This window comes from Inquilinus sp. Marseille-Q2685, assembly GCF_916619195.1.
Taxonomy (GTDB): Bacteria; Pseudomonadota; Alphaproteobacteria; order DSM-16000; family Inquilinaceae; genus Inquilinus.
Genome location: NZ_CAKAKL010000002.1, coordinates 842220 through 952137, shown reverse-complemented (window position 1 = coordinate 952137; position 109918 = coordinate 842220). Strand labels below are relative to the sequence as shown.

Genomic DNA, 109918 nt, shown 5'->3' with positions numbered 1-109918 from the left:
GTTGGGCGAGCGGCTGTTCACGGCGCATATGGTCGAGCACGAGGTGCTGATGGTGCTGGCGGCGCCGCTTCTCGTCCTGTCGCGCCCGATCGGCGCCATGCTGTGGGGCCTGCCGCAGGGCTGGCGCCGGTCGCTGGGCGCGGCGGCGGGTGCGCGGGTCTGGCGCCGCTGCTGGTGGGCGCTGACCGACCCGCTCACGGCGACCGTGCTGCACGGCATCGCGATCTGGGCATGGCACGTGCCGGCGCTGTTCGCGGCCGCGCTGGCGGACGAAGGCATGCACGCGCTGCAGCACGCCAGCTTCCTGGTCACTGCACTGCTGTTCTGGTGGTCGCTGCTGTGCCGCCGCGGCAGCCGGGCTGCCGCCATTGGCCATCTCTTCGCCACGGCGCTGCACACCGGCCTGCTCGGGGCGCTGCTGGTGTTCTCGACCCGGGTGTGGTTCCCGGACCAGGCAGGGGAGGCGGCGCGCTGGGGTTTGACGGCGCTGGAGGACCAGCAGCTGGCCGGGCTGGTGATGTGGATCCCGGCCTGCCTGGCCTATCCGGTCGCCGGCCTGGCGCTGGCCGGGCTGTGGATCGCCGGCGCCGGCCGGCGGGCAGGGGAGGGGCGCCATGCCGTCGGGGCGCGGTAGGGGCATCGCCGCGGTGCTGGCGACGGCGGCCATCGCCGTGCTCGCGGCCTGCGGCCTGCGGCCACGGTTGGAGCCACTGGCCGAAAGCCGGCCGGCACCGGAACTCCGGCGCCGAAGGCATATCTGGGCCTGGGCCGTGGCCGCGCTCGGTCTGGTCCTACTGCTGGGCGGGGGCGCCGCCGTCTACGGCCTGGAGCAGCAGCGGGCGGCGGAGCGCTGGGCAGCGGCGCTGACCGGCGGCGACCCGGGCCGGGCGCCGGCGCTGATCCTCCGCAACGGCTGCGCCGGCTGCCACACCATCCCCGGCATCGGAGCGGCGCGCGGCACGGCCGGTCCCGTCCTGTCGGGCCTGGCAAGTCGCGCCTTCATCGGCGGTACGCTGCCGAACAACCCGGCGAACCTGGTGCGGTGGATCCGCGACTCCCGCGGCGTCAATCCGCGCACGGCAATGCCGAGCACGCGGATCTCCGAGCCCGAGGCACGGGACATCGCAGCCTATCTCTACGCGCTGCGAGACCGGCCCTGACAGTCCTTTGCGTCCTCCTGGCAGATGTCGTGGAGGGCAGGGACGCATCGTCTGTTCATCAGATCTGTCTTGCCAAATCCAGGCGCTCCCTATACGAGAACTGCGGCGTTTCGGGTCGGCGGGGCGTGGCGCAGTCTGGTAGCGCGCCTGCTTTGGGAGCAGGATGTCGGGAGTTCGAATCTCTCCGCCCCGACCATCCCGATAGAACACAGAGGGTCGGCCGAGCCATGCAGGCGCGCATCTATCGTCGTTCCAAATCCGCGATGCAGAGCGGTCGGGGCAAGGTCCATGACTGGGTCCTGGAATACGAGCTGGCGACGCCGCGCCGGCCGGAACCCCTGATGGGCTGGGTCGCCTCGGGCGACACGCTGAACCAGGTGCAGCTGACCTTCCCGAGCAAGGAGGAGGCGATCGCCTTCGCCGAGCGCAAGAGCCTGGCCTATTCCGTGCTGCCGGAGCAGGAGCGCCGGGTGGTGCCGCGCAACTATGCCGACAATTTCCGCCCGCGGCCGCGCTGAGCGCCGCCGCCGCCGGAGAACGGCCCCGTAGCTCAGCTGGATAGAGCACCCGCCTTCTAAGCGGACGGTCGCTGGTTCGAGTCCAGCCGGGGTCGCCATCATCTTCCACCCGCGCTACAGCACGAAGTCGCCGGCGACGAGGGCGATCGAGCCGGTGAGCTGGATCTGGAAGTCGGAGACCTTGTCGCCGTCGACGTCGCCGGCGATGGTGGTGACGCCGCCGGAGACGGCGTAGCGCAGCTGTCCCGCCACGCCGGAATAGGCGGCGGTGCCGATGAAGCCGAAGGCCTGGTCGCCGGCCGCGTCGGTATTGGCGTCGATCCCCGACAGGTCGATGCGGTCGCCCTGGGCGTGGCTGAAATCGGCGATGCGGTCGGCCCCGGCGCCGACCGGGCTCTGCGCCGTGCTGCTGTAGACGAAGCGGTCGGCCCCCGCCCCGCCGGTGAGCATGTCCTTGCCGCCGGCCCCGGTGAGGATGTCGTTGCCGTTGCTGCCGTTCAGGGCGTTGGCGCCGCTGTTCCCGACCAGGCTGTCATTGCCCTGGCTGCCGGCGAGGTTCTCGATCCCGGCCAGCGTGTCGCCCTCGGCCGCGCCGCCGCTGCCGATGCCGGTCACGAGACTGACCGCGACCCCGGCCAAGCCCGTGTAATAGCTGGCGGTGTCGGTGCCGGCGCCGCCGTCGAGGTCGTCCGCCCCGGCGCCGCCGCGGAGGATGTCGTCGCCATCGCCGCCATAGAGCGCGTCATCGCCGTTGAGACCGTTGAGCACATCGTCGCCGCCGAGGCCGTTGATCTCGTCGGCGACCGAGTTGTGGCCGTAGAGGGCATTGGCGTCCTCGTCGCCGGTCACCACCCCGTCGCGCGGGTCGATGATCTGGGTCCGGATCTCCTGGGTGATGGCGCTGCGCCACGCCACCACCAGCCGGCCGTCGGCGAGCGCCGTGACATGCGGAAAGAACTGGCCATCGATGCCGTCGGTGCCGGTGTTGACGGTGAACTGGCTGCCGACCCGGCTCCCGAAGGCATCGAAGCGCTGGCCGGAAATATTGTAATCGGCGCTGTCGACGCCCGAGGAGGCATCGGACCAGACCGCGACGAAGCCGCCATCGGGCAGGGCGACGAGATCGGGAAAGGCCTGGTAGCTCTTGAAAACCGAATTCACCACGAATTCGCCGCCCACCTGGGCGCCGTTGGCATTATAGATCCGGGCATGGACGCTGGAGCCCTGCAGATCCTGCAGGGCGCTCGAAAATTCGGCCCAGGCGATGACGAACCCCCCATTGGCCAGCCCGATCACGGCCGCCGTGCTATTGCCGGCGCTGGGAGCGTCCGACGTGTTGTTCACCTGGAGCGAAGCGGTGAGGGGAGTGCCGTCCGCCTCGAACACGCGGTACCGGTAATTGTCGCCGCCGTTGTGGTCCATCCAGGTGACGACGTAGCGGTCGCCGCCGGACAGCTCCGCGATCGACGGCGCCTCCTGGCTTCCGGCCGGCGCGTCGCTGTTGACGATGGCGGCACCCATCCAGATGTCGTTGCCTAGCACATAAACGGAGCGAAAGCCGGTTCCGAGCGCACTGATCGCGCTCTGGCTTTCGGCAGAGGCAGGGGCGGCGAAACTCTGTCCGGACAGGAACGTGCCGTCGGCCCCGTAGGTATTCACCCATACGTCGCGATCGTTGGACAAAGACTCGGTAAAGCTGACGGCGAAGCCGCCATTCGCAAGCGCAGCGACCTGCGGCTCGGAGGAGTATTCGTTCGGATCCTCGCCGACCACCTCGATCTCGGCGCCGACCGGGTTGCCGAGCGCGTCGAAGCGTTGAGCCAGGACATGATAGGACACGTCGCCGGCCTCCTGCGTCCACACCACGACATAGCCGCCATCCGCGAGGCCGGCGACATCCGGAGCATCGATAGCGCCCGTCCCGACGACCTGTTCACTGCCCCATTTCCGTACCGGCATGACGATCTCCCCCATTCGATGGTGTCGAGCCCGGCGATCGGCCGGACATAGCGGGATAATCTGTCGCGGAACGGGACGGGCGGCATCGCCCGGACAGGAGATGCGCGCTGGTCCTACTTGATCTATGATGATGGGTTTTTGTTCACAATCGTTCTCGGGCCGGGCTGTCACGGCGCGAGAACGTCTTCAGTCCCGCTTCACCCATTTCACCGGCACCGCCCATTCGACCACCACATCCTCCATCGGCGGGGCGTTGTAGCTGTCGAGGGTGAAGTAGCCGGGGCCGGAGCCGCGGCGCAGCACCTTGACGAAGGTGCGGCCGTCGGCCAGGCGGACCACGACCTCGCGCCCGATCAGCCCGGCCGGATCCACGGCGGCGTCGGCGCGGCGGTAGTAGATCGTCTCGCGCTCGAGATAGCGCGGGAACATGGAATCGCCCTCGACGATCACCGCCACCGTCATGTCGTCGGCGCCGGGCGGGGCTTCGACCTCGTCGATCCGCTCCGATGACGCGTCGCCGTCGAACAGATTCACCTCGGCCCCGGCGCCGACCTTGCCGACCAGCCGCACCGTGCGGGGCGTGCCCAGCACCTCCAGCTCGCTGGTGCCGAACGCCTCGGCCGCCAGCCGGATATAGTCGGCGGTCAGCCGCCGCTCGCCGCGCTCGAGCTTGATCAGCTGGCCGCGGGAGACGCCCATGGCCTCCGCCGCCTGTTCATGCGTCCAGCCCCGGGCCTGGCGCAGCCGTTTCAGTCCGTTCCCCATTCCGGGGATCTTGGGGCATCGGGTCCGGCTTGTCATTCCCCATTTTGGGAAAAACCGGCTTGACGGAATTCCCCGGATTGGGGAATATTTTTCTCATGGTTCTGATCCATTTCATCCCGTCCGGCGACCGAGCCGGGTGAGCCCCAGGCCCGGCGCCGGCTGAATTTTTCTTCCACAACGGACCGTGGCGGCCCGGCTGACCGCCCTTCCTGTCCGGAGTCCCGTTCATGTCCCTCGCATCCGCGCTTGCCGGCCCGGCGGCCGGCATCGCCTTCGCCTTGGCCGACGGCGCCAGCGTCACCGTGCTGGGCATCCGGCCCGGCGGCACCGCCTGCGTGCTGGCGACCGGATCGGCCCTCGCCGTCGTCGACCCGGCGGCGGCGCCGGCGCCGGGGAGGAGCGTTTGATGGGCGACGCGGCCCCGATCCCGCTCAGCGACCGGACACGGGCGCTGTTCGCCGTCATCGCCGCCGCGGCGGCGGCCGGGGCGCCGACGCCCTCGGCGCCGGAGCTGGAAGCGGCGCTGCAGGCCGCCGGGCACCGGATCACCGGCAATCCCGGCCTGATCGGCTATGAGCTGCGGCGGCTGCAGCGCGCCGGCCGGATCACCGTCATCGGCCGGCAGGGCCGGCGCGTGTTCGAGATCGCCGGCACCGGCCAGCGCACGGTCCGGCGCCCCGCCGGCAGCAGCCCGGCGCTGATCCTGGCCCTGGCCCGGCGGACGCTGCGGAGCCGGGGCGCCCAGGCGGGCTGGCCGCGGCCGACGCCGGAGAGCGCCGCGGCCTATGACGCAGCGGTGCGGCGCCGGGACTTCGCCCGCCACGAGCACCCCGAGCCGGCCGGCCGGCCGGTCCGGCTGCGCCCGCCCATCCCGCATTCGCCGGCCGGCAGCGCCGCGGCGATGATGGCGGCCTGGTGAGAGACCGCCCAGGGAATGCTGCCGGCATGGCCGTCCGATGGCGGTTTCTCCGCTTCCGGTGCTCACGGACCTCGTGTCCGCTGCGCTCCGGTTCTCGAAGCCACCGCCGGCCGACTCATGCCGGCGCAGCCCCGGACGGTCTCTTGGAGACCGTCAGATGCGGGCGGCGGCGGGGCCGCTGAAATGAGCCTCGCGGAAGGCTGCGAAGTCGCGCCGGAACTGCTCCAGCCCATAGGGCTCGGGCGGTTCCGCCATGGGCCGGCGCGTGATCGCGGCCAGGATGCAGTCATGGATCCGGCCCAGGCTGCCGCCGTCCCGCGCGATCCGCATGGCGCGGGCGATCCATCCCACCTCCACCGCGGAAGGCCGGTGGCCCTCCTGCCAGTTGAGCAGATAGATGCGCAGCCAGGCATGGATCGCCTCGGCCTGCCGAGGGGACTCCGACATGTGACCTCCGGTGTTCCCTCTTAGTCCAAGAGGACGACTCGGGAAGTTGTTCCCGATCAAGGGGATGGGCCGCAACGCCGGCCGCCTCCATCGCGGAATTCAGCAGAGGACGATGATGGCGCGACACAGGATCCGCCGCGGCCGGACGGCCGCGGCCGGGGAGGGGATGCGGGAGACGCCGGAGCGGGCCCGGCATGCGGCCGGGATCGTCGACCGGCCGACCGGCACCGCGATCGGCGCCCCGGTCGGCCGCCTGGTGCAGGCGCCGGTCGACCGGCTGGCGGCGCGCGGCTCGATCAGCCCGCGCATGCATTCGGCCGGGCAGCAGCTGCGCCGCCAGTTCGAGATCGGCGTGCTGGGGGTGCAGGACCGCGGCGGCGAGGTGCTGCCCGGGATCCGCGGCACCGGCCTGGTGCTGACCCCGGGCGAGGCGCAGCTCGGGATGCTGCGCACCTACAAGGCGGCGCTGCACCGGCTCGGCCCCTATGTCGGGGCGGTGGTCGAGGCGGTGTGCTGCCAGGAGCAGGACGTGGTGGAGGTCTCGGCCCGGCAGGGGCGCAGCCGCGACAAGGTGATGGGCGTGCTGGAGGACGGGCTGAAGACGCTGGCCGACCACTACGGCCTGGCCGGCAGGGACGCCCCGCCGCCGGCCGGGGGCGGGCGGGGGCGCGGCGGGGACCCCGGCCGCGAGCGGTGGGGGTGCCGTGACGGGCCCTTCTCTCCGCCGCCGCGGGGCGCGAGCGCCGGCCATGGGCGTTGCGTCTGCGCGAATGCGATGCCGCCGCCGCGTGGCCTGCGGAGGATCGCAGCCGGGCGCGGCCCCAGATTGTCGCCTCTCCCGTCGGACACGGTCCGGCGCAGTTGCACATTCGAAAGATCCTGTACCGCCGCCGTAATTTCATTGCATCGCTCGGTAATTTCATTGTGAATGAGCGGTGATGTAAGAATGTTGACCAGAACAGGAAGCCCGGTGACTGAAATATGAGGCGGACCTGCGGTCGTGGCGCGTTTTGGTGATGACTTTTATTGCCGGATTCGCCAGGGTTCCATGTGAGGAGGCTGGCATTCAGAAAAAGAGGCGGCGGAGCTTTGCCTGAAGAGTGCCGAACGACGAGGAGAATGCAGTGGTCGATTCCATCCTTCCCACCGCGCTCCTGTCGGGGGTCACCATCATCGACCTGTCGCGCGTGCTGGCCGGGCCGTTCTGCACGATGACCCTCGCCAATATGGGAGCGCGGGTGATCAAGGTGGAAATCCCCGGCACCGGCGATGATTCACGCGCCTTCGGCCCGTTCAGCAACGGCAAGTCGCTCTATTTTTCCGCCATCAACTGCAACAAGGAAAGCATCGCTCTCAATCTGAAGCAGGCCGACGACCGCATCATCTTCGAGAAGCTCCTGGAAAAGGCCGATGTCCTGATCGAGAACTACCGGCCCGGCACCATGGAAAAGCTCGGCTATGGCTGGGATCTCCTGCATGCGCGGTTTCCGCATCTGATCTACGGTGCGGCCTCCGGCTTCGGCGACAGCGGCCCCATCTCCCAACGCGCGGCCTACGACATGGTCGTGCAGGGCATGGGGGGCATCATGAGCCTGACGGGCTATCCCGGGCAGCCGCCCGCCCGCGTCGGCATCTCCATCGGCGACATCACCGCCGGGATCTACCTGGCCAACGGCATCACGGCCGCGCTTTACAAGCGCGCCGTCTCCGGCATCGCGAACAAGATCGACATCGCCATGCTGGATTGCCAAGTCGCGATCATGGAAGACGCGATCACCGCCTATGACAAGACCGGCGAGGTCCCCGGGCCGAAAGGCACCAGCCATCCCTCGGTCGCCCCGTTCCAGGCCTTCGCCGCGCAGGACGGCAGCGTGATCATCGCCGCCGGCAACGATCATCTGTTCCGGCTGATGGCCGAAGCTCTCGACCGCCCCGACCTGGCGGCCGACGGCCGCTTCGCGTCCAACGACCTGCGACACACCAACATCGATGCCCTGCAGGCGGAGATGGAGAAGACGCTCCGCACGAGACCTGTCGCCGCCTGGCTCGACGCCTTGAATGCGAAGGGCGTGCCCTGTGCCCCCATCAACGACATTCCGCATATGATGCAGGAGCCGCAGGTGGCTGCACGCAACATGATCATATCCGTCACCGATCCTGTTGCCGGTGAGATCAAGGTGGCGGGCAATCCCATAAAGGTGGTGGGCGCGGCCGAGCCCGTCACCTTTTCGCCGCCTCCCGAGCTCGATGCCGACCGCGCCGCGATTCTCGCTGAATTCCTTGGGGCCGTGCCATGAGCGACATGCCTCAACTCGATCTGGTGACGGTCGAGATTGCCAACCGCGTCGCGACGCTGACCCTCAACAACGCCGCCAAGCGCAATGCCCTCAGCCGTGCGCTGCTCGATGCCCTGATCGCAGGCCTGAAGGGTCTCGATCTCCGGGACGTCCGCGCCGTCATCCTGCGTGCGGCGCCGGGCCTTTCCGTCTGGTCGGCCGGCCATGACATCAAGGAATTGCCGAGAGGACACGAGGATCCTCTGGGCTATTCCGATCCGCTGGAGCGGGCGCTGCGCGCCATCCGCGAACTGCCGGTGCCGGTTATCGCGATGGTTCACGGAACCGTCTGGGGCGGCGCCTTCGACCTCGTTCTGTCCTGCGATATGATCGTCGCCGACGAGACGGCGAGCTTCGCCATCACGCCGGTCAATCTGGGCCTGCCCTACAACACCACCGGCCTTTTGCACTTCATCGGCCGGCTGCCGATGAACCTGATCAAGGAGATGTTCTTCACCGCAACGCCGCTCAAGGCCGAGGCTGCGGAGCGCTGGCATGTCGTGAACCATCTCGTCCCGTCGGCGGAGCTGGAAAGCTTCACCAGGGCCCTGGCGGAAGGGATGACGACCAAGGCCCCCATGGCGGTGGCGGTGATCAAGGAGCAGCTCCGGGTTCTGGCCGACTACCAGCCCATCGCGGCGCAGGTGTTCGAGAGGATTCAGGACATGCGTCGGCAGGTCTATGAGAGCGCCGACTTCCAGGAGGGGATCAACGCCTTCCTCGAAAAGCGAAAAGCCGTGTTTCAAGGGATTTGACCGGTTCCCCGACCCGCCACGTCGATCTTCGATCGGGCTCGTACGGATCTGTGCGGGGACGCTCGGCAGCGGGCCCTGTCGCGATCCGAGCCGGCAGGGCCGCCGATCGATGCGCCGATTGTCCGGCCGGGGCGGCACCGCTACGCTGCCGGGATGGGGGGATCGACGCCGGATATCGCGTTCGCGATCGAGGTCTTCGTGCGCGGCCACGCCGCCGGCAAGAGCCTTACATTTCCCTACGAGGTCAGCCGCGTCGGGCCGCTGTGGCTGATGCGCGACGCGCCGCGGAAGAACCCTCGCGACGCCCGCAAGGAGGAGTGGATCGCCCACGGCGTGGACCCCGGAGAGGCGGATGCGACGGCGCGGCGGCATGCGCGCGGGCGCTTCTTCGTCTGCGCCATGATCCCGGAGGGCGAGCCGGACGGGGCTGCGCGGGCGGCCTACAAGGCCCTGGGCTACCGGCTGCTCGGGACGGAAGGGTTCTTCGTCCAGGCGCTGGAGCGGATTCCGGCGCCGCCGGCGCCCGTGCCGATCGAACGCGTGCGCACGCCCGGGCTGGCGGCTCGGCTGGGGAAGGCCACCCGCACCCGGCCGATCCCGGACGGCCTGCTCGGCGACGGCGCCCCGTTCCGCCAGTATGTGGCGCTGGACGGGGAGGACATCGTCGGGCGGGTGCGGAGCGTGGATGCGGCGGGGGCGACATGGTGCGCGGACATGCATGTCGCGCCCTCGCACCGCCGCCGCGGCATCGGCCGGGCGCTGCTGTCGAGGATGCTGCAGGACGACCAGGCCCGCGGATCGAAGGCCTCGATGCTGACCGCGACCCATGCGGGAGCCCTCCTGTATCCCGGCATGGGGTACGAGCGGATCGGGACGCTGCTGATGTTCGCGCCCGACAGGGGAGCGGCGCGGCCGCCGGGCGGCGCCGCTCGGGCGCGGTAGGGGGCGGTGACACTGTCGTTCAGCGCCGTTCGCCCTTGGAGGCGGCCGGCACCTCGGCTGGTTCGTCCCCATTGCGGTCGTTCGGAGGCTTTCCGAGTTCCTCCGGAGCGGTCATTCCCCGTCGCCTCGTCGAACCCGATTCTGGACCTCGGTCTCAGGGCGTCTCGATCCCCCTTGCAGGCGTTTTGAAACTGCTCTTGGCCCTACAAGCGAACGCCAGGCGAATAATACGAGCCTAAAAGTGAGCCGAACATCATCTGACAAAACTCATTCATAGAGAATCAAGTTACCTCTTGCGGATCTCAGGGTACCAAGCGCAACCTTATTGCCATGATCCACGAACATCGCAATGTATTTCGATTCCGGACATGGCCATGGCAGCGGCTCAGGCCGGCCAAATTTCTCGATGAAATACTTAAGGCCTTCCAGAGTTTCGCGAGCGAGCCATCTATCGCCTTTCCGATTGATTACGGACGCTATCTCGGCGTCCCCGGCAAACGCCGCAAGCGCACTGGCAGAGAAGGCTGGAAGCCCTCGCTCTGCGGAGCGCGCGATCAGAATTGTTCGAATGCACCATGCAACCCGTCTATTGGCTAATCTCTCGTCACCCAATCGTTTGCCAAAGCGGATCAGGTACCAAGCAAGTTCTGAAGCATGAGAAACGACGTCGTCGTAATCTGATCGAAGGATGAATTTCGATCTTAAATCAGGAAGATAGTCGTTCGGATCATAAAGAGGCGTAGCCTCTGCAACAATGTGCCATACGAACAGATCGCCTCGCTTCGCCTGTACCTCTAAATCGCTATGAGAAATGATGGTGATAGAAAGATTGCCAAAATTGGCATGGTCATGCGAACTCTCCTTGGTCACAATAAGAATGTCAATATCAGAAGACGCCTTGTGGTCGCAGCGAGCCCTGCTGCCAAATAGAAAAGCTGCAACCAACATCATGTCTCCTAGGGAGACGCTAAGAGTCCGTTTGGAAACGGAGTTTAGTGAGCGATGCGTCGGAGGAGGAGGCTTCCCATGGCGACATGGATCATGGCCTCGGAGACGTCGATGCGGGCTTCGTAGTCGCGGACCAGGCGCCGCCATCGGGTCATCCATCCGAAGGTGCGCTCGACGACCCAGCGGCGCGGCAGGACCTTGAAGCCGGCGTCGATGCGGCGGACAACCTCGATCACGAAGTCGAGGTAGGCGGCCTTGTCCATGAGCTTGCCACGGTCATAGGCGCTGTCGGCGAACAGATGCTTGATCCAGGGCCAGCGCTTGCGGATCGCGGACAGGATCGTCTGGGCGCCGGCGCTGTCGGAGATGCCGGCCGGGGTGAGGTTCACCATCAAGAGGCGCCCATCGGTGTCGACGGCGACGTGCCGCTTGCGGCCCACCACCTTCTTGGCGCCATCGAAGCTGCGAACAGCACCAGGCGCCGGTGCCTTGATCGTCTGGCTGTCGAGGATGCCGCCGGAGGGGCTGGCACCGCGCCCGGCCTGCTCCCGGTCGATCATCAGCGCGATGTCATGGATCGTTCGGAACAGGAACAGCCGGACGAAGCGCCGGAACCACCAGTACACCGTCTGCCAGGGCGGAAAGTTCACCGGAAGCATCCGCCAGCCACAGCCGGTCCGGGCCAGATACCGGATCGCATTCAGCACCTCGCGAAGCGCGATCTCTCGCCGACGCCCTGTCCTGGCCGGCTTCGGCAGCAGCGGCTCGACTTGCGACCATTCCTCATCCGTCAGGTCGGTCGGATAGCGACGCGTCTTCTTCTCGATCTCGGCCATCCGGCCACGGCTCGTTGCTGTCCACATCCACAGCTTGAATCACGAGCTCGCTTAAAACACCAGCCCTGTTTCCAAACAGGCTCTAAGTGCATATCTGAGATACTCCTCATGCATTTCGCAGTTGCACACGGGCCAAAGCTTCTTTTGACAATCGCCGAGTCGCGCTGCGAGCTTCAAAGACTTCCTCCTGATTCAAGAGAACAAGTTGTTGTTTCTCCGGCTTGAGTACACCTAAAGGTATGTCTAAATTATTTTCGGTCATAAGATAAAAACAAAGACTCACCCTCATAGTGACGACCAGACGGCCGTCATCCATGCCGTACTCATCGGCTATTGCAGCTTGCTTCTGCTCAGGAAGGTTATTGTTGGGGGCGATTATCAGATCAATAAGATGGTGCCATTCATAGTCGAGGCCTGAATCTATCGGTGATGGGCTTTCATGCCCAACACTATCTATGCGAGCTAGATTGTAGTCTCTGAAATCATTGTGTTCCTCGGACCACGCTCGCACATAAAACCGACCAGCGCCTTGGATCAGGGAATGGGGGGCGATCAATCGTGGTCCGGCAGGAGAGCCACTGAGCGATTTGTAGTTGACCTCTACCTGCTGACGTGAACGAATAGCGTCAAGTATGGATATCAGGTTTTTAGTGTCAACTGGCCATCGCGGCAATCCAGATACCTCGATTGGAGGCAATTCGGAGAACCAAGTATCCTCTCGCGCGAGCCATCCACTTCGAATTCCTGCCGCCTGCAGCAATAGTCGGTCTGAAGCGGGTCTAAGAAACTTTTGATTAAAGTTTTTGGTTCGCATGTACGCCTTTTCATTCTTATCATACTCCAAATTCGAAGGAGCTATTTTCTCGTACAATGCAATGTCCGACGACGCCTGCTGCGGTGAGAGGCTGAACTCGTCCATTAATTCGCGGCGATTCAAGCGACCGTACCAGACAAGGCGAAATTCGATAAACTCGAGCCGCTTGGCGACTCCCCATCGCAGGTTCGCAGATCCGCTCTCCACCGCGCCGGTGCTCATTTTTGGACGATCATGGCGACGATCCTTCAAGAAACTTGACCCATTTCCGGTGATTTGATACACATTGTGTGCGCGCCTGTCTGCGATCACCACAATGATCTTGTGCCGACCAGCCCGCAAGCACGGATCGCGGAGGGCCGGGCCGCAATCCAGGATGCATTTCCAACGCGGCTCCGGCTGCCCGCATAGAAGAAGGTTGGGCTATGAGTTGGTCGCGTGAACGGAGCCTGGAGCGTATCGAGAAGGCTCGAGCATCGGTGCCACAGCATACGGTGGACGTGCGGACGCTCGACGCCAATTTCATTAGAGATCGTAGGGCGGAGGCCTCGGTTCTCAAGGCTGGCGGAGGGCGAGAGCAGGATCCGATTTTTAGCGTCAGGCCCTCTGAAGCCGTTCTCGTCGATGGGGTGCACGTCTACATTCAGCTGCTCGATTTCGCGAACGCCATGCTCGAGCAAGGCCGCGAGACCGAGGCTGGGCACAGCCGTGCACTCGGTATGCTTCACCTCGACTACTCCGTGTCGGATCGCATTGCTGAGCATTTTGAGGCGCAGAGGGTCGATTACCACGGCTCGCGCATGCACGCGGTGATTGTCACGCCCGCCGGACCGGAAGGGCGTCGAGAGCGCGCGCTCAAGGCTCTGGCATTCGCCGATGCTCTGAAGCGAACCGTCGAGGAGGCATCCAGTGCCTCCAGCGGCCTACAGAATTATGCGACGCGTGTTCGTATTGGTCTCGATTCCGGTTTGGCTGTCGCCGTCAACAGCGGAAGAGGAAGCGAGCCCGAGCCCCTGTTCCTCGGCAACCCGGCAAACTACGCAGCAAAGCTCGCAGACGGTGACCAGCCTGGCATCTTTGCAAGCGACAGGGTTCGAGCTGAAGCTGGGCTTCCCTTGTTGCGATCTGGTCTCTTGGACGAGAAGCTGGATCCGCTTTCGGTCGTACGGCTCGGCCAGCTTGGTGGCGGATTATCTGTACCAAACGTTTACGCATTGACCGATCTCGAAGTCAGGTCCGCGGCTGCTGACGCCCGCCAGGCGCTTCGGAGCGCTCCAGTCTTCACTTATCGGCAGTTCACCCCTCCTTTGGCTCCCCTTCTCTTTGACGAACTGTCTCCGTCGCGGTCGATCAGGATGCCGCTGGCATCGATCTTCGCAGATATCGATGGCTTCACTGCGTATGTATCCCGATGCATCGCGGAGCAGCGAACCCGGGAAATGGTCGCGAACCTGCATGTGATCCGCAAGGAGATGGCGGCGGTCCTTCGTGCAGATTTTCAGGGACGGAAGGTCCGTTTCATCGGTGACTGTCTCCACGGTCTAGTGGCCGAGGGAACCGCGTACGAAGTGGACGAGGCGTCGACCGTCAAGTCCGCCGTCCATGCGGCGGCCGGCCTGCGGTCGAGCTTTGACCTGTGCCGCGAGGTGTTGCCGGGTATCGGCGAATTGGGTCTCGCGATTGGCATTGAGCTCGGGACTACTCCCATCACCCGGCTGGGCCTCCGCGGAGCACGCAGCGTTCGGTGCGCCGTCAGCAAGGCTGTGTCCGCCTCCGAGCGCCTCCAGTCGCTGCTCGATGGGAGACAGACCGCATTGGGCCCGCGGGCTCTTGCCAAGACCAACACCGAGGTTCGACGCCTCTTCGACGACAGCGGTGCGGCCTCGGGGCTGGACTACGCGGTCGCGACACGGTTGCAAGCGCCGGCTATTCGGCGTTCACCTCTTACCGAGGGACTCGTCGGTTCGACCGCCGAAGCGAATGCCGCTCCTCCGGTGAATAAGGGTGGATCGAACACCTTTGGTTGACGGTCTCAAGGCAATCAGCGAGCGGGCCCGGTCTGCCTTGCGCGACTGGATCGTAACGGATCCGGATGCGCGGCCGCTTAGGTCCTCGGAGCTCAAGAGGTATGCCGATCGCGACATTCTAGACGGGTGGCGTGTCTGGATGCCTGTCAACTCTCGTGAACGAGGCTTCGATATTCTGGTGCCGTCGACCACGCCCTGGGCACCGGTCAGGGTTGCCCTGTCGGATCCCCCGAGCGCACTCACGTGGCCCCATGTGGAAGAGGATGGTGTCCTTTGCCTTGCACCGGCGGCGGCAACCTATGACACCACCGATCCAGTCGCAGTCGCCAGACATCTCCTCGGCGAGGGGGTTCGCCTTGTTGAGCGTATCGAGCGAGGCGAACTACGGGGCGACTTCGAGGCTGAGTTCATCAGCTACTGGTCACGAGGGCAGCGCAAGCCAGATAGCTTTCGGATCCTGAGCCTCTGCGATCCGCGGGGGCCGACCCGCGTCGTCCACTCCTTCTTCATTCGGAACGGCGTGGTGCTGGCTGAGAGCGAAGAGGAAATCATCACCTGGGTCTCCCGCTGGGGAGGTGACCCGCAGAGGTCTGCTATTGGCGCCGCGCCCTTCATTCAGCTGGCGAAGCTTCCGTCGCCCGGGCTGTTCCCCAGCAATCTTGCCATGCTGGCGGCGATGGGTGGCGGCACTGGAGCGGTTGCGGAGGTTATCGAAAGCGCGCAGATCGACATCGCTGACCAAGCGGTGGTCATACTTGGCGCACCCGCCATATCCGGCCAAGCGCTGTTTGGGATCCATTTTCCCAGATGGAGTATCGGCCGTCGACCGCATAAAGGCGCAACGCAAGCCGGATTCCGTCCCGGAAGCCCACAACTTCTTAGAGCACGGCGCACGTACTCTCATTCCCGCCCGACGGTCCGGGTCCATGTCGACCGCATCGATGGGGAGTGGATCCATGGAAGGGGACGTGATGAGACGTCGCGCCGACTATCCAGGAAATCCGCTGCCTTCATAGGGTGCGGCTCGCTGGGCTCGCCTGCAATCGAGATGCTAGCTCGCGCTGGTGTTGGACGCCTCCTGCTTGTAGACCCAGACCAGCTTGACTGGTCGAACCTGGGGCGGCACGTACTCGGAGCGAGGTCAATTGGCAAAAATAAAGCTAAAGAGATGGCAAATAAACTGAAATCAGATTTGCCACATCTTCACGAACTCAACTTCGAAGAGATAAAAATTGAGGATCTCCTGCTCAGAGATCCAGACGCATTATGCCGATATGATCTCATTATAACTACCACTGGGGACTGGGCCGGCAACAGCTTTTTATCGGACTGGCATCGCGCAACGACCGGCGCGCCTCCCTTACTGTGTGCATGGTCCGAGCCCCATGCTCTTGCCGGACATGCTTTGCTGATAACCGATGGCGTTGAGCTCAGAGACGCGTTCCATTGGGACGGCACGCCACGGTTTACTGTAACAGCCTGGAGTGACGAGCAATCGATGCGCGAACCGGCCTGCGGCGTGACGTACCAGCCATACGGTCCGATCGAGATTGGTCGGGTGGCCGCTCTCGCGGCGGACCTGGCGGTGGAAACGCTGCTTAGTGAGCATCCATGCCCCACCCACCGGATTTGGGCGTCGACCAGATCCCGCATAGAATCTGCGGGTGGCAGTTGCACGGCTGAATGGCTAGCGCTCTCAATCGGACCTCATACCGGCGGCTTCGCGGAAATGGGATGGAATTATGCCCAGTCCGCCTGAGGACTCACTCGCGTACGCTGTCGGAGGTGGTCAGATGGTCATACTCCATCGTGACGTCCTGTCGGTCTTCGACGCTCATCGACAAAGGCGCTCGCGAGACGCTGAGGCAGGCGGACAACTTTTTGCGGATTTCAGTAACGGAGAGGTCGCGATCCGAGTAGCTACTGAACCGCGTCCAACGGATCGTCGCAGCAGGTTCAGATTCGTTGCTGATCGGAAAGCCGAGCAGCAAGAGATCTTCAAGCAGCATACGCTGGGCTACCATTATGTTGGAGATTGGCACACTCACCCAGAAGACGTCCCAGATCCCTCGGAGATCGATGCCACGACGTCATCGAGCATTTTTCGGGAATCGACGCACCGTCTGAACGCAATTCTTCTCATCATTGTTGGTCGGAAGCCATTCCCCGAAGGTCTCTACGTCGGATTGACGGACGGCATAAGTCTGATGTCGTTAGTTCCAAGGGCGTCTACATAAGAAAATGAGGAGCAGTGGACGTATATTCAACTATAACTAAAACCATGTCCATCATTCGAAACATCGGAGAAGAATATGATTGATCGATTTCTAGGTGACAAGGGACGGCGGTTGCGGGTCGATACCATGGCCCTTCAAAAATTTGTTGGCGGCGACCGACGCCTGGCAGAGAAGCTTGCCGACAATGTTGAGATGCTGGCTGTCCCGGCGGGAACCATACTCATAGAACAAGGGGCTGATGACAATGATATGTACCTAATCTTCTCAGGAACTTTCGATGTGCTGATCAACAAGCGAAAGATGGGGATACGCGGGCCAACAGATCATATCGGGGAGATGGCTGCAATACAGCCAACCCAAAAGCGCTCCGCGACCCTAATTGCTAATGTCGACGCCATCGTCGCAAAACTCACCGAGGAGAAACTCGCGGAAATTGCAACAGAGTTCCCGAGTGTTTATCGATCGATCGCTCAGGAACTGGCGAAGCGTCTTATTGAACGAAACAAGACGATCGGATCATTTCGGAATGAGGTTCGCATATTTATAATTTCTTCGGCGGAGGCGCGACACATTGCACAGGCCGTCCAGATGGCGCTTGCTCACGAATACCCACTCACAACTGTTTGGACAGACGGTGTATTCAAGGTCGCTAGCTATACGATCGAAGCACTCGAAGCTATGATCGAAGACTCCGACTTTGCAGTTGCTATCGCCCACGCTGATGACCTAACAGAGAGTCGCGGTAAAGACTGGCCCAGTCCCAGAGATAATGTGATATTCGAGCTGGGTCTCTTCATGGGACGGCTTGGTCGGGCGCGTGCTATTCTAATGGAGCCTCGACATGAGAAGGTAAAGCTGCCGAGCGATTTGACCGGAATTACCACGATTACCTATCGGTACGAAGCTGGTAAAGATGCAGCCACCCTTCTGGCTCCGGCCTGCACCGCACTAAGGGACCACATCGCGCGGCTCGGCCCATATAATGGATAGGCATTTTTCTCTATTCGACAATTTTGGATATGAAGTCTTGAGATCTCAATCCGCTTGACGAGGCACGACGGTCATCTCAATCCGGAACTAGAGAATCTTAAATCAGCGATCGAATAACACAGGCGACCGTAAGCAATGCTATCAGCGGGGGTTTACGGGATGGAGTGCGAGCACAAGGTCGTGGCTGACGAGGTCGCCGGACTGAAACGTCGTCTGGACGAGTTCATTCTGAAGGCAGAGCGAGCAGATCAGTGGATTCACCGGCACGACATCGTCACCGAGCACGTCCACCTCTATCTCCGGACGGAAGCGCGCGTCGTCCCCGATTCCCAGGAAGTGGCGGCGCGCGCCTTCACTCTTGCCGATATCCAGATCACCGAGGCGTATCGCGGCCGCGGCATCCTGCACCTTGCGCTGGCTTGGCTCGAGCAGCGCCGGCCGCTCGACGGCATCTGTGTCGAGAACGTGGTCAATGAACGGCTCGCTGGCTTCCTGGAGCGTCGGGGCTACACCAAGATCCCTTGGAGATTGGTGGATCCCGGCCACTATTCCTGGTGGCGTCGAAACACGCCCGGAGCCTCGCCTACCTGAGTGCCGTTCTTACCGAGGTTTCGATCGGACACCCGTTACTTTGAACCACTTGTTGCCGCGCGCCGGGTGCAAGTAGTCGAGCTTAGTGCAGCGTAAGCTGATCGGTCGGCTGGATCGGGTTCGAGATCGCGGATGTGAGGCCGACGCAGCGCCGATTGCCGTCGCGGTTGTACGCTTCGAGGATCTGGAGCGACAGTCGGTTTCGGATGTGTTCTGAGGTTCGGGCTGACCGAAGAGAACCGGGCGCTGCGGGGGTTGAGCGCTGTCCGGTGTCGGGACTCCGCTGCAGTGGCCGGAAATGGCGCCCTTCAGCCGGACTGGCCGACAGGGATCGCATCCGAGGCTACCTAGCCACACCTACGGAAGGTGCTCTCGTCGACCACAGCTACCCAATACCGTCTCGGTGGAGTCCCCCAGGAGCGCGGCTCTAGCACACCATCGAACTCGAATACGTCTGTTGGTTCTAGACAAAACACTGTCACCAGCATGCCGGTTCGGAATGCCAGTTCATCTTCACTCGAAGGTATCCATACGGCGCCATCTGGGTCGCAGGTGTTGAAATCCACGCCGAGGCGCAACTTTGTTGTCATCGGCCGATGGTCCTCTCGGGCCTGGATCGTGTCAATCTGGTAGAAATCGTTGGTGCGTTCCGGGGAGCCGGTGACGATCAAAAGGGGCGATGGATCGCCTTTGGGGCGCCTGCGGTCATGACCTCTTCGGAGAGGCGTCTGCGACGGCCGGTTTGAGGTGCCTTGGCCGAGCATGGTCGGCCGAAAACGCCAGGTTCCGCAGGTTCGGTCGATGTCCGCTATCGGGACGGGTGGTGGATGACCGCATATGGCGCACCCCGGCCGGTGCCGGGCCGATACGGGGGCGGGAAGCGGTGCTTGGATCGCCAGCGGAACCCGTCGCGATGGTGCCGCGAGCTGATGTCCCGCATCGCCCGCGAGGGTCGCGGCGTGGGCGGCCTGCGTCAGGCGTCGAGCCACATCTGAAGAAGCTCCATCCGCGATATGAACCCACCGTCGTCCCGCTGGATGTGGTGTACGTGGTTCCCGGATGTCTCGATGGCGTATGCCGCCCGAATGACGTCGGCCTCGGTCTCTCGCTCGGTCGACAGCAGCGGCTGCTCAGGCTGGCCGGAATGCGCCGAGTACCAAATCATGAACGGCATGATCGATCTGGAATCCAATGACAGATGCTAGTTGTGCAGATCTGGCGCCTGCCAGCTCCGCTCCGGCGGCAGTTTCGGCGTCGTGTTCTGACTCAGGGCATGGAAGTAGCTGTGGACGAAGACGCGCACCGCGCCCGAGAGGTTCCCCTTGGCCGGAAGATGATCCCATATTCGCGAGACAAGGTCGTTCAGCCTCAGGTTCTCGCGCCGGAGAATTTCATCGAGCGCGTCCCAGAATGCCTCTTCCAGACGGATGCTCGATCGCGCTCCACCAACCGTCACATTGCGTGTTCTTGAAGCGGGAACCGTCTGGTCTGCCGAGACATAGAGAATCGCGTCGCCACTGCCAGTCGATCTGTTCATGCGAATCCGCTAAATTTTCGATGATTTTAGGTAATAAATTTCTTGATGCCGGGCAGGTTAATTTCTCGACTGTAACAGCAGATCTTATTCCTGTCACTGCTGACGGTTCGGCCTACGCTCATGAGGCCCGAGGCTTCGGGCGAGAGCCGGCGGCGCCGGCGCTCGGCCCGCTCAGCCGCAGGTCAGGCGGCGGCCTGGACCGCGGAGAGCTTCCATTCGGCGCGGTTCTTCCGGGCGAAGGTCCAGATCTCGACGGTCTCGGTCGGCCGGTCGGCGTCGCCCTCGACGATCCGCCCGGTCGCCCGGTCGCGCGTGGCGTCGACGCTCGAATACCGCATCGCGACGGTCGCATAGTCGGTGTCGCCCTCGCGCCAAGCCTCGGCCAGGTCGCCCTGCAGCAGGCGGACCGCCGACACCTCGTTGCGCACGCCGCGGGTCGCGTTCTCGCCCAGCTCCTCGGCGAAATACGACATCACCTCCGGGGTCGTGCGGGCGCGCAGCCCCGCGAAGTCCTCGGCGCTGTAGCGGGCCTGGATCTCGCCGAGCAGCCGCTCGAAGGCGTCGAAATCCGGGCCGGCGAGGCCGACCTCGTCCCGCGCCCCGGCCCGCGGCGCGGCGCCCCCGGCCGGCCGGGCGCTGTCCGCCGGCCCCGGGGCGTGGGCGCCGGCGGCCCCGCGGTTCATCATCGACATCCCCGGCCCGGCATAGGCGGGACGGCCGGCCCGCCCGAACAGGCGCCGGACCGCCATCACGGCGAGGACGACCAGCCCGATCTGCAGCACCAGCCCGATCAGCCCGGCGGCGCCGCCGAAGCCGTGGCCGAGCAGCATGCCGAGGAGGCCGCCGAACGCCAGCCCGCCGAGGATGCCGCCGAAGCCGCCGAACCGGCCGGCCGCGGGGCTTTGCACGCCGGCCGCCGGCCGGGCCTGGCCCGGCTGGGCGGCCTGGGCCTGCGGCGTCATCGACCGGTCGATCGGCGCGGCGGTGCCGGGGGCGGTGGGCGTGGCCGGCGGCGCCTGGTAGGTCCGCACGCCGCGGCTGCCGATGCCGCCCGAGTTCACGCGCCGGGCGTCGGCCTGGTCGACGGCGGCCAGGAGCACGCCCAGCCCGAGGACGAGGCTGGCGGCGATTCTGCCGATGCGGCTGCGGAAGGGGCTCATCTGCGGTCCGGGACCCATGCTGTTGCCAGTGCCCGTCCCATATGGGGATCCGCGCTTCCGATTCGAGGGGCGCCCGCGGGGGAACCCCGGCCCGGGCGCGGCGCCGCAGCCTTCGTCAGCGTCGGCGCTGCCCTTGCGGCGGCCGGCCGACGCCCGAGGTCGCGGGCCGCTCCCGGCTGGGCATCGGCCTCCGTTTCGTTCGTTCGCTTTTTGTTCTTGACGCGATGCCGCATCGCGTGGCATTGTTCAGGCACAGTCAGAGAGTTGCGCCCGCCCGGCACCGCCGCGGCGGGCGCTTTCGTTCCGGCAACCGGATGGAGGCGGGGGGCGGCATGGCGAAGACTCCGATCAGACCGAACCGAAGGCAGCGCCGCTTCGCCTGGTTCCATGTCCGCCTCGGCAACGGCGCCGAGGCGGTGCGGCGGGCGGGATACACGCGATCCGACCCCAAGGACTATGCGGCGAAGCTGCTGCTGAAGCCCCATGTCCTGATCCTCGCCCTGCAGCTGGACGAGCGGCGGCGGCTGCGGCGGCTGCCGGTGGCGGCGGGCGGGGTGCCGCTTCTGCTCGGGAAGATCAGGAGAGCCTGCAGGACGTGCCTGCCCGAGCAGCAGAAGGAGCTGGCGCGGCATCACGAGCGGCTGCAGCGCCTGCCGCCCGCAGCCGAGGCCGCGCCCATGCTGTACGCGCCGGCCCTGCCGCCGCTGGAGCTGGCGCCGGTGTTCGAAAGGCTGCAGCGGCCGTCCCGCTACAAGGGGGCGTATGGCGGCCGCGGCTCCGGCAAGTCGCACGCCTTCGCCGAGCTGCTGGTGCGGCGCTGCGTCGAGGCAGCGCCGGTGCGGGCGGTGTGCATCCGCGAGGTGCAGCGGTCGCTGGACCAGTCGGTCAAGCGGCTGATCGAGGACAAGATCCGGGACCTCGGCGTCGGCGGCCATTTCAAGGTGCAGCAGGCGCAGATCCTGACGCCGGGCGGCCGGATCATCTTCCAGGGCATGCAGAACCACACGGCGGAGTCGATCAAGTCGCTGGAAGGCTACGACATCGCCTGGGTGGAGGAGGCGCAGTCGCTGTCGGCCCGCAGCCTGGAACTGCTGCGCCCGACCCTCCGCAAGCCCGGATCGGAGCTGTGGTTCTCCTGGAACCCGACCCGGCCGAACGACCCGGTGGACGTGCTGTTCCGCGGCGGCCCGCCGCCGCCCGATTGCGAGCTGGTGCAGGCCAACCATTCGGACAACCCGCATTTCCCGGAGGTGCTGAAGGCCGAGATGGAATGGGACCGGGCGCGCGACCCGGACAAGCACCAGCATGTCTGGCTCGGCGGCTATCGCCGGGTCAGCGAGGCGCGGGTGTTCACCAACTGGAAGGTGGAGGCGTTCGAGGCGCCGGCCGGCGCCCGCTTCCTGTTCGGCGCCGACTGGGGGTTCAGCGTCGACCCGACGGTGCTGGTGCGCTGCTTCGTGCAGGGGCGGACGCTGTTCGTCGACCACGAGGCCTATCAGGCCGGCTGCGAGATCGACCGCACGCCCGCCCTGTTCGACACCATCCCGGGGGCGCGGAGATGGCCGATCATCGCCGACGGCGCCCGGCCGGAGACGATCAGCTACATGCAGCGCCACGGCTTCGGCAACCTCAAGGCCGCGGTGAAGGGGGCGGGGTCGGTGGAGGAGGGCGTCGCCTTCCTGCAGAGCCACGACATCCTGGTGCATCCGCGCTGCCGGCACCTGATCGACGAGCTGGCGCTCTACAGCTACCGGACCGACCCGCACACCGGCGAGCTGCAGCGGCGGCTCGAGGACCAAGGGAACCACGCCATCGACGCCCTGCGCTACGCCGTCGAGGGGCAGAGGCGCAGCACTTACGACACCTCGATGAAGTGGGTCTGAGAGACCGTTCGGAAATGCACCTGGCCGCGGCCGGTCGCTGACCGGACCGGGACGAGGCCGGCCCGCCGGTGATAGGATCCTTCACGGATCGGGCTGCCGGAGGGGCGTCTCGCGCACGCAGGACGGCATGGGCCCGACCCAATGCCGATGCCCGGCCGGAGCTGATATGGAAGAGACGGACGATCTGCATGCAGAGGCGATGTCGGCCGCCAATCTCGGCGACCTGCGCGGCCTCCTGTCCTCACCGCCGGAGGGCTGGTGCTGGTGCGTCGCCTGGGAGGTTCCGAGCTGGAGCGGCTGGACGGACCGCACGGCCGACATGAACCGCGCCCTGCGGGAGCGCCTCTGGTCGGAGGGCCAGTACCACGGCTTCCTGTTCTATGTCGGCCGGCAGCCGGTGGGATGGTGTCGGGTCGGTCCGACCTCGGCCTGGCCGAAGCTCTGCCGCGAGCGGGGCGTGCCGCCGGCCGATGACGTCTATGCCTTCACCTGCTTCGGCCTGCGCCCGGAATTCAGGAAGAGGGGACTCACCCATGCCTTCCTGCAGCAGGTCCTGGACGGCTTGCGGTCGCGCGGCATCCGCAGGGTCGTCGCCTTTCCGAAGCACTCCGGGCAGGTACCCCGGGACGGAGAGCTTTGGAATGGACCTCTCGGCCTCTACAGGAAGGCTGGATTCTCGATCACCCGACCGTCTGATCGCTTCTACATGGCTTCTCTGGCCCTCTGATCGGGCCGCAGGGCCATGCCGCCGCCGGCACCGCTGATCCCGTCGCCTAAACCCGGCTGAGGACGCCCCGGAGCGGCCGGGGCTGGTGGTCGGGGGGCAGCGCGAGGACGAAGAGGCCAGCGTAGCGCAGCTTCCGGCGCGCGCCCGCGCCGAGGAAGCGGCGGACCTGATCGTCGAAGCCAGCGTCCCGCCATGCCGCCTGCCGCTGGAGCGTGCGGAAGGAAGCGAGGTCGCCTTCTTCCGCCAGGATCGCTTCGATGGCGTCGCGCCCGACCGCGCGAATCAGCTCGTCCTCCAGGTCGCGGTCGCACACGAAGAAGCCCTCGGCCTCGAGCTGGCTGCGCGACTCGGGCGGCACGAAGCCGGCCCGCGCCAGCGCGCGGCAGACGTGCCGCTCCTCGGCGGCATCGCACAGGCCGCCGACGCGCAGCCCGGCGCCGGCCGGGCCGAAACGGGCCAGGAACCCCGACACCGACCGGACGCCGCCGACCGGCACCACGACCACGCCTTCCGCAGCCAGGTCCCTGGCCTCGAGGCTCGCCAGGGTCTCGACCGCGATCTGATCGCTGATCCCCTCGACCAGCACGACGGACCGGGCATGCCGGGCGCGCTCCAGAGCATCCGCGGTGGCCCGGAGCGGAGCATCGGTCCCGCTCGCATATCCGGGAACGGACAGCTCCCGGCGGCGGCGTCGCGCGCCGCGGCTTGCCGGCCGAGCCGGCGCCGCATCTGCAACTCTATCGGCCAACCCAGTCATCCCTGCAATCCCACAGGCTCCGCGATCGTACACATCCCGGAGGGCCCCGGCCACGGATGCGGCGGCGATCGGCCCCGCACAAAATGTTCTCTTTTTGTTCTTGACGCGATGCCGCATCGCGTGGCATCATTCAGGCACAGTCAGAGAGTTGCGCCCGCCCGGCACCGCCGCGGTGGGCGCTGTCGTTTCGGAGGCGAATTTCGGAGGCCAGCCTTGTTCCTGGATACGCTGACCAACCTCGTCGCCGGGCTGTTCACCGCCAAGGACAAGCTGGCGCATGACCGCTTCGGCCTGGTGCTGCAGGACCGCGGACAGCTCGACGCCGCCTATCGCGGCGACTGGATCGCCCGCAAGGTGATCGACGTGCCGCCCTTCGACATGACCCGGGAATGGCGGCGCTGGCACGCCGCGCCGGACCAGATCGCGGCGATCGAGGCGGAGGAGGCGCGGCTCGGCGTCCAGCGCAAGGTGGCGCGGGCGCTGCGCCTGGCCCGGCTCTATGGCGGCGCCGCCCTGGTGCTAGGCGCCGGCGACGGCGATCCTTCGCAGCCGCTGCCGCCGCTCGGCCGCGGGGCCCTGCGCTATCTGCACGTCATGCACCGCTGGGAGATCGCGCCCGGCGAGATCGACCGCGACGTGCTGTCGCCCGGCTTCGGCGAGCCCGGCTGGTACCAGGTCGCCTCGGCCGGCAGGACCGGGCAGGGCGGCGTGCGGCTGCATCCGAGCCGGGTGGTGCGCCTGTCCGGCGCCGAGCTGCCGGACGGGGCCGGCGCCGACGGCTGGGGCGACAGCGTGCTGCAGGCGGTGGCGGACGCGATCCGCCAGGCCGGCCTCGCTGCCCAGGGCGTGGCCACGCTGATCCACGAGGCCAAGCTCGACGTCATCCGCATCCCGCAGCTGACGCAGAGCCTGGCCCAGGCGGACTATGCCAAGGCGCTGCTGGAGCGCTTCCCCCTGGCGAACACGATGAAGGGCCTGGTGAACGCCCTGGTGATCGACAAAGAGGAGGAATGGGACCGCAAGCAGCTGAGCTTCGCCCAGCTGCCCGAGGTCATGCAGCAGTATCTGCAGATCGCCGCCGGCGCCGCCGACATCCCGGCCACCCGCCTGCTGGGCCAGGCACCGGCCGGGCTGAACGCCACGGGCGAGAGCGACATCCGCAACTATTACGACCGGATCGCGGCGGAGCAGCGGGTGACGCTGGGCCCGGCGCTGCGCCGGCTGGACGAGGCGCTGATCCTGAGCGCGCTCGGCACCCGCCCGCCGGAGATCCGGTACGAATGGGCGCCCTTGTGGCAGCTGGGGGCGGGGGAGGCGGCGGCGATCGGCAAGACCAAGGCCGAGACCAGCTCGCTCTACGCCGCGTCCGGGCTGATCCCGCCCGAGGTGCTGGCCCGGGCCGTGCGCAACCAGGTGGTCGAGGACGGCGCGTATCCCGGCATCGAGGCGGCCTATGGCGGGGCAGGAGAGGGGGCGGAGACGGCCGCCTGACGGCGGGTTTTCAACCGCATCGCAATGGAGATCCCATGCTCATCACCGACACGGTGACGCTGGTCGGCGACCGGCGCACCACGCAGGACGGCTATCTGGTCGCGGCCGCCCGCATCGCCCGCACCGGCGTCCAGACCTACAGCGGCGCCGAGATGGGGCGCACCGACCTTGCCGCCGTCCGGGTCTGGCGGCCGGAGGAGGAGGTGTTCGCCGCCGACGCCCTGGCGTCGATGGCGCATCGCCCGGTCACGCTCGACCATCCGGCCGAGCCGGTCACGGCCGCGAACTGGAAGGTGCACAGCGTCGGCCAGGTCGGCGGCGAGGTGGCGCGCGACGGCGACTATGTCCGCGTGCCGCTGGTGCTGATGGACCGGGCCGCAATCGATGCCGTCACTGCCGGCAAGCGGCAGCTCAGCGTCGGCTACGCGGCCGAGATCGACTGGACGCCCGGCACCACGCCGGCGGGCGAGCCCTATGACGCCGTGCAGCGCCGGATCCGCGCCAACCATCTGGCCGTGGTCGACGCCGCCCGCGCCGGCCCGGCCTGCCGCATCGGCGACGCCTGGAGCGCCGCCGCGCCGGTCGCGCCCACTGCGCCGGCGGACGAGGTCGCGGCGCTGCGGGCCGCGCTCGAGGCCAAGGACGGCGAGATCGCCGCCCTGACCGCCCGGCTGCACGACGCCGAGCTGACCCCGGCGCGGCTGGACGAGGCGGTGGCGGCCCGCGCCCTGCTGCTGGCCGAGGCCCGGCGGATCGGCGGCCAGGATCTCGCGGTCGACGGCCTCGGCGAGGCCGGGATCCGCCGCGCCGCGGTGGCCGCCCGGATCGGCGACGCCGCCGCCCGGGAGATGAGCGACGCCGCGATCGAAGGCGCCTTCCGGGTGCTGGCCGCCCCGGCCGGCCCCGCCCGGCCCGACCCGCTGCGGCAGGCCCTGGCCGGGCGGCCGTCCACCGGCGACGCCCGGGCCGAGGCGCTGCGCCGGCGTGACGCCCGCCTGGCCGGTGCCTGGAGAGCCCCCACCGCGGCTTGAGCCCCCACCCATCGCAGAAAGGAGAGACGGACATGGCCGTCGTTCAGACCAGCTACAGCGAGACCATGCGCCCGGCGACCGCCGGCATGATCGCCAACCTGACCAATGCCGATGCGGACAGCCGCATCGTCGAGACCGCCGCCGGCATCGGCTTCGGCCTCGCGGTCGGCCAGGGCGCCGCCGCCAAGGGGGCCGTGCTCGGCGCCGCCGCGGCGGCCGGCTTCGTCGGCATCTCGATCCGCGACGTCGTTCTCGACCCGGCCGACAACGACACCTACCGGCAGGGCGCCGGCATCGCGGTGCTCACCGAGGGCGACATCTGGGTCGTGACCGGCGGCGCCGTCACGGCGGGAGACGCCGTGGTGTTCGAGGCGGCGACCGGCATCCTGTCCAGCCTGCCGGCCGACTCCACCCATTTCGCCATCGCCGGCGCCCGCTGGATGACCGCGGCCGCCGGCGGCGGCCTTGCCGTCCTGCGGCTGGGCGGCGCGCTGCCGTCCGCCTGAGACGACCATCCGATCGCCCAGCCTTTCCAAGGAGCTTTCCATGTTCGCATTCGACGCCCAGCAGGCGCTGGGCTTCCTCGTCGCGCAGACCAGCCAGATCGAGGCGCAGGTCTACGAGATCCAGTATCCGGACATCCAGTATCCGGCCCTGGTGCCGGTCGACACCTCGGCCAATCCCTGGGCCAGCAGCGTCACCTTCTTCTCCACCGACCGGTTCGGCCAGGCCGAGTGGGTCAGCCACCTGGCCAAGGACATCCCGCTGGCGGATGTCGAGCGCGCGCAACATGACCGACCGATCGAGATGGCGGCGATCGGGTACCGCTATACGCTGCAGGAGCTGGGCCAGGCGATGATGGTGCCGGGCACCAACCTGTCGGCGGACCGGGCGGCGGCGGCCGTCCGCGCCTATGAGGAGTTCATGGACGGCCTCGCCCTGCGCGGCGTGCCGCCGAGCGGCGTCGCCAAGGGCTGGACCGGCCTGATCAACGACCCGAACGTCAGCGCCGGCCCGGTCGACAATGACGGCGCCGGAGCCTCCACCCGCTGGGCGGACAAGACCCCGGAGCAGATCCTGCGCGACGTCAACGCGCTGCTGACCGGCGTCTACGAGGAGTCGCTCACGGTGGAGCTGGCGGACACGCTGCTGCTGCCGATCGACCGGTTCACCCACCTGGCCGACACGCCGCGCAGCGGCTCGAGCGATCTGACCATCCTCGAATATCTGCGGCGCAGCAACACCTATACCGCGATCACCGGCTCGCCCCTGACCATCCGCGCGGTGCGCGGACTGGAGACTGCCGGCGCCGGCAGCACCGCGCGCATGGCCGCCTATCGCCGCGATCCGCAGGTGGTGAAGCTGCATCTGCCGATGCCGCACCAGTTCCTGGCGCCGTCGCAGTCCGGGCCGCTGGCCTTCGACGTGCCGGGCATCTTCCGCACCGGCGGGATCGAGATCCGGCGGCCGAAGGCTTTCCGCTACGGCGACGGCATCTGATACGCACGGTCGTTGCCCATCGCCTCAGCGTCATCATGCGGCCCGGCTTGTCCGGGATGTGGCGATCCAGGGGCCGGTGCCGCTGGATCGCCGCGTCGCGTCGTTCCTCGCGATGACGGAAGACGTGCCGGGAACTCGGACCAGACAGCAATGGAGAACCGTTGATGCGCGTCACCAACATCGCGCCCGGGCCGCGCTTCCTCCGTGCGCAGGGCCGAGCGCGACTGCTCGAGCCGGGCGAGACCGCCGAGCTCGACCTGACCGAGGCCGAGGCCGCCAATGTTCGGCGGCAGGTCGAGGCCGGGGAGCTGGCCTGGGGGGCCGAGCCGCCGGCGGGCGCCGGGCCGAAAGTGGTGCATCGGGGCTTCGGCCGGCACTACATCATCGGCCCCGGCGGCGAGGATCTGGCCGGCCCGCTGCGGAAGGAGCAGGCCGCGGCGGAACTGGACCGGCGGCTGGGGCAGGGAGGCTGACGATGGACCGTCCCGCCCCTGCCGATCTCAAGGCCCGCTTCCCGGGCTTCGCCACCGTCGCCGACGCCATCGTGCAGGCCGCGCTCGACGAGGCGGCGCTGCAGGTCGGCGAGACCTGGGCCAGCGAGGCGGATGCCCGGCTCGGCCGGCTGCTCCTCGCCGCCCATGTCCTGACCCTGGACGGGCAGGGCAGCGGCGCCGAGGCCGCAGCGGCGGCGGCCGGCGGGTTCCGCCGGATGCGCAGCGGCGCGCTGGAGCTGGAGCGGCCCGACACGGCCGATGCCGGCCCCGGTGCGCTTGATTCGACCGGTTACGGCCGTCGCTTCCTCGAACTGATGCGGCGCAACGTCCCGGCCGTGACGGTGGTGTAGCCATGTCCCTGCTCGACGGACCCCTGCAGGCGGTTTTCGGCACCGCCTTCGCGCCGCTGCTGCCGGACGGCATGCTGCATGTCGCTGCCAAGGATGCGGATGGCCAGGTGATCCTGCCGCCGATCTTCGCCGATATCCCGGTCAAGGGCCATCGCGACCAGGCCGGCGACCGGCAGCGGGCTGATTGGGGGATCCCCGACCGGGCGGTGCGGCTGATCGTGCTGCAGGCCGGTGTCGCCGCGGCCCCCACCGTAGATGACGAGATCACCCTGACCGGGGGCCGATGGCGGATCAGCGCGGTCGAGCGCGACCCGGCCGGCGCGGCCTGGATCCTGACCGGAGTGCCCGCCCGATGATCCGGATCGCCGGGATCGACCGTCACCTCCAGCGCTTGACGCGGAGGGCCAAGTCCGTCCGCCAGGAGGTCGGCAAAGCCGTGGTAGTTGCGGCGGAACTGGTCGCGGCGGAGGCCGTGGCCAGCATCACGGCCGACTGGATCAGCGGGCCGGACCACATCCCGTCCAAGCCCGGCGAACCGCCGAATGCCGATACCGGCCGGCTGCACGGCGCGATCGACGTCGTGCGCCGGGGCGAGCTGGCGGCCGATGTGGTCTCGGCCGCGCCCTATGCCGATCTCGAATTCGGCACCGCGCGCGTGGCGGCCCGTCCTTACCTTCGGCCGGCCACCGCGAAGAAGCGGCAGGACGCGGTCGCGCTGATCGTCCAGGCCGTCCGTCGAGGCCGGGCGGTCGAGTGAAGCCGCCATGCCGCGGGGTTGCGCCCGCAAGGAGGTTGACCATGCCCTGGTTCTGTTTCACCGCCGATTTCGATTTCCGGCCGTCGCGGCGCCTTGTCCTGGCCTACCGGGCGGGAGCGACGCTGCTGGTCCCGACCGCCGCGGCCGAGGCGGCGGAGGCCGCCGGCGCCGGCCGGCGCGTGGCCAAGCCGGACCCGCGGGTGGGGGCCGAGCATGAGCGGCCGTGACCTGTCCGGCCCGCTGCGGCGCGCCGTGGTCGCGGCGCTGCAGGCCGACCCCGGCGTGGCTGCCCTGGCCGGCGGGCGGGTCTATGACCATGTCCCGGCCGCGCCGGCCTATCCCTTCCTGCGCTGCACAACCACGATCGCGTCGCCCTGGGAGGCGACAGGCAGCGTGCAGGGCAGCCTGATCCGGCTGCAGGTCGACGCCTTCGCCAAGGGATACGGCCGCGCCTCGGCGGAGCCGCTGGCGGCGGCCACGGTCGCAGCGCTGGACGAGGCCGATCTCGCCGTCCCCGACGGCTCGCTGGTGTCGCTGCAATGGCGGCAGACACGGATGCTCGACGACCCCGCGGAGCAGGGCGTCGTCCACGCCGTGATCGAGTTCGACGCCATCGCAGCGTCGTAGCGCCGCTTTCCCATCCATGCCGGTCCCCGGCATGCCCGGCCCCGCCGTCGCGCGGGGTCTTTTCGTTCGAGGAGATTCCGATGGCCCAGGCCAAGACCTTCCGCTTTTCCGACGTCATGATCCTGCTCGGCGACGGGGCGACCCCGACCGAGGTCTTCGCCGCACCCTGCGGCCTGACCGAGCTGGGCATGACAATCGCCAGCGACACCAACGAAAGCATCATCCCGGACTGCGACAACCCGGATGACCCGGCCTGGAAGATCACCGACATCACCGCGCTGCAGATGACGCTGAGCGGCCAGGGCGTGCTCGACCGCGCCGCCCGCAGGACCTGGGAGGACTGGGCCTTCACCGGCAGCGAGAAGACCGTGCGCTGGGTGTACGACGTCACGGCGGCGGATTTCGGCGGCTATTATCAGGCGCCTGCGATCCTGACCAGCTACCAGGTCACCGCCCAGCGCGGGCAGCGGGCGACGGTGCAGATCGCCATCACCCTGAACGGCAAGCCGGCCTGGACGGCCGCCGTCTGATGCCGGGCCAGCCGAACATCGCCGCCGAGGTCGAGCTGAAATGGGCGGACGGCACCTATCTGTTCGCCCTCAAGCTGAAGCAAATCGAAGAACTGCAGCGGCTGTGCAATGCGGGGCTGGGCGAGATCGCCCAGCGCCTGCTGGTCCAGCGGCGCTGGTATGTCGCCGACATCGTCGAGACCATCCGGCTGGGCCTGGTCGGCGGCGGCCTGCCGGCGGTGCGGGCGCGGGAACTGGTCGACACCTATGTCGAAGGCCACCCGCTGGCCGACCCGCGCGACCCGGCCAATCCGCTGGCGACGGCGCAGGCGATCCTCATGGCCGCCTATTTCGGCGTCGCCGAGGCGGCGGAGGAGCCGGAGGGAAAAGCCGAGGCCGCGGCGGACGACGGGACGGATGGATCGACGTCGCGGCCTTCACCGGACAGGCTCTCGCGATCGGCCTCTCGCCGTTCGACATCGGGCGCATGAGCCTGGCCGAGTTCCTGCTGGCCGGCCGGGCCTATGCCCGGATCGTGGATCCGGCCGGCGCCCCGGCCGCGGCGCCGCCGCTCGACGAGGTCTTCGACGAGATGCTGGCCCGAGCGCGGGAGAATGGGTTCCTGGCGGGATGAAGGCCTGACGGCGTCGTCGGCCGGCGGTCAGCGGCAGAGATCGTTGACCACGGTGACGCTGTCGTCGAGCACCTTCAGCCTGCCGTCGAAACCTTCAGACAACGCGGAGGAGATGCCGTGCAGCCGCTCGATCACGGTCTCGATGCCCCGGAATTCATCCTTGGCGAACCCCTCGTACCTGACCTGGAGAGCCATGACCTTGCCGGCCAAGATCGCCGGCAGCGCCAGGAGCGATTTCTGCTGCTCCAGCACCGTCTTTTCGAACGTGGTCGTGTTGTTGATCAGCGTCCTGAGGGTCGCGCATTGCTGCGGCGTGGCGGCAGCAGAGGCGGAGAAGGGGAAAACGATCACCGCCGACAGAATGGCCAGACAGACAGCGCCGACAGCACCAAATCTCTCCCTGAAGTTGCAAGTCATGAATTATGTCCCCCAAAAATAGAAGTTCAGCGTCTCACGAATCCTGTCCAGTGTCGAGCCTGGTTCTCGCGGAGAAGCCGTCATGCCCCAGACCGCCGATCAGATCGTCGTCGAGGTCACGGCCGTCACCGGCCAATACAACCAGGCGATGATCCAGGTTGCCAACATCACCATCAACAACATGAAGAAGGCCGAGGATGCGGCGGAACAGGGTTCCAGCAAGATCGGAAAGGCGCTGGAGACGATTTCCGGGCGGGTGCCCGATCTGATCAGGAACCTGGCCGAGGGCCAGAACGCCCTGCACCTGTTTCTGCAGGAAGGGGCGCAGATCCTGCCGATCTTCGGGCCCTGGGGGGTAGTGCTGGGCGGCGCGGTCGGGGCAATCGACGCGGTGGCTGCCGCCACGGGGGCGTATGAGACGGCGGCCGATCGGGCGGCCGCCGCCCAGAAGGCCTTTGACCAGGTCATGCGGGACACCAAGGGGACCCTGACCGAATCCGAACAGGCGGCGGTCGATCTCGCCAGCGGCCTCAGCCTGGTCGAAAGGGGGCTGCTGGCGACCGCCGCACAGGAGATCGACGACGCCCTGCGGGCCCAGAAGGAGCGGCTTGGCGACCTGCTGAAAGAGGCCCGGGGCGCCGGCCGTGTCCTCAGATATGCGCTGCAAGGCAAAATCGATGCGGGCGCCGCGACACCGGCAGAGCAAGAGGCCTATCGGATAACCCTCGACCTGGAGGACGTCGCTCCGACCGCCGCGCAGTTCAACGCATTCCTTGCCAAGTTGCGCGAGTTGCGCCCGAGCCTCGCCGATGTCGATGACTCAGCCGGCCAGCTCGCCACGACATTGGCCCAGGTCAGCAACGAGGCAGCGGGAGTCGAGACCAAGACCGAGGCCATGGCCAAGGTTCAGGAGCGCAACAATGTCGCCATGGAGGATGCGGCGCGGAAGGGCGGGGAGGCCGGCCAGGCGGGCCAGACTCTCGGGCTGAAATTCGGCAGCGCGGCCGGCCAGGTCCTGACCCTTGCCGAGGCGCTGCAGGTCTTCAACAGCGAGGCGACACGGGTCCGCTCGGCCGGCGTGCAGGCCGGCGTCGACCTCGACAGACTCGAGCAGCGGATCCTCGCCGAGACCGAGGCGTACAGGAAGGGCGGGGCTGCCGTCGATGCCTACAATGACTCGCTGGCCGTCGAGAAGGTCCGAAGCGAAGCGCTCGCCGCCGCACAGAAGAGCGGCCTGGGCGACCTCGACGCCAAGGCCGAAGCCAACCGCATCGCGGCCGAGGAACAGGCCAGGCTTCAGGCGCGCAGGACCTATCAGGAGAGCGAGAGACTCCAGACCCGTGCCGTGGCGCGGCCTGGCACGGCGGCCGGCGTGAGGCCGGATGCGGGGGCAAACGACCCGATCGCCGATCTGCAGCGGCAGGCCGATCTCAACCAGCGGCTGATCGCGGTCTACCAGCTAGGCGCGGACGCCCAGGCGAAGACGAGAGTCGAGGTCGAGGCCTTGAACGCCGCCCGGCAGCGTGGGCTCGAGCTCGGCACGGCCGAGCACGCCCAGTATGTGCAGCGATACGAAAACGAGGCCGCCCGCAAGCGTCAGACCGACCAGCTGCTGGCGGACTATGCGAAGGCGGATCAGCTGGTCGAGGCCGCCATGACCAGCCAGGAGAAGTACGAGAATACCAAGGCCGAATACGAGAGGCTGCGCCGGGAAGGGGCACTCACCGACGCCGACTACACGCGGGTGCTGGAGAAGCTGAACCTGGAGAACCAGGGCTATGTCGAGGGCATCCAAGCGATCGGGCAGGCGCTGCAGAACGGCATCCAGGGCGCGACCAGCTTCTCCGACGCCCTGACCAAGGTCGGGACCGCGCTGGCGCAGATGCTGCTGCAGGCGGCACTGTTCGGCAACGGGCCGCTCGGCAAGGCCTTCGGGACCCTGACCGGCCTTGGCGGCGGCCTGCTCGGCGTCGCGTTCGGCGGCGGATCGACCGGCACGGTCTTCGGCGAGACGGTCGCCAACGCCCTGACCGGAACCGGCGGCCTCTACGCCAAGGGCGGGAATCCGCCGGTCGGCATCCCCAGCATCGTGGGCGAGGACGGGCCGGAGCTGTTCGTCCCGCGCGTGCCGGGCACCGTCATCCCGACCCAGATGTCGCAGCGGCTGCTGTCCGGCCGCGACACCGGGTCGGGCCAGCCGATCACCTTCAACATCTCCATGGCCGGCGCCAATGGCGACCGCACCATCGCCGAGATCGCCGCCGCGGCGGTGAAGAAGGGCCTGGCCAGCGTGCCCGAGATCAACCGCCAGCATCGGATCCGCTTCGCATGATCATCTATGACTGGCCACAGGTCCTGGTCGCCAATGCCGAGACCTTCCGGATCGACGCACGCACCCGCTCCGGCGGCGAAACCCTTTCCGGCCGCGAGCAGGCCGTCGGGTCGGGCCTCGGCCGCTGGGTCGCGCAGCTGACCGTGCCGCTGCACACGCCGGCGAAGATCCGCGCCATGCGGTCGCTGCTGGCCCGGCTGGACGGCCGCGCCAACGCCGTCCGCGTCGGGCCCTGCGACTGCCGCAACGGCAACCGGCTGATCCCGGTCACCGGGGGCATCCCGTATGGAGACCGGGCGCTCCACAGCGACGGCACCGGCTTCAGGCAAGGGGGCGCCGCGCCGGCCATTGCCGCGGCCCCGAGCGCCGACGGCCTGCAGATCAGGATTCTCAACGGGTCGACCGTCCTGCCCGTCCTCGAGGGCTCCTTCCTCGGTATCCGCGGCTATCTCTACGTCGTCGTCGGGGTCTCGCCGAAGCCCGGCGAGGAGACGCTGCTCGACATCCGCCCGAGGCTGCGGACCGCCGTGGCCGACGGCGATGCGGTCGAATGGTGCCGCGCACGGGCACCGATGCGCCTGGCGGCCGATGACGGCGGCGCCTTCGAGCTGCAACTCGCCCGGACCGGCACGGCGACCCTCGATCTCGTGGAGGTGTGGTGATGCCGCTGTTTCCCGACGCGGTCCGCGCCCAGGCGCAAGGCCAGCACGTCGTCTGCGCCCTGTTCGTGGCCTTCGCGTTCAAGTCCGGTGACATGCGGGTGTGGGAAGGCGACGGCCCGATCGACCGCGGCGGTTTCACCTGGCGCGGCATGGGACATCGGCAGGACGGGGCGGGCAACCCGCTGCAGTCAATCGACGGGCTGGAGCAGGCGATCAACGGCACCGCGCCGCAGCTCACCCTGACCCTGTCCGGCATCGATCAGACGGTGGTGACGGCCGCGAAACAGGATGCCGACGCCGACGAGATCGAGGGACGCGACCTGACGATCGAGATCGGCTTCTTCGATGCCACGCGGCCGGGGCTGGTGCCGCTGGACGGCCTCGTGCCGCTGGGCACCTGGGTCATGCAGAAGCCCGCCTTCACCGCCACCGGGCCGACCTTGCGCACCATCACGCTGCCCTGCGAGACGCTGTTCGCGCAGCGCAGCCGCGCCCCCTTCGGCATGCTGACCGACCGCGACCAGCAGCGCCGGTTCCCGGGTGACCGGGCGCTCGAATTCATCCCGAAGATGGTGGATCGGGCCGTGACATGGCCACGGTTTTGAGATTTGTTGTTGGGGCCTGATCGTATCCTAGTACGGAGCGATGTGGGGGCCTGAAGGGGGGTAGGAGGCGAATGCGTGCACGGTCCAAGCCGTACCAACGAAGGAGTACTCGGCTTCGAGTTATTCTGATAATTGCGGGTGCTGTAGGCTCATTCTTTATAGGGTGCTATATATCGTCTCTTTATTTGTTGCCTACCCCTCTAGTGGTAATGACGGCTCCCATTATTTCTCCATCAGATCTGTACAGTTTAATGCTTGGGGCTGCGTCGTTCGCGTTAACCTTTGTCGGAATATTTATTGCTATTCTCAGTTGGTTTGGGTATATTAATATGAAGGATGCTGCTGTGAGTAGTGCGGAGAGGGTCGCGGAGCGCGAGGCGAAAATCGTGGCCGAACAGGTTGCGAGGGAGATCATTCGTACCCAATTGAGAGTTTCGCGGCCGGAACAGACGGAGAACGATGGGCGTGAGTATGATCCCGGTACGGACGTAAAAATGCCTAATTTCCTTCATAGGCCAAAGCGAGGCCCGGAGGATGAGAATGCTGATGATTGATAAGATGGAAATCATCAAGCGGCACCAGAATTCCGCTCCCGTGGACGTGTTCGCAATCGCGAAGGATCTCGGACTATCCGTCTATTTGTTCGACGATTGGCCCGACGATCTGTCCGGCGTGATCGCCAAAGATTCGGAGAGCCCTGGAGGCTACCTGATCGGCGTCAATGGGAAGCATGCCCGAACTAGACAACGCTTTACCGTCGCGCATGAGATCGCTCATTTCGTTCTTCATGAAGAGTTGATCGGTGACGGGTTAACCGAGGATGCTCTCTATCGAAGCCGTCTCAGCAACTCGATCGAGGCTCAGGCGAATCGCATGGCCGCTGATATTTTGATGCCGTGGAAACTGATTAACCAAGTTCCACCCCCTGAATGGTCGGTAAAAGATCTTGCGAGGAGAATGGGCGTTTCCCCGAGTTCGATGGCCATTCGGCTTGGTGTTCCTTACGAGACAAGTGAAAATAGCTCTGATAGTCGCAAGAACGCGGCAGCTTAGTTCTTCTTTGTGTCCTGTGCCTTAGCCCCGCTTCAGCGGGGCTTTTCTTTTGGAGGCGACATGGCCGAAGTTCTGACCGCGCTTGCGATCCATTGCCGGGTCGGCGCCTCGAGCGCCTTCGCCTGGGGCCGGATGGACTGCACCTGCTGGGTGGCCGACTGGGTGAAGGCCCGCACCGGCGCGGACGCGATGGCGGCTTGGCGCGGCCGCTACCGCAGCCGGCTGGGCCAGGCCCGGCTGCTGCGGCGGGGGGCCGGCGGCCCGACCGGCGCCGCCTCACGCGGGCTGCAGGCCATCGGCGTGGCGGAGATCGACCCCCCGGCCGCGCGCCCCGGCGACATCGGGATCATCGAGACGGTCGACGGCCCCGCGATGGCGCTGCGCGGCCAGCTCGGCTGGCTGGCCAAGACCGGCGACGGTCTCTACCGCTGCCCGGCGGCGATCAAGGCCTGGAGGCTCTGATGTTCGCGATTCCTCTGGTTCTCGGCGCCGCCGGCGCTGGCGTGCTCGGGACGGTCGCCACCGGTGGCGTCGTCTTCGGCGTCGCCCTCGGCACCTATGGCGCCGCCGCGATCGGCATCGGCTTGTCCATCGCCGGCACGCTGGCGCAGGTGCTGCTGACGCCGCAGCCGCCCAAGCCCAAGTTCCAGGACGGCAGCCAGAGCGTGAGGCAGGCGGTGCCGCCGCGCGTGCGCTGCTATGGCCGATATCGCCTTGGCGGTGCCTATGTCGACTATGTCGGCGACGGCGGCGACCTGAAGGTGCTGCTGTGCCATACGGCGCACGAGATCGACCGCAGCACCGAGTTGGCGCCGAACCCGGAAGAGCATTGGCTGGCCGACGAGATCGTGAATGTGGACACGGCCCATGGCGGTGCCGTGACGACCGGGAAGTACGACAAGTACCGGCTGGGTGATGAATCCTCGGTGTATGTCGTCAACCATCTCGGGTCGCCGGACCAGACGATCGCCTTCGGCGTCGATTCCTGGACCCCCGACCATCGCGGCCGCGGCCTGTGTGCCACCTACGTGAAATATTCCGACCTGAAGGCCGAGCAGCAGCAGGAGGTGTTCCCGAACGGGCCGCCGGCCTATCGGGCGACGCTGCGCGGGGCCAAGGTCTTCGACCCGCGGCCTGCGGCGGGGCAGACGGCCGGCAACGAGGGGACCTACACCTGGTCCGACAACGCGGCCCTGGTGATCCTGGACTATCTGACCAGGACCGAGTCCGGCGTGCCGGTCGGCTTCGGGCTGGGCTTCGACCGGGTCGACCTGGCCAGCTTCGCCTTCGCGGCGGATGTCTCGGACCAGGAGGTGGCGCGCAAGCCGGCGGACCCGGCCTACCCGGACGAGAAGCGGTGGCGGATCTGGGGCGCCTACGAGCTGACCGAGGACCGGAAGACGGTGCTGTCCGACATGCTGGACGCCTGCGGCGGCCGCCTGACGCAGGGGCCGGGCGGCAAGCTGGGGCTGACGGTCGGCGCCGGCGACACCAACGGCGTGACGGCCATCCCCGGCAAGCCGGCGGCGTCGGTCACCATCACCGACGGCCAGATCCTGGAATACGACTTCTCCACCGGCAAGGCGGCAATCGAGCGCATCAACGAGGTGCGCGCCACCTATATCAGCCAGGACCAGGACTGGGCGGAGGTCGAGGCCGGGATCCAGCTCGACCAGGCTTCGATCGACCGCAACGGCACGGAGAGCAGCCAAGTCAAGCTGCGCTTCGTGCCCTCCGAAGGCCAGGCCCAGCGCATCGCGCGCTATACGCTGAAGCGGGGCAACCCGACTTGGTCCGGCCGGATCCGCGGCACGCTGGCGCTGCTCGACGCCTGGGGCGAGCGCTGGGTCCGGCTGCAGCTCGCCGAGCTCGAGATCGACCAGATTTTCGAGATCACGTCGATGCGGCTGGACCGCACCACCATGACGGCCGAGATGGAGGTGACCAGCTGCGACGGCTGGTGGGACTGGAACGCGGCCACCGACGAGGCCGATCCGGCGCCGATCCCGGATGACGATGAGGACGAGGAGGACATGCCGGTGCCGACCGGCGTGTCGGTGACGATCGAGCATCGGGCCATCAACGGTCAGAGCTATGCCGCCATCGGCGTCGTCTCGTGGGATCCGCCGACCCGCAGCGTGTTCGTCGGGCAGGCCCGCTACCGGCCGGTCTATCCCGAACCGACGCCGCCCGGGCCGTGGCAGTTCCTGACGGCCGAGCAGGACGAGGAGACGGTCTCGACGCCGCCGCTCGTCGACGGGCAGGGCTATGAGGGACAGGCCCGCTTCCTGGGACCGCGCCGGACCGTCAGCGACTGGTCGGACTCCGTGCTTTTCACCGCCGTGGCCGACCCGATCGCCCCTGCGTCGCCGGTCGGCCTGACGGCCCAGGCGAACACGCCGGCGACCGGCCAGGTGACCGTCACCGCGACGCAGCCCAATGACCCGCGCGCGGCGATGCTGCGGTTCCACCGGAACAGCAGCGACGTCTTCCCCGGCGGCCCGCCCCTGGCTGGCCCGTATTTCGCCGGGGCCGGCAGCACGCGCAGCTTCGTCGACACGCCCGGCGCCGGGGACTGGTGGTATTTCGCCACCTCAGGCAACTGGTCGAACGTGCCGAGCACCCCCGCCGGCGGCGTGCTGGCGGAGGTGTCGCCGGCGGCGCCGGTGATCACCGGCCCGTCCGACCCGACCAGCAGCTATGACCGGCGGCCGCCGGTCTCCGGCAACGGAGCGACGGCCGGGGCCACGATCAGGCTCTACGCCAACGCGGTCCAGGTCGGCACCGCCGCGGCGGCCGGCGACGGCACCTGGACCGTCACGCCGTCGACCGATCTCGGCATCGGCGCCAACAGCATGACGGCGACGCAGACCGTCGGCGGCAACGAGAGCGTGGCGTCGGGGGCGGTGACCATCACGGTGAACGCGATCGACGCCGATGCCTGGGCATACATCGCCGCCATGACCGTGCGGCCGAGCCATGCCCGGCAGACGCTGATCAAAGCCCTGGTCGAGAGCCTGAAATCCGCCGGGTTGTGGGCGAAGCTGGACTGCCTTTATCTGCTGGCCGCGCATCACGAGCAGGCCTCACGCCTGAATGCCAGGTCGCCGGGCAGCTTCGCGCTGGCCGCGACGACGGCGAACTCCGTCGCCCCGAGCTTCACGGCCGATCGCGGCTGGCGGGGCGGGGGCGCCGGCACCACGGCCGGCGGCTATCTGGCCGGCGGCTTCAACGCCACGGTCGGCAGCAACCAGCTGCAGCAGAACAGCGCGCACCTGGCCGTCTGGGTGCAGCAGGCCTCGGCCGGCGCCGTGCAGGGCACCTATCGGGAAGCCGGCGGCGGCCAGGCGCTGATCGCCTGCCGGAACCCGACGGCCGTGCTGTGGTGCATGTCCAATGCCGCCGGCGCCGACGTGCCGGCACAGAGCGGCGACGGCACCGGCTTCTACGCCTGGAGCCGGCAGAGCGCGGCCAGCTACCACGCCTATCAGGACGTGAACGACCTCGGGGCGATCTCCCGGGCGTCGGCGGCGCTGGTCTCGGGCGCCTTCCATGTGCTGCGCGGCGGCTCCGGCTACTCCGATGCGCGGCTCGCGGCGGCCGGGTGGGGGGCGGGGCTCAGCGGCGCCGAGATCACGGCGCTGCGCAACGCGCTGCGCGACTATCTGGCCGGCGTCGGCGCCGTCCTCTGATCGCCGCTTCGGCGGCCTGACACGACAAATGATGGAGAGATGCGGTCATGGCGATTCCGACCGTTGACGAGGTATGGGCCGATTTCAACCTGGACGGCTCGGTGAAGGAGCCGGCGAAGCAGGACATCCGCCGCCTCCTGCGCTTCATCCAGGCCATCGCCGAGGCGAACGGGATGAAGACCTATCCCAACAAGGCGGCGATGGACGCGGACCTGACGCAGCCCGACGGCAAGCCGGCGCTGCTGTGGGCGGACCCGATCGAGACGAACAACTATCCGACCGTGTGGGTGTGGGATGACGGCGGCAACCAGTGGATCGAGGGGGTGGATCGGATTTCGTCGCTGAAGGCGCTGGTGGACCAGACCAACGGCGGGGTCGACGATCTCAAGGCCGGAGTCCTCGGGCTCCCGACCCGCGCAAATTTCAAGGCCAAGACCGGATACGGCCAGGCTTGGCGGACGATTTCTAGTCCTGACATCCGATGGACGATCACCGAGACCGACGGGTCCTACAAGATCGACACTACAGGGGCGCTGCCCCAGGTCTGGCCGGTCGGCATCAAGATGCCCTACGACTTGGTGCCGGGCGATACGATCGAGTCCGAGTTCAAGCTGACGGCCGGCACGTTTACTGTGGATAGCGGGCCATTCTTCGGCACGGATCCCGCGACGAGTGGCGACATCTCGACGGGTGCCATCCTCTACCATTGGCGGAATGATGGCATCTATGGACAGAACTATACCGGCACCGGCGGCATCGTACTGGGTTATGAGACCGTTCCACAAGCGGGTGCCGGGGCTCCGGCGGTTCCTCCAACGACCGATGACGTGCTGAAGATCGTCGCCCAGGTGCTGGCCGACCGCACGATGAACCTTGAGCTGCTCGTCAACGGTATCTCGAGGATCAAGCTTGTGGCTCCGGCCCTGCCGGTCGGCCGGGTCGTGGTCGGCATCGTCACGCCGCCCGGCGCGTCGGCGACACTGCTGAGCATGAAGCGCATCGGCTTCAACGGCACGACGGTGCATGTCGACGGCGCGGCGGCAGTCAGCGGTAACGGCATGATCTTCGCCCCGGTGAAGACCTGGGACGAGGCGGTTGCGATTGCTCGGACTAACCGTCTGCCGGAATTGAACGTGGACGTATGGTCAGCCGAACTGCGTGCGGCACCTGTGGTCGATGGCAAGATCTTCCCTCGCTGCCGAATCCGCGGCCGTGGCGCGGCGCAGACCAAGATCATCTCGGCAGACCAGAATCCGACCGACTGGGTGCTGCTCGGCGGCACGACGAAGGTCTATCAGCGGGGGGCGAAAAACGCTGCCGGAAACCCCAACACCGCTAACACCGGCGCTGTCTATTTGGTCGGCGTGCCGATGTCACCGCAGCCCTGGTACTCGGTGCCGGACAGCATCTTGCCGTACAAGATCGTCGCCCCGGCGGCCCTGGAAACCGAGACGACCGGCGGCCGCCGGATCAGTGGCGGCATCGAATATGTCCGCCTCCCGGACGCCATCGCGACGACTCCCAACGCGACCCCCATGGAAGTGGCGGTCAGCGTTGCCACACTCTACTGCATCGGGGCGCCCCAGATCGAGTGCGAGAACATCGTGTTCAGCCGCGGTGGCCTCTACAACGTCTATCTCGACCGCGCGACTGCGGTGTTCCGGCATTGCGGCTTCGAGTGGGCCGAACTCAACGGCACCGAAGATGCCGCGGGCAACGCATATTACCAGGACTGCTGGTGGGACGCGGCCGGCAACGATCTGGCGGGCCGGACGTTCCCGGCCGGCTATGCCGAGACGTTGTCGGCGCCGCCGGTTTCGGTCTTCGACGGCTGCACCTTCCGGCGCCGCATCACCGGTGACGCAATAGCCCCGCACGGCAGCGGCACTGATCTGCGGCCGCGGATCCGGGTTCACAATTGTGACATCGAAGATTGCGCTAAGGACGGCATTGTCCCGGCCAGCAGCGATTTCGAGATCAGCGGGTGCCGAATCCGACGTTGTGCTCAGGCTCAAATCGAGGTGATCGGCGGCGCGACGTCGACGGCGCTCCCGGCCAGTATGGTCGCGCGCGGGTCGATCGGCAACTGTGTGCTGGATCCAGCCGGCGTCGGCCTTTACGGCTACCTGGCTACGGGCGCGGACGGCGGCCTGATGGATGTCACGCTCGACCAGGTGCACATCACGGCACCGGTCACCTCGGAGATGCGCGGCAATCGCATAGTCGTCGCCGGTCGGATGCAGATCGTTGCCGATTTCAAGACGAAGTACACCAACATCACGACCGAGCGTGATGCCGCGAGCCGATCGATCAACGCCAACGGCGTGGTGACGTTCACGAAGTGCGTGTCCTTCGCGGTCTGAGGCGATCTATCGAAGCCGGAAGACGACTAGGAGATCGCCAGCGTCCTCCGGCGCAAAGTCCTGATCGTCGACTTTCGCATAGACTCGGTCGACACGCTCCCCGAACAGGTCCAGGATCGCCTGCGCCGTGGGCAGCCGCTTGGCCGAACCGACGATATATCCAGTCCGCTCGGCCGCGACCTGTTCGGGCGACTTCCGACCCCACTCGATGCCAACGGCAACGATCGCCCCTGGCTTTGCTACGCGGGCAATCTCCGACGCTGCGACGTCTTTTTGATCAGAATAGGAGATTACCCAGCCAGCAATGATCACATCGAAGCTGGCATCGGGATAGGGCATGGCGTGCATATCGCCTAGCTGGATGCTCGGAGAGTAGCTGATCAGGTCGAGGCCAGTGATGTTCCGACGCCGGAATCCATGCGCGACGAGGTTGAAGATTTCACCTTCGGTGCGTGGGCCGATTGTCAGAACCTTCTGGTCTGCAAGACTAATTCGTCGAGCCGCCGCCCACATGGCGATCGGGTAGATGAGTCTAAGTGATCGCTCGACATGTAAATCTAGCATGCCGCGCAGATTGTGCTTGATGGTGCTCCTGGCGACGCCCTCCGAACCGGATACGGTTCGGAGGCGACGAAGGATCAACACGAACCACACATAGCGCGCGCCGGCAATGATGAAGCGGACCAGCTTGGTCCGGAGCAGTTCGCGCGGGAAGTCGCCGAAGATGGGCCAGAGCCAATTGACCAGCGCACGCCGCAACGAGCGACGGTGCTTAGTGGTTGAGCCATCGGCCGCGGCCAAGTCGGTGCTCATGACAATGATCCTCAAAAACGGCGAGCACCGTGTTGCGATCCACGGCGTCTGTCAACCAGCTGCCTTAGCTCCCTATCTCGCTCTCAACGGCTGGCGCGTGGGTTCGGCGCACCTCCCTTGCGGCTACCGCCTCCGCGAGGCGATGCCCGATGGTGTTCATCGGACGTTCGACCAGTTTGAAAATGACCCAGGCCAACAGAAGTGCGGTAAAGATGGAAAGTGGAACGGCGATCAGTGGAATCGAATGAAGGTCGGCAAGTGAAAGGGCTAGTTCAACGGCATCTCTGGCGTGGACGTGAAAGAGATAAAGGGAATAGCTGATGGCGCCCAGCAGCACCGAAAATCTGCCGGAGAGTCTGATTACCGTCGTCAGTGTGACGAAGATCGCCAGCGCTGCCAGATACGAGATCAGATATCTGATCCAGTTCTCCTCGAGACCGAGATCGATGTCATAGGCCAGGAGGCTCACGATGGGGATGATCACGACGTAGGCACCGAGCATCCAGACGGCGTAGCGACGGTGCATCTCAGACCGGCTTGCGATCGCCTCACGCCACAGCGTGCCCCAGAACATGATTGAGAGCGACAACGGGATAGCCACGGGAACCTTTCGCTCCAAGAAGTGCCGGGCGAGGGCAAACACGATCGCAACCGCGAGCCAGGCGAGGCTGGCACAGAGCGTGAAGCGTGGGGCGCGCAGAAGGCCGACGGCGAATGCAGCCGCGCACAGGACGTAGAAAAGAACCTCAATGAACAAGGTCCAGTAGACGCCGAGCACATTAGGTTGTCCGAGCGCCGCCTGGATCATGGTCACGTTGGCCAGAATGGTGGTGAGGGACGGCAAGGTTGTCCCGGCAGCGACGAGAAGAACGAGATAGCTGACCATAGAGAGCCAATAGGCCGGATACAGCCGGAACAGTCGTGAGATTGCGAACCGGCGAAGCGGTGCCGGCCCCTTGGAGAAGCTGAACGGGATCACGAATCCGCTGATTGCGAAGAAGACCACGACCCCCACCTTGCCAGGGTCGACGATGTCATAGATCAGTGTTCTGACTGGGCCTGTCGCGATCGGCTGGATATTGTGCATCAGGACAACAAGCAGTGCCGCGATGCCCCTCAGCGAGTCGATATAGGTCAGGCGCGCCTTTGCTGTCGGCGCGATCATCGCCGAATCTCACGCAGCAGCGGGCGAACAGGCCAGGCTTGCCGGCGTCGTGCCAGCGATACCACGATCCAGAAGCTGATGAAGGCTAGGTTGAAGAAGATACCGTAGGCGGCCAGAAACGCATTGACCACCACGGCGGCCGCAATCTGGATTAGGAAGACAACGTACAGTGGTAGCGCCGCAACATCGCCCTGGAGCACCCTTAGTCGTACGAAAGAGGTGATGGCGCCCAGGAGAAGGCAAAAAAGCGGTGCCAGCGGGCCAAAATCTACATAGAACGGACCGAACATGGTGGTGTAGAGGCCCACTCTGGGAACGGAGAAGACGACCGCGTTGGCGTCGTAGGGCACACCCCAAAGGGACGACAGCAGGCGTGGGAAGAACGGAAAGCCGTAAATTCCCCACTGATCGCCCTTTGTATAGTGCTCGACGAGATAAACGAATTCCGGAACCCCGTGAAGGACATACTGGGCGAAAGTCGTCGCGATGAAGACCGTATCCCTCTGCCACCCTGGAAGTGAAGCCGTGATCTGATCGTATTCGTTTGTTACGGGTACCAGATGCGTGAAGGCAGAAAACTTGATGACTCCCTCAACTTTAAGGCCAATCTCACTGAAACGCGCAATAAACAGTAAGCCGCCTAGGTATATCAAGCCGATAAAAACTAGGATAATGGCTGAAATCGCCAACTTAGATGTATGGCGGAAAACAATGATCCTGGTTACTGCAATCATCCCGATACTCATGAACATGCTGGATCGGGAGCCAATAACAATGGTCAGAAGAGGCCACAGCATCGCGAGGACAAGGCTAGTCAGGGACCTGCCGACCCGTAACCCGTTCCGCCGTGCTATGGCGTAGAACATATAAGGGGCTACGGTGAATGGGATAAGCATCGTTGATGCCATTGAGAAGATGTTCGCACCGGCTGTTTCGATCTTCTCACGGTTTTCCATGAACTCAGTATCGATCGATAGCCCACGTAGAAACACCCAATCCGCGATGCGCAGGACGATCCCAAGAATGCCCAGAACAACGGCGACCCTATATAGGGTTAGAAGTTGTTGTCTCAGCTGCTCCTGATCTGCCACTCTACGTCTCAGAGTAGATGGCTCGAAGAGCGTAAAGCCCAAGAATAGGCAAACGAGACACGCGGTCAATAGAAAATATGGATAATTTGAGATTGATTGATTCATCTCAACTGGTGCAAGCCAGAAGATTGTTATCCAAAAAATACACATCATCGTCAGAACTCTAATCGGCGTCAGAGTCCTTGCATTGATCAAGTCGATCTCAACGAAACGGGTCATGAGCGAATGGCCTATATGAATCGTGCCGATCTTCGCTGGTCCGGCTGATGAACGCCAGTCCCATTGCCCGCATTCGGCGAGCTTTTTGATGCCCGTCCGGGGCAGGTCCCCTCAACCAGGAGACCAATATGGCCGATCCTGACTTGCCCGACAGCAGCCCGCTCACGATTCTGATGACCTTGGTCGGGCCTGTGGTCTCAGCTGGGATCGGTGTCATGATGCGCCACGCCGGCGCGTCGTGACGGGTAAGCCATTCTTGTTGCGACGACTGTCTCTCGAGTTTCCGAGCATGATCAGCCTCGGCATCATGGGCAGCGCCCTCGGCGGCCGGCTAGGTGCTGCAGAGACGGTGCGCTTGGGGGCCGGCGGCGATGCTGAGTTACCTCGGCCCCAAGGTGGTAGAGGTCATCTTCTATCATTGGACGCAACAGGATCCGAGCTGACGCCCTACCTCGGGGGCTGGCCTTGGAACACAATACCGCCCTGTGGGCCGATGGTACCGCCAAGCTCCTCGACCAGAGGCTCCGCGGCTCGGTCCACAACGCTGGGCTGCTTGGGCTTCGGCGGAGGAGGTGGACCCCACTCGCCGGTACAAGCCGCCAGCCCGACCAGAAGCCCAGCAGACCCGATTTTTGCTACCGCTTTCATGTCTCATCCCCTTCCACCCTTCGCGCCAATCTAGCGCTGCCGCGGCTTGGCGGCACCGACAATCCTTCGATCAGCCCTGCAGAGCAGGGCTTTTCCATTCCTGGAGATCCACATGTCTGCACAGACCCGCGGTGAGCGGAACAAAAACCCTGGGAACATTGAGCGGAACTCCGTCAATAAGTGGCAGGGCCGAATCTCGGATGCGGACTACCGCAACTCCACCGAGTATCGGAAAAATGGCGGGCGCTTTGAGGTGTTCTCGACCGTGGAGTGGGGCATCCGCGCGCTGGCCGTGCTACTGATCGCATACCAAGACCGGCATGGCCTGCGGACCGTCCGTGGCGTCATCGCGCGCTGGGCGCCGGGGCATGAGAACGACACCGGCGCCTATGTCGACCAAGCCGTCAAGCTGACCGGCTTCGGCCCCGACGCCATGCTGGACCTGCACAGCTACGGGCACATTGCGCCGTTGGTGAAAGCAATCATCACCCATGAGAACGGGCGCTGCATCTATAGCCAGGCGACCATCGATGACGGGCTCTTCCGTGCCGGCGTGAAGCCGCCGGGGAAGATGGTGGCCAGCCGGGCTGCGAACGTCGCAAAGACCGCAGCAGTTGCCGGCGGTGGCAGCATCGCGCTTGTGGCCGCCGTCACCGACGGGCTTCAAGCCGTGGCGCCGGCGATCCCGATCATTAAGGACATCACCAGCCTGCCATGGTGGCTTCTGCTTGCCGGGGGGACGGCGGCCAGCGTCGCCGCCGTGGTCTGGCTGGTGCTGAGGCGCCAGTGATCGCCGCGGCATGGGCATGCTTCGCCGGCTCGTGGGCAGGGCGGTGGGTCATCGCCGTCGGCGCGGTGGTGCTGGCGATCGGGGGCGCCCTGCTGCTCGGCCGGCGGCAGGGGCGCCAGGCGCAGGAGCGGGAACAGGAGGCGCGGGACCATGAAGCCTATCGCAATGCGGTGGACGCACGCCGCACAGTGGAGGATCGCATTCGCCGCGCTGGCGACGGCACAGCTTCTGACGAGTTGCGGCGACGCTGGTCGCGCGACTGACTGCGCCTGGGCCAAGCAGATCTATATTAGTAAGGCAGATCAACTGACCAACGGTACAGCGCAGCAGATCTTGGCACACAATGAGGCGGGAGCGGCAATCTGCGGATGGCATTAGTCATCCTGCATCCTGCGAATATCGCGAAGTGTTAGGCCTTCTTCGTCAGGACAACACCCATCCTGCCCAACGGACCTGACGGGCGCCGATCATCGGTCATGGCCGACAGCAACTCGGCTGGACGTGAGAAGAGGGCGGAGGCCGACCCGGCCTCCGCCCTTGATCACTCTAGAACCGGCCGGCGCGGAAATCCTCGATGGCCTCGATGATCTGCGCCTCGGTCGTCATCACGAAGGGGCCGTACTTCGCCACCGGCTCGCGCAACGGCTTGCCGGCGACGATCAGCAGCCGCGCCGGGCCGGCCTGGGCGGCCGTCCGCACGCCGTCGCCGGCGCCGAGCACACCCAGGGTGCCGCGCTCCAGCGCCTCGCCGCCGATCTCGGCCGTGCCCTGGTAGACATAGGCGAAGCCGGCATGGCCCTCGGGCAGCGGCAGGTCGACCGCGGCGCCGGCCTCGAGATGGACATCGAGATACACCGGCTCGGTGGTGCCGCCCTCGACCGCGCCCGCCGTGCCGCCGAAACGGCCGGCGATGACGCGGATCCGGGCGCCGGGGGCGGCCGCCACCTCGGGCACCGCCTCGGCCGGGACGTCCTGGTAGCGCGGCGCCGCCATCTTCTCCGCCGCCGGCAGGTTGACCCAGAGCTGGAAGCCCCACATCAGGCCGTCCTCCTGCTCCGGCATCTCGGAATGGACGATGCCGCGGCCGGCGGTCATCCACTGCACGCTGCCCGGGCCGAGCAGGCCGACATTGCCCTTGTTGTCGCCGTGCCGCATCCGGCCGGCCAGCATGTAGGTCACGGTCTCGAAGCCGCGATGCGGATGGTCCGGGAAGCCGGCCAGGTAGTCGGCGGCCTCGTCGGACCGGAACTCGTCCAGCATCAGGAACGGGTCGAGATCGGGCAGGCCGGGCTGGCCGATCACGCGGGTCAGCTTCACCCCGGCGCCGTCGCTGGCCGGGCGGCCGCGCAGCGTACGGGTCACGGCGCGGGGGCGGGCCACGGCGCCGGCGGCGTTCGGGGTCTCGGTGGTCGCCATCATCGTCTCCATTCGCGGGCGCCGGGATCGCCGGCGCGGTTTCGCTCTGCCGTCAAGATCAGGCCGACGGCCGGCGAGGAGAATGCGGCTTTCCTCGAAACCGCCGTTCGATATGATCGAACGATGCGGTACCGGCTCGATGACATTGCCACCTTCCTGCAGGTGGTGGACAGCGGCAGCATCAGCGCCGCGGCGCGGCGGCTGAACCTGTCGAAATCCGTGGTCAGCAAGCGCATCAGCGACCTCGAGACCGCGCTGGGCGGGGCGCTGCTGCAGCGTTCGACCCGGCGGGTGCTGCCGACGGACCGCGGCCTGGCGTTCTACGAGCGCGGCCGCAGCATCCTGCGCCAGCTCGACGAGGCGGCGGAGGAGGTGGCGGAGGGCGATGGCGACCTGCGCGGGGCGCTGCGCGTGGCCGCGCCGATGAGCTTCGGCACGCTCTATCTCGGCCCGGTGCTGTTCGACTTCGCCCGCCGGCATCCGCGGCTGGCCCTGAGCCTCGACCTCGACGACCGCATGGTCGACCTGGCGGCGCAGGGGTACGATCTCGCCATCCGCATCACCCGGCCGCGCGATTCGGCGCTGATCGCCCGCCGCCTCGCCGCCAGCCGGCGCGTGGTCTGCGCCAGCCCCGGCTACGCCGCCGCGGCCGGGCTGCCGAAGAGCCTGGCGGAACTGCCGCAGCACGAGGCCATCGGCCATGCCGAGGTGCCGTCCACCTGGCTGTGGCAATTCGAGCCCTTCGCCGCCGGCGGGCCGCCGCGCAGCGTGGCGATGCGCAGCCGGATCACCGTCAACAACGGCGAGGCCGCGCGGGACGCGGCGATCGCGGGGCTGGGTCTCGCGGTGCTGCCGACCTTCATCGTCGGCGACGCGCTGCGCCAGGGCCGCCTCGTGCCGGTGGCGCTGGACGCCGAGCCGGTGGCGGATGTGATCCACGCCCTCTATCCGCAGACCCGGCACCTGTCGCGTCGCGTGCGGGCGCTGATCGACCACCTGGCCGACACCTGCGGCGAGGCCGCACCTTGGGAGCACGGTCTGTCGTTCGTCCCGGCCGAACAGCGGGTTTCCTGATCCGCCGCTTTCGCCTTCGGCCGGCCGGCCCGATCTTCCCGGCATCACCACCGGATCGGAGATCGCGATGATCACGCTGCACGACCGCATGGCCCGGGGCCGCACCGACACCGGCCTGATCGAGGCCCGCCACACCTTCTCCTTCGGCCGGTTCCACGACCCGGCCCGCATCGGGTTCCGGTCGCTGCGGGTGCTGAACGAGGATCGGGTCGTCCCCGGCGCCGGCTTCCCAGCGCACCCCCATGCCGAGATGGAGATCCTGACCTATGTGCTGTCCGGCGCGGTCGAGCATCGCGACAGCCTCGGCCATGCCGCGGTGATCCGCGCGGGCGACCTGCAGCGGATGACGGCCGGCACCGGCATCACCCATGCCGAGATGAACGCCTCGGCGACCGAGCCGCTGCACCTGCTGCAGATCTGGCTTCATCCGGACCGGCGCGGCCTGGCCCCCGGCTATGAGCAGCTGAGCGTCGGGAAGGGGCCGACCGGCGGGCTGCGGCTGGTGGCGGCGCCCGAGGCCGGCGACGGCATCCTGCGGATCCACCAGGACGCCCGGCTGTCCGTCGCGCGCCTCGCAGCCGGCGAGACGGCGGAGCATGCGATCGCGCCGGGACGGGCCGCTTTCGTCCAGCTGACCCGGGGTGTCGTCACGCTCGACGGGCACGAGATGCGCGCCGGTGACGGAGCGGCGGTCGAGGACGAGCCGGGCCTCCGCATCGTCGCCGAGACGGAGGCGGAGGTCCTGCTGTTCGATCTCGCCTGACCGCGACCCTGCGGCCCGGGACGCTTCGCGCCCGGGCCGCAGGCCGCATCCCTCGACAGCCGCGGGACGACCCGGGCAGGATGAGGGCAGCGGCGGCAGGACGGGCGACGGATGAGCGGGCAGGGTGCGGCGGCAGGTCAGGGCAGAGGCGCGGCGGGGCGGGCGGTCGTCTTCCTCCGGGATGCCGCCTGGCTGTCGGCCGACCGGGCAGGGGCCTATGTCCGGGGCCTCGCCGTCATGCTGGCTATCGTCGCCACGGGTTGGGTCGCCCTGTCGCGGGACGGAGTCACCGTCGCCGGATACCCGCTCGGGTCCGATTTCGTCAGCTTCTGGGCGGCCTCCGAGCTCGCGCTGGAAGGCCGGCCCCAGGCCGTCTACGAGCCCGCGTCGCATTTCGCCGTACAACGGATGGCGGTGCCGGCGACGGATGAGAGCTACTACGCCTTCTTCTATCCTCCGGTCTTCCTGCTGATCTGCCTGCCGCTCGCGACGCTGCCCTATCTCTGGTCGCTGGCCGCCTGGCTGGGCGTGACCGGGCTGGCCTATTGGCGCTGTCTGCGTGCGCTGCTGCCGCAGCGCTGGGCGGCATTGCCGATCCTGGCGTATCCGGCGGTGCTGATGAATGCGGGGCACGGCCAGAACGGTTTTCTCTCCACCCGGGGCTCGACCTCGGTGCGCTGATGATGGCGATGGCGGTGCTGGCCTCTCCCTTCCTGCTCGACTACGACCTGTTGATGCTGGCGCTGCCGATGGCGTGGCTGTTGGCCTCGGCGCAGCGGACCGGCTTCCGGCCATGGGAGAAGGTGGTGCTGTTCGCGGCCTTCGTCGCGCCTCTCTTCCTCCGCACCATTGCCCTCCGGCTCGGGATCCCGCTCGGCCCGCCGGTGCTGGCCGCGCTGCTGCTCGTGGTCGCGGGCCGTGCCTTCTCTCCTTCCGAGCCCTCCCGGACTTCAGCGCCATGCGCATCGCCCTGCTGATCGCGGCCATCGCCGCCTTCCTGATCGGAATCGGCGTCTGGAGCTTCGCCATCACCGGCGACCTGGCCGGGATCGACGGCGGCCGGGCGGTCCGGATCGCCGCCGCCGCAGCGGTGGCGGCCTTGCTGCTGATCGGCGGCTTCGTGGCCCTGATCCTGCGAGGGCGGCCGCGCGACCGGGATCGGGGCTGACCCGACCGTGCAGGGGGTTGCGCCGGCCGCGGCCCTGTGGCCGGATGCCGGAAACCGCGGGAAGCGCAGCAGAACCAGGGCATGGCCGACGATCCGATGACCGAGCCGCCGCAGCGGGTGGGGTTCCTCCTGGTGCCGAACTTCTCGATGATGGCCCTCTCGGCGGTGCTGGAGCCGTTCCGGGCCGCCAACTGGGTGGCGCGGCGCACGCTCTACGACTGGCGGCTGCTCTCGGTCGACGGCGAGCCCGTCACCGCCAGCAACGGCGGCGTGCTGATGGCGCAGGGCGCGATCGGGCCGGAGGATTCCTTCACCATGATCGTGGTCGTCGCCGGGCTCGACCCGCAGGAGGGCCGCGACGAGCGCATCCTGGCCTGGCTGCGGCGGATGGCGCGGCGTGGCTCGCGCATCGGCGCGGTCTCGACCGGCACCTACCACCTGGCCTGGGCGGGGCTGCTGGACGGCTATCGCTGCACCATCCACTGGGAGAATCTCAGCGCCTTCACCGAAACCTTCCCGCGGCTCGACGTCACCGGGCGGCTGTTCGAGATCGACCGCGACCGCTTCACCTCGGCCGGAGGCACGGCGTCGCTGGACATGACCCATTACCTGATCGGCCAGGCCCACGGGATCGATCTCGCCAACCAGGTGGCGGAGCAGTTCCTGCACGCCCGGCCGCGCCAGGGTCACGCGCCGCAGCGGATGGAGCTGCGCGAGCGGCTCGGCGTCAGCCATCCGAAGCTGCTGGCCGCGATCGCGGAGATCGAGGCCAACCTGGCGGAGCCGCTGCCGCGGGCAGCGCTGGCCCGGGCCGCCGGGCTGTCGACCCGGCAACTCGAGCGGCTGTTCCGGATCTATCTGAACTGCACCCCCTCCCAGTACTATCTCGAGGCGCGGTTGAAGCACGCCCAGATCCTGCTGGCTCAGACCTCGATGCCGATCCTGGAGGTGGCGGTGGCCTGCGGCTTCGCCTCGGCCTCGCATTTCGCCAAATGCTACCGCGCCCTGTTCAACCACTCGCCGCGGGCGGAGCGGGCGCCGCGGCCGGTCGCGCCGACCCAGGTCATGGGCCAGCGCCGGGCTTGGTAGGCCGGATCGAGGCTGCCGGCTACGGCAGCTGCACCCGGGCGGCGGTGACGCGGTTCTCGCCCTTCGCCTTGTCGCGGACCACGCCCCAGATCACGCCTTGCTGCGTCCGGTCCCAGGCGATGCCCTGGCCGGCGATGTCGAGCGGCGCGGTGCCGACCCAGCGCAGCACCGATCCGGCCTCCGGCAGCTCGAGGGCATAGACCTCCGGCTCGTCATGGCCGGTGATCCAGAGCCGCCCGTCCGGGCCCCAGGACCCGCCGGAGTTGCTCATGTCGCCGAATTTCTCCAGCAGCTCGGGCGGCAGCACCCAGGCCTCGGCGACGCGCCACTCGGAATCGAAGCGGACGATCTGGGTGTTGTACTTGTTGCCATAGGCGAGCGGGCTGCGGTCGAACACCCGGTTGTAATTGGCGAAGGCGCCCCACCAGGTTCCCTCGTGATAGTCGATCCAGGTCAGCGAGCCGCGATCGATGCCGAAGCTGTGCGTGCCGACATGCTTCAGCGTCGCCGCGTCCCAGATCTCGACCGAACTGGTCATCGGCCATTCCGGGTAGTTGGAATGGGCGGTGTAGAGCTTGCCGTCGACGACCACGCCGCTGTCGAGATGGACGATCGGCCCGTCCTTGGCTTCGGCCCAGGCGGCGATCCGGGCGCCGGTCGCCTTGTCGTAGCGGGCGATCGCCCGGCTGTTGATGGCGTAGAAGGACCCGCCATCCACCGCCACGGCCTGCCGCGCCTCGGACGCCGGGAAGGAGGCGACCGCCTCGACCGGATACGGCTTCGGCTCCTCCGCCCAGGCCGGGGCCGCCAGGAGGCCGGCGGCGAGAAGCAGGGCTGGAACAGCGGTCATGCGGATCATCGATCGTCCCTCGCATCTTCGGAGGGCGCCGACCCTAGGCCCGGGGTCGTGACAGGACGATGATGCTTCCTTGATGCTTCGGTTGCCGGCGAGGCGGGATCAGCGCAGCAACGGCGTCACCTTCGCGCGCAGCAGCCGCACCAGCTCCGGGTCCATGAACTCGAAGCGGTCGGGGATGTCGAGGCAGATCACGCGGGGCCGTTTCAAGGAGCTGCGGAACCGGGCGGACAGCTTGGCACGCTGGGCCTCTTCCATGACGAGGATCAGGTCCGCCCATTCGACCAGCTCGGCCGTCAGCGGTTCCTCGGCATCGGGATTCAGCCCGGCGGAGGCCGTCTCGACACCCGGCGCACCGGCGAAGACCGCTTCCGCCGTGGGGCTGCGCCGCAGGTTGCGGCCGCAGACGAACAGGACGCGCTTCACCCGGCCGTCGCGTCCGCCCGCTGCAGGATCTCGGCCAGGCCCGGGGGCAGGGTGCCGTTCAGCAGCATCACCTGCAGCCGCAGCAAGGCGGCGACGGTCAGAGAATCGGTGAGCCGACCGTCCGCCACCATGGCGAAGGCTTCGGCCAGCGACACCGTGCGCAGCGCCAGATCCTCCGTCTCCTCCGGCTCGGCCTCGCCCTGGGTCAGGCCCCAGGCGACGAACAGATGGGCGGTCTCGGTCGAGACGCTGTTCGACGTATGCATGGTCAGAATGTCATGCCAATGCGCCGCCTCCAGCCCCGTCTCCTCGCGCAGCTCGCGCTGAGCCGACACGACCGGAGGCAACTGCGGGTCGCCGCCGCCCTCCGGGATCTCCCAGCTGTAGAGGCCGAGGGCGTAGCGATACTGCCCGACCAGGGTGACGCGCCCTTGATCGTCGATCGGCACCACCCCGATCGCCAGGTTCTTGAAGGTGACCACCCCATAGATCCCGGGCGTGCCCGCCGGGGTCAGCACATCGTGCTCGTCGACCTTGATCCAGGGATTTTCGTAGACCGACTTGATCTTCAGCGTGGTCCAGCGGTTCAGACCGCCACCGCTGCCGCCGTCACCACTCGCCACGGACATCCTCCACCAGCCGCTCCAGGCGGCTCAGGTCGGCGACATGCAGATGATCGGCGGCGCGGACGACGATGCCCGACTTGGCGAGGTCGCTCAGCACCCGCGCCACGGTCTCGCGCGTGGTGCTGACCCGGCTGGCGATGTCGGAATGCACCGGGATCGGCCGGATCGTCGCGCTGCCGTCCGGCTGGGCCCCATGCGTCGCCAGGCGCAGCAGCTCGGCATGCACCCGGTTGTTGGCGCCGACCGTGCTCAGCTCCATGATCCGTTCGTTGGCCCGGCGGACCATGCCGACCAGATGCACCATGAGGGCCAACGCCAGGGCCGGATGCTCGGTCACGGCACTGCGGAAGACGGCGGTCGGCAGGGCGGCGACGGTCGCCTCGGTCAGTGCCATGACGTTGGCCGAGCGCGGCGCCCGGTCCAGCGCCGACAATTCGCCGAAGGCGGCGCCGGCCGAGAGGTCGTCGAAGGTGATCTCGCGGCCGGAGGCGGAATAGATCACGACCCGGACCTTGCCCTCGACCAGGAAATAGACGTGGTCCGGATCGTCGTTGCGGTCGATGATCTGCTCATGCGGCGCAAAGCGCTGCCAGCGGCATTGCTTCTGCAGCTCGGCGCGCAGGGCGGCCGGGGCGACCGCGAGGAGATCGATCCCGTCGAGGGGGCGGGGGTCGTTGGCAGGCACGGAGGCGTCTCGTTCTTGAGGCGCGCCAGAATAGGGCCGGCGGGCCGCGCCCGCCAGACCCGATCTGTACCCCTCAGCCCGGCCGCTCGAGGGCAGGGCGCAGCGGACGCGGCGCGCCCACCCGGCGCAGCCAGCCGCGGGCCGGCACCTCGACCCGGCGATGCAGCAGGATGGAGAGCGGCAGCAGCGCCGCCACCATCAGGGCGATCACCCCCAGCGACTGCAGGGCGGAGAAGCCGGCCTCCTGCAGGTCGTGTCCTGTCGCCAGGCGCCAGCCGAGATGCACGCTGTCGAGCAGCAGGATCTGCGCGAGATACACGGCATACGAGATCTCCCCCAGGAAGATCATCGGCCGCGTGCCGAGCGCCCGGCCGACCCGCGCCGTGTTCTGCGCCAGGCAGAGGATCAGCAGGCCGAACAGCGGAACCACGAAGACGCCGCGCATGTTCAGGTGCATCGCCAGGACGATGCCGGCTGCCGTGGCCAGCGCCGCGATGTCGGTCGCCATCCACTCCGGGGCGCCGTCCTGCCAGACGCGGTAGAGGATCATGCCGCCGACGAAGCCGAGGAAGCAGCGCGGCACGCCCCAGTCGCTGGTCAGGTCGAGGTCGTGCTGGGGGCCGGCGGAGAGCAGGGCGAAGCCGGCCAGGGTCGTGACATAGAGCAGGAGCAGCCCGGACGGGCGCAGCCGGGCGACGACCGGCACCAGCAGCGGGAAGGCGAGACCGACGATCCATTCGGCGCTGATCGACCAGGACGGCCCGTTCCAGGTGATGGTGTCGTAGAGTCCGGCCGCGTTCAGCAGCAGCAGGCTGCCCGGCAGGGTGGCGAGGGTGTGGCTGCCGCCGAAGGCATCGAGGCCGGTGCGGTCGACCGCCAGCTTCACCAGCTCCAGCAGCACGAAGCCGCCGAGGAGGACGAGGTGCAGCGGATACAGCCGCGCCAGGCGGGCCCGCAGGAACGGGCCCAGCGTTGCCCTGGACGGGCCGTCGGCGAAGCCGCGTCCGTAGACATGCATCAGGATGAAGCCGCTGAGCGAGAAGAACAGGTCGACGAACAGGTAGCTCTTGCCGACGAAGAAGGTCGTATCGGTCAGATGCAGGTTCGGAAACGACCCGACCGAATAGTGGAACAGAACGACGCAGAGCGCGGCGATGCCACGCAGCGCGGTCAGGGCGGGAAAGTATTGCTGCTGGCTGCGGAGGGATGCCTCGGCCATGGCTCCGGAATGCTGTTGTCGATGGCGCCTGATGGACCGAACCATCGGGCCGACGGAACGTTCCCGGGGTTGCGGCGTCCCGCCTCAGCTCCGTCCGGCCAGAGCGTTCTCTTCGACGCCGATGCGGTGGCGCAGCAGCAGGGCGTTGGCGAGCGAGAAGGCGATGGCGATCGTCCAGGCATCGAAGGCCAGCGGCAGCACTGCGATCTCCGCCGCCACGATCAGGTAATTGGGGTGCCTGACCCAGCGATAGGGGCCCCGGCGCACCAGCGGCGCGCCGGGCAGGCTCAGCACCCGCGTGGTCCAATACGGCCCCAGCGTCGCCACCACCCAGACCCGAGCCAGCTGTAGCAGCAGGAACAGGGCCAGCAGCGGCCAGGACGGCACCTGATCGGCCGGGATCAACAGGAAGACTGCCAGAAGCCAGGCGCCATGCAGAAGGATGAACAGCGGATAGTGGCGCGCCCCCCTCTCGACCGCGCCGCGGGCTCGCAGGCGGCTTTCGTTGTGGCGCGCATAGGCCAGCTCGCCCAGGCGCTGTGCCGCCACCAGCAGCGCCAGCCACTGTGCCCAGCCCAGCATCAGCCGCAATCCAGCACGGCAAAGCCGGCGCAGAAGCCGGGACCCAGCGCGCTCAAGAGCCAGCGCCCGGCCATCTGCCGGCGCTTCTCCGCCAGCACGAACAGCACGGTCACCGCCGACATGTTGCCATAGCGGCGCAGCACCGCGCGCTCGGCGGCCATCGCCGCGTCCGGCAGGTCGAAGGCGTCGCGCAGCGCCTCGACCACCTTGGTGCCGCCGGGATGGAACACGAAGCCGGAGAGGTCGCCGAGGGTGAGTCCGTGGCGGTCGAGGAACCCCTCTGCCGCCGGCCGCAGTTCGTGGCGGACCAGGGTCGGGATGTCGCGCGAGAAGATCACGCCGAGCCCGTCGGCCTCGACCGACCAGCCCATCACGTCCAGCGTGCCGGGCCAGCGATGCTCGCCGGTCGGGCCCAGGGCCGGTACGCCGTCCTCCGGCCGGATCAGCGCCGCGGCGGCGCCATCGCCGAACAGCGCGGTGGCGACGACGTTGCTCTTGGTCAGGTCGCCGCGCCGGAAGGTCGGGCCGCACAGCTCCACCACCAGCAGAAGCACGGTGCCCTTCAGCGCGCGCGACAGGGCCGCGGCGCGGGCGAGGCCCAGCACGCCGCCGGCGCAGCCCAGGCCGAAGACCGGCAGCCGCACCGTGTCCGGCCGGAACGGCAGCCGCTCCATCAGCCGGGCGTCGAGGCTGGGCGTGGCGATGCCGGTCGAGCAGATGGTGACGATGGCGTCGACCTCGCCGGCGCCGATGCCGCCCTCGTCGAGGCAGCGCCGGGCCGCGTCCTCAAGCAGGTCCAGCGCCGTGTAGAGGAACACCGCGCTACGGTCGTGCCAGTCATGCGGCGCGAAGTACCAGTCCAGCGGCACGGCGGAGCGGCGGGTGTCGATGCCGGCGGAGTCGTAGATCGGCGCCATGCGCTCGAACAGCTCCGGCCGCGCCGCAAAGACGCGCCGGGCGCCTTCGCGCGCCTCGGCCTGGGTGATCACATGTCGGGGAACGGCCGTGGCCAGCCCCGCGAGCCTGGGCATGCTCTACCTCCGCGGGACACGGCCCCGCTCAGCGTCAGACCAGGGAACTGGTCCGTCCAGGCTGTTCGGAAAGGGTGTCGGCCGCGTTGCTCTCGCAGGGCAGGGTCAGGATGCCGCAGGGCCGGTGATCCGCCGCGGCCGCAGCGCCGTCGCGGCGACCAGGGCGGCGGCGAGGCAGGCGGCGGCGGCGGCCGTCGCCAGCGGCGGGAAACCGGCGGCGGCATAGCCGATCCCGGCCAGGCCGGTGCCGACCAGGGTGCCAAGATAGGTGACGGCGCTGTTCAGCCCCAGCACCGCGCCGCGTGCCTCCGGCTTGGCCCGGGACAGCAGCAGCACCAGGATGTTCAGCCCGAAATGGTTGGCGAAACCCCACAGCCCCGTCAGCGCGGCGATCGCGGCGAAGCTGTGCGCCGCCGGCAGCATCAGCGCATAGATCGCGGCCACGGCCGCCAGCACCAGCGGGAACAGCCGGCGCGGCCCCAGCCGGTCGACCAGCCCGTCGCCCAGGCTGGCGGCGCCGAAGCCGATGCCGTAGGTCAGCACGATCACCCCCGCCTGGCCGGCGCTGAGGCCGAGCGAGGCCCGCACATGGTCGCCGATGAAGGCGTAGATGCCGTAGAAGGACGCCATGAAGCCGAGACAGATCGCCAGCAGCGCCGGCACGCCGGGATAGGCGAGGGGGGCGACCAGCGCCCCCAGGCCGGGCCGCGCCACCTGTGGCCGGGATGGCGGGGCCGGCAGCCGGGTGGTGCCGATCATGGCCAGGACCGCAAGGCCGGCCAGCAGCAGGAAGACGGCGCGCCAGCCCAGTGTCTCCGCCACCAGGGCCGCGACCGGCACCCCGGCGACCAGCGAGATCGACCAGCCGGTCAGCACCCGGCCCAGCACCCGCGATTCCCGGCCCGGCGGTGCGATCGTGGTGGCCAGGGTGTAGATCGAGGGCAGGATGATCCCGGCGCCGACCCCGGCCAGCGCCTGGGCCGCCGCGAGCATCAGCCAATGCATGGCGAAGGCGGAGAGCAGCGTCGCCGCCGCCAGCCCGACCATGCCGCCGAGCAGCGCCCGCCGTGGGCCGATGCGGTCGATCTGCGGCGCCAGCAGGAAGGCCGAGAGCGCGGTCGCCCCGCCATAGGCGGCGATGGCGCGCGACACCGCCACCGGCGTGGCCGCCATCGCCACGGCGACGTCGCCCAGGATCGGGCTCAGCACCAGCGAGTTCGAACCGACCACGGCGATGCCGGCGGTCAGGATCGCGGTCTGCAGCGAGACGGCGCTCTGATGTTGATGGCGTTCGGTCATGAGATAATAATCGCCGAACCTGGTTCGGTCATGAAGGGCGATTCTCGTGGTCATCGAAAATACGAAGGCGGTTCGGCGCCGGCCCGCCGAGGCCCCCTCCGTCGATGCGGTCGACAGAAAGCTGTTAGGGCTGCTGGCGACCGATGCGACGCTGAGCTATGCCGAGCTCGGCCGGGCGCTGAACCTGTCGCCGCCGGCGGTGCATGAGCGGGTGAAGCGGCTGAAGCGCGACGGGGTGATCAAGGCCACGGTGGCGGCGCTGGACGGGCGCAAGCTCGGCAAGCCGATCCTGGCCTTCATCCATGTCAACACGACCGGCTGGGGCAAGACCCAGGAGATGCTCGACCTGGCGCAGCTGCCGGATGTGGAGGAGATCCACACCGTCACCGGCGACACCTGCGTCCTGTTGAAGGTGCGGACGCAGGACGCCCAGGGGCTGGAGGACCTGCTGCGGGTGATCTACGACATCCCCGGCGTCCAGGGCACGCGCAGCTATATCGTGCTCAGCTCGCATCTCGAGCGCGGGGCGCTACCGGCCGGCTAAGCCGCTGGCGACACCTCTGTGGGCTGCGCAGGCCGGAGGCGGCATTCGGCCAGGCGGTCCAGCTCGTCCAGCGCAGCGGCGTGGCGCTGACCCCAGTCGCACAGGGCGCGCAGCACCGGCTCCAGGCTCAGCCCCAGCGGCGTGGCCGAATAATCCACCCGCGGCGGCACCTGGCGGAAGATCTCGCGGTGGACCAAGCCGTGCTCCTCCATCTCGCGCAGCTGCTGGATCAGCACCTTCTGGCTGATCTCGGGCAGAGCGCGCTTGAGCTGCGACAGCCGCCGGGGCCCGTCGAACAGGTGGTAGAGGATGACCGCCTTCCAGCGGCCGCCGACCACCTTGAAGGCGCGTTCCACCGGAAGCACCGGCAGCCGCTTGATCGTCTCGGCCATGGTCACCTTCTGGTCAGTATGGAACGAAAGGGTGTGTAGAGCCGCCCGGCGGCATACTGGCAAAAGGCGCCTCACGCTGTCCAACGCCGGGTGAGGCCATGAAAGCCATTCAGTTCAACCGTTTCGGCGGGCCCGAGGTGCTCGAGATCGTCGAGCGGCCGACCCCGCAGCCCGGTCCCGGCGAGGTGCTGGTCCGGGTGCGGGCCGCCGGGGTGAACTATTTCGAGACGCTGCTGCGCCGGAATCTCTACGCGGTCACGCCCGAGCTGCCGATGGTGCCCGGCGTCGAAGTGGCGGGAGAGATCGAGGCGGTGGGGGAGGGCGTTGATCCTGCGTTGATCGAGGCGCGGGTTGCTGTGCCGATGTTCGCGATCGGCCGGCCCACCGGCGGCTATGCCGAATATGTCGCCATCGAGGCCAGCGCCGTCGTGCCGCTGCCCGGCGGCCTGTCCTTCGAGGATGCGGCGGCGCTGCTGGTGCAGGGGCTGTCGGCGCTGCATCTGGTGCGGCACAGCCCGCCGCGCGGCCGGACGGTGCTGGTCACCGCCGCAGCCGGCGGCGTCGGGTCGCTGCTGCTGCAACTGGCCCGGCACACCGGCGCGGAGCGGGTGATCGCTGTGGCAGGAGGGCAGGAGAAGCTGGATGTCGCCCGCAGCCTCGGGGCGGATCTCAGCATCGACTATGGGAAGCCCGGCTGGGCCGCCCTGGTCCGCGACGCCACCGGCGGCGCCGGGGCCGACATCGTCTATGACACGGTCGGTGGCGATGTGACCAGAGCTTGCCTTGAAGCCCTGGCACCGCGCGGCGAGCTGGTGTTCGGCGCGCTGGGCCGGTTCGAGCTCGGGGCCGCCGAGCTCGAAGGCATGATCCTCCAGAACCAGTCGCTGAAGGGTTTCGCCCTGCTGCCGCTGCTGACGCCCGAAGGCCTGCGTGTCGATCTGGCGGAGCTGTTCGCCCTGGCCGCATCCGGCGCGCTGCGGGTGATCCGGGGCAGCAGCTATCGCCTGGACCAGGCCGCCGAGGCGCACCGGGCGCTGGAGGATCGCAAGAGCACCGGCAAGGTCGTGCTGATCCCGTAGGAAGGCTCAGCCGCGCTCGCGCCGGTAGTGCAGGATCACGGCGCCGGTGTCGAGCGTCCGGTTGTCGATCAGCGTCAGGTCGATGCGGTCGAAGCCCGGCGCGAACAGACGCTGGCCGTCGCCGAACAGGGTCGGCGTCACCATCAGCCGGTATTCGTCGAACAGGTCGCGGGCGACGAAGCTCTGGGCGATGCCGGCGCCGCCGAACATGTACAGGTCGCCGTCGCCCTCCGCCTTCAGCCGCGCGACGGTGCCTTCCAGGTCGTCGCGCACCACCGTGCCGTTCCAGCCGGGATCGCCGGTCAGCGTGGTCGAGAACACGGTCTTGGGCAGCCGGTTCATCACCGCGGCCCAGGGAACGCCCGCCGCCGGGCTGTTCGGATCGGTCTCGGCCGGCTCCCAGAACCCCTTGTTGAACAGGAAGTTGACCCGGCCATAGAGCAGGTGCCCGGCCCGTTCCAGGGCATAGCCGGACCAGTGCGTCGCCAGGTCGTCGGACCATTGCGGCGGCACGAACTCCCCCTTCGGTCCGGTGATGTAGCCGTCCAGGCTGATGAACATCGACAGGATGGCCTTTCGCATGGGTGTCCTCCTGGATCACTTACTAACTGATTGTATGTAGCAACTGGTTGCGTTCTATCTATTCCGATTGCATATTGCAAGCGGAAAAGGAGCGACCCGATATGAGCAGCGAACCGCGATCCGGCTGTCCGATCAATCTGACCCTCGAGGCCCTGGGCGACCGCTGGAGCCTGCTGGTGATTCGCGACATCATGTTCGGCGACCGCCGGCACTTCCGCGAGCTGCTGGTCCAGTCGGAGGAGGGCATCGCCTCCAACATCCTGGCCGACCGGCTGAAGCGGCTGACAGAGGGCGGCTTCCTGACCCGCACCGACGACGAGAGCCACAAGCAGAAGGCGATCTACAGCCTGACCGAGAAGGCGATCCAGCTGGTGCCGCTGCTGGCCCATATGGGCGCCTGGGGCCGCCGCCACCTGCCGGCCACCCGGGACCTGTCGATCCGTGCCCAGCTGCTGGAGGAGGGCGGGCCGGCGCTGTGGGACGAGTTCATGGACGATCTGCGCAGCGCCCATCTCGGCCAGCCGCGCCGGCGCAGCGGCCCGACCGTGGCCGAAAGGTTACGCGAGGCCTTCCTGGCCGTCCGCGCCGCCGGCTGATTTTTTTTGAGGGGCGTGTCGGAACCCCGGCCGGGGGCCCGTCCTTGGGGCATCAGACGCTCAAACCAGGAGATCCCCGTGCCCGCCGCCCCCGCCTCCGACCGCGAACTCGTCCTGACCCGCCTGATCGACGCGCCCCGCGAGAAGCTGTTCCGCGCCTGGACCGAGCCCGAGCTGATGAAGCAGTGGTTCACGCCGCGGCCCTGGACCACCCCGGTGATCGAGGTCGATCTGCGCCCGGGCGGCTCCAACCTGATCGTGATGCGCGGCCCGGACGGCACCGAATCCCCGATGCGGGGCGTCTATCTTGAAGTGGTGAAGAACGAGCGCCTGGTCTTCACCGACGCCTATACCAAGGCCTGGGAGCCGGCGGAGAAGCCGTTCTTCACCGGCATCATCACCTTCGAGGACGAGGGCGGGAAGACCCGCTACACCGCCCGCGCGGTGCACTGGACCGTCGCCGACCGCGAGGCGCATGAGAAGATGGGCTTCCACGAGGGCTGGGGCCAGTGCGCCGACCAGCTGGCGGAGCTGGCCGCCCGAATGTGATCCAGGTGAGCCCAGGAAAGAGGCGTCATTGCGAGCGCAGCGAAGCAATCCAGGGCCGTTTGGCGTGGCCCCTGGATTGCTTCGTCGGCTGCGCCTCCTCGCAATGACAGCCTGTTCTGAACAGCGGCCGGCGGATCAGCCGGCGGTGGCCTTGCTGCGGTAGTGGTAGCGGTACAGCTCGGTTCGGAAGCCGAGCGACCCGTAGAGCGCCAGGGCCGGCGCGTTGTCGGCCACCACCTGCAGGCAGGCGCCGCCGGCGCCCTGGGTCAGGCCCCAATCCATCAGATGGCCGACGGTCCGTGCGGCGTAGCCGCGCTGGCGATGCTCGGGATGGGTCTCGACCGATTCCAGCACCAGCAGCCGGTCGTGGACGACGCCATAGGCCTTGGCCACCACCCGGCCATCGATCCGGCAGGCGGCGAAGGCCTTGGGCAGGACGATGCTGTCGACCATAGCGCCGAAGATCGGGTCGGGCTGGACCGAGCGCAGGGCGAGCCAGTCCTCGTCCGGGCGGTCCGACAGCTCGATATGGGCGCAGTCCCGCGGCCGGTGGTCCGCCAGGTCGGCCAGCAGCGTGGCGGTCTCGCCCTCGGCCGTATAGCCCGCGCGCTCCAGCGGTTCATCCATGCCCGCGGCGATCGACGGCACCCGGAAGCGGGAGGGCTGGCCCAGGCCGCGATAGATCGTTTCCGCCGCGGCGATGATGCCGCCGGGGTCGCGCGGGCCGCCGCGCAGCGGGTTGACCGAGTTGGTGCGCCGCGTGGCGCCGCCGGAGGCGCGCAGCAGCCAGCCGCCCAGCAGCACCTGCCGCGGCGACGGCCAGGCGTTCTGGCAGGCTTCCTCGACTCTCCAGGCGATATCGTCGGCGGACATGGGTACTGACCCCGGAAACGGAAAGGGCCGGACGGCTGTCCGGCCCCCTCTTTATTTAGCGACGATTCAGCGCCGCGGCAGCAGCTTCTGCACCTCGTCGGCGGCGTCGGCCAGGGCCTCCTCCGGCGTCGTGCTCTGCTCCACCACCCGCGACAGGTTGTCGACGATGGTCTGGGTCACCTTGACGCCGTTCGTGCCGGGGAAGGCGTACCAGGGGCGCATCTTCGGCATCTGCTCCAGCCCGGCGCGGAACAGCGGGTTCTGGGCATAGAAGTCGCCGAGATATTCGGGCGACTTGGCCGCCAGCTCGTTGTTCGGGACGTAGCCGGTGCCCGGCACCACCACAGAGGCGCCATAGGGGCCGGCGGCGAACTTGATGAACTCCCACGCCGCCTGCTGCTTCGCCGGGTCGCGGGTCAGCATCACCGCGGCGTTGCCGCCGGTCGGCAGCTGGCCCTTGGCCGGGTCCAGCAGCGGGATCGGCGCGGTGCGCAGCTCGAACTTGTCGCCGACATTCTTGATGGTGTTGCGCAGCGCGCCGGTGGTCTGGAAGGCGAGGCCGACCTTGCCGGCGACGAAGGCCTGCTCGCCCGCCGACTTGGTGAAGACCGGCATGCCGCCCTCCTTCACCATGCGCTGGACCAGGGTGAAGGCGGCCAGGCCTTCCTCGCCGTCGAAGGCGACCTTCTTCTCGTCGGCCGACAGCATGTCGCCGCCGGCGCCGAACAGCAGGGCGCTGAACATCCAATCGTCGCCCTGCCAGCGGAAGTCGATGCCGTCGACGCCGTCGCCCAGCGCCTTGATCTTGGCGCCCAGGGCCAGCACCTCGTCCCAGGTCTTGGGCGGGGTGTCCGGGTTGCCGCCGGCCTTCCGCACCAGGTCGGCGTTCATGTACATGATCGGATTCGAGGTGGCGAAGGCCAGGCCGGCCTGCTGCCCACCGAACTGGGCCAGGCCCAGGATGTGGTCGCTGAAGCCCTGCTCGGCCATGTGGCCGTCCTTCTCGATGAAGGGCTTGAGGTCGACCGAGATGCCGCGCTCCGCCACCACCCGCAGCCGGTTCAGGCCGATGAAGGTGATATCCGGCATCTCGGGGGTGCCGGCCTGGCGCAGGATCTGCTGCAGCCCGTCCTCATAGGTCGGCGAGGGGCTGGCGAACACGATCTTGATGTCCGGATGCTCGGACATGAACTTCTGCGAGATCGTGTCCATCACGTCCTTGAAGAAGCCCGGCATCGGGTAGTGGACGGTCAGGGTGGTCTCGGCCAAGGCCGTGTTGCTCGCGGCGCCGGCCAGGCTCGCGGCCAGCGCCATGCCCGCCAGCGCGGTTCGGATCAGTTTCACGGATTGCCCCTCTGTAGGAAGAAACGCGACCGGGTCAGCCCTTCAGCCCGGTCAGGGTGATGCCTTCGATGAAGCGGCGCTGGGCGGCCAGGAAGGCGGCGACCAGCGGCAGGGTGACGATCACCGTCGCCGCCATCAGCGCGCCGTAGTCGTCGCCCGCCTCGGCGGCGCGGAAGAACAGCAGGCCCAGCGGCGGCGTCGCCATCTTCGTGTCGCTGACCACGATCAGCGGCCAGAACAGGTCGTTCCAATGGGCGACGACCGAGAAGATCGCGAAGGCGGTGATCGCCGGCCAGGCGTTCGGCACGATCACGCGCCAGACGATCGCCAGCTCCGACATCCCGTCCAGCCGGGCCGCGGCGATCAGGTCGTCCGGCATCGCCCGGAAGAACTGCAGGAACAGGAAGATGCCGAACACCGAGATGGTGAAGGGCGCCACCAGCGCGACATAGGTGTTCAGCGTGCCTGTGGCCGACAGCGCCACATAGATCGGCAGGGCGATGGCGTGGATCGGCACCAGCAGGCCCAGCATGATCATGGTGACCATTGCCCGGGATCCGCGGAAGCGCAGCTTGGCCATGGCATAGGCGCAGGGCACGGCGACCAGCACCTGCAGCACCAGGATCAGGCCGCAGACGACGACGCCGTTCAGCAGGATCTGCGCCATCGGCACCCGGGTCAGCGCCTTGGTGAAGTTCTCGGCCAGCGCCCAGCGCTGCGGCAGCAGCGACAGGGAGGAGGAGAAGATCTCGTCCTGCGGCTTCAGCGCGACCGACAGCATCCACAGATAGGGCGCGACGAAGACCAAGGCGCCGGCTGACAGCAGGGCCAGGCGCAGGCCACGCAGGATTGTCCAAGGCTGGCTAGTCATGCGTAGTGCACCCGCCGGTCGAGCACCCGGTACTGCAGCAGCATCAGCACCACCAGCACGGCCAGGAACACCACCGTCATCGCCGAGGCGTAGCCGACCCGGAGATAGACGAAGCCTTCCTGGTAGATGGTCCAGAGCAGCACCTCCGACGCCTTGTTCGGGCCGCCCTGGGTCAGGGTGCCGACGGTCTCGAACACCTTCACCGCATTGACCACGCTGATGGTGATCACGAACAGCGTGGTCGGCCCCAGCATCGGCCAGGTGACCAGCCGGAACCGCTCCCAGGCGCCGGCGGCGCCGTCGATCTCGGCGGCGGCGTACAGCTCGCGCGGGATCGCGGTCAGCCCGGCCAGGAACAGCACCATGTTGAAGCCGACCGACTGCCACACGCCGATCAACGCCAGGCTCAGCAGCACGGTCTTGCTGTCGCCCAGCCAGTTCGGGCCGCCGAGACCGAAGAGGCGCAGCATCTCGTTCACTGGGCCGATGCTGGGGTGCAGCAGGTATTGCCAGACCGTGGCCATGGCCACCAGCAGCGAGGCGACGGGCAGGAAGTAGACGGTCCGGAACAGCGCACGGCCGCGCGTCTCCGCCTCGATCAGCAGCGCGACGCCCAGACCCAGCAGCACCGAGGCCGGGGTGACGATGGCGGTGTAGATCGCGGTGTTCTTCAGCGAGATCAGGAAGGTGCGGTCGCCCAGCAGCTCGGCGTAGTTGTCGAGGCCGATGAATTTGATGCCGTCATAGCCCAGCTCGTAGTCGGTCAGGCTGAAGCCCAGCACCGCCAGGGTCGGGGCCAGGATCAGCGCCGCCAGAAGCAGCACCGCCGGGGCGGACAGGCGCCAGGCGGCCAGGCCCTCCGCCCGCGCCGCGGCCCGGGCGGCCCGGCGCGCGGTGCCGTCGTCGAGGGTGAGGTCAGCCATGGGCGGCGATCCGCAGCGGCGCTGCCGTCACCGGCAAGCGGCTGCCTTCGGGGCCGAAGACCAGGACGTCGGCGGCGTCCACCGCCAGGGTTGCCGAGGTCCCGGGCGCCAGCTCGGCCGCCAGGGCCGGAGCGGTCTTGGCGACCAGCTCCGCGCCATCGGCGAGCGTGAGGAACACCAGCAGCTCGGAGCCCAGGAACTCCAGCCGGCGCACCGTCGCGGCCAGGCCGGGCTGGCCCGGCATCAGGAAGCGCAGCGCCTCCGGCCGCACGCCCAGCGTCACGGCAGTGCCGGGCGTGGCCTCGACGCCGTCGACCAGGATCCGGCCGCCGATGCGGGCGGCGCGGGTCTCGTCCAGCACCGCTTGCAGCAGATTGATCCGCGGGCTGCCGATGAACTGCGCCACCTCGACATGCGCCGGGTCGGCATAGACCTTCGCCGGGCTGTCCAGCTGCAGCAGGCGGCCGCCCATCATCACCGCCACCCGGTCGGCCATGCTCAGCGCCTCGGACTGGTCGTGGGTGACGTAGAGCGTGGTGACGCCGGCGCGGCGGTGCAGCTCGACGATCTCGCCGCGGGTGTGGACCCGCAGGTTGGCGTCGAGGTTCGACAGGGGCTCGTCCATCAGGAAGGCGGCGGGCCGGCGCACCAGGGCGCGCGCGAGGGCCACGCGCTGGCGCTGGCCGCCGGACATCTGGCCCGGCTTGCGGTCCAGCAGATGGTCGATCCGCAGGCTGGCCGCGGTTTCGCGCACCCGGGCCTGAATCTCCGCGCGCAGGGCGCGCTGGCCGGGCATCACGTTGCCGATGAAGGGCAGGCGCTGGGCCGTGGTCAACCGCCGCATCGCCAGCGGCACGGCGATGTTCTGCCCGGCGGTCAGATGCGGGTACAGGGCGTAGGACTGGAACACCATGGCGATATCGCGCGCCGCCGGGCGCAGCGCGGTGATGTCGCGGTCGCCCAACTGCACGGATCCGGTGTCGGCATGCTCCAGCCCGGCGGCGATGCGCAGCAGGGTGGTCTTGCCGCAGCCGGACGGGCCGACCAGGGCGATGAACTCGCCCGGCGCGGCCTCGATGGTGACGTCCTGCAGGATTCGATTGCCGCCGAAGGCCTTGGAGATACGGCGCAGGGCGAGCCCGGTCACGAGGCGGCCTCGGCGGGCTGGTGGCGCGGATAGACCTCGTGGATCACGTCGTCGATCACGAAGGGCCGCAGCTCCGGCAGCTCGATGATCTCGCTCGACACCGTCTCGTCCAGCGTGTGGGTCACGGCGCCGAGGATGCGATCGCCCGGCATGTCGCGCTCCATCGGCCCGACGATGAAGCCGGAGGAGGGGCCCCAGACATAGCGGGTGCCGAGATGGGCGCCGGTCCAGGCCCGATGCAGGTGGCCGCTGGCGACCAGGGCCACCCCGTGCCGTTCGAACAGCTCCAGCAGCCGCCGGCGCGGCGCCGGGCGGATGCTCCAATAGCCGGTGTCGCCCTCGTCGGGTCGATCGACGAAGATCGGCTTATGGGTGAAGACGACGACGCCGCGGCCCTCGCAGGCCTCCAGCACCCCCTCCAGCCAGGCGAATTGCGCCGCCTCCTCCTCGTCGCCGCTGCCGATGATCTGGCTGTTCAGCCCGACCAGGCGCCAGCCGGGTTGGTCGTGCACCCAGCGGTCCGGCCCGATGATGCGGCGCCAGCGCTCCAGCCGCTCCCGGTTCGCCGGCTGGCGGGTGCCGGGCAGGTCGCCGACATCGTGGTTGCCGGGCACCGACAGCACCGGGAAGGGCAGGGTGCGCAGCAGCCCGGCGCAATGCTCCAGATCGGCCTCGACATCGGCCCCGTCGACGCTGAGATCGCCGGTGTGGACCACCAGATCCGGCCGCGCGGCCTGCAGCCACTCCGCCAGCGGCGCCCAGTTCGGCGCGAAATGGCGCTTGCCGGGGCTGAGATGGGTATCGGTGATCTGGATCACCCGCACGGTCGGCTCCTTTGCTGCTGCCGATCGCCCCGGACGTCATGGCAAAGCACCCGCGCATCGGGCGGCCCGACGAGCGGCGGCAATCGGATGTGTCGAAAAGCGAGCTCTGGTGCCGCGGCCGGTATCCGGTTCCGCTGCGTCTCGCGGCGCGCGGATGATAGGAGCCGGAGATGACGGATCTGTTGCGACCCGATGAAGAATCGATGTCCAGGGGAAGCGGATCGGCGGTCGACGCCGTGAAGCATCGGCGGGGATCATGGCCCGGGCGACTCGAAGAAGGCGGACGGATGATCGTTCAGACGGTCGGAGCAGCATGGCGGTGACCGGGGCGGCGCCCCGCCGGAGATCGCCGCTGCTGATGGCGCTGGTGCAATGGAACCGCGCCACCATCCCCTGGCCGGTCGCGCTGCGCAACGCGCTGGCCGTGGCGCTGCCGGTGGTTCTCGGCGTGCTGTCCGGCCAGACCGATGTCGGGCTCGCCGTCGCTGGCGGCGCGCTCAACGTCGTCACCTCGGACGCGCCGGGGCCGCATGCGCTGCGCCTGCGCCGCATGCTGCTGATCTCGCTCGGCGCCGGGCTCGCGGCCCTGGCCGGCTTCTCGCTCGGCACGCAATGGCTGCCCTTCCTGCCGGTGCTGGCCGCGTCGGCCTTCCTGCTCGCCATGCTGGTGGCGCTGGGGCCGGTGGCGACGCAGGGCGGCACCGCCGTCCTGATCGTGCTGGTGGTGACCGCCGGCACCGCCGGTCACGGCTTCGATCCGTGGGCCGCCTCCGGCCTGTTCTTCGCCGGCGGCCTGCTGGCGACGCTGTTCTCCGTCGCCGCCTGGCCGCTCAGGATCTACCAGCCGGAGCGCGACGCGCTGGCCTCGGTCTACCGCATGCTGTCGGAGATCGCGCGGGCGATGCCGGACGACACCGAATTCATGCCGCTGGCCGATTCCCTGGGCGAGGCGCAGCAACTTCTGGCCCGCAGCGGCGCCGCCCGGATCCGCGGGGTGGAGGCGTTCCGGGTGCTGCTGGGCCTGGCCGAGCGCATCCGGCTCGAGCTGCTGGCCCTGTCCGACCTGCGCGGGCGGGTGGTCGACCCGGCGCTGCCGGCCGTGATGCGCCAGGCGGCGGTGGTGCTGCGCAGTCTCGGCATGGCGCTGCGCCAGGGCCGGCCGATGGAGGGCGGGGCGGCGCTGAAGGGCTTCGAGGCGGCGCTGGCCGGGCTGCGCGACGCCCGCCACGCCACGCATGATCCGCTCCCCCGCTCCCGCCTGCATCTGGCGGAGGCAAGGGCGATCGGCCTCGCCGGTGCGCTGCGGGCCGCGATCCGCAACTCGGCGGAGGCCGGCGCCCGCGGCGACCGGCGGGCGGCCGAGCGCGACGCCCCGCAGCCGGCGGCGCTGCGCCCCCGCGCGCCGCCGGCGACGCCGCGCGCCAGCCTGTCGCTGTCCTCCGCCGCCTTCCGGCATGCGTTGCGGCGTACCGTCTGCGTGGTGGCGGCGGAGGCGCTGGGCCGCGCCATCGGCCTGCCTCAGTACTACTGGATCGCCATGACGGTGGTGATCGTGCTGAAGCCGGATTTCGGCGGCACGGTCAGCTTCGGCCTGCTGCGCATGTTCGGCACGCTGGCCGGCCTGCTGGTGGCCTCGGCCGTCGTCTATCTGGTGCTCGACCATCCGTTGGCCCAGGCGCTGCTGATCGCGCCGCTCTATTTCGGCTTCCGATACCTGGCGCCGGTCCATTACGGCCTGGCGGTGTCGCTGCTGACCGCCGTGGTCGTGCTGCTGCTGGGTCTGGCCGGGCAACCGGCCGGCCACACGCTGCTGGACCGCGGCGCCGCGACCGTGCTGGGCAGCCTGCTGGCGCTGGCCGCGTATCTGCTGTGGCCGACCTGGGAGCGAGGGCGTGAGCGGCCGGTGATCGCCGCCATGATCGACGCCTATGCCGCCTATCTGGCGGCACTCCTCGGCACCGACGCAAGGGCCCAGGCCGAGGCCCGCACCGCCGCCCGCGCCGCCCGGGTCAATGCCCAGGCCTCGGTCGAGCGGCTGCGGGTCGAGCCGGCCGATCCCGAGCAGCCGGCCCGGGCCGAGGCGATCTTCGCCAACGCCAACCGCATCCTGCGCGCTGGCATGGCGCTGGAAAGCGCGCTGCACGACCATGGCGCCGCGGCGCTCGCGAAGCATGCCGCGATCGGCTCCTTCGGCCACGCCGTCGCTGCGGCTCTGGGCGAACTGGCCTCCGCGCTGCGCGACCACCGGGCGCCGGCGATCCCCTCCGACCTGCCGGCGCGTCATCGGGCGTTGGCCGAGCTGCTCGACCCGGCCCGCCAGCCGGAAGCGGATCTGCCGGTGATCATGGCGCTGCTCGAGGCGACCGACCGGATGGTCGACGCCGTCGAGGCGCTGGCCGGGGTGATCGGGGCCGGGGCGGTGGCCTAGCGTCCCCGATCTCGGCGACACTGCCGGGCCGGGACTAACCGGCCAGGGACGGAGGAACGCCATGACGGTCAAGGGAAGCTGCCATTGCGGCGCGACGCAGTTCGAGGTGCCCCAGGCGCCGGAGACCGTCACCCGCTGCACCTGCTCCTTCTGCGCCAAGCGCGGTGCCTTGTGGGCCTACTACCCAGCCGCCCAGTTCAAGCTGCTGACGGCGCGCGACCGGGTCTCGACCTATCAGTGGCGCAGCTACACCATCCAGCACCACCACTGCGCCATCTGCGGCTGCGGCACCTATACCGAGACACCGGATTTCAGCACCGGCCGGCCGGATTTCAGCAACCCCAAGATCAGCATCAACGCCCGTCTGCTCGACGATTTCGACCTGGATGCGGTGCCGGTCCAGGTGATCGACGGCAAGAACCTCTGGTAGTCAGCGGCGGCGGGCCGGGGTGCCGCCCTCCAGCAGCCGGACCAGGCGCCGGTTCTGGCGGGAGCGCGCCGCGTCCAGCGGCGAGCCGCCGAACTGGTTCCGCCGCTGCGGGTCGGCGCCGCGATCCAGCAGCAGCTTCACGGCCTCGATGCGGTTCTGCATCACGGCCTCGTGCAGCGGCGTGTTCCCCAGTTCGCCAGATGCGTTCACATCGGCGCCGCCCTCCAGCAGCGCGGTGATCTCGTCGATGCGGCCGCGGTTCGCCGCGACATGGATCGGGGCGTCGCCGAAGACCCCGGCCTGGTTCACGTCGGACAGGTCGATGCCGGCGAAATCCGGCAGGTTCTCGTCCTTGTAACGTCTCAGCACGTCGTCCGCGTTCATCAGCATCGTCTCATGGGTTCAGCGGAGCCGGTCAGGCCGCGTCGCGCCGCAGCGCGGCAGTCTCGACCACGGCGGCAATAGCGTCGAGCAGCGCGGTGTCGTCGCCGGCCATGCCCTCCATCGACGCCATGCGGGCGATCACCGTGGCGGCCACGCTCTCCTCCACCGTGCCCTCGGCATAGGCGTAATAGATCACCGCGCGCTCGCCGTCGCGGTGGCAGCGCCCTTCGATCTGCTGCAGCTGGATGGCGCTATGGCGCATATCGTGCACCACCAGCGACCGGTCGCGCTCGCCGCCCGGCAGCTCGCCGCGATGCAGCGAGATCGATTCCGTCACCGTGAACAGCACGGCGTCCAGCCGGCCGGTCTGGAAGGCGATCCGGACATCCTCGTTGGCATCGGCCGACTGCGTGCCGTTGATCTCGCCGACCGACCAGCCGCGGCCGCGCAGCGTCTCGGCCAGCATGGCGCTGGTCTCCAGGAAAGCGACCGAGACCGCCACCTGCTGCCCGCTGGCCAGCAGGTCCTCGCAGAAATCGGCGGTGCCGGCGATGCGCAGCAGGCTGGCCTTCTGGCGGAAGCGCAGGTCGGCCGCCCAACCGGTGGCGCGGCGGGTGCTGCCGCCCGCCAGGCCCAGCTCGCGCCGGAACTCGCGCCAGGTCGCCTCGTAGAGCCGCCGGGCCGGGGCGTCGAGGGCCGTCGGCGCCAGCTCGCGCTGCACCTCTGGCCAGCCGGCGATGTCCTCCGGCCGGCGGCGCAGCCCGATCGCCCTGGGGCCCCTGTACAGGAGGTCGGCCATCACCCGTCGGTCCTCCGGGTTCGGCTCCCAGCTCCAGTTCTGCCAGCGGCCCTTAGCGCGGCCGATGCGCAGCCGCTTCATCAGGGCCCGGAACCCGTCGAGATCGCCGGTGCCGCCGCCTGTGGCCTCGCCCAGCAGCCGGCCGAGATAGGACAGCTCGTGCGGCGCCTGGCCGGCGGTGGCGCTCATATAGATGGTGAAGGCGGCGGCCGCGGCCATCTGCCGGCAGACCAGCCCCTGCTGCGAGTTCGGGTTGCGGATGCGGTGCGCCTCGTCGATCACCACGATCGGCCAAGTCCGCTTCGGCGTGCCGTGCTTCGCCAGCTCGTTGTTCTTGGCCCGGGTCGATCGCTTGGTGCTGACCGGCGGCGGCGCCAGCAGCGACTTGGTCTTCTCGAAATTGATCAGCGTCACCCGCTTCGCCGCGTTTCCGGAGCGGGCGATGGTCCGGCGCCATTGCGGCACGGCGCCCTTCGGGCAGACCACCAGGACCTCGTCTTCCGGCATCGCCGCGACCGCCAGCCAGGCCGACAGGGTCTTGCCCAGCCCGGTCAGGTCGCCCAGCAGGAAGCCGGGCCGTCCCGCCGCCCGCGCCGCGAGGATGGCGTCGCGGGCCACCAGCTGGTGCGGCCGCGGCACGAAGCGGGGGCCGTCATCGGCGGGGCGGGTCTTGGCGGCCGGATCGATGGTCTCCATCGCCGCCTTCTGGCCCGATCTGCGGCGAAGCGCAATGGCACCGGCTCGCGATTCCCGATCGGCTGCCTGCCAGGACGTCGTTCCAATGTCCAGGTCAATGGTATGATGTTTTTGTTACGACGTTGTTTTTACTTTGTTTTTATGGATGGGCGGGAGCATGGTGCGCCGCGTCATCCCCGAAAACGATCGCTTGCGATCAGAGGTTTCCATGAGGAAGAGCTTATTCTGTGGCGCCGCGCTGGCGGTTCTTGCCGCGACATGCGCGGCCCAAGCCGAGGACGCGAATGTGACCTCGGGCCTGCAGCTCAAGCTTTCGGGCCGCATCGGCTTCCTGGCGGGCGTGCTGTTCAACGACAATCGCAACGGCGACATCGATCGCGACTACGATTTCGAGTCGGGCGCGCGGCTGCAGTTCGACGTCAAGAACGTCACCGATTCGGGCCTGGAATACGGCGCCCGCATCCGCTTCAACAATGTCGACCGCCGCAACGACGTCACCGTCGACCGCACCTATGTCTACCTGAAGGGCGGCTTCGGCACGGTGACCCTCGGCGATGCGCCCTATATCGCGGAGGACTTCCACGTCTACGCGCAGCAGACGCTGGGCTCGAAATTCGGCCTGGACACCGACTGGGGCAACGGCTTCCGCAGCCCGGGCACCTGGATCGGCGGCAGCGACGCGTTCTTCGCGGTGGCGCCATACCAGCAGTTCGGCGGGATCAACACCAAGGACACCAAGGTCAAGTACACCTCGCCGAGCTTCGCGGGCCTGTCCTTCGGCGTCGACTTCACGCCCGTCGTCGGCGGCAACGGCCATGCCGGCAATGGCGGACGCAACGACCTGATCAACGACAGCAGCACTCTCTACGAAAACGTCATCGGCGGCGGCATCGACTACCAGCAGACCTTCGACGGCACCGCGGTCCGCTTCGCCGGCATGGCCTATAACGGCAACGGCGTCAGCGGCAACCACGACCTCGAGGCCTACTACCTGGCCGGCCAGATCGGCTTCGCCAACGGCATCTGGGCCAGCGCCAGCTGGACCCATTTCTCCAGCACCTTCCGGGCCGACAAGGCGATCGACTCGATCGTCGGCGACCTGTCCTACACCACCGGCCCGTGGCTGGCCTCGATCGGCTATGCCTATACGACGGCCGAGAAGAACAACGGGCTGAACTCCAGCTTCACCGACGGCGACGACCTCAAGACCAGCCACAACGTGATCGGCACGCTGGTCTATAATCTCGCGCCGGGCCTCGATGTGTTCAGCGAGCTCCGCTACGAGAAGGACGAATTCCGCCAGGGCTCGGACTTCGAGACCTCGTCCCTCAGCGTCGGCAGCATCCTCAACTTCTGATCCGGACCGGGGCGTGGTCCTGCCGCGCCCCGGCTATTCTCAGGCCAGCTTGATCCCCAGCACATTGGCGCCGGTGTAGAGCCCCAGCAGCACGATGGCGATGCTGCTGATCACCAGCAGCGCGTTGAATGCCGCCCCGCCATACAGGTCGGGATCGGTCTCGGACCGCCGCAGGTACCAGACCGCCACCACCGCGGCGAGCAGGAAGATGCCGGTCGCCACCCCGCCGATCTGGATCATCAGCACCGGCGACTGCACGGTCATGTAGGCCAGCCCCCAGATGATCGGCAGCGCCACGGTGAAGATGCGGATCCAGCGCGTCCGCTGACGCGTGTCGTGCCAGTCCACCGCGCCGATGACGGCGAGCAGGTTGACATACATCCGCGACCAGCTCGGGATCGAGGCCCACAACGTCGAGCCCAGCACCGCGATCGCGCCGATCAGGAACAGGAACCCGGCCCATTCCCCGAGCGTGTCGGTGTACATGCGCGAGACGGTGGTGATCATCTCGTTGCCGGCCGGCACCAGCCCCTGCGGGTTCAGCACCGCTGCGCCCATGATGTAGAAGGCGATGGTCGAGAAGGTGTAGATGCACCAGGACAGGAAGGCGTCCTTGTACATCACGCTGATCCAGCCCCGGGCGCGGCGCTTCCAGGCCTCGCTGCCGTCATTGGGGCCGACCGACCGGGCATAGCCCTTCTCCACGCACCAGTAGGTGTAGAAGGTCAGCTCGTCGGCGCCGACGCCGGTGATGCCGAACATCGCGATCGCCGCGCCCACCGCGCCTGCCGGGATGGTCAGGGCCAGCCCCGTCGCCAGGTCGCCGGCAGCATAGGGGTAGGGCGTGAAGGGCAGGCCCAGCGCGATCACCACCGTGACGAAGGAGAAGACCACGACCAGCAGCACCGCGCCGCGCTCGATCAGGGTGTAGTTGTTGGAATAGAGCAGGGCGATCGAGATGCAGACCAGCAGCGCCGTCCAGATCCCGAGCGACGTGGTGCCGAGCGGGTCGCCGCCCAGCGGCAGCAGGATCGAGAAGGCCAGCGCGGTACCGCCCAGCACGCCGCCGACCTGCAGGATCTTCGACAGCGCCATGATAACCCACAGCAGGTTGACCCAGCCGATGCGCCCGACGGCCGGCGGCACCTTGTTGTAGCCGGTCAGGGCCGGCTGGCCGGTGGATATGGTCCAGCGTGCCAGCTCGACCTGCACGGCCACCTTCACGAAGGTCGAGAAGATCACCATCCACAGCAGGGCGAAGCCCACCTGCGCGCCCAGGGTGGTGGTGGCGACCAGCTCGCCGGACCCGACGATCGAGGCCGACAGGATCAGCCCGGGCCCGAGATGCTTCAGGCTGGCGGCCCAGCCGGTGGGCGGCTCGCGCACGCCTTCCGGCGTGAGGTGATAAGGATCGTCGAAATCTGCGGCTCGCCGTTCAGCGATGTCGGTCATGGCCGTTTCCCCTTCTCAGCTCCGTGCATCCCGCCCGATCGTCGTCGGGCTTGCAGATGCGGCCAGTTGCGACGGGTATCGTCCGACATTTCGGCGCGGACGACGAGCCCAAACCGCACTGGGCTTCTGGGACCGCTATCCTGCCCGCAGGTATTTCGCGCTGCCGTCGTGCTCGAACAGATACAGCAGGGTGCGCAGCGCCTGGCCGCGCGGCCCTTCCAGCTCCGGATCCTTGTTCAGCACCAGGGCGACGTCGTCCCGGGCCACGGCCAGCAGGTCGCCCTGGGATTCGATGTCGGCGACGCGGAATTCCGGCAGGCCGCTCTGCCGCGTGCCCAGCACCTCGCCGGCGCCGCGCAGCCGTAGATCCTCCTCGGCGATGCGGAACCCGTCCTCGGTCTCGCGGATCGTCGCCAGGCGCTGCCGCGCCGTCTCCGACAGCGGCGGAGAGTAGAGCAGGATGCAGCGTGACGCCGCATCGCCACGTCCGACCCGGCCGCGCAGCTGATGCAGCTGGGCCAGGCCGAAACGCTCGGCATGCTCGATGACCATCACTGTCGCCGCCGGCACGTTGACGCCGACCTCGATCACCGTGGTGGCGATCAGCAGGTCGATGCCGCCCTCGGCGAAGCCGGCCATGACAGCATCCTTCTCGGCCGCCTTCATCTTGCCGTGCACGAGGCCGACCTTCTCGCCGAACATGCGGCGCAGGTCGTCGAACCGGTCGGTCGCGGCGGCCAGGTCGCTGGTCTCCGATTCCTCGACCAGCGGGCACACCCAATAGGCCTTGCCCCCGCCGGCGAGATGCCGGCCGATCCCGGCCACCACCTCGTCGATCCGCTCGGCCGAGACGGCACGGGTATCGACCGGGGTGCGGCCCGGCGGCTTCTCGGTCAGCTTCGAGACCTCCATGTCGCCATAGGCGGTCAGCTGCAGCGTGCGCGGGATCGGTGTCGCGGTCATCACCAGCACGTCCACACCCTGGCCCTTGGCCGAAAGCTGCAGCCGCTGATGCACGCCGAAACGATGCTGCTCGTCGATCACGGCCACGGCCAGGTCTGCGAACTCGACGCTCTCCTGGAACAGGGCATGGGTGCCGACGGCGATGCGGATCGACCCGTCGGCGAGCCCGGCCAGGGTCTCCTTCCGCACCTTGCCCTTGTCGCGGCCCGTCAGCAGGCCGGGCTCCAGCCCGACCGGCTGCAGCAGCGCCGCCAGCGTCTCGCGATGCTGCCGCGCCAGGATCTCGGTCGGGGCCAGCAGTGCCGCCTGGCGCCCGTCCTCCACCGCCGCCAGCATCGCCAGGAGGGCGACCACGGTCTTGCCGCTGCCGACATCGCCCTGCAGCAGCCGCAGCATCCGGTTCGGCGCCGCCATGTCGGCATAGATCTCGGCGAGGGCCAGGCGCTGGGCGCTGGTCAGGGCGAAGGGCAGTGCGGCCTCGACCTTTTCGCGCAGCGATCCGTCGCCGGTGGTCGGCCGCCCGGGGCGCTGGCGGGTGGAGCGGCGGAACAGCGCCAGCGCCAGCTGATTGGCCAGCAGCTCGTCATAGGCCAGGCGCTCCCGGGCCGGGGCGACGGGCAGCAGGTCGGCCGCATCCTCCGGCGCATGGGCCCGGCGCAGCGACTCCCGCCATCCGGACCAGCCGCGGCGCTGCAGCCAGGCGGCGTCCTGCCATTCGGGCAGCTCCGGCGCGCGGGCGACGGCATCGGCGATCACCTTGGCGAGGGTGCGCGGCTGCAAGCCGGCGGTCAGCGGGTAGATCGGCTCGACCACCGCGATCGCCTCGCGCTCCTCCAGCGTGCCGACCCGGTCGGGATGCGGCATCTGCAGGTTGCCCTGGAACTGCTCGATCCGGCCCGAGACGATCCGGGTCTGGCCGATCGGGAAGGTCGTCTCCAGCCATTTCGCCTGAGCGTGGAAGAAGACCAGGTCGATCTTCCCGGTCGGATCCGAGGCGCGGACCCGGTGCGGTGCGCGGGCGGACGAGCCCCAGATATGGCCGTCGATCCTGAGGGTCAGGGTGACGATGCTGCCGGTCTGGGCCTCGCGCAGGCTGACCACCCGGCGCCGGTCGATCACGCCCGAAGGCAGGTGCCACAGCAGGTCCAGCGCCTTCGGCCCGGCCAGCCTTTCGATCAGCCGCGCGGTCTTCGGGCCGATGCCGTGCAGGGATTCGATGGCAGCAAAGAGCGGGAAGAGGATTTGCGGACGCAAGGCTCGGGTCTATATGGGGCTCACGTGGACACGCACCTTAAGCTAATGACAAAGCAGATCGATAGCGATGCCGCAGCACCGCTGCGGCGTCGCCTGCGCTTCCGTAGCTGGCACCGCGGCACCCGTGAAGCCGACCTGCTGCTCGGCGGCTTCGCCGATGCCGTGCTGGACCGACTCGATGCGGACCAGCTCGCCCGCTACGGCGACCTCCTGGAGAACAACGACCCCGATCTGTGGGATTGGGTGACGGAACGCGTGCCGGTTCCGGCCGACTCCGACAGCGACGTCATGCGCCTGCTGATCGACTATGCCCGGTCGCGGGGGCGCGCATGAGCGCCCTGGCCGAACCCGTCACCCGCACCGCCGCCCGGCACCGCACCATCGGCGGCGTACCGCAGGGCCAGGATGTGCGGCTGATCGCCGAGCTGGCGCGCAAGGCCGGCGACAAGGGCCTGCTGCACGTCGCCAGCGACGATGCCCGGCTGCCGGCGCTGGAGGCAGCGCTGGCCTTCTTCGCGCCGGACCTGCCGGTCGTGGCGCTGCCGCCCTGGGATTGCCTGCCCTATGACCGCGTCTCGCCGAATCCTGAGACGGTGGCGGAGCGCGTCGATGCGTTGACCCGCCTGCTGCTGCCGCGCGAGCCCGGCCGGCCCTTCGTCGTGCTGACCACGATCGGCGCCGCGATGCAGCGGGTGCCGCCGCGCGACGCCTTCGCCGAAGCCAGCCTGTCGATCGCCCCCGGACAGCGGGTGGACTTGGACGGTCTGCAGGGTTTCCTCGCCCGCAACGGCTATGTCCGCGCCCAGACCGTGCGCGAGCCGGGCGAGTTCGCCATCCGCGGCGGCATCGTCGACCTGTTCCCGCCGGGAACGGAGGAGCCGCTGCGGCTCGACCTGTTCGGCGACGAACTGGAGAAGATCCGCCGTTTCGACCCGATGTCGCAGCGGACGACCGGCGAGGTCGATCGGATCACGCTGAAGCCGATGGGCGAGGTGTTCCTGGATCCTGCCTCGATCGCCCGCTTCCGCAGCGGCTATCGCGAGCTGTTCGGCGCCATCAACGACGACGACCCGCTGTACGAGGCGGTATCGGCCGGGCGCAAGCAGGCCGGGATGGAGCACTGGCTGCCGCTGTTCCACGACCATCTCGACACCGTCTTCGATTACCTGCCCGAGGCATCGGTCACGCTCGACCACCAGCTCGAGCAGGCGCGCGACCAGCGGCTGGCCCAGATCGCCGATTTCTACGAGGCGCGGCTGACCCACCAGGCCGCGCAGAAGAAGGCCAAGACGCCGCCCTACCGCCCGATCCCGCCCGACCGCCTGTATCTCGACGCCACGGAGTGGGATGCCTGCCTGGCGGGCCGGCCGGTGGCCGATTTCTCGCCCTTCGCCCCGCCGGAGGGTGGTACCGACGCCGGCGGCCGCCGCGGCCACGACTTTGCCGAGGCCCGGGCCAATCCGGAGGTCAATCTCTACGCCGCGGTACGCCAGCACATCGGCGAGTTGAAGGCGGCCGGCAAGCGGGTGCTGATCGCCGGCTACACCCAAGGCGCCCGCGACCGGCTGCGCTCGATGCTGTCGGAGCAGGGCCGGGCCGACTTCGCCGTGGCGGAAAACTGGGCCGGGGTGGAGAAGGCCAACCCGGCCAGCGCCGTCATGGTGGTGCTGCCGCTGGAGCACGGCTTCGCCGCGCCGGACCTCGCCGTCGTCACCGAGCAGGACATCCTTGGCGACCGGCTGACCCGGCCGCAGAAGAAGCGCCGCAAATCCGAGCAGTTCATCGCCGAGGTCTCGGCCCTGGCGGCGGGCGACATCGTGGTCCACCAGGACCACGGCATCGGCCGCTACGAGGGGCTGGAGACGCTGACCGTCGGCGGCGCGGCGCATGACTGCCTGCGCATCGTGTACGAGGGCGGCGACAAGCTGTTCGTGCCGGTCGAGAACATCGAGGTGCTGTCGCGCTACGGCTCCGGCGACATGGCCGTGCAGCTGGACAAGCTGGGCGGCGCCGGCTGGCAGGCGCGCAAGGCCCGGGTCAAGAAGCGGCTGAAGGACATGGCGGAGGAGCTGATGCGGATCGCCGCCGCCCGCGCCCTGCGCACCACCGCGTCGCTGCCGCCGCCCGAAGGGCTGTACGAGGAGTTCGCGGCCCGCTTCCCCTATGCCGAGACCGAGGACCAGCAGCGCGCCATCGACGAGGTGTTGGACGACCTGCAGGCGGGCCGGCCGATGGACCGTCTGGTCTGCGGCGATGTCGGCTTCGGCAAGACCGAGGTGGCGCTGCGCGCCGCCTTCGCCGCCGCCGCCAACGGCGTGCAGGTGGCAGTGGTGGTGCCGACCACCCTGCTGGCCCGCCAGCACTTCCGCACCTTCTCCGAGCGCTTCAAGGGCCTGCCGCTGCGCGTCGCCCAGCTGTCGCGCATGGTCACGCCGAAGGAGGCCAAGCTGGTGCGGGACGAGCTGGCGGCCGGCACGATGGACATCGTCGTCGGCACTCACGCCATCCTGTCGAAGCAGGTGTCGTTCAAGAATCTCGGCCTCGTCATCGTCGACGAGGAGCAGCATTTCGGCGTCAAGCAGAAGGAGAAGCTGAAGGCGCTGCGCGAGGACGTGCACGTGCTGACGCTGACGGCGACGCCGATCCCGCGCACGCTGCAGATGTCGCTGTCCGGCGTGCGCGAGCTGTCGCTGATCACCACCCCGCCGATCGACCGGCTGGCGGTGCGCACCTTCGTCCTGCCCTTCGACCCGGTGATCATCCGCGAGGCGGTGATGCGCGAGCATTTCCGCGGCGGCCAGACCTATTATGTCTGCCCGCGGATCGAGGATCTGGCCGAGGTACACCAGACGCTGCAGGAGCTGGTGCCGGAGGTGAAGATCGCCGTCGCCCACGGCCAGATGCCGGCGACCCAGCTCGAGGAGGTGATGAGCGCCTTCTACGACGGGCAGTTCGACGTGCTGCTGGCCACCGCGATCGTCGAATCCGGCCTCGACGTGCCGTCGGCCAACACCATGGTGATCCACCGCGCCGACCTGTTCGGCCTGGCCCAGCTGTATCAGCTGCGCGGCCGCATCGGCCGGTCGAAGCTGCGCGGCTACGCCTATCTGACCTATGCGCCGCGCAAGGCGCTGAGCAAGACGGCGCAGCAGCGGCTGCATGTGATCGAGACGCTGGACACGCTGGGCGCCGGCTTCACCCTGGCCAGCCACGACATGGACATCCGCGGCGCCGGCAACCTGCTGGGCGAGGAGCAGTCGGGCCATATCCGCGAGGTCGGGGCTGAGCTGTACCAGCAGATGCTGGAGGAGGCGGTTCAGGCCGCCCGCGCCGGCGTCGGCAGCGGCGAGGAGGCGGCGGAGAGCTGGACGCCGCAGATCAATCTCGGCGTGCCGGTGCTGATCCCGGAGACCTATGTCGCCGATCTGCAGATCCGCCTCGACCTGTATCGCCGGATCTCGGCGCTGGAGGGCCAGGCCGAGCTGGATGGCTTCGCGGCCGAGCTGATCGACCGCTTCGGCGCGCTGCCGGAAGAGGTCGAGAATCTGCTGGAGCTGGTGGCGATCAAGCGGCTGTGCCGCACCGCCGGGGTCGAGCGGCTGGATGCCGGACCAAAGGGCGCGGTGATCGGCTTCCGCGACAACCAGTTCGCCCGGCCGGACAAGCTGATCGGCTTCATCCAGAAGATGGCGGGGGCGATCAAGGTGCGGCCGGACCAGAAGCTCGTCTATGCCCGCGGCTGGGAGACGCCGCAGGACCGGGTCAGCGGGGCCCGCAAGCTGGTGCAGCGCCTGGCCGATCTGGCGGGGTAGGAGATCGGTTGGCAATCATTGCCAATATCGCTTATTCTCGTCGGAAGAGGAATCCCGACATGCCCACGCGAAACATCAATCTGACCGACCATCTGGACGATTTCGTGGAAGAGCGTGTGGCTTCCGGTGCCTACCAGAATGCCAGTGAAGTCGTGCGCGAAGGGCTGCGTCTCCTGGAGCAGAGAGACCAGGAGAATACGCTTCGTCTCCGACGGCTGCGCGAGGCTGCGGAGGTCGGCTTTGCTGATATTGACGCAGGCCGATATCGCGACGTCTCTCCCGATGAGTTGGAGGACTTCGTCGCGGAAGTCGGTCGACGCGCCAGCGCGACGTTGCGAAGCGCCGGGTAAGGCCGGTTGCGCCGCTATCGTCTTTCGGCGACGGCAGAACGCGAGCTTGGCGAAATCCTCGCTCGTACGGAGCTTCAGTTCGGCGCGACGGCTCGCCTTCGATATCAGGCGCTCATCGTTGCGGCGCTGGGCGACATCGCGGCCGATCCCGATTGCCGAGGCACCAGACCACGGCCTGATATCGGGGATGGCGTCCGGATCTATCATCTCCGGCACAGCCGCGAACGCACCCGCTCGAAGCGTGGGGTGGTTCGCGCCCCAAGACACTTCCTTCTCTACAAGATCAAGGCGGACCTGATCGTCGTGGGGCGCATCCTGCACGAGGCGATGGACCTCGATCGACACGTCTCCGCGGAAGATTCGGCCCTTTGGTGACCGGCTACGCCCGCTCCGACAGCGGGGCGGAGACGGCGTGCTCGCGGGCGAGGTCGAGCAGCGGCAGGAAGGCGCTCGGCTCCTGCGCGCCGGAGACGGCGTAGCGGCCGTCGAAGACGAAGCAGGGCACCGCCTGGATGCCGAGCTGCCGGGCGCGCAGGTCGGCCGCCTGGATCTCGGCCACGCCGATCTCGCTGGCCAGGACGCCCGTCACGCGCTTGCGGTCGAGACCGAGCTCCTCCGCGATCTCGACCAGGATCTCGCGGTTGCCGACGTCCAGGCCGCGCACGAAATAGGCGGCGAACAGCGCGTCGACCATGCGGTCGGCTTCGCCCAGCCCGCCGGCGTGGCGGATCAGCCGATGCGCCTCGACGGTGTTCGGGGTGCGGCGGATCACGCTCTGGTTCAGCGGCAGGCCTTCCTTGCCGGCGGCCTCGGCGACCACGGCGTTGATCTGTCGCATCCGCTCGCGCCCGCCGAACTTGGCGATCATGTAGCTCTGCCGGTCGACGCCCTGCTTCGGCATCTCCGGGTTGAGCTGGAAGGGCTGCCAGCGGATCTCCAGCCCCGGCAGCGGCCGCATCGTCAGGGCGCGCTGCAGCCGGTGCTTGCCGATGTAGCACCAGGGGCAGACCACGTCGAAGAAGATGTCGATCCGCATTCACCCAGTATCCCGCGGTGGGCGGCGTTTGGGAATGGGATCGGCTTCCTGCGCTATCGCGGCGTCGTCGCGGTCGGTGATCTCCCCGGCCAGGAGGCCGACCGCCAGCGTGTTGCGCTCGGCCTCCTGCGCCTCATGGGCGGCTCTGGCTCGGCGGTCGCGCCGCCGCCGGGCCGCCTTCACCGCCCGCTCGACCCGCTCCGGATCACGCCGCCCGCCGCGGCGGTTGCGCCCGTTCGGCATCGCCCTCAGGACCGCTTCGGCGTCGGCTTGGCGGCGCCGACCCTGGTCTTCAGGATCTGCCGTGCGGCGCGGTATTCGGTGCGGAAGCGCAACAACTGGCCGCAGAGGAAGGCGATGCGTCGCTTCAACTGCTGCTCCGGTGCCGTCTCGCCGCCCAGGATCCGGCCGTCGGCGGCGGTGACGAAATCGCGGATCGCCGCCTCGACCCCGGATGGCTCCAGGTTGTGCGCCAGCCGGTTGCGCAGGCGGTTCAGCTTCTCCGCCGCATCCAGTATGCCGTCCAGCGCTTCGTTCTTGATCAGGGCGCGCGCGAACTGCGTCTTGGTGAAGAAGTTGATCTGCAGCCCTTCCAGCGCCTCCGGGTTGGGCAGCATCTCCTGCAGCAGGTTGTTGATCTCCTCTTCCAGCAGGAGGTGGCCCTTGAGGATGATCAGGGTGGCGTCATCCGTCCGCGGGAAATGGCGGAGGAAGGTGACGAGGGAGTCCTGGATATCCATGGCAACCGCGCGGCCGGAAGGAGCGGCATCATCCGGAGCGCGCGCGCGGGTGTCCAGCGCGACGATGCCGCTGGTCCGCGCCGGCGTGTCGCCGCCTTCGCAGTCGGGGTCGGTTCCAGGCTAGCGGCGGGGGGCGGCTTCCCGGTTAATGCGAGCCGTGGCTCACCAGGAATGCAGCCGGCGATCGAGGGCTCCCATGGCGGATGACGATATCGACCTGAACGCGCTGAACGACGAGGAACTCGTCGAGCAGATGTGGGATGACCTCTATGACGGCCTCGCCGACGAGATCGTCGAGGGCGTCAACATCCTGCTCGAGCGCAAATGGACGCCTTACGACGTGCTGACCAAGGCGCTGGTCGAGGGCATGCGCATCGTCGGCATCGACTTCCGCGACGGCATCCTGTTCGTGCCGGAGGTGCTGCTGGCCGCCAACGCGATGAAGCGGGGCATGGGCGTGCTGCGGCCGCTGCTGGCCGAGACCGGCGCGCCGAAGGTCGGCAAGATGGTGATCGGCACGGTCAAGGGCGACATCCACGACATCGGCAAGAACCTGGTGTCGATGATGATGGAGGGCGCCGGCTTCGAAGTCATCGACCTCGGCATCAACAACCCGGTCGAGAACTACCTGAAGGCGATCGAGGAGCACCAGCCCGACATCGTCGGCATGTCGGCGCTGCTGACGACGACGATGCCCTATATGAAGGTGGTGATCGACACGTTGAAGGAGCAGGGGATCCGCGACGACTACGTTGTGCTCGTCGGCGGTGCGCCCCTGAACGAGGAATTCGCACGGGAAATCGGCGCCGACGCCTATTGCCGCGACGCGGCGGTGGCGGTGGAGACGGCCAAGGACTTCATGCGGCGCAAGCACAACCAGGCGAAGAGCGCGACGGCCTGAGGCCCGAGCGGTTCGGCCCGGATCGCTTCGGAACAGCCGGGGTCGCCCCTGGCCCCGACCGGACGCTGCTGATCGCCTGTGGGGCGCTGGCGCGTGAGACGCTGGCCGTGATCCGCGCCAACGGCATCGCGGATCGCGTCGCCGTCACCTGCCTGCCCGCCATCCTGCACAACCGGCCGGAGCGCATCGCCGACCGGCTGCGCCGGCGCATCCGCACCGCCCGGGCGCTGGGCTGGACCCGCATCCGCATCGCCTACGCCGATTGCGGCAGCGGCGGCGCCATCGACCGGGTGGCGGCGGAGGAGGGGGCCGAGCGTATCGGCGGCCCGCACTGCTATGCCTTTTTCGCCGGGGCGGCCGATTTCGACCGGCTGATGGAGGAGGAGCCGGGCAGCTTCTTCCTGACCGATTCCCTCGTCCGCCACTTCCAGGTGCTGATCGTCGAGGGCATGGGGTTGGACCGCCATCCGGAGCTGCTGCCGATGATCTTCGGCAACTACCGCCGCTTGGTCTATCTGGCCCAGACCGAGGATCCGGCGCTGCAGGCACAGGCCAAAGCCGCGGCGGCGCGGCTGGGGCTGGCCTATGAGCATCGGTTCACGGGCTATGGCGAGTTCGCGCAGTTCGTGACGTCGTCGGGTTGAAGGCGCGCTTGGTCCCCTCTCAGGGGCGCGATGTCTGCATAGTTCGCAGATCGATGACCTGACCCGAATAAGTTCCCGGAGGTGTCGTTCCGATCTTTCTCAGGAGTCTCGTGTCGGCCGTTACGAGAGGGCGACCGGAGCGCTCTGACAAGGAGAGATAGAGACAGTCATAGGCCGGATGATCCAAAGCGACCGCCAAGCTTGTGGCAGCTTCCATCAGTCCCCGCGCCGGAACCAGTTCGATATCGGCCCGATCAAGCAGGCGGGCTGCGAACGCGGCTTGATCGCCGGTCAACTCATTCCGCCGGACCTTCTTCCAGAGGATGTTGGCGCACTCGGCGACCAAAAGGTCAGGGGCCGAAAGGCGATGTTGCCGCAAGGCGAGAGCTGGGATCGTTTCCGGTTCGCCGACCACCCATTTGATGACGACGCTGGCGTCGACGACGTAGTCGCTCACCGTTCGTCGCGGCCTTCGCGTTGAAGCTCTTCGGCCGGGGTGTGATGCCGCCCCGCTGTCAAAGCCCGGAACTGGGCGGCCAGATCCTCGAAGTTGGGCTCCTCCTCCGTAGCCAAGGCCTGACGTAGAATCTCCCGCAACTCGGCTTCCGCCGAGCGCCCATGACGGCCGGCCCGCCGCTTCAGTCGTGCGATGAGGGCGTCGTCCACATTCCGGATGCTCAGATTGCCGGGCATCTTCGCCTCATTGACTGCATTGCAGGCAATGATGGCATCTTCGTTGGTCGATTGCAATTCGATCGAGCTCGCGCGCAGATCGCATCCCGCTCCGCATCCGTCGGAAATGGAACGGAGCCTGGCCGCCTTGTCAGATCAAAATCGAACCCGTGTCCCAGGCCGGGGCATTGCTAACGTCCTCGCGACATTCGACAGGTTCTTCTATGCCGCAGCTCATCATCGTCTCCTGGCGCGACATCCCGAGCCAGGTCACCGCCAAGGCCGGCCGGCGCGACCAGGCCAAGGTGCTGCTGTCGCAGCGCTTCCAGGATGCGATAGACCGCGCCGCCATGCGCGGCAAGGCGCGTGATGCCGACAGCTATCTCGAGGAATGGAAGAAGTCGGAGCCGGTCGAGTGCGGCGACGACCTGCAGGCCGAGGCCGAGGCCGCGGCGGCGCGGATCGAGGCGGAATACGACGACGCCCGGCTGCGGGCGCTGGTCGAATCCGGCGGGATCGCGCCCTGACGCGCCTGCGGCAGGCGATGCCGCTGCAAGACGATCCCGACAGGAGCGTTCCTCCTAGCCTCGATCCCAGGAAACCCCAGCATCCGAAGGCGCACAGGGCATGACGGACACAGTGGTGAGCTCGGCGACCAGGGAGATCGCCATCGGTTTCGAGCGGCCCTTCGTCATCATCGGCGAACGCATCAACCCGACCGGCCGCAAGCTGCTGGCCGAGGAGATGAAGAACGGCGACTACAGCCGGGTCCAGTCCGACGCGCTGGCCCAGGTCGAGGCCGGGGCCCAGATGCTGGACGTCAATGCCGGCATCCCGCTGGCCGACGAGCCACGCATCCTGGCCGAATGCATCCAGCTGGTGCAGTCGATCACCGACGTGCCGCTGTCGATCGACAGCTCCATCGTCGCGGCGCTGGAGGCCGGGCTTGCCGTCTACAAGGGCAAGGCTCTGGTCAATTCGGTGACCGGCGAGGAGGAGCGGCTGGAGGCCGTGCTGCCGCTGGTGAAGAAGTACGGCGCCGCGGTCGTCGCCATCTCCAACGATGAGACCGGCATCTCCGAGGACCCGGATGTCCGCTTCGCCGTCGCCAAGAAGATCGTCGAGCGGGCGCGCGACCACGGCATCTCCTATGCCGACATCGTGGTCGACCCGCTGGTGATGCCGGTCGGCGCTATCAACACCGCCGGGCGCCAGGTCTTCGCCTTGGTCCGCCGCCTGCGCGAGGAACTGAAGGTCAACACCACCTGCGGTGCGTCCAATGTCAGCTTCGGCATGCCGAACCGGCACGGGCTGAACGCCGCCTTCCTGCCCATGGCGATCGGCGCCGGCATGACCTCGGCGATCACCAATCCCCTGCATGCCGAGAGCCTGCAGGCGGTGCTCGGCGCCGACGTGATGATGGGCCATGATCCGCATTGCGCCCGCTGGATCCGCAAGTTCCGCGAGCCGGCGGCCGAGGGCGCCGAGGCGGCGGCCGGGGCGCGCGGCGGCCGCGAAGGACGCCGGCGCCGGGCGGTGGCGGCGCAGTAGATAAGACGGCGCGGCGCCTCGGCCGGGGCCGTCGCGAGGGTGACGGGTTGGCGATGAACATGATCGATCCCGGGCAGCCGCCCGGCCCAGGGGCGTCAGGCTCGGCGACGCAGACGGCGCTGGTCGTCTTCACGCCGTCCGGCCGGCGCGGCCGCTTCCCGCTGGGCACTCCGCTGCTGCAGGCGGCGCGGTCGCTCGGCGTCGACGTCGACAGCGTCTGCGGCGGCCGGTCGATCTGCGGCCGCTGCCAGGTCGAGATCGGCGACGGCCAGTTCGCCAAGCACGGCATCGAATCCCGGCTCGGCCATGCCTCGGCGGTCGGGGCGGCGGAGCTGCGCTACGCCGAGAAGCGCAGCCTGCAGCCGGGGCGCCGCCTGTCCTGCCAGGCGCTGATCCAGGGCGACCTCGTCGTCGACGTCCCGCCCGAGAGCCAGGTGCACAAGCAGGTCGTCCGCAAGGATGCCGAGCACCGGGTCATCGAGGTCGACCCGCCGGTCAAGCTCTACTATGTCGAGGTGCGCGAGCCCGACATGCACGACCCCTCCGGCGACCTGCGCCGGCTGGAGGAGGCGCTGGCCGAGCAATGGGGCATCACCGGGCTCGACTGCGACCTGCGGGTGGTGCAGCGGCTGCAGAAGGCGCTCAGGGCCCAGAGCGAGCAGGGCGGCGGCTGGACCTGCACGGTGGCGGTGCGCGAGCAGCGGGTGAAGCGCCTGCTGGCGGTCTGGCCCGGCTTCCGCGACAAGATCTACGGCCTGGCCTACGACGTCGGCTCCACCACCATCGCCTGCCATCTCTGCGACATCGAGACCGGCGAGGTCGTCGCCTCCGGCGGCGCCATGAACCCGCAGATCCGCTTCGGCGAGGATCTGATGAGCCGGGTCAGCTACATCATGATGAACCCCGGCGGCGACAGGGCGCTGACCGAGGCGGTGCGCGGCGCGCTGAACGAGCTGGCCGGCCGGGTCACCGCCCAGGCGGGGCTGGAGGTCGAGGATGTGCTGGAGGTGACGCTGGTCGGCAATCCGATCATGCATCACCTGGTGCTGGGCATCGACCCGATCGAGCTTGGCGGCGCGCCCTTCGCGCTGGCCACCGACCAGGCGATCAACATCTGGGCGACCGAGATCGAGCTGAAGGTCCATCCCAACGCCCGGGTCTATGCGCTGCCCTGCATCGCCGGCCATGTCGGCGCCGACACCGCGGCCGTGATCCTGTCGGAAGAGCCGCACAAATCGGATGACCTGCGGTTGATCGTCGATGTCGGCACCAATGCCGAGATCGTGCTGGGCAACAAGGACCGGCTGCTGGCCTGCTCCAGCCCCACCGGCCCGGCCTTCGAGGGCGCGCAGATCTCTTCGGGCCAGCGCGCCGCGCCGGGGGCGATCGAGCGGGTGCGGATCGACCGCGACACGCTGGAGCCGCGCTTCCGCGTCATCGGCAGCGACCTGTGGTCGGACGAGGAGGGCTTCGCCCAGAAGGTCCGGCGCACCGGCGTCACCGGCATCTGCGGCTCCGGCATCATCGAGGTGCTGGCCGAGATGTTCCTGGCCGGCATCATCACCCAGGACGGGGTGATCGACGGCGGCATGGCGGCGCGCAGCGACCGCATCGTCGCCGACGGCCGCACCTTCAGCTATGTCCTGCACCGCGACGGCGAGCGCGAGCTGCGCGTCACCCAGAACGACGTCCGCGCCATCCAGCTGGCCAAGGCCGCCCTCTATGCCGGCGTCCGCCTGCTGATGGACAAGCTGGGCGTCGACCATGTCGACCGCATCACCCTGGCCGGCGCCTTCGGCAGCCATATCGACGTTAAATACGCCATGGTGCTGGGGCTGATCCCGGATTGCGACCTGACCAAGGTCGTGGCCGGCGGCAACGCCGCGGGCACCGGCGCCCGCATCGCGCTGGTCAACCGCTCGGCCCGTGCCGAGATCGAGCAGGTGGTGCGCCGGGTCGAGAAGATCGAGACCGCGGTCGAGCCGATGTTCCAGCAGCATTTCGTCGAGGCGATGGCCCTGCCGCACAAGACGGCCTCCTTCCCGAACCTCGCCGCCGCGGTCGACCTGCCGGCCCCGAAGATGGTCGAGGGCGGTGACGGGGAAGGGCGACGCCGGCGCCGCCGCGGCTGATCTACGAGCTCCGTCGGCCGATCCGGGCCAGCAGCACGACCGGCAGGATCCCGACCAGGACGATGGCCAGGGCGGCGATCGCCGCCTCCTCATAGGTGCCGCGCGCCGCCTCGCCATAGAGATGCGTCGCCAGCGTCTCGACATTGAGGGGACGCAGCAGCAGGGTCGCCGGCAGCTCCTTCATGCAGTCCACGAACACCAGGAGGCCGGCCGCCGCCAGCGCGGCCTTGGACAGCGGCAGGTGCACGTGGCGGAAGGTGCCGGTCACGGTCTGGCCCAGGCTGCGCGCCGCTTGGTCGAAGGAGCGCGGGATGCGGCTGAACCCGGCCTCGACCGCGCCGGTGGAGATCGCCAGGAAACGCGCCACATAGGCATAGACCAGGGCCGCTCCGGACCCGATCAGCAGCAGCCCGGTGGAGACGCCGAGCCAGGCGCTCGCGGCCCGGTCGATCACCTGATCGAGGGCGGCGACCGGGACCAGGATGCCGATCGCGATCACCGTTCCCGGCATGGCGTAGCCCAGGGTGGCGAGGCGCTGGAGCGCCGCCGAGACGCGGCCCGGCCGCGACCGGGCGGTATAGGCGACGATCACGCCGGACAGCAGCACGGCGATGGTCGCGATCGCCGACAGAGCCACGGTGTTGGCCGCCTCGGACAGCAGCCGGTCGGAGACGCCGTTGAAGCGGAACCGCTTCCACGCCTCGACCGCGAGATAGAGGGCCGGGGCGGCGAAGCCGATCAGGACCGGAACCAGGCCGAGGACCATGGCTGCCAGGCCGGGGAGGGGGGGCAGCCGGTGCGGCGCGAAGCTGCGCGTGCGCTGCGCCGCGGTCCAGTAGCGCTGCCGGCGGCGGGCCCAGCGCTCGAGCACCACCAGGGCGATCACCAGCGCCAGCATCGCCAGCGCGATCTGCGCCGCGCCGGGCAGGTCCGAGCGCGTCACCCAGGTGGTGTAGACCGAGATGGTCAGCGACCGCACGCCGAGGAACTCCGACGCGCCGACATCGTTCAGCGCCTCCATCAGCGCCAGGCTGACGCCGACCGCGATGGCCGGCCGCGCCAGCGGCAGCGCCACCCGCCGGAACACCTGGCCGCGCCGGGTGCCGAGCGTGCGCGAAACCTCGACCAGGTTGGCCGCCTGGGTCAGGAACATCGCCCGGGTGGTGATGTAGACATAGGGGTACAGCACGAAGCCCAGCAGCATGATGCAGCCGGCCATCGACCGGATGTCGGGCAGCCGGAACTCGCGCGGGCTGGAATAGCCCAAGAGATCGCGGATCGCGCCCTGCACCACCCCCAGCGGGTGCAGGATGTCGAGATAGGCGTAGGCGATGATGTAGGTCGGCACCGCCAGCGGCAGCAGCAGCGCCCATTCCAGCTGTCGCCGGCCCGGGAAGTCGTAGGCCGTCACCAGCCAAGCCGTCGAGGTGCCGATCACGGTGACCAGCACGCCGACCCCCAGCAGCAGCGTCACCGTCTGGCCCAGGGCCGGCGGCAGCACATAGGCGAGGAGATGCGGCCACAGCCCGCCCGACCCCTGCAGCGCCTCCCAGGCCAGGGCGAGCACCGGCAGAGCCACCAGCCCGCCGATGACCGCTGCGGCCGAAAGCCAGCGCCGTCCGGGCTGGCGCCTGGCGACGGTCAGGGCAGGGGGCGGATGCAGAGCGACTTGCGCCATCGTCGGAAAAAGGCCGGGCGTGGGGAGAACCACGCCCGGATCCCTGATCAGCCGTCGAAACCGACCTTCTCGGCCAGCTCGCTCGCCTGCTTGCGGTGCTTGACGATCTCCGTCAGCGGCACGGAATCGACCTTCAACTCGCCGAAGGAGGCGATGATCGGGTCGGCCTGGGCGCCGGCCTTCACCGGATACTCGAAATTGGCCTCGGCATAGATCTTCTGGGCCTCGTCCGACACCAGGTACTCCAGCAGCTTCACCGCCTCGGCCTTGTTCGGCGAATGCTTGGCCAGGGCCGCGCCGCTGACATTCACCTGGGTGCCGCCGTCCTTGAAGGTCGGCAGGATCACCTTGATCGCGTTGCCCCAGGCCACCTGCTCCTCGCCGCCCTTGCCGGAGCGCATCAGCCCGACATAGTAAGAATTGGCGATGCCGATGTCGCAGATGCCGCCGAGGATGTCCTTGGCCACGTCGCGGTCGCCGCCGCCGGCCTTGCGCGCCAGGTTGGCCTTGAGGCCGGTCAGCCAGGCCTCGGTCTTCTCGGCGCCGTAATGCGCGATGTAGTCGGCGAACAGCGCCGTGTTGTAGGGATGCTGGCCGGAGCGGATGCAGACCTTGCCCTTCCACTTCGGGTCGGCCAGATCCTCATAGTTGAAGGCGGTCAGGTCGAGGGCCTTGTCGGCATAGAGAACGCGGGCGCGGACCGACAGCGAAACCCAGTGATTGTTCGGATCGCGCAGCTGGGCGGGAACCGCAGCGGTCAGGACGCTGGATTCGATCGGCTGGGTGACGCCCTTGTCCACCAGATCGGCCAGGTTGCCGGCATCGACCGCCATCAGCAGGTCGGCGGGCGAGCTCTGCCCCTCGGCGGCGACCCGCTCGGCCAGCCCGTCCTTCAGGAACACGGTGTTCACCTTGACGCCGCTCTTGGCGGTGTAGGCGTCGAGCAGTGGCTGGATCAGCCCCGGCTCCCGCGTCGTGTAGATGTTGATGTCGGCCGCGGCGGTGCCGGCGGTGCCGAGGATGGCGATGCCCGCCAGAAGCGCGAGCCGGAATACGGAAACGTCCCTCATCGTGCGACTCCCCCTGTAATCGTCCGGCCGGATTGGCGATCTGCGACCAAGACGCATTTGCCCCACAAGTGTGCGACCAAGACGCATTTGCTGCAGCATAGATGAATTCGCGCCGTCAAGCCGCTTGGTTACGTCGTGGCATTCGGTCTCACTCGGCGGCGAACACCAGGACGCTGCCCGGATCGATGGCCACCGTGATCGGCTCGCCCGGCCGGACGTTGATCCGGCTGGTGGTCCGCAGACGCAGGAGGTCCGGAACGCCCTCCACCCGGATCGACAGCTGCTCGATCTCTCCCAGGAACGAGATGCTTGCGATGCGTCCGGACGGGCCGTCGCCCGGCTGCGCCAGGGACAGGCCCTGCGGCCGGATGCAGGCCACGGCCGCGCTGCCCTCCGGCAGGTCGAATGGCCCAGGAAAGCTGCCCAGCGGCGTCTCCACCCGGCCGCCGCGGACGGTGCCGGCGATCCGGTTGAGGGAGCACAGGAACTCGGCAGCGTAGAGCGAGTTGGGATGGTCGTATATCTCGTAGCCGGTGCCGACCTGGACGATGCGGCCCTTCTGCATCAGCACCACCCGGTCGCCGGCCGACAGCGCCTCCTCGGGGTCGTGCGTGACCATGATCGCCGTCGTGCCGAGGGCCCGCAGCGTCGCGATGGTCTCCTCCCGCACCTGTTCGCGCAGACCGCGGTCGAGGTTGGAGAAGGGCTCGTCCATCAGCAGGATGACCGGCTTCGGTGCCAGCGCGCGCGCCAGGGCCACGCGCTGCTGCTCGCCGCCCGACAGCGTATGCGGATAGCGGCCGGCCAACGCCGTGATGCCGATGCGGCCGATCACCTCCGCCGCCCGGGCGCGTGCCGCCTCCCGCGGCAGCCGCTTCAGGCCGAACGCCACGTTCTCCTCGACCGTCAGATGCGGGAACAGCGCGTAGTCCTGGAACATGAAGCCGATATTGCGGTCCTCGGGCTCGACGAAACCGCCCGGGCCGGCGATTTCCGCGCCGTCCAGCAGGATCCGCCCACTGTCGGGGGCGTCGACCCCGGCGATGATGCGCAGCAGCGAGGACTTGCCGCAGCCCGACCGGCCGACCAGGCAGACGATCTCCCCAGGCGCGATCGACAGCGACACGTCGTCCAGCGCCCGGACGGTGCCGAAGCTCCGGCAGATGCGCTCCAGCGTCAGCATTCCGTCCGCACTCTCGATCCTGCCCTGAACACCAGCTCCGCCCTGCTTAGAGCAGACCCGACGCCGATCCAACCGCGATCCGCCGGTGCGGTCCGTATTGGCGCGGCCGGCGCGGTTTGCTATTGCCACGCTTCTGCCGCATTCGGTGTCGCGGCGATGTGGATAAGAGAGCGGCCATGTTTCCCGAACGGCTTACCGAGGGCTATCGCGCCTTTCTCAGCGGCCGGTTCGCTGCCGAGCGCAGCCGGTACGAGATGCTGGCGGAGAAGGGCCAGCGGCCGGAGATCATGATCGTCGGCTGCGTCGATTCGCGGGTCTCGCCCGAGGTCATCTTCGACGCCGCGCCGGGCGAGCTGCTGGTGGTGCGCAACGTCGCCAACCTGGTGCCGCCCTACGAGCCGGACCGCGAAACCCAGCACGGCACCAGCGCCGCGCTGGAATTCGGCGTGCAGGCGCTGCGGGTGAAGCACATCGTGGTGCTGGGCCACGCCTATTGCGGCGGCATTCGCGCCTTCGCCGATGAGCAGGAGCCGCTGTCGCCGGGCGATTTCATCGGCCGCTGGATGTCGCAGATCGCCCCGGCGGCGGAGAGCCTCGGCCCCCGCAAGCCGGAGGATGGCGACGACTATCTGCGCCGGCTTGAATTCGCCTCGGTCGAGCTGAGCCTGAGGAACCTGATGACCTTTCCCTGCGTCTCGACGCTGGTCGAGCGCGGCAAGCTGAAGCTGCACGGCGCCTATTTCGGCGTCGCCTCCGGCCGCCTGTTGGTGCGTGATCCGGAGACCGGCGAATTCGAACCGGTGGCGGATGAAGGGCGCGGCGGGCTGTCTGCGATCCGCTGTCCCTGATCCCTACCGGGCCGTGGCGGCCCGCTGGCTCAGCCAGAGGCTGATGATCGCCACGACGAAGCCGCCGAGCTGCAGCGGCGTCAGGCTCTGGTCGAGGAGGAGCCAGCCCACCCAGGTCGCGACCAGGGGGCTGAGCAACCCGAGCGACGCGACGGCGCTCGGCTCGATCCGCGCCAATCCCCGGAACCAGAGGATGTAGGTGAGCGCACCGCCGATCAGGCTGATCCAGGCGAAGCCGACCAGGTTGGCCGCGGTCGGGATCGGCAGGGCCGGTTCCAGCAGCAGCGCCGCCGGAACCAGCAGCAGGCCTCCGGCCGTAAGCTGCCACGCAGCGAAGGTCAGGGAGGACACGGGCGGCTGCCAGCGTCGCGAGAGGACGGTGCCGCAAGCCAGGGAAACGATACCGGCAAGGCCGGCGGCGATCCCCACGGGATCGAGCGCCGCCTGCGGCGTCAGCACGACCAGCGCGATGCCCGCCACGCCGCCGATGCCGGCCAGGACAGCGAGCGGCCGCACCGGCCGGCCCAGCACCAGGCGGGCCAGCGCGATCACGATCAGGGGCTGGACCGCGCCGAGCGTCGCGGCGACCCCGCCCGGCAGGCGATAGGCCGAGACGAACAGCAGCGCGAAGAAGATCGAGAAGTTCAGCGCGCCGAGCACGAATATCCGGGCCCACCAGATGCCTGCGGGCAGAGTCCGGACCAGGGCCAGGAGCAGCAGCCCGGCCGGCAGGGCGCGCAGCATCGCGACGGTCAGCGGATAGCCCTGCGGCAGGAAGGCGGTGACGGCGTAGTAGGTGGTGCCCCAGACGGCCGGAGCGACGGCGGTGGTCAGGATCGCCGCCATCTGGCTGGCATTCGCCGTCGCATCCTTGTGGGCAATGGAGATCGTCACGGCGGGCCTCACGCGAATCCGAGGCCTCCGCCTCTTGGCCCATAACGTATTATCTTCACCCTCGCGAGATAATGATCGGTCTGGTGACGACACTTACGACCAGCGGTGAACAATATGGACCATATGGTCGCGCTGAAGGTGTTCCGGACGGTGGTGGAGCAGGGCAGCTTCGCGAATGCCGGCAAGGTGCTCCAGCTCTCCCCGGCCGCGATCAGCAAGAACATCGGCGAGCTGGAACGGCACGTCCAGGCGCGGCTGCTGAACCGGACCACCCGCCGGATGAGCCTGACCGAGGCGGGGTCGATCTACTACCAGCAGGTCCGCCGCATCCTCGACGACATCGAGGATGCCGACCGGTCGCTCGGCGCCCTGCAGAGCAAGCCGAGCGGGTTGCTGCGCGTGACCGCGCCGGTCTCGCTGACGCTGCTGACCCTGTCGCCGGCGATCCCGGCCTTCCTGGCGCGATACCCGGAGCTTTCGCTCGACCTCAACCTGGACGACCGCCGCATCGACATCGTGAAGGATGGGTACGACGTCGCGATCCGCGGCAGCGACAGCCTGGAGGAATCGAGCCTGGTCGCGCGGCGGCTGTTCACGCTCGACCATGTCGTCTGCGGATCGCCGGAATACGTCCGGCGCCGGGGCGCGCCCGAGCAGCCGGACGACCTCCGCCGCCACGACTGCGTCCAGTTCACCCTCTCCGGCCATGCCGACGAATGGACGTTCCGGCGGGGCGGAGCGGCGGTCCGGGTGCCGATCGACGGCCGGTACAAGGTCACCTCTGGCATCGCGGTGCGGGACGCGCTGCTGGCCGGATTCGGCCTGAGCCTTGTGCCCCGCCGCTATGTGGCGGACGACCTCGCCCGCGGAACCCTCTCGACCGTTCTGGAGGACTGGTCGGCGGTGGAGACCCCGATCTATGCCGTCTATCCGTCCAGGCGATACCTCGTCCCGAAGGTCCGCGCCTTCGTGGACTTCGCCATCGACGTCTTCACCAGCACCTCGTCCGGGCCGGGCATTCCCGTGTGAACGGGGGCGGCCGACCGCTCCGGGTCAGTGGCCGCCGCCGGCCTCGCGTTCGGCCAGGATCGACTCGCTGGTCGCCACCAGCACCGACAGCGCCACGCCTTCGGCCATCAGGCCGACATTCTCGACCGTCGGGAAGGTCGGGGCGATGCGGATGTTGCGGTCGTCCGGGTCGCGGCCATAGGGGAAGGTCGCGCCGGCCGGCACCATCGCCACCCCGGCCTCCTGTGCCAGGGCCACGGTGCGGCGGGCGGAGCCGCGGCGAACGTCCAGGCTGATGAAATAGCCGCCTTCGGGCTCGGTCCAGCGGGCGACGCCGGCATCGCCGAGGTGTTCGGCGAACACCGCCTGCACGCGCTGGAACTTCGGCGCGATGATCTGCCGGTGCCGTTCCATCAGCGCGGCGATGCCGGCTTCGTCCCGCAGCAGCCGGACATGGCGCAGCTGGTTCAGCTTGTCGGGCCCGATCGACTGCCGCGACAGGTGCTTGCGCGCCCAGTCCAGGTTGGCGGCGGAGGCGGCGAACAGCGCCAGGCCGCTGCCGGCGAAGGTGATCTTCGAGGTCGAGCCGAACACGAAGGGCCGGTTGGCATGGCCGTGCCGGGCGCAGGCCTCCAGGATGTTCGACAGGGCGTGCGGCTGCCCGGTCAGGTGGTGCACCGCATAGGCGTTGTCCCAGAACAGCCGGAAGTCCGGGGCGGCGGTGCGCATCGCCGCCAGCCGCTCTATGGTCTCGGGCGAATAGGTCTCGGCCGTCGGGTTGCTGTATTTCGGCACGCACCATAGGCCCTTCACCGACGGGTCCTCGGCGACCAGCCGCTCGACCACGTCCATGTCCGGCCCGTGCCCGGTCAGCGGCACCGGGACCATGCGGATGCCGAAGCCCTCGCAGATGGCGAAATGCCGGTCGTAGCCCGGCGCCGGGCACAGGAAGGTGACCGGGGCCTGGGCGCTCCAGGACGCCTCGCCGTCCGGCAATCCGTGCAGCAGGGCGAAGACGATCAGGTCGTGCATCAGCCGCAGGCTGGAATTGCCGCCGATCAGCACCTGCTCCGCCGGGGCGCCCAGCATCGGCGCGAACAGCGCCCGGGCCTCGGGCAGGCCGCGCATGTCGCCGGGATAGTTGCGTCCGTCGACGCCCTCCGCCGACCGGAATCCGTCCGGCCCGGGCAGGGACAGCAGCGCGTTCGACAGATCCAGCTGCTCCGGCGACGGATTGCCCCGGCTGCTGTCCAGCTTCAGTCCGCGGGCGCGGAAGGCGGCATGCCGGTCCCCCGCCTGGCGCCGGAAGGCGCGGAGGTCGTCCGTCATCATGGTCTCGAGGCGCTGCATGGCCGTCTCCGGTGCGCGGTCGTGGCTGACGATGCGGAGGCTAGCGGCGACTCGGGCGGCGAAGCCAGAGGGAAGCCATGCGGGAACATCGTCCCTGACCTGCCGGTTGCGTGTCACGGGCATGGCCGTCCGTCGAACGAGATGCGTTCGGCCATGGAATTGTCCTCGGGGAATAGGGACCGGCCTCGGCCGTTGTCCCTGTAACGGGAAGGGAAGACGGCGTGGGGGACGAGGTGCGGTCCAACCTAGCGGCCCACCTGCCGCGGCTTCGGCGCTTTGCCTGGGGCCTGGCGGGGTCGCGGGACGAGGGCGACGATCTGGTGCAGGCGGCCTGCGAGAAGGCGTTGGCCCGCTCGCACCAGTTCACGCCGGGCTCGCGGCTGGACAGCTGGCTGTTCCGGATCGTCCAGACCACCTGGGTCGACCGGCTTCGCCAGCGCCGGACGCGGCGCACTGAGGCGGATGACGAGGCGTTGGCGGCGGTGCCGGACGGGCGCGGCCACGCCGGCGAGATCCGGCTGGCGCTGGGCACGGTGGAACGGGCGATCGCCGCGCTGCCGGAAGAGCAGCGCAGCGTGTTACTGCTGGTCTCGATCGACGGGGCCTCATACCGCGAGGCGGCGGAGATCCTGGACATCCCGATCGGCACGGTGATGAGCCGCCTGGCGCGGGCAAGGCTGGCGCTGGGACGGGCACTGGACGGACAGGAACAGGGGAAAGACGATGGCGGACGACCGGTCCAGATCCTGGGATGATGCGCTGATCGTCGCCTATCTCGACGGCGAGCTGCCGGCAGAGGAGGCGGCGCGGATCGAGGCCGTCCTGCGCGAGGACGCCGCGGCGGCCGAGGCCGCGCGGCTGATGCGATCGGGCGGGCAAGCCGCCCGCGGCGCCTATGCCGAGGCGATGGCGGCCCCGCTGCCGCCTGCGCTCGCGGCGCTGGTCCGGCCGGGCGCCTCTCGATTCAGGCTTTCCTTCGATCCGGTGCGATGGCTTGGCCTGTCCGGCTGGCGCGGGCCGGCCTTCGCGGCCCTGGTCGCGGTCGCAGCCTTCGGGCTCGGTCTCGCCGTGCCGCATGACGGCGAGACGGGTGTCGTGCGGACGGCCGCCGGCCCGGCGCCCGATACGGCCGGCGAGGCCGCGGCGGCGGCGTTGCTGGAAGCGCTGGAGACCGGGGACGACGGCAGCACGGTGACGGTCGAGGGCCGGCAGATCCGCATCATCGGGCCGGTGGATCCGGGCTTCGCCGGGCGCTGCCGCGCCTTTCGCATCCTGTCCCCGGCGGCGGAGGAGGGCATCGCGTGCCGCGGTGCCGACGGCGCCTGGTCGGTCCTGACCCTGCCGGCCGCGACCGGCAGCGACCGATGATCCGCGCCGCCACCCTGGTCGCCGCGGCCCTGTTGGCGATGCAACTGCCGCATCTCCTGGTCCCGGATCTCGGCCCCGTCTTCGACTGGTCGGCGCGGGCGGATGACGACGGCGACGACGGGGGCGGGGACGACGGCGGTGGAGATGATGACGGTGGTGGCGACGACGATGGCGGCGATGACGGCGATGGCGATGACGACGGCGGCGCGGATGACGATCGCGACGACGCCGATGATCGCGACGACGCGGCCGTGGGACGCCCGCCGGCGTCGCGGCCATCCCGCCAAGGCGGCGACCACGACATCGTCGCCGACGAGATCGTGGTGGTGGAGGATGCGGCCCGGTCGCATCTGGCGGAGCTGCGGCGGATCGGCTTCCGGCCCATCGACGAACGGCCGCTGCAGCAGCTGGACCTGCTGCTGATCCGCCTGCGCATCCCGGGCGGGATGACGCCGGCGATGGCCCGGTCCGTATTGCAGCGGCGCTTTCCCGACCTGCTGCTGGACCTGCACCACCTGTACCGGCCGTCCGGAACCGCGACGTTGCCGCCGCTCGACTTCGCCCGGTCGCTGATCGGCTGGCACGACGACCTGGCCCTCTGCAGCGACGGAGTCGCGGTCGGCATGATCGACACGGGCCTGTCGCTGGCCCTGCGCCAGGGGCTCGGACGCCGGCTGGTGTCGGCCAACTTCTCATCCTCCGGGGCCGAGGATCATGCCCATGGCGATGCCGTCGCCGCGCTGATCGCCGGCGGGGCTCCGGCGCTCCTGCCGCGGTCGCGGCTGTATGCCGCCGATGCCTTCGAGCCCGGCGATGCCGAAGGCGACGTGGCCAGCGTCGTCGCCGTGGCCCTCGCCCTCGACTGGATGGTGGCGCAGCGCGTCGGCGTGGTCGCGCTCAGCTTCGCCGGCCGCGAGAACGCGATCCTGGCCGAGGCCATCCGTCGGTCGTCCCGGGCGGGGCTGGTGCTGGTGGCGGCGGCCGGCAATGACGGTCCCACCGCGCCGCCGGCCTATCCGGCCGCCCTGCCGGAAGTGGTGGCGGTGACCGCGGTCGACCATTACGGGGCCGTCTATGCCGCGGCCAATCGCGGCCCCTATGTCGATGTCGCGGCGCCTGGCGTGCGGGTGCCAGTGACCGATGGGGCCGGCACGGCCCGTCTCGTCACCGGCACGTCCTTCGCGGTCCCTTTTGTGGTCGCCGCCGTGGCCGCCGATCCGCAGCCGGAGGACGGCGAGGCGGCGGTGCTGCGCCGGCTGGCATCCCGGGCCCGGGATCTCGGCGCGCCGGGCCGCGATCCGGTCTACGGCGTCGGCCTGGTGCAGGCCCCGCGCGGATGCTCGAACGGATAGGCCGGCCGAGCGGTAGGCGCTTGGTTCGGGATCGGCCGCAGGAACAGCCGATCCCGAATCGGTGCCTCAGCCCGCGGCCTTCGCCTCTTTGCCCAGCAGGTTGCGCTCGAGCTGGCTGCGCAGATCCTCGTCGGCGAAATAGGACAGGTTCTGCTCGCGGATCTTGGCGCCCTCCTCGTCATACAGGAAGGGCAGGGTGCAGTAGCGCGTGCCCTTGGTCACCGGCAGCGCCTCGTGCAGCAGCGAGCAGGAGAACACCACCGCCCCGCCGGTCGGCGCCTTGTAGCTGTGGCGGTCGTATTCGGGGAATCGCAGCTCGCCGCCCTCGAACTCCTCGGCGTTCAGGTTGATAGTGACGGCGATGCGCCGTGCCCTTGGTTGTGTTGTCGCGATGGGCGCGGAAATAGCCGCCCTCGCCGGAATCGTAGCAGGCGACGATGTAGCGTTCGATCCGGGTGGCGTTGAACTGGAACGCCTTCTTGATCTCGGGCACCAGGCGCCGCTCGATTCGGGCCTTCATGCCCAGGCGCAGCGCCTCGTCCTCGATCGTCGCATCCTTGCGCTTCTTGTGGGCGTGATCGACCGCGGCGGCGGTGCGGCCGTCCGGCAGGGTCTGCATGAAGCCGCTCTCCTCGCCGCCGACCTTGTTGTAGTAGTCGATCAGGGCGCGGCAGAATTCCGGCTCGAACAGATACGGCACCACCAGCACCGGGGCGCCCGGCGTGGCCGTGCCCAGCCGGGTCAGCGGCGGCAGCTTGCTGACGAACTCCACCAGCAGCTTGGCATGCTCGACCCCGTCCTCGATCGGGAAGCGGGCCAGCACGCGCAGGTTGGGCGACAGCACATAGCTGACCTTGCGCTGGTCGGCGCCGTAGCTGGTGCTGATCTTGCGGTCGAAATCGTAGAAGTGGCGCAGCCCCGGGACACGGGTCGGCAGCCGTCCGGCCTGGGCGTCGTTCTTGTCCTGGCTGACGCCGAAGAAGGCGGCATGGCCGTCGTTGAACGGCCCGATCTCGGCCGCGATCGCCGACAGGAGCCGCGCCGACTGGGCATCGCCGGCCGAGCCGAAGAAGCTGAGGACGATGTAGCGCCCGGCCACGGTGTCGAAACGGAAATCCGGCCGCTGCGGCGTCGGAACCACGAAGAGCGGCACGGGATCGCCGGGCTCCAGCAGACGGGGCATACAATCCTCCACAGAAATACGGTCCAGTTGAGAGTAGCTCGCATATTACAGCAGGATTATGGCTGCCGTCGTGCCCCATGTCACATGTCGCGCTGACGTCGCTGCATGGCGAATCCGGGCGGCGTCCCGCGACGCCGGCCGTGCCAGGGTTGAGCACCGGGAGTCGCCAGAGATCGAGACGAGGTCAGGATGAGCCGCAGCCGCACCACGCCCCGCCGACGCCGTGACGGCGCGGGTGGTCTCCACCAGCGTCCCTGGCAGCTGGTGGAGAACCCGATGCCACCGGTCGAGGTGCTGCGTCCGGACCAGATCGAGCGCATCCACGACGCCTCGCTGACCATCCTGGAAGAGATCGGGATGGATTTCCTGCACGACGAGGCGATCGAGATCCTGGGCCGCGCCGGGGCCGAGACCACCCCGGGCAGCCGCCGCGTGCGATTCGACCGCGGCCTGGTGCTGGACGCGGTGGCGAAGGCTCCCTCCGCCTATACCTTCCATGCCCGCAACCCGGAGCGGGATGTCCGGATCGGCGGCCGGTCCATCGTCTTCGCCTCGGTCGGCTCGGCCCCCAACGTCTCCGACATCGAGGGCGGGCGCCGAGTCGGCAACTATCGCGACTACTGCAACCTGCTGCGGCTCGGCCAGGCGCTGAACGCGATGCACATCTTCGGCGGCTATCCGGTCGAGCCGGTGGATCTGCATCCCTCGACCCGGCATCTTGACGCGCTGCGCGCCTTCGTGACCCTGTCCGACAAGCCGTTCCACGCCTATGCGCTGGGCCGGGTGCGGATGCGCGACGGCATCGAGATCGCCCGCATCGCCCGCGGCGTCAGCCCCGAACAGCTGCAGCGCGAGCCCAGCCTGTTCACCGTCGTCAACACCTCGTCGCCGCTGCGCCTGGACGGGCCGATGATCGAAGGCCTGATCGAGATGGCGAAGGCGGGCCAGATCGTCACCGTCACGCCCTTCACCCTGTCCGGCGCCATGGCCCCGGCGACGCTGGCCGGGGCGCTGGCGCAGCAGAATGCCGAGGCGCTGGCGACCATCGCCCTGATCCAGCTGGTCAGGCCCGGCGCGCCGGTGATGTATGGCGGCTTCACCTCCAATGTCGACATGAAGTCGGGGGCGCCCGCCTTCGGCACGCCGGAATACGCCAAGGCGGCGCTGGCCGGCGGCCAGCTGGCGCGGCGCTACGGCCTGCCTTACCGCTCGTCCAACACCAACGCCTCGAATGCGGTCGACGTGCAGGCGACCTATGAGAGCATGGTGTCGCTGTGGGCGGCGGTGCAGGGCCACGCCAACATGATCATGCACAGCCTCGGCTGGCTCGAAGGGGGCTTACGCGCCAGCTTCGAGAAGATGATCGTCGACGCCGAGCTGGTGCAGACGATGACCGAGTTCCTGCAGCCGCTGGTGGTCGACGACGACACGCTCGGCCTCGACGCGATCCGCGAGGTCGGGCCGGGTGGGCATTTCTTCGGCGCCCAGCACACGCTGGCGCGCTACGAGACCGCCTTCTACGCGCCGCTGCTGTCCGACTGGCGCAACTTCGAGAGCTGGCAGGAGGTCGGGGCGCCGGACGCGACCCAGCGGGCGCACCAGCTGTACAAGCGCATCCTCGCCGAATTCGAGCCGCCGCCGCTCGACCCCGCCATCGCCGAGGAGCTCGACGCCTTCGTCGCGAAGCGCAAGGAAGAGGGTGGGGTGCCCAGCGACTAGGCGCTCCCGATCAGGATCCCGGTCAGGAACACCAGCAGCCCGCCAACCACGACCTGGAAGGTGGAGGCGAGCAGCGGGGTGTCCATGAAGCGGTGGCGGATCCAGGAGATCGCCGCCAGTTCCGCCGCCACCACGGCGATGGCGATGCCGGTGGCGAGGCGGAAGTCCGGGATCAGATAGGGCAGGGTGTGTCCCAGGCCGCCCAGCGCGGTCATGCCGCCGCAGACCAGTCCGCGCAGCCAGGGCCGGCCGCGCCCGGTCAGGCTGCCGTCGTCCGACAGCGCCTCGGCGAAGCCCATGCTGATGCCGGCGCCGACCGAGGCGGCGAGGCCGACCAGGAAGGTGTCGAAGCTGTCATGGGTGGCAAAGGCCGCGGCGAAGAGCGGGGCGAGGGTGGAGACCGACCCGTCCATCAGCCCGGCCAGGCCCGGCTGCACGATCTGCAGCACGAACAGGCGCCGCTCGTCCTCGCCCTCGCGCGCCTGCACCTTGGCCGGGACGTGTTTCGCCTCCAGCTGCTCCGCGACATGCTCGTGCCGGCGCTCCTCCGCCGCGAGGTCGCCCAGCAACTGGCGGACCGAGGCGTCGGTGGCGCGGCTTGCCGCGCGTTCGTAGAAGCGGCGGGTCTCCGCTTCCATCGCCTCGGCCTGCTTGCGCACGGTGTCCAGCGACAGCGGCCGGGACAGCCAGACCGGCCGGCGGCGGATGAAGCCGCGGACGACATGCCGGTTGATCAGCGGGATATGGTCGCCGAACCGCTCCTTGTAGAGCTCGAGCAGCCGGTGGCGGTGCCCGTCCTCCTCCCGACCTATGCCGCGGAACACCGCGGCCGAGGCCGGGAAGTCGGCGGCCAGGCCCTCGGCGAAATCGCCATAGATCCGGGCGTCCTCCTCCTCCAGCGCGATCGCCAGGGCCAGCAGCTCCCGCTCGGTCAGTTCGGAAAAGTCCTTCATCGCCGTCTCCGCCTCGCTCGCCTTCCGCTTCTCCGCCGGGCCCGGGGCAAAGGCAATGACGAACGACTCGCAGCGCGGCGAGGCCGGGCGAGCCGGCGTCGCAGACGAGATATAAATTCATAACGATATCCTTATATTTAAGTGGAGTTCGCATCGGCCCGGCGGTACCGTCGCTCTGCGCCCGCCGTGGTTTCCAGGAAGGTCCGGCCATGCCCAGCACCCGCTTTCACGACCTGCTCGCCGCCAAGCCAATCCTGTTCGCGGATGGCGGCATGGGCACCGGCCTGTTCGCCCAGGGGCTGGAAACCGGGGACAGCCCGGAGCTGTGGAACATCGAGCGGCCGGAGCGGGTGCAGGCCGTGCATCGCGGCTTCGCCGAGGCCGGCTCCGACATCATCCTGACCAACACCTTCGGCGGCAATGCGCGTCGGCTGGCGCTGCACAGCGCCCAGGGCCGGGTGCGCGAGCTGAACGTCGCCGGCGCCCGCATCGCCCGCGCGGTGGCGGCGGAGTTCGACCGGCCGGTCATCGTCGGCGGCTCGATGGGCCCGACCGGCGACATCTTCCAGCCGGTCGGCGCGCTGAGCTACGAGGAGGGCGTGGCCGCCTTCGCCGAGCAGGCCGAGGCGCTGGCCGAGGGCGGCGTCGACGTGTTGTGGATCGAGACCATCTCGGCGGCGGAGGAGATCCAGGCGGCGATCGAAGGCGCGTCGCGCACCGGCCTGCCGATCGTCTCGACCATGACCTTCGACACCAATGGCCGCACCATGATGGGGCTGACGCCGGAGGCGGCGATCACCCACGGCCGCAACTGCGCCTGCCGGCCCAGCGCCTTCGGCGCCAATTGCGGCATCGGCCCGGCGCAGTTGCTGGACAGCATCCTCGGCCTGATGCGCGCCTCTGAGGCCGGCGACATCATCGTCGCCAAGGGCAATTGCGGCATCCCGCAATATCGCGAGGGCGCCATCGTCTATGACGGCACGCCTGAGATCATGGCCGATTACGCGGTGCTGGCGCGCGATGCCGGCGCCCGCATCATCGGCGGTTGCTGCGGCACGACGCCCGAGCACATCCGCGCCATGGTCGCGGCAGTGAACGGCACCGCCCGCGGCCCGGTTCCGGATGTCGAGACGGTCGAGCGGCTCCTGGGCCCAATCAAGGCCCAGTCGGGCCGCCCGGCCGAAGGCAGCGGCGAGCGCGAAGGCCGTCGGCGTCGCCGGGCCTGATCCTCAGCGGTTCGGCGGCTCGGCGGCGGCACCGCCGACCCGTTCCAGCGTCTGGATGTGCCGGCCCAGCAGCGCGGCCGCCTGGTCGACAGCGCCGCGCCGCAGCGCGTCCAGGATCTGCCGGTGGTCCTGGTTCGAGCGCGGCTGCCAGCCGGCCGATCGGGTCGCGGCGAAGGTGTAGCGTGAGTTGGCGAGCTGCAGCTCCGCCAGCATCGCCAGCAGGCGCGGCATGCGGCAGGCCGCCACCAGCTCGCGGTGGAAGCTGCGGTTGGCCGCCTCCCATTCGGCGAAGGACTGCGCCCGGTCGCCCGCTGTGACGGCCTCGTCGATCCGCTCGATCTGCAGCGGCGTCAGCCGGCGGGCAGCGTGGCGCAGCGCCAGCACCTCCAGCGCCGCCCGGATCTCCACCACCTCGCGCATCGACCGCTCGTCCAGCGGCGCCACGCGCATGCCGCGCCGCGGCTCGCTCACCGCCAGGCCCTGGGCCTGCAGGCGCTGGAACGCCTCGCGGACGGGCACATGGCTGGATCCGAACTCATGAGCGATGTGGTCCTGGCGCAGCGGCACGTCCGGCGCCAACTCGCCGGTCACGATCCGCTCGGCCAGCACATCGGCGATCCGGTCGGCGAGGGTCTGCTGCGATGGGGTCTTCGGCATTTCGATTATAGATTATCTACTGAGTAAATCGGTGCGCCCGGCGGATGGCACCTCTAGACTCGGCTGAGTCGCAATTATCATAGATTAATCGATACGATTATCTATGATCTTTGAGGAGTCAGATCATGCATTCACCCGCCGAAGCACCGATATCTGCACCCGCCCTGACCGGCTGGCGCGTTCCCGCCGCCGTCATCGGCGGCAGCCTGCTGATGGCGCTCAGCGGCCAGATCCTGATCCCGTTCTGGCCGGTGCCGATGACCATGCAGGTCTGCGCCACCTTCCTCCTGGCCGGGATGGCCGGCGGCCGGCTGGCGGCAGCGATGGTTGCAACCTTCCTGGCGGAAGCGGCGGTCGGCCCGCCGGTCCTGGCCGGGGGCAGCAGCGGGGGGGCGCCGCTGGTGGGGCCGACCGGCGGCTATCTGCTCGGCTTCGTCGTCGCCGCCTTCCTGGCCGGCGAATGGATCAGGCGCCGCCCGGGCGGGCTGGTCGCCACCGCGGTGCCGATGCTGGCCGGGCTGGCCGTGATCTATCTGCTCGGCTGCCTCTGGCTGGCGCAGTTCACCGGCTGGGCGGCCGTGATCCCCGCCGGCGTCGCGCCGTTCCTGATCGGCGATGCGCTGAAGGTGCTGCTCGCCGCCGCGGTGACCGTCGCCCTGCGCCGCGTCCGGAGGGCTGCGTGACGGCGGCTGACGCCGCTTCCGGTTCCAGGCCCGCCGTCCGGTTCGACTGGACGCGGGCCGAGGCCGAGGCGCTCTACGGCCTGCCGTTCCCGGAGCTGCTGCACCGGGCCCAGCTGGTCCATCGCGAGAGCTTCGACCCGGCGGCGGTCGAGACCGCCAGCCTGCTCAGCATCAAGACCGGCGGCTGCCCGGAGGATTGCGGCTACTGCTCGCAGAGCGCCCGCTACGACACCGGGGTCAAGGCCACGCGGCTGATGGAGGCCGAAACGGTCGTGGACCGGGCTGCCCGGGCCAAGGCCGCCGGCGCCGGCCGCTTCTGCATGGGCGCCGCCTGGCGCAGCCTGAAGGACCGCGACCTCGACCGGGTCTGCGAGATGGTGGCGGGGGTCAAGGCGCTGGGAATGTCGACCTGCGTCACCCTCGGCATGCTGACCCGGCCGCAGGCGGACCGGCTGAAGGCGGCGGGGCTCGACTACTACAGCCACAACGTCGACACCTCGCCCGAATTCTACGGCCGGATCATCACCACCCGCACGCTGCAGGACCGGCTGGAGACGCTGGAGCATGTTCGCGCCGCCGGCATCAAGGTCTGCTGCGGCGGCATCGTCGGCATGGGCGAGACGGTCGACGACCGGCTGGGCATGCTGCTGCTCCTGGCCGGGATGGATCCGCATCCGGAAAGCGTGCCGCTGAACCTGTGGAACGAGGTGGCGGGGACGCCGGTGATGGAGATGGCGGAGAAGCCCGACCCGATCGGTTTCGTCCGGCTGGTCGCGGTGGCGCGGATCCTGCTGCCGCGCAGCGTGCTGCGCCTCTCCGCTGGGCGACAGTATATGAGCGACGAGCTGCAGGCGCTGTGCTTCGTCGCGGGCGCCAACTCGATCTTCCTCGGCGACGTGCTGCTGACCACGGCCAATCCGGGGCCGGACCGAGACACCCGGCTGCTGGAGAAGCTCGGGCTCCGGACGGTCACCGGCGGGCTGGTGCCGGCCTGAGCCCTATCGCGGCCAATCCGCCATCGGCTGGACGGACTCGACGATGTGGACGCCGAGCTCCGCCCAGCGGGCGAAGGCCTCCTCGGCCTGTGGGGTGAAGTCCAGCGCCGGGATCGGCCGGCCCCCGGCATCCAGCCCGACTACCGCCGACATGCAGTCGCGCAGCACGAAGACCCGGCCCGGCAGGGCCGGGTCGAGCGCCCGCATCCGGTCGAGCAGATCGTCGACCGACCAGCGCACGCAATGGCTGGCGGCCTGGCCGGCCACCACGATCCGGTCGGCGCGCAGCAGCTCCAGAAGCGCCGCATCGTCCTGCGGCTTCACCAGCCGCCCGCCGTCCCAGCGATCCGGCACCTCCGGCGCGAAGGCGGAATAGCTCTCGCTCCAGGGATCGTCGCCCTTGACGATGACCGGGGTCGGCGCGCCGCGCAGCATGGCGTGGAACAGCCAGGCCTCCTGGATCAGCCCCGGCATGGCGTGGCCCTCCGACCCGATCAGGCAGTGGTCGGGCCAGACGATCAGGGCGTTGCGGCCCTGCCGCGCCAGGCTGCGGACATAGTGCAGCAGCTGCCGCTCGACCCAACCCTCCGCCGCGACGCCGGAGGGCAGCAGGGCCAGCACGCCGGGGCTCGGCCGCATGG

Annotated in this window: 118 protein-coding genes, 2 tRNA genes and 1 pseudogene (2 of these 121 only partly in view); 71 read left to right on the top strand and 50 right to left on the bottom strand. The window is 68.5% G+C overall.

Features of this window, described 5'->3' with window-relative positions; genetic code table 11:
* The 5 genes from LG391_RS13625 to LG391_RS13605 form a co-directional block, all read left to right on the top strand.
* Positions 1-634, top strand: the 3' portion of a protein-coding gene (locus LG391_RS13625) for a cytochrome c oxidase assembly protein (protein WP_225768543.1). The gene continues 269 nt to the left of window position 1, outside the view; only the last 634 of its 903 coding nucleotides appear in the window; its start codon lies beyond the left edge, outside the window; the stop codon is at positions 632-634.
* On the top strand, positions 615-1160 hold the full coding sequence (locus LG391_RS13620) for a cytochrome c family protein (RefSeq protein WP_225768542.1): 546 nt from the start codon (positions 615-617) through the stop codon (positions 1158-1160). The genes LG391_RS13625 and LG391_RS13620 overlap by 20 nt, the downstream gene beginning before the upstream one ends.
* Positions 1161-1279: 119 nt before the next feature.
* Positions 1280-1356 (top strand) — tRNA-Pro (locus LG391_RS13615).
* 31 nt (positions 1357-1387) lie between these two features.
* Positions 1388-1678 (top strand): ETC complex I subunit, encoded by a 291-nt coding sequence (locus LG391_RS13610; RefSeq protein ID WP_225768541.1) that lies wholly within the window; start codon positions 1388-1390, stop codon positions 1676-1678.
* 21 nt (positions 1679-1699) lie between these two features.
* Positions 1700-1776 (top strand) — tRNA-Arg (locus tag LG391_RS13605).
* 16 nt (positions 1777-1792) lie between these two features.
* Here LG391_RS13605 and LG391_RS13600 read toward each other — a convergent pair.
* Positions 1793-3808 carry a calcium-binding protein gene (locus tag LG391_RS13600; RefSeq protein ID WP_225768540.1) on the bottom strand — a complete coding sequence of 672 codons (2016 nt, stop codon included), beginning with the start codon at positions 3806-3808 and terminating at the stop codon, positions 1793-1795.
* Between the two features lie 15 nt (positions 3809-3823).
* Positions 3824-4402 (bottom strand): LexA family transcriptional regulator, encoded by a 579-nt coding sequence (locus LG391_RS13595; protein WP_225768539.1) that lies wholly within the window; start codon positions 4400-4402, stop codon positions 3824-3826.
* 227 nt (positions 4403-4629) lie between these two features.
* Between LG391_RS13595 and LG391_RS13590 the strand changes: the two genes are divergently transcribed.
* Positions 4630-4809 carry a hypothetical protein gene (locus LG391_RS13590; protein WP_225768538.1) on the top strand — a complete coding sequence of 60 codons (180 nt, stop codon included), beginning with the start codon at positions 4630-4632 and terminating at the stop codon, positions 4807-4809.
* The gene (locus tag LG391_RS13585) at positions 4809-5321 is read left to right on the top strand and encodes a hypothetical protein (RefSeq protein ID WP_225768537.1); all 513 of its coding nucleotides are present in this window, start codon (positions 4809-4811) and stop codon (positions 5319-5321) included. The genes LG391_RS13590 and LG391_RS13585 overlap by 1 nt, the downstream gene beginning before the upstream one ends.
* 153 nt (positions 5322-5474) lie before the next feature.
* Here LG391_RS13585 and LG391_RS13580 read toward each other — a convergent pair whose 3' ends face one another.
* Positions 5475-5768: a hypothetical protein gene (locus LG391_RS13580; protein WP_225768536.1), complete on the bottom strand. Its 294-nt coding sequence runs from the start codon at positions 5766-5768 to the stop codon at positions 5475-5477.
* A gap of 115 nt (positions 5769-5883) precedes the next feature.
* Between LG391_RS13580 and LG391_RS13575 the strand changes: the two genes are divergently transcribed.
* The 4 genes from LG391_RS13575 to LG391_RS13560 all read left to right on the top strand — a co-directional run bounded on the left by LG391_RS13575 (position 5884) and on the right by LG391_RS13560 (position 9801).
* Complete coding sequence (locus LG391_RS13575) at positions 5884-6696, top strand: DUF6456 domain-containing protein (RefSeq protein ID WP_225768535.1); 813 nt, start codon at positions 5884-5886, stop codon at positions 6694-6696.
* A 196-nt stretch (positions 6697-6892) separates the two neighbouring features.
* Positions 6893-8065 carry a CaiB/BaiF CoA-transferase family protein gene (locus tag LG391_RS13570; protein WP_225768534.1) on the top strand — a complete coding sequence of 391 codons (1173 nt, stop codon included), beginning with the start codon at positions 6893-6895 and terminating at the stop codon, positions 8063-8065.
* Positions 8062-8859, top strand: a complete 798-nt coding sequence (scpB, locus tag LG391_RS13565; RefSeq protein WP_225768533.1) for a methylmalonyl-CoA decarboxylase — start codon at positions 8062-8064, stop codon at positions 8857-8859. The genes LG391_RS13570 and scpB overlap by 4 nt, the downstream gene beginning before the upstream one ends.
* Positions 8860-9012: 153 nt before the next feature.
* Positions 9013-9801, top strand: coding sequence for a GNAT family N-acetyltransferase (locus tag LG391_RS13560; RefSeq protein WP_225768532.1), 789 nt, complete (start codon positions 9013-9015; stop codon positions 9799-9801).
* Between the two features lie 267 nt (positions 9802-10068).
* Here LG391_RS13560 and LG391_RS13555 read toward each other — a convergent pair whose 3' ends face one another.
* From LG391_RS13555 to LG391_RS13545, 3 genes are all read right to left on the bottom strand, one after another.
* Positions 10069-10752, bottom strand: coding sequence for a nucleotidyltransferase domain-containing protein (locus LG391_RS13555; RefSeq protein ID WP_225768531.1), 684 nt, complete (start codon positions 10750-10752; stop codon positions 10069-10071).
* Between the two features lie 41 nt (positions 10753-10793).
* Positions 10794-11612, bottom strand: coding sequence for an IS5 family transposase (locus LG391_RS13550; protein ID WP_225764519.1), 819 nt, complete (start codon positions 11610-11612; stop codon positions 10794-10796).
* Positions 11613-11691: 79 nt separating this feature from the next.
* Positions 11692-12714 (bottom strand): YafY family protein, encoded by a 1023-nt coding sequence (locus LG391_RS13545; RefSeq protein WP_225768530.1) that lies wholly within the window; start codon positions 12712-12714, stop codon positions 11692-11694.
* 110 nt (positions 12715-12824) lie between these two features.
* On the opposite strand from LG391_RS13545, the gene LG391_RS13540 reads away from it, so the two are divergent.
* The 5 genes from LG391_RS13540 (at position 12825) to LG391_RS13520 (ending at position 18244) form a co-directional block, all read left to right on the top strand.
* Positions 12825-14426: an adenylate/guanylate cyclase domain-containing protein gene (locus tag LG391_RS13540; RefSeq protein ID WP_225768529.1), complete on the top strand. Its 1602-nt coding sequence runs from the start codon at positions 12825-12827 to the stop codon at positions 14424-14426.
* Positions 14419-16185 carry a ThiF family adenylyltransferase gene (locus LG391_RS13535; RefSeq protein WP_225768528.1) on the top strand — a complete coding sequence of 589 codons (1767 nt, stop codon included), beginning with the start codon at positions 14419-14421 and terminating at the stop codon, positions 16183-16185. Before LG391_RS13540 ends, LG391_RS13535 begins: the two co-directional genes overlap by 8 nt.
* On the top strand, positions 16169-16663 hold the full coding sequence (locus tag LG391_RS35035; protein ID WP_374200745.1) for a Mov34/MPN/PAD-1 family protein: 495 nt from the start codon (positions 16169-16171) through the stop codon (positions 16661-16663). Before LG391_RS13535 ends, LG391_RS35035 begins: the two co-directional genes overlap by 17 nt.
* Before the next feature lie 75 nt (positions 16664-16738).
* Positions 16739-17653: a TIR domain-containing protein gene (locus tag LG391_RS13525; protein ID WP_225768526.1), complete on the top strand. Its 915-nt coding sequence runs from the start codon at positions 16739-16741 to the stop codon at positions 17651-17653.
* Positions 17654-17833: 180 nt separating this feature from the next.
* Positions 17834-18244: a hypothetical protein gene (locus tag LG391_RS13520; protein WP_225768525.1), complete on the top strand. Its 411-nt coding sequence runs from the start codon at positions 17834-17836 to the stop codon at positions 18242-18244.
* Between the two features lie 973 nt (positions 18245-19217).
* Here the strand turns inward: LG391_RS13520 and LG391_RS13515 are convergent.
* The 3 genes from LG391_RS13515 to LG391_RS13505 all read right to left on the bottom strand — a co-directional run bounded on the left by LG391_RS13515 (position 19218) and on the right by LG391_RS13505 (position 20941).
* Entirely contained in the window at positions 19218-19418 is a 201-nt protein-coding gene (locus LG391_RS13515; RefSeq protein WP_225768524.1) for a hypothetical protein, read from the bottom strand.
* A 27-nt stretch (positions 19419-19445) separates the two neighbouring features.
* Positions 19446-19781: a ribbon-helix-helix domain-containing protein gene (locus LG391_RS13510; RefSeq protein WP_225768523.1), complete on the bottom strand. Its 336-nt coding sequence runs from the start codon at positions 19779-19781 to the stop codon at positions 19446-19448.
* Positions 19782-19963: 182 nt separating this feature from the next.
* Positions 19964-20941, bottom strand: coding sequence for a TIM44-like domain-containing protein (locus LG391_RS13505; protein ID WP_225768522.1), 978 nt, complete (start codon positions 20939-20941; stop codon positions 19964-19966).
* Positions 20942-21273: 332 nt separating this feature from the next.
* Between LG391_RS13505 and LG391_RS13500 the strand changes: the two genes are divergently transcribed.
* Together LG391_RS13500 and LG391_RS13495 are read left to right on the top strand one after the other, a co-directional pair.
* Positions 21274-22824, top strand: a complete 1551-nt coding sequence (locus LG391_RS13500; RefSeq protein ID WP_225768521.1) for a PBSX family phage terminase large subunit — start codon at positions 21274-21276, stop codon at positions 22822-22824.
* A 166-nt stretch (positions 22825-22990) separates the two neighbouring features.
* A complete protein-coding gene (locus LG391_RS13495; RefSeq protein WP_225768520.1) occupies positions 22991-23551 on the top strand; it encodes a GNAT family N-acetyltransferase in 561 nt (186 codons plus the stop codon).
* A 46-nt stretch (positions 23552-23597) separates the two neighbouring features.
* Here the strand turns inward: LG391_RS13495 and LG391_RS13490 are convergent, their stop codons facing one another.
* The gene (locus LG391_RS13490) at positions 23598-24137 is read right to left on the bottom strand and encodes a TOPRIM nucleotidyl transferase/hydrolase domain-containing protein (protein WP_225768519.1); all 540 of its coding nucleotides are present in this window, start codon (positions 24135-24137) and stop codon (positions 23598-23600) included.
* A 384-nt stretch (positions 24138-24521) separates the two neighbouring features.
* Here LG391_RS13490 and LG391_RS13485 point away from each other — a divergent pair, with 384 nt between their 5' ends.
* The 13 genes from LG391_RS13485 (at position 24522) to LG391_RS13425 (ending at position 31701) form a co-directional block, all read left to right on the top strand.
* A complete protein-coding gene (locus LG391_RS13485) occupies positions 24522-25799 on the top strand; it encodes a DUF1073 domain-containing protein (protein ID WP_225768518.1) in 1278 nt (425 codons plus the stop codon).
* 35 nt (positions 25800-25834) lie between these two features.
* A complete protein-coding gene (locus tag LG391_RS13480) occupies positions 25835-26830 on the top strand; it encodes a DUF2213 domain-containing protein (RefSeq protein WP_225768517.1) in 996 nt (331 codons plus the stop codon).
* Positions 26831-26862: 32 nt separating this feature from the next.
* Positions 26863-27336 (top strand): hypothetical protein, encoded by a 474-nt coding sequence (locus LG391_RS13475; RefSeq protein WP_225768516.1) that lies wholly within the window; start codon positions 26863-26865, stop codon positions 27334-27336.
* 40 nt (positions 27337-27376) lie between these two features.
* On the top strand, positions 27377-28330 hold the full coding sequence (locus LG391_RS13470) for a DUF2184 domain-containing protein (protein ID WP_225768515.1): 954 nt from the start codon (positions 27377-27379) through the stop codon (positions 28328-28330).
* Positions 28331-28494: 164 nt separating this feature from the next.
* The gene (locus LG391_RS13465) at positions 28495-28803 is read left to right on the top strand and encodes a hypothetical protein (RefSeq protein WP_225768514.1); all 309 of its coding nucleotides are present in this window, start codon (positions 28495-28497) and stop codon (positions 28801-28803) included.
* 2 nt (positions 28804-28805) lie between these two features.
* Entirely contained in the window at positions 28806-29174 is a 369-nt protein-coding gene (locus tag LG391_RS13460; protein WP_225768513.1) for a DUF4054 domain-containing protein, read from the top strand.
* Between the two features lie 2 nt (positions 29175-29176).
* Entirely contained in the window at positions 29177-29530 is a 354-nt protein-coding gene (locus LG391_RS13455; RefSeq protein ID WP_225768512.1) for a hypothetical protein, read from the top strand.
* Entirely contained in the window at positions 29527-29931 is a 405-nt protein-coding gene (locus LG391_RS13450; RefSeq protein WP_225768511.1) for an HK97 gp10 family phage protein, read from the top strand. The genes LG391_RS13455 and LG391_RS13450 overlap by 4 nt, the downstream gene beginning before the upstream one ends.
* A 41-nt stretch (positions 29932-29972) precedes the next feature.
* Entirely contained in the window at positions 29973-30158 is a 186-nt protein-coding gene (locus LG391_RS13445; protein WP_225768510.1) for a hypothetical protein, read from the top strand.
* Positions 30145-30558: a DUF3168 domain-containing protein gene (locus tag LG391_RS13440; protein WP_225768509.1), complete on the top strand. Its 414-nt coding sequence runs from the start codon at positions 30145-30147 to the stop codon at positions 30556-30558. Before LG391_RS13445 ends, LG391_RS13440 begins: the two co-directional genes overlap by 14 nt.
* 80 nt (positions 30559-30638) lie before the next feature.
* On the top strand, positions 30639-31088 hold the full coding sequence (locus LG391_RS13435; RefSeq protein ID WP_225768508.1) for a phage tail tube protein: 450 nt from the start codon (positions 30639-30641) through the stop codon (positions 31086-31088).
* A complete protein-coding gene (locus LG391_RS13430) occupies positions 31088-31558 on the top strand; it encodes a gene transfer agent family protein (protein WP_225768507.1) in 471 nt (156 codons plus the stop codon). The genes LG391_RS13435 and LG391_RS13430 overlap by 1 nt, the downstream gene beginning before the upstream one ends.
* Positions 31555-31701, top strand: coding sequence for a hypothetical protein (locus LG391_RS13425; RefSeq protein WP_225768506.1), 147 nt, complete (start codon positions 31555-31557; stop codon positions 31699-31701). Before LG391_RS13430 ends, LG391_RS13425 begins: the two co-directional genes overlap by 4 nt.
* A 27-nt stretch (positions 31702-31728) precedes the next feature.
* On the opposite strand, the gene LG391_RS13420 is transcribed toward LG391_RS13425, so the two are convergent.
* A complete protein-coding gene (locus LG391_RS13420; protein WP_225768505.1) occupies positions 31729-32118 on the bottom strand; it encodes a hypothetical protein in 390 nt (129 codons plus the stop codon).
* 82 nt (positions 32119-32200) lie between these two features.
* On the opposite strand from LG391_RS13420, the gene LG391_RS13415 reads away from it, so the two are divergent.
* The 7 genes from LG391_RS13415 (at position 32201) to LG391_RS13385 (ending at position 42825) form a co-directional block, all read left to right on the top strand.
* Positions 32201-34450 carry a hypothetical protein gene (locus tag LG391_RS13415; RefSeq protein ID WP_225768504.1) on the top strand — a complete coding sequence of 750 codons (2250 nt, stop codon included), beginning with the start codon at positions 32201-32203 and terminating at the stop codon, positions 34448-34450.
* Positions 34447-35112: a hypothetical protein gene (locus LG391_RS13410; RefSeq protein ID WP_225768503.1), complete on the top strand. Its 666-nt coding sequence runs from the start codon at positions 34447-34449 to the stop codon at positions 35110-35112. Before LG391_RS13415 ends, LG391_RS13410 begins: the two co-directional genes overlap by 4 nt.
* The gene (locus LG391_RS13405) at positions 35112-35717 is read left to right on the top strand and encodes a hypothetical protein (protein WP_225768502.1); all 606 of its coding nucleotides are present in this window, start codon (positions 35112-35114) and stop codon (positions 35715-35717) included. Before LG391_RS13410 ends, LG391_RS13405 begins: the two co-directional genes overlap by 1 nt.
* Positions 35718-36257: 540 nt before the next feature.
* Positions 36258-36770 carry an ImmA/IrrE family metallo-endopeptidase gene (locus tag LG391_RS13400; RefSeq protein ID WP_225768501.1) on the top strand — a complete coding sequence of 171 codons (513 nt, stop codon included), beginning with the start codon at positions 36258-36260 and terminating at the stop codon, positions 36768-36770.
* A gap of 60 nt (positions 36771-36830) precedes the next feature.
* Positions 36831-37232 (top strand): hypothetical protein, encoded by a 402-nt coding sequence (locus tag LG391_RS13395; protein ID WP_225768500.1) that lies wholly within the window; start codon positions 36831-36833, stop codon positions 37230-37232.
* Positions 37232-40462: a phage tail protein gene (locus tag LG391_RS13390; RefSeq protein WP_225768499.1), complete on the top strand. Its 3231-nt coding sequence runs from the start codon at positions 37232-37234 to the stop codon at positions 40460-40462. The genes LG391_RS13395 and LG391_RS13390 overlap by 1 nt, the downstream gene beginning before the upstream one ends.
* 47 nt (positions 40463-40509) lie before the next feature.
* The gene (locus LG391_RS13385; protein ID WP_225768498.1) at positions 40510-42825 is read left to right on the top strand and encodes a right-handed parallel beta-helix repeat-containing protein; all 2316 of its coding nucleotides are present in this window, start codon (positions 40510-40512) and stop codon (positions 42823-42825) included.
* A 6-nt stretch (positions 42826-42831) separates the two neighbouring features.
* On the opposite strand, the gene LG391_RS13380 is transcribed toward LG391_RS13385, so the two are convergent.
* The 3 genes from LG391_RS13380 to LG391_RS13370 all read right to left on the bottom strand — a co-directional run bounded on the left by LG391_RS13380 (position 42832) and on the right by LG391_RS13370 (position 45894).
* Positions 42832-43638 carry a class I SAM-dependent methyltransferase gene (locus tag LG391_RS13380; RefSeq protein WP_225768497.1) on the bottom strand — a complete coding sequence of 269 codons (807 nt, stop codon included), beginning with the start codon at positions 43636-43638 and terminating at the stop codon, positions 42832-42834.
* Positions 43639-43702: 64 nt separating this feature from the next.
* Positions 43703-44803 (bottom strand): acyltransferase, encoded by a 1101-nt coding sequence (locus LG391_RS13375; RefSeq protein ID WP_225768496.1) that lies wholly within the window; start codon positions 44801-44803, stop codon positions 43703-43705.
* On the bottom strand, positions 44800-45894 hold the full coding sequence (locus LG391_RS13370; protein WP_225768495.1) for an O-antigen polymerase: 1095 nt from the start codon (positions 45892-45894) through the stop codon (positions 44800-44802). The genes LG391_RS13375 and LG391_RS13370 overlap by 4 nt, the downstream gene beginning before the upstream one ends.
* 979 nt (positions 45895-46873) lie before the next feature.
* On the opposite strand from LG391_RS13370, the gene LG391_RS13365 reads away from it, so the two are divergent.
* Together LG391_RS13365 and LG391_RS13360 are read left to right on the top strand one after the other, a co-directional pair.
* Positions 46874-47551: a structural protein gene (locus LG391_RS13365; protein WP_225768494.1), complete on the top strand. Its 678-nt coding sequence runs from the start codon at positions 46874-46876 to the stop codon at positions 47549-47551.
* Positions 47548-47814, top strand: coding sequence for a hypothetical protein (locus LG391_RS13360; RefSeq protein WP_225768493.1), 267 nt, complete (start codon positions 47548-47550; stop codon positions 47812-47814). The genes LG391_RS13365 and LG391_RS13360 overlap by 4 nt, the downstream gene beginning before the upstream one ends.
* 283 nt (positions 47815-48097) lie before the next feature.
* Here the strand turns inward: LG391_RS13360 and LG391_RS13355 are convergent, their stop codons facing one another.
* Positions 48098-48967, bottom strand: a complete 870-nt coding sequence (locus LG391_RS13355) for a pirin family protein (RefSeq protein WP_225768492.1) — start codon at positions 48965-48967, stop codon at positions 48098-48100.
* A 123-nt stretch (positions 48968-49090) separates the two neighbouring features.
* Between LG391_RS13355 and LG391_RS13350 the strand changes: the two genes are divergently transcribed.
* The 6 genes from LG391_RS13350 to LG391_RS13325 all read left to right on the top strand — a co-directional run bounded on the left by LG391_RS13350 (position 49091) and on the right by LG391_RS13325 (position 53061).
* A complete protein-coding gene (locus tag LG391_RS13350; protein ID WP_225768491.1) occupies positions 49091-50041 on the top strand; it encodes a LysR family transcriptional regulator in 951 nt (316 codons plus the stop codon).
* A gap of 67 nt (positions 50042-50108) precedes the next feature.
* A complete protein-coding gene (locus LG391_RS13345; RefSeq protein ID WP_225768490.1) occupies positions 50109-50804 on the top strand; it encodes a pirin family protein in 696 nt (231 codons plus the stop codon).
* A gap of 111 nt (positions 50805-50915) precedes the next feature.
* A complete protein-coding gene (locus LG391_RS13340) occupies positions 50916-51485 on the top strand; it encodes a glycosyltransferase family 87 protein (protein WP_225768489.1) in 570 nt (189 codons plus the stop codon).
* A gap of 8 nt (positions 51486-51493) precedes the next feature.
* On the top strand, positions 51494-51781 hold the full coding sequence (locus LG391_RS13335; RefSeq protein WP_225768488.1) for a hypothetical protein: 288 nt from the start codon (positions 51494-51496) through the stop codon (positions 51779-51781).
* Complete coding sequence (locus LG391_RS13330; RefSeq protein WP_225768487.1) at positions 51763-51972, top strand: hypothetical protein; 210 nt, start codon at positions 51763-51765, stop codon at positions 51970-51972. Before LG391_RS13335 ends, LG391_RS13330 begins: the two co-directional genes overlap by 19 nt.
* 81 nt (positions 51973-52053) lie before the next feature.
* Positions 52054-53061 carry a GlxA family transcriptional regulator gene (locus tag LG391_RS13325; protein ID WP_225768486.1) on the top strand — a complete coding sequence of 336 codons (1008 nt, stop codon included), beginning with the start codon at positions 52054-52056 and terminating at the stop codon, positions 53059-53061.
* 19 nt (positions 53062-53080) lie between these two features.
* Here the strand turns inward: LG391_RS13325 and LG391_RS13320 are convergent, their stop codons facing one another.
* The 8 genes from LG391_RS13320 to LG391_RS13285 all read right to left on the bottom strand — a co-directional run bounded on the left by LG391_RS13320 (position 53081) and on the right by LG391_RS13285 (position 59785).
* Positions 53081-53911: a hypothetical protein gene (locus tag LG391_RS13320; RefSeq protein ID WP_225768485.1), complete on the bottom strand. Its 831-nt coding sequence runs from the start codon at positions 53909-53911 to the stop codon at positions 53081-53083.
* Positions 53912-54019: 108 nt separating this feature from the next.
* On the bottom strand, positions 54020-54343 hold the full coding sequence (locus LG391_RS13315; protein WP_225768484.1) for a low molecular weight protein tyrosine phosphatase family protein: 324 nt from the start codon (positions 54341-54343) through the stop codon (positions 54020-54022).
* Positions 54340-54966: an NUDIX domain-containing protein gene (locus tag LG391_RS13310; RefSeq protein ID WP_374200744.1), complete on the bottom strand. Its 627-nt coding sequence runs from the start codon at positions 54964-54966 to the stop codon at positions 54340-54342. The genes LG391_RS13315 and LG391_RS13310 overlap by 4 nt, the downstream gene beginning before the upstream one ends.
* Positions 54953-55654 carry a Crp/Fnr family transcriptional regulator gene (locus LG391_RS13305; protein ID WP_225768482.1) on the bottom strand — a complete coding sequence of 234 codons (702 nt, stop codon included), beginning with the start codon at positions 55652-55654 and terminating at the stop codon, positions 54953-54955. The genes LG391_RS13310 and LG391_RS13305 overlap by 14 nt, the downstream gene beginning before the upstream one ends.
* A gap of 73 nt (positions 55655-55727) precedes the next feature.
* Positions 55728-56873, bottom strand: coding sequence for an acyltransferase (locus tag LG391_RS13300; protein WP_225768481.1), 1146 nt, complete (start codon positions 56871-56873; stop codon positions 55728-55730).
* 84 nt (positions 56874-56957) lie between these two features.
* Complete coding sequence (locus tag LG391_RS13295; protein ID WP_225768480.1) at positions 56958-57455, bottom strand: isoprenylcysteine carboxyl methyltransferase family protein; 498 nt, start codon at positions 57453-57455, stop codon at positions 56958-56960.
* On the bottom strand, positions 57455-58486 hold the full coding sequence (locus LG391_RS13290; RefSeq protein WP_225768479.1) for a type III polyketide synthase: 1032 nt from the start codon (positions 58484-58486) through the stop codon (positions 57455-57457). The genes LG391_RS13295 and LG391_RS13290 overlap by 1 nt, the downstream gene beginning before the upstream one ends.
* Before the next feature lie 105 nt (positions 58487-58591).
* Positions 58592-59785, bottom strand: coding sequence for an MFS transporter (locus LG391_RS13285; protein ID WP_225768478.1), 1194 nt, complete (start codon positions 59783-59785; stop codon positions 58592-58594).
* Between the two features lie 46 nt (positions 59786-59831).
* On the opposite strand from LG391_RS13285, the gene LG391_RS13280 reads away from it, so the two are divergent.
* Complete coding sequence (locus tag LG391_RS13280) at positions 59832-60329, top strand: Lrp/AsnC family transcriptional regulator (RefSeq protein ID WP_225768477.1); 498 nt, start codon at positions 59832-59834, stop codon at positions 60327-60329.
* Here LG391_RS13280 and LG391_RS13275 read toward each other — a convergent pair.
* On the bottom strand, positions 60326-60721 hold the full coding sequence (locus LG391_RS13275) for a helix-turn-helix domain-containing protein (protein WP_225768476.1): 396 nt from the start codon (positions 60719-60721) through the stop codon (positions 60326-60328). The two genes, LG391_RS13280 and LG391_RS13275, sit on opposite strands and share 4 nt — an antisense overlap.
* A gap of 98 nt (positions 60722-60819) precedes the next feature.
* Between LG391_RS13275 and LG391_RS13270 the strand changes: the two genes are divergently transcribed.
* Positions 60820-61800, top strand: a complete 981-nt coding sequence (locus LG391_RS13270) for a zinc-binding dehydrogenase (RefSeq protein ID WP_225768475.1) — start codon at positions 60820-60822, stop codon at positions 61798-61800.
* A 6-nt stretch (positions 61801-61806) separates the two neighbouring features.
* On the opposite strand, the gene LG391_RS13265 is transcribed toward LG391_RS13270, so the two are convergent.
* A complete protein-coding gene (locus LG391_RS13265) occupies positions 61807-62382 on the bottom strand; it encodes a dihydrofolate reductase family protein (protein ID WP_225768474.1) in 576 nt (191 codons plus the stop codon).
* Positions 62383-62483: 101 nt separating this feature from the next.
* Here LG391_RS13265 and LG391_RS13260 point away from each other — a divergent pair, with 101 nt between their 5' ends.
* Together LG391_RS13260 and LG391_RS13255 are read left to right on the top strand one after the other, a co-directional pair.
* Positions 62484-62978 carry a helix-turn-helix domain-containing protein gene (locus LG391_RS13260; RefSeq protein WP_225768473.1) on the top strand — a complete coding sequence of 165 codons (495 nt, stop codon included), beginning with the start codon at positions 62484-62486 and terminating at the stop codon, positions 62976-62978.
* 78 nt (positions 62979-63056) lie between these two features.
* Positions 63057-63527, top strand: a complete 471-nt coding sequence (locus LG391_RS13255; protein WP_225768472.1) for an SRPBCC family protein — start codon at positions 63057-63059, stop codon at positions 63525-63527.
* 135 nt (positions 63528-63662) lie between these two features.
* Here LG391_RS13255 and LG391_RS13250 read toward each other — a convergent pair whose 3' ends face one another.
* The 6 genes from LG391_RS13250 to LG391_RS13225 all read right to left on the bottom strand — a co-directional run bounded on the left by LG391_RS13250 (position 63663) and on the right by LG391_RS13225 (position 69509).
* Positions 63663-64400 carry a GNAT family N-acetyltransferase gene (locus LG391_RS13250; RefSeq protein WP_225768471.1) on the bottom strand — a complete coding sequence of 246 codons (738 nt, stop codon included), beginning with the start codon at positions 64398-64400 and terminating at the stop codon, positions 63663-63665.
* A 66-nt stretch (positions 64401-64466) separates the two neighbouring features.
* Positions 64467-65744, bottom strand: a complete 1278-nt coding sequence (locus LG391_RS13245) for an ABC transporter substrate-binding protein (protein WP_225768470.1) — start codon at positions 65742-65744, stop codon at positions 64467-64469.
* 34 nt (positions 65745-65778) lie between these two features.
* On the bottom strand, positions 65779-66615 hold the full coding sequence (locus tag LG391_RS13240; protein WP_225768469.1) for a carbohydrate ABC transporter permease: 837 nt from the start codon (positions 66613-66615) through the stop codon (positions 65779-65781).
* A complete protein-coding gene (locus LG391_RS13235; protein WP_225768468.1) occupies positions 66612-67538 on the bottom strand; it encodes a carbohydrate ABC transporter permease in 927 nt (308 codons plus the stop codon). Before LG391_RS13235 ends, LG391_RS13240 begins: the two co-directional genes overlap by 4 nt.
* On the bottom strand, positions 67531-68685 hold the full coding sequence (locus LG391_RS13230) for an ABC transporter ATP-binding protein (protein WP_225768467.1): 1155 nt from the start codon (positions 68683-68685) through the stop codon (positions 67531-67533). The genes LG391_RS13235 and LG391_RS13230 overlap by 8 nt, the downstream gene beginning before the upstream one ends.
* Positions 68682-69509: a metallophosphoesterase gene (locus LG391_RS13225; protein ID WP_225768466.1), complete on the bottom strand. Its 828-nt coding sequence runs from the start codon at positions 69507-69509 to the stop codon at positions 68682-68684. Before LG391_RS13225 ends, LG391_RS13230 begins: the two co-directional genes overlap by 4 nt.
* Before the next feature lie 313 nt (positions 69510-69822).
* Between LG391_RS13225 and LG391_RS13220 the strand changes: the two genes are divergently transcribed.
* Positions 69823-71937: an FUSC family protein gene (locus LG391_RS13220; protein WP_225768465.1), complete on the top strand. Its 2115-nt coding sequence runs from the start codon at positions 69823-69825 to the stop codon at positions 71935-71937.
* Between the two features lie 61 nt (positions 71938-71998).
* Positions 71999-72367 (top strand): GFA family protein, encoded by a 369-nt coding sequence (locus tag LG391_RS13215; RefSeq protein WP_225768464.1) that lies wholly within the window; start codon positions 71999-72001, stop codon positions 72365-72367.
* On the opposite strand, the gene LG391_RS13210 is transcribed toward LG391_RS13215, so the two are convergent.
* Together LG391_RS13210 and LG391_RS13205 are read right to left on the bottom strand one after the other, a co-directional pair.
* Positions 72368-72751, bottom strand: a complete 384-nt coding sequence (locus tag LG391_RS13210) for an ankyrin repeat domain-containing protein (RefSeq protein WP_225768463.1) — start codon at positions 72749-72751, stop codon at positions 72368-72370. It abuts the gene before it with no gap.
* 31 nt (positions 72752-72782) lie between these two features.
* On the bottom strand, positions 72783-74246 hold the full coding sequence (locus LG391_RS13205; protein ID WP_225768462.1) for a DEAD/DEAH box helicase family protein: 1464 nt from the start codon (positions 74244-74246) through the stop codon (positions 72783-72785).
* 145 nt (positions 74247-74391) lie between these two features.
* On the opposite strand from LG391_RS13205, the gene LG391_RS13200 reads away from it, so the two are divergent.
* Positions 74392-75603 (top strand): porin, encoded by a 1212-nt coding sequence (locus tag LG391_RS13200; RefSeq protein WP_308013047.1) that lies wholly within the window; start codon positions 74392-74394, stop codon positions 75601-75603.
* A 39-nt stretch (positions 75604-75642) separates the two neighbouring features.
* Here the strand turns inward: LG391_RS13200 and LG391_RS13195 are convergent, their stop codons facing one another.
* Both LG391_RS13195 and recG read right to left on the bottom strand, forming a co-directional pair.
* Positions 75643-77055, bottom strand: a complete 1413-nt coding sequence (locus tag LG391_RS13195) for an Nramp family divalent metal transporter (RefSeq protein WP_225768460.1) — start codon at positions 77053-77055, stop codon at positions 75643-75645.
* A 135-nt stretch (positions 77056-77190) separates the two neighbouring features.
* On the bottom strand, positions 77191-79272 hold the full coding sequence (recG, locus tag LG391_RS13190) for an ATP-dependent DNA helicase RecG (RefSeq protein ID WP_225768459.1): 2082 nt from the start codon (positions 79270-79272) through the stop codon (positions 77191-77193).
* A gap of 45 nt (positions 79273-79317) precedes the next feature.
* Here recG and LG391_RS13185 point away from each other — a divergent pair, with 45 nt between their 5' ends.
* From LG391_RS13185 to LG391_RS13170, 4 genes are read left to right on the top strand one after another with little or no spacing between them, the layout of a single operon-like run.
* Positions 79318-79605: a succinate dehydrogenase assembly factor 2 gene (locus LG391_RS13185; RefSeq protein ID WP_225768458.1), complete on the top strand. Its 288-nt coding sequence runs from the start codon at positions 79318-79320 to the stop codon at positions 79603-79605.
* Positions 79602-83084, top strand: a complete 3483-nt coding sequence (gene mfd, locus LG391_RS13180) for a transcription-repair coupling factor (protein ID WP_225768457.1) — start codon at positions 79602-79604, stop codon at positions 83082-83084. Before LG391_RS13185 ends, mfd begins: the two co-directional genes overlap by 4 nt.
* 8 nt (positions 83085-83092) lie before the next feature.
* On the top strand, positions 83093-83434 hold the full coding sequence (locus LG391_RS13175) for a type II toxin-antitoxin system ParD family antitoxin (RefSeq protein ID WP_225768456.1): 342 nt from the start codon (positions 83093-83095) through the stop codon (positions 83432-83434).
* Between the two features lie 6 nt (positions 83435-83440).
* On the top strand, positions 83441-83809 hold the full coding sequence (locus LG391_RS13170; RefSeq protein ID WP_225768455.1) for a type II toxin-antitoxin system RelE/ParE family toxin: 369 nt from the start codon (positions 83441-83443) through the stop codon (positions 83807-83809).
* Between the two features lie 4 nt (positions 83810-83813).
* Here the strand turns inward: LG391_RS13170 and LG391_RS13165 are convergent, their stop codons facing one another.
* From LG391_RS13165 to LG391_RS13155, 3 genes are read right to left on the bottom strand one after another with little or no spacing between them, the layout of a single operon-like run.
* Positions 83814-84470 (bottom strand): DsbA family protein, encoded by a 657-nt coding sequence (locus LG391_RS13165; protein ID WP_225768454.1) that lies wholly within the window; start codon positions 84468-84470, stop codon positions 83814-83816.
* Complete coding sequence (locus tag LG391_RS13160) at positions 84471-84713, bottom strand: hypothetical protein (protein ID WP_225768453.1); 243 nt, start codon at positions 84711-84713, stop codon at positions 84471-84473. It abuts the gene before it with no gap.
* A 5-nt stretch (positions 84714-84718) separates the two neighbouring features.
* On the bottom strand, positions 84719-85210 hold the full coding sequence (locus LG391_RS13155) for a hypothetical protein (RefSeq protein ID WP_225768452.1): 492 nt from the start codon (positions 85208-85210) through the stop codon (positions 84719-84721).
* 196 nt (positions 85211-85406) lie between these two features.
* Here LG391_RS13155 and LG391_RS13150 point away from each other — a divergent pair, with 196 nt between their 5' ends.
* Together LG391_RS13150 and LG391_RS13145 are read left to right on the top strand one after the other, a co-directional pair.
* The gene (locus LG391_RS13150) at positions 85407-86111 is read left to right on the top strand and encodes a B12-binding domain-containing protein (RefSeq protein ID WP_225768451.1); all 705 of its coding nucleotides are present in this window, start codon (positions 85407-85409) and stop codon (positions 86109-86111) included.
* A gap of 107 nt (positions 86112-86218) precedes the next feature.
* A complete protein-coding gene (locus LG391_RS13145; RefSeq protein ID WP_225768450.1) occupies positions 86219-86755 on the top strand; it encodes a DUF1638 domain-containing protein in 537 nt (178 codons plus the stop codon).
* A 19-nt stretch (positions 86756-86774) separates the two neighbouring features.
* On the opposite strand, the gene LG391_RS13140 is transcribed toward LG391_RS13145, so the two are convergent.
* On the bottom strand, positions 86775-87212 hold the full coding sequence (locus LG391_RS13140) for a type II toxin-antitoxin system VapC family toxin (RefSeq protein ID WP_225768449.1): 438 nt from the start codon (positions 87210-87212) through the stop codon (positions 86775-86777).
* On the bottom strand, positions 87209-87505 hold the full coding sequence (locus LG391_RS13135; protein WP_225768448.1) for a plasmid stabilization protein: 297 nt from the start codon (positions 87503-87505) through the stop codon (positions 87209-87211). Before LG391_RS13135 ends, LG391_RS13140 begins: the two co-directional genes overlap by 4 nt.
* 146 nt (positions 87506-87651) lie before the next feature.
* Between LG391_RS13135 and LG391_RS13130 the strand changes: the two genes are divergently transcribed.
* From LG391_RS13130 to LG391_RS13120, 3 genes are all read left to right on the top strand, one after another.
* Complete coding sequence (locus LG391_RS13130) at positions 87652-87954, top strand: virulence factor (RefSeq protein WP_225768447.1); 303 nt, start codon at positions 87652-87654, stop codon at positions 87952-87954.
* A gap of 100 nt (positions 87955-88054) precedes the next feature.
* A complete protein-coding gene (locus tag LG391_RS13125; protein WP_225768446.1) occupies positions 88055-88978 on the top strand; it encodes a methyltetrahydrofolate cobalamin methyltransferase in 924 nt (307 codons plus the stop codon).
* Positions 88979-89037: 59 nt separating this feature from the next.
* Positions 89038-91110: an ASKHA domain-containing protein gene (locus LG391_RS13120; protein WP_225768445.1), complete on the top strand. Its 2073-nt coding sequence runs from the start codon at positions 89038-89040 to the stop codon at positions 91108-91110.
* A 1-nt stretch (position 91111) separates the two neighbouring features.
* Here the strand turns inward: LG391_RS13120 and LG391_RS13115 are convergent, their stop codons facing one another.
* The 3 genes from LG391_RS13115 to LG391_RS13105 all read right to left on the bottom strand — a co-directional run bounded on the left by LG391_RS13115 (position 91112) and on the right by LG391_RS13105 (position 95041).
* Complete coding sequence (locus LG391_RS13115; protein ID WP_225768444.1) at positions 91112-92788, bottom strand: iron ABC transporter permease; 1677 nt, start codon at positions 92786-92788, stop codon at positions 91112-91114.
* Between the two features lie 47 nt (positions 92789-92835).
* Positions 92836-93858, bottom strand: a complete 1023-nt coding sequence (locus LG391_RS13110) for a Fe(3+) ABC transporter substrate-binding protein (protein WP_225768443.1) — start codon at positions 93856-93858, stop codon at positions 92836-92838.
* A gap of 148 nt (positions 93859-94006) precedes the next feature.
* Positions 94007-95041 carry an ABC transporter ATP-binding protein gene (locus LG391_RS13105; protein WP_225768442.1) on the bottom strand — a complete coding sequence of 345 codons (1035 nt, stop codon included), beginning with the start codon at positions 95039-95041 and terminating at the stop codon, positions 94007-94009.
* A 176-nt stretch (positions 95042-95217) separates the two neighbouring features.
* Between LG391_RS13105 and LG391_RS13100 the strand changes: the two genes are divergently transcribed.
* Positions 95218-95889, top strand: a complete 672-nt coding sequence (locus LG391_RS13100) for a carbonic anhydrase (protein WP_225768441.1) — start codon at positions 95218-95220, stop codon at positions 95887-95889.
* A gap of 3 nt (positions 95890-95892) precedes the next feature.
* Here the strand turns inward: LG391_RS13100 and LG391_RS13095 are convergent, their stop codons facing one another.
* A complete protein-coding gene (locus LG391_RS13095; RefSeq protein ID WP_225769348.1) occupies positions 95893-96735 on the bottom strand; it encodes an EamA family transporter in 843 nt (280 codons plus the stop codon).
* A 162-nt stretch (positions 96736-96897) separates the two neighbouring features.
* Between LG391_RS13095 and LG391_RS13090 the strand changes: the two genes are divergently transcribed.
* Entirely contained in the window at positions 96898-97812 is a 915-nt protein-coding gene (locus LG391_RS13090) for a LysR family transcriptional regulator (protein WP_225768440.1), read from the top strand.
* A 24-nt stretch (positions 97813-97836) separates the two neighbouring features.
* Here LG391_RS13090 and LG391_RS13085 read toward each other — a convergent pair whose 3' ends face one another.
* Complete coding sequence (locus LG391_RS13085; RefSeq protein WP_225768439.1) at positions 97837-99141, bottom strand: aminotransferase class I/II-fold pyridoxal phosphate-dependent enzyme; 1305 nt, start codon at positions 99139-99141, stop codon at positions 97837-97839.
* A 221-nt stretch (positions 99142-99362) separates the two neighbouring features.
* On the opposite strand from LG391_RS13085, the gene LG391_RS13080 reads away from it, so the two are divergent.
* The 3 genes from LG391_RS13080 to LG391_RS13070 are packed head-to-tail and all read left to right on the top strand — an operon-like array spanning position 99363 to position 101861.
* Positions 99363-99896 carry an RNA polymerase sigma factor gene (locus LG391_RS13080; RefSeq protein ID WP_225768438.1) on the top strand — a complete coding sequence of 178 codons (534 nt, stop codon included), beginning with the start codon at positions 99363-99365 and terminating at the stop codon, positions 99894-99896.
* Positions 99865-100509 carry a zf-HC2 domain-containing protein gene (locus LG391_RS13075; RefSeq protein WP_225768437.1) on the top strand — a complete coding sequence of 215 codons (645 nt, stop codon included), beginning with the start codon at positions 99865-99867 and terminating at the stop codon, positions 100507-100509. Before LG391_RS13080 ends, LG391_RS13075 begins: the two co-directional genes overlap by 32 nt.
* On the top strand, positions 100506-101861 hold the full coding sequence (locus LG391_RS13070; RefSeq protein WP_225768436.1) for a S8 family serine peptidase: 1356 nt from the start codon (positions 100506-100508) through the stop codon (positions 101859-101861). The genes LG391_RS13075 and LG391_RS13070 overlap by 4 nt, the downstream gene beginning before the upstream one ends.
* Before the next feature lie 66 nt (positions 101862-101927).
* Here LG391_RS13070 and LG391_RS34715 read toward each other — a convergent pair whose 3' ends face one another.
* Together LG391_RS34715 and LG391_RS35030 are read right to left on the bottom strand one after the other, a co-directional pair.
* Positions 101928-102083 (bottom strand): hypothetical protein, encoded by a 156-nt coding sequence (locus LG391_RS34715; protein ID WP_255646589.1) that lies wholly within the window; start codon positions 102081-102083, stop codon positions 101928-101930.
* A gap of 33 nt (positions 102084-102116) precedes the next feature.
* Positions 102117-102206, bottom strand: a pseudogene (locus LG391_RS35030) (hypothetical protein); the annotation flags it as partial.
* A 1027-nt stretch (positions 102207-103233) separates the two neighbouring features.
* Between LG391_RS35030 and LG391_RS13055 the strand changes: the two are divergent.
* A complete protein-coding gene (locus LG391_RS13055) occupies positions 103234-104763 on the top strand; it encodes a trimethylamine methyltransferase family protein (RefSeq protein WP_225768435.1) in 1530 nt (509 codons plus the stop codon).
* On the opposite strand, the gene mbfA is transcribed toward LG391_RS13055, so the two are convergent.
* Positions 104760-105716: an iron exporter MbfA gene (mbfA, locus tag LG391_RS13050; RefSeq protein ID WP_225768434.1), complete on the bottom strand. Its 957-nt coding sequence runs from the start codon at positions 105714-105716 to the stop codon at positions 104760-104762. The two genes, LG391_RS13055 and mbfA, sit on opposite strands and share 4 nt — an antisense overlap.
* Before the next feature lie 209 nt (positions 105717-105925).
* Between mbfA and bmt the strand changes: the two genes are divergently transcribed.
* On the top strand, positions 105926-106942 hold the full coding sequence (gene bmt / locus LG391_RS13045; protein ID WP_225768433.1) for a betaine--homocysteine S-methyltransferase: 1017 nt from the start codon (positions 105926-105928) through the stop codon (positions 106940-106942).
* Positions 106943-106945: 3 nt separating this feature from the next.
* Here bmt and LG391_RS13040 read toward each other — a convergent pair whose 3' ends face one another.
* Positions 106946-107599, bottom strand: a complete 654-nt coding sequence (locus LG391_RS13040) for a GntR family transcriptional regulator (RefSeq protein ID WP_225768432.1) — start codon at positions 107597-107599, stop codon at positions 106946-106948.
* A 125-nt stretch (positions 107600-107724) separates the two neighbouring features.
* Between LG391_RS13040 and LG391_RS13035 the strand changes: the two genes are divergently transcribed.
* Both LG391_RS13035 and bioB read left to right on the top strand, forming a co-directional pair.
* Positions 107725-108282 carry a biotin transporter BioY gene (locus LG391_RS13035; RefSeq protein WP_225768431.1) on the top strand — a complete coding sequence of 186 codons (558 nt, stop codon included), beginning with the start codon at positions 107725-107727 and terminating at the stop codon, positions 108280-108282.
* Positions 108279-109277, top strand: a complete 999-nt coding sequence (gene bioB, locus LG391_RS13030) for a biotin synthase BioB (protein WP_225768430.1) — start codon at positions 108279-108281, stop codon at positions 109275-109277. The genes LG391_RS13035 and bioB overlap by 4 nt, the downstream gene beginning before the upstream one ends.
* 3 nt (positions 109278-109280) lie before the next feature.
* Here the strand turns inward: bioB and LG391_RS13025 are convergent, their stop codons facing one another.
* Positions 109281-109918: the 3' portion of a hypothetical protein gene (locus tag LG391_RS13025; protein WP_225768429.1), read on the bottom strand. 403 nt of this gene lie beyond the right edge of the window; the window shows 638 of its 1041 coding nt (coding positions 404-1041); its start codon lies off the right edge, out of view; it ends in the stop codon at positions 109281-109283.

Bases quoted from the DNA above. Each gene is read 5' to 3' on its own strand.
- LG391_RS13620 (WP_225768542.1), top strand. From the start codon at position 615: ATGCCGTCGGGGCGCGGTAGGGGCATCGCCGCGGTGCTGGCGACGGCG.
- LG391_RS13610 (WP_225768541.1), top strand. From the start codon at position 1,388: ATGCAGGCGCGCATCTATCGTCGTTCCAAATCCGCGATGCAGAGCGGT.
- LG391_RS13595 (WP_225768539.1), bottom strand. From the start codon at position 4,402: ATGGGGAACGGACTGAAACGGCTGCGCCAGGCCCGGGGCTGGACGCAT.
- LG391_RS13590 (WP_225768538.1), top strand. From the start codon at position 4,630: ATGTCCCTCGCATCCGCGCTTGCCGGCCCGGCGGCCGGCATCGCCTTC.
- LG391_RS13585 (WP_225768537.1), top strand. From the start codon at position 4,809: ATGGGCGACGCGGCCCCGATCCCGCTCAGCGACCGGACACGGGCGCTG.
- LG391_RS13580 (WP_225768536.1), bottom strand. From the start codon at position 5,768: ATGTCGGAGTCCCCTCGGCAGGCCGAGGCGATCCATGCCTGGCTGCGC.
- LG391_RS13575 (WP_225768535.1), top strand. From the start codon at position 5,884: ATGGCGCGACACAGGATCCGCCGCGGCCGGACGGCCGCGGCCGGGGAG.
- scpB (WP_225768533.1), top strand. From the start codon at position 8,062: ATGAGCGACATGCCTCAACTCGATCTGGTGACGGTCGAGATTGCCAAC.
- LG391_RS13560 (WP_225768532.1), top strand. From the start codon at position 9,013: ATGGGGGGATCGACGCCGGATATCGCGTTCGCGATCGAGGTCTTCGTG.
- LG391_RS13555 (WP_225768531.1), bottom strand. From the start codon at position 10,752: ATGATGTTGGTTGCAGCTTTTCTATTTGGCAGCAGGGCTCGCTGCGAC.
- LG391_RS13550 (WP_225764519.1), bottom strand. From the start codon at position 11,612: ATGTGGACAGCAACGAGCCGTGGCCGGATGGCCGAGATCGAGAAGAAG.
- LG391_RS13540 (WP_225768529.1), top strand. From the start codon at position 12,825: ATGAGTTGGTCGCGTGAACGGAGCCTGGAGCGTATCGAGAAGGCTCGA.
- LG391_RS35035 (WP_374200745.1), top strand. From the start codon at position 16,169: ATGCCCAGTCCGCCTGAGGACTCACTCGCGTACGCTGTCGGAGGTGGT.
- LG391_RS13525 (WP_225768526.1), top strand. From the start codon at position 16,739: ATGATTGATCGATTTCTAGGTGACAAGGGACGGCGGTTGCGGGTCGAT.
- LG391_RS13515 (WP_225768524.1), bottom strand. From the start codon at position 19,418: ATGCCGTTCATGATTTGGTACTCGGCGCATTCCGGCCAGCCTGAGCAG.
- LG391_RS13510 (WP_225768523.1), bottom strand. From the start codon at position 19,781: ATGAACAGATCGACTGGCAGTGGCGACGCGATTCTCTATGTCTCGGCA.
- LG391_RS13505 (WP_225768522.1), bottom strand. From the start codon at position 20,941: ATGAGCCCCTTCCGCAGCCGCATCGGCAGAATCGCCGCCAGCCTCGTC.
- LG391_RS13500 (WP_225768521.1), top strand. From the start codon at position 21,274: ATGGCGAAGACTCCGATCAGACCGAACCGAAGGCAGCGCCGCTTCGCC.
- LG391_RS13495 (WP_225768520.1), top strand. From the start codon at position 22,991: ATGGAAGAGACGGACGATCTGCATGCAGAGGCGATGTCGGCCGCCAAT.
- LG391_RS13480 (WP_225768517.1), top strand. From the start codon at position 25,835: ATGCTCATCACCGACACGGTGACGCTGGTCGGCGACCGGCGCACCACG.
- LG391_RS13475 (WP_225768516.1), top strand. From the start codon at position 26,863: ATGGCCGTCGTTCAGACCAGCTACAGCGAGACCATGCGCCCGGCGACC.
- LG391_RS13470 (WP_225768515.1), top strand. From the start codon at position 27,377: ATGTTCGCATTCGACGCCCAGCAGGCGCTGGGCTTCCTCGTCGCGCAG.
- LG391_RS13465 (WP_225768514.1), top strand. From the start codon at position 28,495: ATGCGCGTCACCAACATCGCGCCCGGGCCGCGCTTCCTCCGTGCGCAG.
- LG391_RS13460 (WP_225768513.1), top strand. From the start codon at position 28,806: ATGGACCGTCCCGCCCCTGCCGATCTCAAGGCCCGCTTCCCGGGCTTC.
- LG391_RS13455 (WP_225768512.1), top strand. From the start codon at position 29,177: ATGTCCCTGCTCGACGGACCCCTGCAGGCGGTTTTCGGCACCGCCTTC.
- LG391_RS13450 (WP_225768511.1), top strand. From the start codon at position 29,527: ATGATCCGGATCGCCGGGATCGACCGTCACCTCCAGCGCTTGACGCGG.
- LG391_RS13445 (WP_225768510.1), top strand. From the start codon at position 29,973: ATGCCCTGGTTCTGTTTCACCGCCGATTTCGATTTCCGGCCGTCGCGG.
- LG391_RS13440 (WP_225768509.1), top strand. From the start codon at position 30,145: ATGAGCGGCCGTGACCTGTCCGGCCCGCTGCGGCGCGCCGTGGTCGCG.
- LG391_RS13435 (WP_225768508.1), top strand. From the start codon at position 30,639: ATGGCCCAGGCCAAGACCTTCCGCTTTTCCGACGTCATGATCCTGCTC.
- LG391_RS13430 (WP_225768507.1), top strand. From the start codon at position 31,088: ATGCCGGGCCAGCCGAACATCGCCGCCGAGGTCGAGCTGAAATGGGCG.
- LG391_RS13425 (WP_225768506.1), top strand. From the start codon at position 31,555: ATGAGCCTGGCCGAGTTCCTGCTGGCCGGCCGGGCCTATGCCCGGATC.
- LG391_RS13420 (WP_225768505.1), bottom strand. From the start codon at position 32,118: ATGACTTGCAACTTCAGGGAGAGATTTGGTGCTGTCGGCGCTGTCTGT.
- LG391_RS13415 (WP_225768504.1), top strand. From the start codon at position 32,201: ATGCCCCAGACCGCCGATCAGATCGTCGTCGAGGTCACGGCCGTCACC.
- LG391_RS13410 (WP_225768503.1), top strand. From the start codon at position 34,447: ATGATCATCTATGACTGGCCACAGGTCCTGGTCGCCAATGCCGAGACC.
- LG391_RS13405 (WP_225768502.1), top strand. From the start codon at position 35,112: ATGCCGCTGTTTCCCGACGCGGTCCGCGCCCAGGCGCAAGGCCAGCAC.
- LG391_RS13400 (WP_225768501.1), top strand. From the start codon at position 36,258: ATGCTGATGATTGATAAGATGGAAATCATCAAGCGGCACCAGAATTCC.
- LG391_RS13395 (WP_225768500.1), top strand. From the start codon at position 36,831: ATGGCCGAAGTTCTGACCGCGCTTGCGATCCATTGCCGGGTCGGCGCC.
- LG391_RS13390 (WP_225768499.1), top strand. From the start codon at position 37,232: ATGTTCGCGATTCCTCTGGTTCTCGGCGCCGCCGGCGCTGGCGTGCTC.
- LG391_RS13385 (WP_225768498.1), top strand. From the start codon at position 40,510: ATGGCGATTCCGACCGTTGACGAGGTATGGGCCGATTTCAACCTGGAC.
- LG391_RS13380 (WP_225768497.1), bottom strand. From the start codon at position 43,638: ATGAGCACCGACTTGGCCGCGGCCGATGGCTCAACCACTAAGCACCGT.
- LG391_RS13375 (WP_225768496.1), bottom strand. From the start codon at position 44,803: ATGATCGCGCCGACAGCAAAGGCGCGCCTGACCTATATCGACTCGCTG.
- LG391_RS13365 (WP_225768494.1), top strand. From the start codon at position 46,874: ATGTCTGCACAGACCCGCGGTGAGCGGAACAAAAACCCTGGGAACATT.
- LG391_RS13355 (WP_225768492.1), bottom strand. From the start codon at position 48,967: ATGGCGACCACCGAGACCCCGAACGCCGCCGGCGCCGTGGCCCGCCCC.
- LG391_RS13350 (WP_225768491.1), top strand. From the start codon at position 49,091: ATGCGGTACCGGCTCGATGACATTGCCACCTTCCTGCAGGTGGTGGAC.
- LG391_RS13345 (WP_225768490.1), top strand. From the start codon at position 50,109: ATGATCACGCTGCACGACCGCATGGCCCGGGGCCGCACCGACACCGGC.
- LG391_RS13340 (WP_225768489.1), top strand. From the start codon at position 50,916: ATGAGCGGGCAGGGTGCGGCGGCAGGTCAGGGCAGAGGCGCGGCGGGG.
- LG391_RS13335 (WP_225768488.1), top strand. From the start codon at position 51,494: ATGGCGGTGCTGGCCTCTCCCTTCCTGCTCGACTACGACCTGTTGATG.
- LG391_RS13330 (WP_225768487.1), top strand. From the start codon at position 51,763: ATGCGCATCGCCCTGCTGATCGCGGCCATCGCCGCCTTCCTGATCGGA.
- LG391_RS13325 (WP_225768486.1), top strand. From the start codon at position 52,054: ATGGCCGACGATCCGATGACCGAGCCGCCGCAGCGGGTGGGGTTCCTC.
- LG391_RS13320 (WP_225768485.1), bottom strand. From the start codon at position 53,911: ATGACCGCTGTTCCAGCCCTGCTTCTCGCCGCCGGCCTCCTGGCGGCC.
- LG391_RS13300 (WP_225768481.1), bottom strand. From the start codon at position 56,873: ATGGCCGAGGCATCCCTCCGCAGCCAGCAGCAATACTTTCCCGCCCTG.
- LG391_RS13295 (WP_225768480.1), bottom strand. From the start codon at position 57,455: ATGCTGGGCTGGGCACAGTGGCTGGCGCTGCTGGTGGCGGCACAGCGC.
- LG391_RS13290 (WP_225768479.1), bottom strand. From the start codon at position 58,486: ATGCCCAGGCTCGCGGGGCTGGCCACGGCCGTTCCCCGACATGTGATC.
- LG391_RS13285 (WP_225768478.1), bottom strand. From the start codon at position 59,785: ATGACCGAACGCCATCAACATCAGAGCGCCGTCTCGCTGCAGACCGCG.
- LG391_RS13275 (WP_225768476.1), bottom strand. From the start codon at position 60,721: ATGGCCGAGACGATCAAGCGGCTGCCGGTGCTTCCGGTGGAACGCGCC.
- LG391_RS13270 (WP_225768475.1), top strand. From the start codon at position 60,820: ATGAAAGCCATTCAGTTCAACCGTTTCGGCGGGCCCGAGGTGCTCGAG.
- LG391_RS13265 (WP_225768474.1), bottom strand. From the start codon at position 62,382: ATGCGAAAGGCCATCCTGTCGATGTTCATCAGCCTGGACGGCTACATC.
- LG391_RS13260 (WP_225768473.1), top strand. From the start codon at position 62,484: ATGAGCAGCGAACCGCGATCCGGCTGTCCGATCAATCTGACCCTCGAG.
- LG391_RS13250 (WP_225768471.1), bottom strand. From the start codon at position 64,400: ATGTCCGCCGACGATATCGCCTGGAGAGTCGAGGAAGCCTGCCAGAAC.
- LG391_RS13240 (WP_225768469.1), bottom strand. From the start codon at position 66,615: ATGACTAGCCAGCCTTGGACAATCCTGCGTGGCCTGCGCCTGGCCCTG.
- LG391_RS13235 (WP_225768468.1), bottom strand. From the start codon at position 67,538: ATGGCTGACCTCACCCTCGACGACGGCACCGCGCGCCGGGCCGCCCGG.
- LG391_RS13220 (WP_225768465.1), top strand. From the start codon at position 69,823: ATGGCGGTGACCGGGGCGGCGCCCCGCCGGAGATCGCCGCTGCTGATG.
- LG391_RS13215 (WP_225768464.1), top strand. From the start codon at position 71,999: ATGACGGTCAAGGGAAGCTGCCATTGCGGCGCGACGCAGTTCGAGGTG.
- LG391_RS13210 (WP_225768463.1), bottom strand. From the start codon at position 72,751: ATGAACGCGGACGACGTGCTGAGACGTTACAAGGACGAGAACCTGCCG.
- LG391_RS13205 (WP_225768462.1), bottom strand. From the start codon at position 74,246: ATGGAGACCATCGATCCGGCCGCCAAGACCCGCCCCGCCGATGACGGC.
- LG391_RS13200 (WP_308013047.1), top strand. From the start codon at position 74,392: ATGGGCGGGAGCATGGTGCGCCGCGTCATCCCCGAAAACGATCGCTTG.
- LG391_RS13195 (WP_225768460.1), bottom strand. From the start codon at position 77,055: ATGACCGACATCGCTGAACGGCGAGCCGCAGATTTCGACGATCCTTAT.
- LG391_RS13185 (WP_225768458.1), top strand. From the start codon at position 79,318: ATGACAAAGCAGATCGATAGCGATGCCGCAGCACCGCTGCGGCGTCGC.
- mfd (WP_225768457.1), top strand. From the start codon at position 79,602: ATGAGCGCCCTGGCCGAACCCGTCACCCGCACCGCCGCCCGGCACCGC.
- LG391_RS13165 (WP_225768454.1), bottom strand. From the start codon at position 84,470: ATGCGGATCGACATCTTCTTCGACGTGGTCTGCCCCTGGTGCTACATC.
- LG391_RS13160 (WP_225768453.1), bottom strand. From the start codon at position 84,713: ATGCCGAACGGGCGCAACCGCCGCGGCGGGCGGCGTGATCCGGAGCGG.
- LG391_RS13155 (WP_225768452.1), bottom strand. From the start codon at position 85,210: ATGGATATCCAGGACTCCCTCGTCACCTTCCTCCGCCATTTCCCGCGG.
- LG391_RS13150 (WP_225768451.1), top strand. From the start codon at position 85,407: ATGGCGGATGACGATATCGACCTGAACGCGCTGAACGACGAGGAACTC.
- LG391_RS13130 (WP_225768447.1), top strand. From the start codon at position 87,652: ATGCCGCAGCTCATCATCGTCTCCTGGCGCGACATCCCGAGCCAGGTC.
- LG391_RS13125 (WP_225768446.1), top strand. From the start codon at position 88,055: ATGACGGACACAGTGGTGAGCTCGGCGACCAGGGAGATCGCCATCGGT.
- LG391_RS13120 (WP_225768445.1), top strand. From the start codon at position 89,038: ATGATCGATCCCGGGCAGCCGCCCGGCCCAGGGGCGTCAGGCTCGGCG.
- LG391_RS13115 (WP_225768444.1), bottom strand. From the start codon at position 92,788: ATGGCGCAAGTCGCTCTGCATCCGCCCCCTGCCCTGACCGTCGCCAGG.
- LG391_RS13110 (WP_225768443.1), bottom strand. From the start codon at position 93,858: ATGAGGGACGTTTCCGTATTCCGGCTCGCGCTTCTGGCGGGCATCGCC.
- LG391_RS13105 (WP_225768442.1), bottom strand. From the start codon at position 95,041: ATGCTGACGCTGGAGCGCATCTGCCGGAGCTTCGGCACCGTCCGGGCG.
- LG391_RS13100 (WP_225768441.1), top strand. From the start codon at position 95,218: ATGTTTCCCGAACGGCTTACCGAGGGCTATCGCGCCTTTCTCAGCGGC.
- LG391_RS13095 (WP_225769348.1), bottom strand. From the start codon at position 96,735: ATGGCGGCGATCCTGACCACCGCCGTCGCTCCGGCCGTCTGGGGCACC.
- LG391_RS13090 (WP_225768440.1), top strand. From the start codon at position 96,898: ATGGACCATATGGTCGCGCTGAAGGTGTTCCGGACGGTGGTGGAGCAG.
- LG391_RS13085 (WP_225768439.1), bottom strand. From the start codon at position 99,141: ATGCAGCGCCTCGAGACCATGATGACGGACGACCTCCGCGCCTTCCGG.
- LG391_RS13075 (WP_225768437.1), top strand. From the start codon at position 99,865: ATGGCGGACGACCGGTCCAGATCCTGGGATGATGCGCTGATCGTCGCC.
- LG391_RS13070 (WP_225768436.1), top strand. From the start codon at position 100,506: ATGATCCGCGCCGCCACCCTGGTCGCCGCGGCCCTGTTGGCGATGCAA.
- LG391_RS13055 (WP_225768435.1), top strand. From the start codon at position 103,234: ATGAGCCGCAGCCGCACCACGCCCCGCCGACGCCGTGACGGCGCGGGT.
- mbfA (WP_225768434.1), bottom strand. From the start codon at position 105,716: ATGAAGGACTTTTCCGAACTGACCGAGCGGGAGCTGCTGGCCCTGGCG.
- bmt (WP_225768433.1), top strand. From the start codon at position 105,926: ATGCCCAGCACCCGCTTTCACGACCTGCTCGCCGCCAAGCCAATCCTG.
- LG391_RS13040 (WP_225768432.1), bottom strand. From the start codon at position 107,599: ATGCCGAAGACCCCATCGCAGCAGACCCTCGCCGACCGGATCGCCGAT.
- LG391_RS13035 (WP_225768431.1), top strand. From the start codon at position 107,725: ATGCATTCACCCGCCGAAGCACCGATATCTGCACCCGCCCTGACCGGC.